Below are 97,790 nucleotides of genomic sequence, written 5' to 3' on the forward strand. Positions count from 1 at the left end.
AGCGCAAACGACCTCGCAGTTGCCCAAGGGCCGTCCGCCAACCCGTCACCGGCTGGCCACGCCTGCGACGAAACCAGTCGATCTGCGCGCCCATCGAGTTCCGCATTATCTGAGCACTTTAACCCCATGGAATTTCCGAAAGGCATTAGGGCTAGCGCCTTTGTGTCACATCCACAGGGGAGGGTGTCTGTCTCTAGGCTGATACTTCCATGGCCAATCTTCCGGGCGCGAACACAATCCTTGCCGCACCGGATTTTGCAGGATGTAACTGGTCTTCTCATCAAATTGATGGTGATCGCGCAGGCGATGATCGAAAAAATCGCGTTGCCACGACACCCGCGCGGTTCGTGCCAAGTAACGTTTCCATTTCCCGATCGTTGGTTGCAGTCCGGCCTCGCGCGGGAACGACAAGACTCCACTGAATTGCCGATTCGAGGTTGAATCAAATCCTCTCGAATTCGCATGTCACGGTCACAGGGTGAAGGCTCGATTTCCGTTGCACTGTGCGAAACGTCCTCCTCATTCTGGCCGCTGTGATCATGATGGCCGCCTCGCTGTATTGGCTGGCCTCGGGGGGGCATCGCGGATGGTCTCAAACCCGCGTCCCGGTCAAAACCGTCGATGAGGTCACGGGGTTGGAAGGCATCACTTACGATGAGCGTTTCGTGCCGGGCCTTGATTTCCTGGGCGCCTCCGCGCTGGCCGCGGGTGTGCTGGCTTTGGCGTCCCGCTTTCTGAAACCTCAATCCACTCCCACTCGTCATCCAACCCTGTTATGAAAAATGTTCTCATCGCCTTGGTCGCTTTCCTGGCCTTGAATCCTCAAGCCCGCGCGGCTTCCCAAGTGTTCGACTTCAAGGATCCCAAGGGCGTCAACAATGCAGTGTTCAAACTGGACGCCCCGCTGGAGGCGATCAACGGCAGCGCCCATGGAATTTCTGGCAGCGTCACGTTTGATCCGCAGAACCCCGCTGCCATCCAGGGCCGCATTCTCGTCGCCACCGCGTCGATGCAAGTGCCGAATCCCGTCATGAAAGAACACCTGCATGGCGCTCAATGGATGGATTCGGCCAAGCACGCGGAGATGAAATTCGAGGCGAAGTCACTCAAGAACCTGAAATCCAGCGGCGATACTCACGCGGGGGACTTGACCGGAGAGCTCACCCTCAAAGGGGTCACCCGGTCCGTCTCCGCGCCCGTCAAACTGACCTTTTTGAAAGACAAGCTCGGGCAGCGCGTGCCCAATCTCAAAGGAGATCTCCTGGTCATCCGCTCCCAGTTCACGATCAAGCGGACGGATTTCGGCATCAATCCCGCCGCGCCTCAGGACAAGGTCTCGGACGAGATCGAAATCACGCTCAGCATTGCCGGTGCCTCCGCCCGGTGAGGGTGAGGGGCTCGGGTTGAATTCCTGGAATGGTCAATGCGCTGACGCCGGTTGGACGTAGCTCTTTCCGCGATATTTTTTGGCTGCAAAGACATAAAGAATCGCGGTCACCAACATGGCCCCTGCGAAAAAGAGGAAATAATCAGGCCCCTGCAGCTTGGTGGTTTTATCCGGGTTCTGGATGAACCAGTTCACTCCGGCGGTAAAGGCATTCCCAAGGGAAATCGACAGCAGATAGATCGAGAGCGCCACAGATTTCAGGCTGGGGGGCGCCTGGGTGTAGGAGAACTCCAGATGAGTAATCGACACCATGATTTCGCCCATGGTCAGGATGACGAAGGCCAGGATTTGCCACCAGATCGTGGGGCGTTCGCCCGCCACGATGCGGGATTCGATCCAGGCTGGAATGAGAAAGGCCACCACGGTCAGGAACAGCCCCAAGCCGATTTTGCGCAGGGGGGTGAGGGGGAAAACCCGGTTCAAGGCGGGATAGATCACATAGGAGAACAGGGGAATCATGATCAGAATGAAGACGGGATTCGCCGTTTGAATCTGGGCCGAGAGGACTTCCCTCCCGAAAATGACGCGGTCCATTTTGTCGGCCTGCACGACCCAGGACGAAAAATTCTGCTGCCAAATGGCCCAGAACATGGCCACGAACGGCACCAGGACGAGCAGATTCATCAAGGCCCGGCGCCCCTCGGTTCCGGTGAGATCCGCCCAGAATCGTTCCCGGGCCGGAGGCACATGTACCATCGCCCGGCGCCCCATCCAAAACACGACGGTGGCCAGCAGCATCAGCACGCCAGGGGTTCCAAACGCAACCCTGGGTCCGAAGCGATCGAGCAGGTAGGGTATCATGATCGTGGACACCGCGGATCCGAAATTGATCGAGAAATAGAACCAGCCAAAAACTTTGGGCAGCAGATGCTGGTTTTTGTCTCCGAATTGATCCCCGACATTCGCGGAAACACACGGCTTGATGCCCCCCGCGCCGATCGCGATCAGGCCCAAACCCACACACAACCCAAGGCGCGTTTCGTCCAAGGACAGCGCGAAATGGCCGAAGCAATACACGATGGAAAGCGCCATGATGGTGCGATATTTGCCCCAGATGGCGTCTGACAAGATCGCACCCACGATCGGCAGGAAATACGCGGCCGTGACAAACATGTGATAATTTGTTTTGGCCTCTTCCGGGGTCATGGGGCTGGGACGGCCTTGAGCATCGAGCAGGGCGTTGCTGATCATGAACGGAACCAAAATGGAGTTCATGCCGTAGTAACTGAACCGCTCCGCAGCCTCATTCCCGATGATGAACGGAATCGCTGGGGGCATTCCCGAAGTAGCCACCGGGGTGGTACGATAAGAAGCGCTGGACATGCCCTCAGCGTAGGCGTCCACCCGGACCCCGGGCCAGGAAGAATTTGATCCGGCCCTCGGAGCGCGGCTGTGTCCGAAGGATCAGCCGCAGCAATGTTGCCTGGCACGAGTTCGTCGATTGTTCCTCCCGCGTCGAGACCGCGACCCGCTGCGGCTGGCTTTCAGCACAGCCGCGCTCCGAACGCGTCCCGGTTGTGAGAGGGACAAAGGCGACGAATTGGAACATGACCGCGCGGTTCAGGGCTGGGAGGTTCGATCGATGCTGATCCGGTTCATGGACAATTTGTTTTGCGGAGCGCGGCATTCACGCCGCATCCGGGTGTGTAGTCGAGCGCGGGTGGCGCTTCCGAGGGGGGTGGTTAAGCGCGAGGGAATGATGGCGCCGTTGGGAGGCTGCGCGGTAGGTGGAGTTCGACCTGGTCGGATAGGCGGAAACTGAATCGCCGTTTCAAGGTTGAATTGCCTCTGGTCAATCCTCAAAGTTCCGCCATGAAGTCTGTCTATTCCGGCCCGGCTTATGTCGTTCAGGACAACATCGACACGGATCAAATCATTCCGGCGCAATACTTGAATCTCATTCCCACCCTCCCGGAGGAGTATGAGAAACTGGGCAGTTACGCGATGATCGGGTTGCCCGAATCGCTCTATCCCATCCGGTTCGTGGCCGAAGGCAAACTCGACACCGACTACCCGATCATCATCGCGGGACGGAATTTCGGATGCGGAAGTTCGCGCGAACATGCGCCGATCGCGTTGGGCTCGGCCAGCACCCGGATCATTGTGGCGGAAAGCTTCGCGCGGATTTTCTTCCGCAATTGTGTGGCCACCGGCGAACTTTACCCTTGCGAGCTGACCTCCCGCCTGTGCGAGAGAGTGAAGACGGGGGATCGCGTCACGGTGGATCTCGATCAAGCCACCGTCACCCTGGCTGCCACCGGCGAGGTCATCGCGCTCAAATCGCTGGGCGATGTGCGTCCGGTGGTGGATGCCGGCGGGCTCTTCAATTTTGCGCGCAAAAGCGGTATGATTCCCGCTGCGACCTGATCCAGGATGGAATAGCACGGCTTGAATCGATCAGGCCGCGCGTTTCGACTGCCGCGCCCATTTTGGTTTCAACTGAGACCCCCAGATCATTGCATGCCCACACCCGCACCATTCCATCCGCCCATCCGCCTGCTCATGGGACCCGGCCCGAGCAACGTCGCGCCTTCGGTGCTTCAATCGCTGGCCATGCCGGTGCTCGGACATTTGGATCCGGTTTTTGTATCCATGATGGACGAGATCAAAGCCATGCTTCGCGAAGTCTTTCGGACCCGGAACGAAATGACCTTTCCGGTGAGCGGCACGGGCAGCGCGGGCATGGAGTTTTGTTTCGTCAATTTGATCGAGCCCGGAGACGAGGTGGTGATCGGTGTGAACGGCGTGTTTGGCACGCGGATGGTTGAAGTCGCCCAGCGCTGTGGAGCGAACGTCGTCAAAGTCGAAGCGCCCTGGGGCGAGATCATTCCGAAGGACTCCGTGGCGCAGGCCCTCCGTGGCCGCAAACCCAAGCTGGTTGCGATCGTCCATGCGGAAACCTCGACCGGAGCCCTGACGCCGGTGGAGGAGATTTCAAAAATGGCTCGCGAGTCGGGCGCGTTGATGCTGATCGACACGGTCACTTCGTTGGGCGGATGTCCGGTGGATCTCGACGCGTGGGGGATCGACGCGGTCTACAGCGGAACTCAGAAATGCTTGAGCTGTCCTCCCGGGCTGGCCCCGGTGTCGTTGGGGCCGCGCGCCATGGAGGCGGCCACGCGCCGAAAGAGCAAGGTTCAAAGCTGGTATCTCGATGTGAATTTGCTCTCGTCTTATTGGGGGCAGGAGCGGGTTTATCATCACACGGCGCCGATCTCGATGAACTACGCTTTGCACGAGGCTTTGCGGGTGGTTTTGGAGGAGGGATTGGAAGCGCGCTGGCGGCGGCATCGCGAACAACATGAGCGGCTGAGAGCGGGGTTGGAGGCCTTGCGGTTGTCGATCGTGTCCCAAGCGGGCCACCAGTTATGGCAATTGAACGCGGTGGGCGTGCCGGCGGGAGTGGACGAAGCGGCGGTGCGTAAGAAGCTGTTGGTGGAGCATGGCATCGAAGTGGGAGCGGGGCTTGGGCCGTTGAAGGGGAAGATATGGCGTTTGGGATTGATGGGGGAAACCAGCCGACCCGAACACGTCGATCGGTTCTTGAAAGCCTTTGGCCAGGTTCTCGCGGAAGCGGGTTACCGGCCCTGAATCCGTTTCCGCGTCTGTGAGCCCGGTTCCCGCGCCCCAGACCCCCGCCTCGGAAACGGAAGGCGCGAAGGCGCCGCGTTTCGGCTTGTTTCAAGCCACCGCCCTGAACATGGCCAACATGATCGGGGTGGGGCCTTTCATCACGATCCCGGCCCTGATGAGTTGCGTGGGGGAGGGTGGTCCTCAGGCGATGATTGGCTGGTTCATCGCGCTGATGATCACGATTCCCGATGGGTTGGTTTGGAGTGAGTTGGGCGCGGCGATGCCGGGTTCCGGAGGGACGTACCGGTACTTGCGCGAAGGATTCGGGCCTTCGCGATGGGGCGGTTTCATGGCGTTCCTTTTCATCTGGCAGTTCATTTTGAGCGGCCCGTTGGAGGTGGCGACCGCATTCGCGGGCATTCGCCAATACCTTGTCTTTTTGTGGCCGGAGATGAGTCCCGCCATGCGCAACGCGATTCCCGTGCTGGTGGGCATCGTCGCGATCTTTTTGCTTTATCGCAGAATTTCACATGTGGCTTGGATCACGGTCGCGCTTTGGACCGGGGTGATGATCACGGTGGGGGCGGTGCTGATTTCCGGGGTGCCTCATTTCCACATCAACCGGGTGAAGGACTTTCCGCCCGGGGCGTTCACGCTGAGTCCCGAGTTTTTCATCGGACTGGCCGCGGCGACGCGGATTGGCATTTACGATTATCTCGGCTATTACAACGTGTGCTACATCGCGCATGAAGTGAGGGATCCCGGCCGGGTGATTCCCCGGTCGATTTTGATCAGCATCGTGCTCGTGGCGATGATTTACGTCGGAATCAATCTGGCCATCATCGGAACGATCTCCTGGCGCGAGTTTGTGCCGGCGACGGACCCGCCGGCGCCGATCGCTTCCTGGCTGATCGAGCGTGTGCATGGGAAGACGGCGGCTTCCTGGTTCACGTGGCTGGTGATTTGGACCGCGTTCGGCTCGATCTTTGCGCTGATCCTGGGGTATTCCCGCATCCCTTACGCGGCGGCTCAAGACGGGACCTTTTTCAAATGGTTCGGCGGGTTGCATCCGGAGGGAGGTTTTCCCCATCGGTCATTGCTGGTGTTGGGCGGCATTTCGGTGGTCTGTGCGTATTTGCCATTGATGGCCTTGATTGACGCCCTGATTACGACGCGTGTGGTGGTTCAGTTCATGGGTCAAATCGTGGCTTTGGTCCTGTTGAGAAGGATGGCACCGCAGATGAAGCGTCCATTCCGAATGTGGCTTTATCCCTGGCCCGCGGGCTTGGCTCTCTTGGGCTGGACTTACATCTTGGTGACCACCAAGCCGCAGTGGTTGGTGGGGGGGCTCATCGCCTTGGTGGTGGGGGCACTCGCGTTTTTGCTCCGCGCGTCCGTGAGAAAGGAATGGCCGTTTGCGGTTGGCGAAGCGCCGCCCAACTCCTAGCCCGGAAATTTCAGGCTTGTTCCGCGACTGGGAATTTCCGGGCGAGGGCCGGGGCTGAGCATTCAAATCTCGAGGGTTCAAACGGTGCGGATTTCCGAGGCGCGGCTGGATCGGAAGGGTCTGCCGCAGCGCTTGGCTTTCATGATGGGGATGGAAGGTTCGCAGGGCCAGTGCCATGTGGAGGTGCTGCGGCTGATGCTTCGCACACAGCCGCGCTCCGAAAGCGTCCCCAAGAGCGATGCCGGATACGACCCACCCCTTGCTGATGCCCCCGCGCCGGGCGGTGCATCTGCAAGTTGCCAGGGCGCGCCGTTCACGGCGCTGCCGCGCGCAGCACCGACTACCTGCGGATGCACCGCGCGCCAGGTTGGAATTGCGATTGTGCTTGGGCTGAGGTTTTGGCACGGTAGCAGACGTGAAGCCCTCCGTAGATCGCTTTGCGACGCGGCACGTCTTCCTCGCTGGAATAGCCCTCGGGTCTGTCTTTGCCGGGCTCACATTGGGTGTCTGGAATGGGAACCTTTTAGGCGGGAGAGATGGTTCGCGGGAGGTTGCCGCGCAACTCGTTCAAGAAAGGGCGGATAGCCGGGAACGCCCGGTCTCAAAATCTTCCGGTGAGGCCGTGGAAGGAGAACATTCCTTGGCTCAATTCAAGCGTTGGCTGTATTCGATCCCACCGGGAACTGCCTTGACCGAGTTGACCCCCGAGCTCTCCGCGCGCCTGGCTCGGGTGTCGAAGGATGAACTGCCGCGAGTCCTGGAGTGGACAGCCGGAGTCGAGCGAGGCGATCTCAAACGCCTGTTGCTAGTCTTGCTGATGGACCGGTGGCCGGTTCGGCAGCGTGACGAGGCTTTGGCTATGGCGGGACTCATGCCGGACTCGAGGTCCGCGCGATCCACTTTGATCGCTCTGCTTGAACATCGTTCCGAGTCGGACTGGGAGGGAGCGGCGCGGTGGGTGCGGAGGGTTTCGGACGACGGGCTCAGGCGGCGTGGCGCCGAGGCGGTGCTGCTCGTGCTGGCGGCGAGAGAGCCTGAACAGGCCATGGAATGGATCGAGACGTTCAACCTCAAGGGAGGAGTCGCGGGAGTCCGAGAAGGCGTCTTCCGACGATGGCTGCTGTCCACTCCGGAGCGTGCCCTTGCGTGGTGGTTGCGCCCCTCGGAGACTTTGGAACCTGTGGAACGATCGCGCTTGCTGGCCTCGGCCGTCGATCTGGAATCAGAACTTCCAGTGACCGCCGCGGGCAAGGTCAGGGCGTTGAGTTACTTCGATTCCAAACGGGAAGTGCCCGAGTCGGTCAAGGCCTGGACACGGATGGATGGACCCGGCGCCTGGCGTTGGACTTCGACGATACCCGATTTTTACTCGCGAGAGAACGCCCAGTTGGCGGTGCTCGCGGGATGGGCGAGTTCCGATTTGCGGGGGGCGCTGGCGTGGACGGCGACGAAACTGGATACCGACGGGGAGATGCTGCAGTTGGCCAAGATGTTTGTGACTTTCTTGGGTGCGGAGAGTTTCGACGCTGCTGTGGATTGGACGAGGAAGATTCAGAATGCAGCCCAAAGGAACACGATTTTTCGGCAACTCGTGGAGAGTGTCGCGGAACGGAATCCTCAGGCGGCGGCGGAATGGCTTTCGAAGCAATCCGACCCCAGCCTGGTCGAGGCGGCGATGGGGGATGTGGTGGGGCATTGGTCGAGGAAAGATCCCACGTCCGCGGCGAAGTGGGTGGAGGCGTTCCCGGAAGGCAAGATGCGAGATGAAGCGTGGCATACCGTGGCCCGCCAATGGACCTTTGAAGGACACGACCAAGCCATCGCTTGGATTGATGCGTTGCCTCCGGGTTCGGGACGGGACAAGGCCCTTGAGGCTTATGTGGAGAGCGTGGATGGATCCCGTCCGGATCTGGCGGCGTTGTGGGCGCTGGAAATCGATTCGCCGATCGATCGCGAGAGGTGGTTAGTGCATGCCGCCGGCCGTTGGATCCAGAAGGACCGCCACGCGGCGATGGAGTGGATCGAGCAGGCGGATTTGCCGGAGGATGTGAAAGGGCGGTTGCTTCCGAGAGAACGTTGACAGGTTTCTCGGAGGGACGCCATGTTGAAGCCATGCGTCAGGCCAGGATGAGATTTTCCGGACTTCCCGAAGTGGCTCAGAGCCGTTGCCGGCTTTGGAAGCCGTGCAAGCTTATCGGGACGGTTTGTCGGGTTTGCCGAGGAAGGAAGCGGATGCCAAGAGCATCCCAAGCACGGAGACGCGGGGGGCAAAGGCTCGCGGGTTGAGAAAACGAGTGCCGATGTCCGAGTCCATCCGCCGCCGTGATATTTGACGCCTGGGGATTGCGGGAATGAGCATGGATCGAGAATCGCGACACTCCACCCAGCGTCACAAATCTGCGCCCCGTGAAGGCACGCGGGCTTCATGAAAATCCCCAACGCGTGTAGGCCGGGTCCCACGACCCGGCGCCATGCGAGGCCCCCAACCTGGGGCTATGATGGATGACGTTTTGCTTTGCCCGGCGTCATTCGCCCCTTCGGAAAAAACTTTCCCAATAGGTTGTAAGGCCGATCAACGGACGGTTGTGGTGGCGCGTTCCTGAATCCAGATCACGTCCTTGTTGCCGGGCGATGAGATGTTATGGCCGTGGAAGTCGGGATTGCGCGGTTGGGTCGTGCGCGGATCGAGCCACTTGTGGCTTTCCGCATGACCGTCGGCGAACGCGTTGACTCCGCTCTTGGCATGATACGATGCCGGGAAGTGGTAGATGTTTTGGGCGTTGCCCATGATGACACCGAAGAAAGGACGGCAAATGCTGTCCGGATGGATTTCTCCAAAAACCAACAATTGGGCGGGCGACGGGTTGCCCAACTCTCCCGATTTTCGAAATGTTTTGTAGGCTGGGTTCGGCAGACTGCGGTATTCGGGACCTTGCCAGCCTACATAGTTGTTCATGCCGTAGCTGCGCACTCGGGGGACCAGTTTGGTTCCAGAGGTGCCGATGGCTTTGTCTGAGGGACATTTGTAGAGGTTGCGTTCTTTGAGGTAGGGGGCGAACAGGGAAAGTCTTTCGTCGATCAAGAGCAGCGCGTTGGTGGCGTCCTGAGGATTTCCTTCGAAACTGCCTCTGATCCAGGTGGGGAAAGTATCGCCCGGACCGTTGACGACGAATCGCTCGTCGTTGTCCCCGGCGTACATGATCCAAATGAGCCCGAGCTGTTTGAGATTGTTCACGCAACGAATCTTGTGCGCCTGGCCTTTGGCCTTGGCCAGGGCGGGAAGGAGCAGGCTGGCCAGGATGGCGATAATGGCGATAACGACCAGCAATTCGATCAGCGTGAAGCCGCGGGTGCGGCGAGGCGGTGTGGTATGGTTCATGGCGGAATCGGGGGTTGTGCGAGACTATGCGCAAGACGACTCGCAGCTCAAAGGATTTCGGCCAATCCACGCCGGGAGTTTACCTCGGAACCACCGGGAGGAGGATATGCGAGGCTCTCGGCGGAGAGTGATGCACCGTTTGGTTTGCTTTGACCATTTCGGAATCCGCGCCAAAACGGCGTCCCGTGTTGGGATTCCGGTCGAATCTTGGGAAGTTGCTGCTGGAAATCTCCACGCGCAGGCGATGACCGGGTTTGAAAAGATTGCTGGTCACCCAAAGATCAATCTCGAATTTTTCGACCTCGCCCGGAACGAGGAACTGTTCCGATCCATGGCCCCGGCGGTAGCGGGCGCGAACGATCCCGTCGCTGAGGTTGTAAGCTTTTCCCGACGGATGAACATCCACCAGCTTGGCGGTGAAATCGGTATCAGGCGCGGAGGAAGAGGCGAAAAGGATCACTTTCACCGGACCCGTGACTTCGAGGGCATCCGGAAGCGGCGCGCTGTTATAAACCAGGACGTCCTGGCGTTTGGCGGTTTCGGACTGATCCAAAGGACCGATGGGTGCGCCGACCAAATTATTTCCGCCGGTGGTGGGGACGGGTTGGGCGGGGTCGTAGGTAAAATGATCGGGCGGGAGCTCTCCGGGCGGATCGAACGAGAGCGCACCGTCGCCGGAGGATGAATTGGCTTTGCCCTGGCTGTGAAGATAGAGCGGACGGTATTGAGTTCGCTGCAAAGGCCATTCGTGTTCATCACGCCAGCGGTTTTCGCCCATCACGAAGAGCCGCACGGCGGGCCATTGCTCGACTCCGGAATCCTGATCTCGCAGCCAGTACTCGAACCATCGGCGCTGCAAATCACCGAGATCGAGTTTGGCGGACGCACCGAAGTCCAGATCGCCCACCTTTTGCACGCCGACGCCGTGAGCCCAAGGTCCCATGACGACGAACTGATTCCGGCGCGCGAGCCGATTCTTGGATTTCCGGCGGACTTCCGAGGAGAGGTCGAGGGTGGTTTTGGAGAAGATGTCGTACCATCCGCCGATGTTCAAGGTCGGAATCTCGACCTCCGAGAACCGCCCATCGATGCCGCGTCGTTTCCAATATTCATCGTAAACAGGATGGGCGACCCAATCGTTGATGTACGGCACCGGCTTGGCGAACTGGCTGCCGAGAGTTTGCAGGGGAAGATGCAGGTAAGCGGCTTGCAATTGGCTCGGATTGAGTTGAACCCCGCCGACGGAAGCGCCCCAACCGACCAGCAGGGAGAGTTGGAAGGCTCCTCCAGGATAGGCGATATCCGCGTAAACATCGGCAAACGGCACCACCGGCACGGCGCAGCGCAGGTGGCGGCTGGCGTTGGGCGCCGAAGCCCATTGGGTCCAGCCCACGTAAGAACCGCCGGACGTGCCGATGCGACCGTTGCACCAAGGCTGGGAACCGATCCATTCCAGGGTGTCGAAACCGTCTTGAACGTCGTAAGCAAACGGGTCCCACACGCCCTCGGAATTGCCGCGACCCCGACAATCTTGCGCGACCAGCGCGTAACCCAGGGGAGCATAGCGCTTGGCATCGCCCCATTGGGCATCGGCTTTTCCGTACGGAGATCGCGTCAGGATGACGGGATGCTTTCCTTCCGCGGATGGGAGGAAAACATTGGCGGCCAGTTTGGTGCCGTCCCTCATCGGGATCATGACGTTCGGTTGGAATCGGTAGGGAAGTTCTTGTGCGAAGAGAGAGGCCCCGGTGAGAAGCAGGATCGTGAGGTGGGGAATTCGAGCCGTGAGTCTCATGGGGTTCGGAAAGAAGGGTGAAAAATGGTTGGGTTGCCGAAGGCTTGGGAGAAACCATGGCAGAATCAAAATGCCCGCGCAATCGGGGAGATTTGTGACTGGGTTGAAGCTGCCGGACTCGGGCCGGTGGTCCAAGACGCTTCGCGACGGGCGATGCATCGCACGCAGGTTGGTCACGTGCGCGAGCCAGAATCAGGTTTGGAGTGCGGCTTTCACGCTAAAACGGTCGATGCTGGGACGACGCACGCCGAACGGACGCGGGTGCGAGCCTTGGGAAGGGATGGGGTTCTTAAGGAGCTACGAAGGCATGGAGATGGGGCTCTTCGAAAGGGTAAGCCTGCTCTTGAATAGGGATTCACATTCCATCCACTGTCCCCGGTTTCGAAGTATTCAATCCGCGCCCCGTGATTGCTCACGGGGCGACTGTTTGCCAAGGTTTTGAGTTTCTACCCCCTCGTGTTTGAATCCACGGCCCGTTCCGTGGCTGAGCGAAGCTAAAGCGTGAATTCCCCCTCGCGGCGGCGTTTCGAATCCACGTGGAAAATGGCACCGCGCGGAATGGGGAGTCCGCGCATTTCCTTGAGGCAGAGGGCTTGGGCGCAAAGCCGGACGTCGTCAATTTGCCAGGGGCGGCGTTTGCTGAGCTTGAACTCGACCGGGAACAGCAGGTCTCCGGGATGGAGTTCGACATATCACCTCTCCCGTTCGATCCCAGTCGCTGGGACCAGACCGGCATGGCTCGCAACAGGGTGACCCCCTCAGCCACCTCGTAACCCGCCAAGTCGGCGTGTTCGTGGACATTGTCGCCGCAAAAGGTATGTTCATTGGCCGAACGCCAGCCCTCAACCACTTTCAACGCCGTCCGGCGAGGGCAGTAGAGGAAGTCGTGGAGGAGTGAGCGGGGAAGCGCGTCCTTTATGATTCAGGCCCTCGGGGAATGTGTGGAAACCCTCGCGCACCGTGCCAGAACCGGACAATTTCCAAACTCTGGTCGCACGGATTCACCCGGTAAATGATGCGATAGGATCGGAAGATGATTTCGCGCAACACCGGACGCTTGAATTCCGGCACCACCCGCCCGCGTTCAGGGAATTTGCGCAAAGAGAGAGCCGCATCCAGCAACTGGTTGCCTATGCGTTCGGCGGCGACAGGATTGTGGGGCGCGATGTAGGCGACAATGCGCTCCAAATCGCTTAAAGCGTCGTCGGAGAGGAATATTTTGAAATCCATTTCGGGATGCGTTGGCGGGCCTCCTCCAGGGGAACGCGCTCGCCGCGATCCAGCGAGGCCAGCCCATCCTCCACCGCCTGCCGGAATTCCAGCTCGTAGATGGCATCAACGAGCGTCGCGTCCGGCGGCAGTTTCTCCGCGACTTCCAACAGAATCTCTTTTGTGCTCATACATTTCGTTTCTAGCTGATTGGTCCCTCAAAAGCCAGCCCTTGACCATCTTCAACGCCGCCCGGCGCGGGCAGTAGAGGAACTCATTGAGGAGGCTGACGAGGAAATCGCTGTGGATCCCTCGTGACTCCTCGAGAAAATGAACCCCGTCCACCGCGGCGCCTCTCGCCCAAATCATCCATCTGCCGGCGTGTGATTCGTTGAAGACTTTAAATCCAGCGTTGTGCGACTGGCTGGGATGGAGCAACTGGGCCGGCTCCGGGGCTTTGGCGTTGGGCGGTTGGCGCAACACAGCCCAGCCAATGGAACTGTGGCCCACGTCGAAGGCGAAATGAAGGTCTCCTGGTTTCTTCATAAAATTCCTCTTGGATTCTTGAGGGAATTTGGACTACTTCTTTCTCGGAACCAAGACAAAGTGAGTGATGTAGACCGGTTCCCTGGGTGCCAGTCACCTACACCGTTGGAAAAACAGCATCCTCTTCGCTTCTTCGGCCCGGGTCGCTCCCGGGCCGAATTTTTTTCGAGGGGCATGTAGGTCTGCGATTCTTTGACCTAAGCTCAGAGATCATGACCTAAGTTGGAGCCCACTTCCAGGTAGATAAGGCGAAGGCTGGCGGCGGGAAAAATCGTTTCCAGATCGGTGAGCAGGAGGCGGAGCTTGTCGATCGCGGAGGTATAAAAACTCAGGGAGCGACGTTTCGAAAGCTTGGTGGTTCCAAGCAAGCAGGCATTAGCCAAGTGAAACGGATGCGCAGAGATCAGGGGGAGAAGAATTCGCCCGTAACCTGATTGGGCGTGTGGTCAAAGCGGTAGAGGGCTACCGCAGTCCAAGACGCTTCGCGACGGCGAGGCGAGCGGAGGATCCGCCAGGTCTTGGAGTGCGCCAGCCCTCTGGCGCTTTCTCGACGTGGGAGATCCAGGCGACGGGCGATGCATCGCACGCTGGTGGGTCACGTTGGTTGGATGCGTGTTCGAACTCGTTCGACGGTGACTCCAACTGCTGGCTTGAACCGACTTCGGGCGTGGATAGGCTTGCGAGGTGATTTCGGTGTCGGACCGCCAGTTTTTCGCGATGGCCGTGCTGCTCTACGGAGGCAGCGCGCTCTATTCTATTTTCCTGCTCCGCCGAGGACTGCGCCGCGACAACTGGCTTAATTACGGATTGCTGGCCCTGGCTTGCGCCTTTCACACGGTGGCCATGTTGAAACGCGGGTTCAGCCTGCAACGGTGTCCAATCAACAATCTCTACGAAGCCGTGGCGTTCATCGGCTGGACCATTTCCGCGTCTTATTTGTTCATCGGTTTGTTTTCGAAGTGGCGGTCGTTCGGGGCCTTTGCCTCACCCTTGCTCCTGGTGTTGGGGATCTTCGCGCTCATGCCGGGATTGGATCCGCCCCGTGGCGACAAGCCGAATTTCAGCGGCTGGGAAGTCAGCTTGCACGCGGTGCTGCTGCTCTTGTCCTACGGTTCGTTTGGATTGGCGTCTGTGGCGGGCCTGATGTACCTCACCCAAGAGCGCAATTTGAAGTGGCGGAAACTGGAGGCGGTGTTCTCGTTGATTCCGCCGATTCAGCGGTTGGAAGCCATCACCGGATGGTCGGTCGGAGCGGGCTTTCTCTTGCTCACTTCGGGATTAGCTTTGGGTGCCGTGTTTCTGACGCCCCCCCCGGGCACCAGTTTCTTCAAGGATGCCAAGGTGATTTGGTCGATGTTGGTGTGGGGGTTGTACCTGGCCTTGATGGTTTCGCGCTGGCAATTCGCCCAGCGAGGGCGCCGCTTCGCCTTTGGCGCGGTGGGCGGGTTCGTGTTCATCATGTTGACTTTTTGGGGGGCGAAGCTGCTTTCCAACATCCACAATCCTTGAGGGGAAGCTCAGGCATGGCCATCGTCGTCTGGGGAATCAGCCATCACACCGCGCCCGTGGAAGTACGGGAACGGTTTGCCGTTTCCGAGGCCCGGGTGCCGGACCTGATGCATCGAATCAAGAATCAGGGCATCGCCAGCGAAGGCGTCATCCTCTCCACGTGCAACCGGGTCGAAATCTATCTCAACGCCGCGGTCGAACCCGTGCGTGTGCTGGCGGAGTTGAGGCGGATCGTAGCCGACGCGCTCGGGTGTGCCGAGCCCGCGGCCAATGAATGTTACGCTTATCAGGAACCCCACAGCGTGGAGCACCTTTGCCGGGTGGCGTCGGGGATGGACTCGATGGTTTTGGGTGAAACCGAGATTTTGGGCCAATTGAAGAAGGCCTACGAGACGGCTTTGAACAACCAGTGGACGGGCGCGCGTTTGAACAAGGCCTTCCAACGGGCCTTTCAGATTGCCAAACACATTCGGACCGAGACGCAGATTCAGCGGGGAACCGTTTCAGTGGGGTCCGCAGCGGTGGACCTCGCGGAGCGGATTTTCGAGACGATCCAGGGGCGGCAGGTGTTGGTCATTGGCGCCGGGGACACCAGCGAGAAGACGGCGCGGTCGTTACTGAGCCGGGGGGCCAGGACGGTGCTGGTGGCGAACCGTTCCTTCGATCGTGCGGCGGCGCTGGCCGAAGCGCTGGGCGGCCGGGCAGTGCGCTGGGACGATTGGAACAGCGTGTTTGCGGAGACGGATATCGTGATCAGTTCGACCGCGGCGCCGCATTTCGTTCTGGACCGTGCCAAGCTGGAGCCGTTGATGGACCTCCGCCGGAACCGTCCGTTGCTGTTGATCGACATCGCGGTGCCGCGTGACATCGATCCTGAAGTCAATTTCCTGGACAATGTTTTTTTGTACAATATCGACGATTTGCAATCCATCGCCGACGACTCCATGCGGCAGAGGCAGCGGGAGCTTGAGCGTTGCGAGGAGATCATACGCGAGAAAGTTCGCGAGTTGCTGGGCCAGGGGACGCGAGGGTATGGCGGCGGCGACGGCTGTCCCAAGCCCGCTTCCGTCTGAGGGGGAGAGAAGGGGGATGGCGTCATGAATTCGAACATGGTGATAGCCACTCGCGGCAGCGCGCTGGCTCTGGCCCAGGCTCAGTTGGTGATCGACCAATGCCGCAAGCTGTTTCCCCGGCTTCGGTTTGAGATGAAGATTTTCAAAACGACGGGGGACAAACTCCAATCGGCCTCGCTGGCCAAGCCTGGTGAGAGCCTGCCTAAGGGGCTCTTCACCAAGGAACTCGAAGTGGCGTTGGTTCGAGGCAAGGCGGATCTGGCGGTTCATAGTTTGAAGGATCTGCCCACGGAATTACCTTCGGGATTGATGCTGGGAGCCGTGTCTAAGCGGGCGGATCCTCGCGACGTGCTGATCGTGCGTGACGAGGACTTCCTGCGGCGACGGGATGAAACTGCGGAGGCGGCGATGGACTGGTCGCCGGGACAATCGGCTTTGAAAGGGTTGGGTCCGGGAGTGTCGCTGAAAACGCTGCCGACGGGGGCGTGTCTGGCCACAAGCAGTCCGCGGCGGCAAGCGCAGATTTGCGAACTCCGTCCCGACCTGCGGACGGTCGAGATTCGGGGCAACGTGGTGACGCGATTGCAGAAGCTGGCGGAACAGGGCGAGATCGACGGGTTGGTGCTGGCGGCGGCCGGGCTGGAGCGATTGCAGTTTACGATACGGCCGGATGGCATGCTCGCGGGCGACGCGGTGCCGGATGGATTGAGGGCGGTTGTGCTGGATTCATCGCAAATGCTTCCCTGTGTGGGCCAGGCTGCCCTGGGGATCGAGGTGCGGGCCGCCGACGAGCGCATCGCTCCGATTTGCGAGCGATTGAATCACTTCAATACCCGGCAATGCGTGCTGGCGGAAAGGGCGTTTCTCAATGAAATGGGAGGGGGATGCCAGGCCCCGGTGGCGGCTTTGGGCGAAATCGCGAGTGATCAATTGAAATTGCGAGCCGTTTCTTTCGCGGGCGGAGAACCTCGCCGCGGGGAACGGCGGGGATCGCCCGCCGAGGCCGAATCGATGGGCCGCGAACTGGCGCGGGAGTTGAAGCCGGGAAAGGAAGAGGAAAAACATGGGTAAGGCGAAGGTTTCGATGGGCCGGGTATATTTGGTGGGAGCGGGGCCGGGCGATCCGGGATTGTTCACGCTGCGGGGCGCCGAGTTGCTCAAAGACGCGGAGGTGGTGGTGTACGACGCCCTGGTGCAGCCGGAATTGCTGCGGCTCGTTCCCAAGGACGCGGAGCGCATTTACGCCGGAAAGCGATCCAAGGATCATGCGATTCCGCAGGAAGAATTGAACCGGTTGCTGGTGGAAAAGGCCAGGGCAGGCAAGCGCGTGGTGCGGTTGAAAGGGGGCGATCCGTACGTCTTCGGACGGGGCGGGGAGGAGGCGGAAGAACTGGCGGCGTCCGGAATTCCGTTTGAAGTGGTGCCGGGGATCAGTTCGGTGGTGGCGGCGGGTTGTTACGCCGGCATTCCCATCACGCACCGGGATTGTTGTTCGAGTTTTACCGTCTGGACGGGGCACGAGGAGCCGGGCAAGGCGAAGGAGTCCGTCGATTGGGCGGCGCTGGCGCGGGTGCCGGGAACCAAAGTGATCCTGATGGGTGTGGAGCGCATCGGGGAAATCGCGCAAGCGCTGATGGCGCATGGCATGCCGGCCTCGGAGCGGCTCGCGATGGTGCGGTGGGCCACGACCGGCAAACAGGAAACGCTGGAGAGCACCTTGGGGGAAGTCGCGGAGGAAGTGCGCCGCCGGGGCTTCCAAGCGCCGGCGGTGACCATCGTGGGTGACGTGACGCGTTTGAGGGACAAGTTAAACTGGTTTGAGCGACGACCTCTGTTTGGGCGGCGGGTGGTGGTGACGCGGACGCGCGAGCAAGCCAGCCAGCTCTCGGCGCGGCTGCGAGAGAGCGGGGCGGACGCGATCGAGATTCCCACCATCCGAATCGAAGCCCCAAAGGAGCGGACGCCTTTGGTCGAGGCTCTGGCCGGGCTCAGTTGTTATGACTGGCTGGTGTTCACCAGTCCAAACGGCGTCTCCAAGTTTTTCGAGTATTTCTTCAAATCCTTTGATGACGTCCGGGCTTTGGGTGGATTGAGGCTGGCCGCGGTGGGATCCGCGACGGCCGCCACCCTCAAGGCGCTGCATCTTAAGGTTGACGCCATGCCCGAGGAATACCTGGCGTCCGAAATCGCTGGCGCGATCGAGGCCGACGGATGCGTTGAAAACCTGAGGATCCTGCTGATGCGCGCGGAAGTGGCGAACCGCGAATTGCCAAGAAAACTGGAGGAGATGGGCGCCATTGTCGATGACGTGGCTGTTTATCGCACCGTGCCGGAGACGGAGGATCCCTTCGGTGTGGTTGAGGATTTTCGGGAGCGAGGGGCGGATTGGGTGACGTTCACGAGCAGTTCGACGGTTGAACATTTCAACGCGAGGTTCGACTTGTTGAATTTGAGGAAAGCGTGGCCGAAGATCCGCTTCTTGACCATTGGACCCGAGACTTCGAAAGCGCTTAGAACCCTGGGGTTGGAAGCTGATTTGGAGGCCGCAAAGCATACCATCGAAGGCATGATGGAGGCACTGATTCAGATCGAGACTGAGGCTGGCGCGGGGATCTCGAGTCCGCGACGGAAGGGGTTGATCCGATGAGCGCTCCCTTGGTGTCCTTTTCAGACCTGCGCGAGTTCGCGCGATCCTGTTACACGCGCGCCGGAGTGGCGGAAGAGGAAGCCGCCATCGGGGCAGAAGTCCTCGCGACAACGGACGCTTGGGGTGTGTTTACCCACGGGACCAAGCTCCTGGCGGGATATTTGAAGCGGTTGCGCGCAGGAGGACTCCATCCCTCCGGCTCTCCCAAGGTTGTTCGCGAGGGGGGGGCGTGGGTGGTTTTCGATGGGAACTCGACGTTGGCGCATCCGACGTCGGTGAAAGCGATGCAATGGGCCATTCAGCGGGCGCGGATCCATGGGCTGGCTTATGCGGGTCTGCGCAATAGCTGTCATTTTGGCGCGGCGGGGTATTACGCGTGGCTGGCGGCCCGGGAGGGATTGATCGGGGTCGCGATGGCGAATGATATTCCGTCCGTGGCGGCGCCTGGATCCCGCGGTGCGGTGACCGGGAGCAATCCGCTGGCCTATGCCATTCCGGCCCGGCGGCATGACCCGATCCTGCTCGACATGTCGATCGCGAAGGTGGCTGGAGGCAAGGTTTTCGCGGCGCGGGCGCGCGGTGAACCGATTCCGGGAGATTGGATTATTGGAGCCGACGGGTGTCCGACGTCCGATCCCAGTCGTTTTCCGATGGAGGGGGCTTTGCTCCCGATGGCGGGTCACAAGGGATACGGATTGGCGCTGTTGATTGAGTCCTTGAGCGCGTTGCTTACGGGAGCGTCGATGACTTGGGGGGTGCGCAGTTGGAGCCATCATGATCCGGGCCTGCCGACCTTGCATGGCGCGGCATTCCTGGCGATGGATCCCGCTGTGCTGGCCGTGAAGGGAGATTTCGCGGAACGCGTTTCGAGTCTGATCGATGAAATTCACGCTTCGCCCCGGGCGGACGGGGTGGAGCGTCTTTATGTGCCGGGCGAGATCGAGTGGGAACGTTATCGGCAGCAAATCGCCGAGGGCATTGCCTTGCCACCGGATGTGATTCCCCCGCTGCGCGAGGCCGCGGCTTTGAGCGGGCTTGCCTCGGTCGTGTGATGGATTTGAGTTTGCCGAGAGATGTGCCGTTGGCAGGCGGCCCGGATTCTGGACCGGCCTTTCCAGGTGGAGAACGACTATGAATAAACGAACACATTATTCACTTCAGAACAAACAGGTGGTGGTGACCGGGGCGGGATCGGGGATTGGGGCGGCGATTGCAGAGGAGCTGGCGGCGGCGGGGGCAAGTGTGGTTTTGGCGGACCTGCGGCCGGACGCGGCCGAGGAAGTCGCGGCACGCCTTCGGAAGGAAGGATGGGCAGGCGTGGCGGAGGTGTTGGATGTTGCGGATGACGCGGCGTGTGCCGCATTTGCCCGGCGATTTCTTGAAGAAAGGGGCCGTTGCGATGTCTTGGTAAACAATGCGGGCATTGGCCATGTGGGCACGATCTTGAACACCGCGCCGGCGGATTTGGACCGTCTTTGGTCGGTCAACCTCAAGGGCATGTATTCGCTCAGCCGGGCGTTTCTTCCTTCGATGATCGAGCGGCGCGCGGGCTCGATCATCAACATGGCGTCGGCCTTGGGCTTGACCGCCATGGAAGATCGATTCGCTTACACGGTGACGAAGCACGCGGTGGTGGGATTAACGAGGTCCATGGCTCTCGATTTCGGCCCGACGGGCGTGCGGATCAACTGCATTTGCCCGGGGCGGGTGGAGACGCCCTTCGTGCAGGCGCGGTTGCGGGAGTATCCGGACCCGGAGAAATTCCGGGCTCAGATGGTGGCGACGCACGCGCAGAAGCGGATGGCGCAACCCGTCGAGATTGCCTGGGCCGCCCGCTATCTGGCCAGCGACGAAAGCGCGTTTGTCACGGGCAGCACGATGGTGATCGATGGCGGGTATCTTTGCGGGAAGTGATTGCACCGCGGGCGGGCTCCCGGCCAAGATTGCGGTTGAAATATGTCCAGACTTTCTCGCCTCGAGGTGTGTTTACGGATTCAGAGTTCCGGGTTGGTGCCGGTTTTTTATCATGGCGACGCGGGAGTGGTGGCCGAAGCGGTCTCGGCCTGCGCCGAAGCGGGGATCGAAGTGTTTGAGTTTACGAATCGAGGGCAAGGCGCGTCGAAAGTGTTTGAGAAAGTGGTTGAGGTCAGCGCCCGGCGATGGCCGGGAGTGGTCTTGGGCGCGGGATCGATCGTGGATTCCGAAACGGCGGCCCTTTACGCGGCGCACGGGGCGCAGTTCATCGTCGGGCCTTCCTTCTCCGAAAGGGTGGCGCGATTTTGCAACCGGCGGAAATTGTTGTATGTGCCCGGATGCGCCACTCCGACGGAAATAGGCACCGCCGAGGAATGGGGGGCGGAAATCGTGAAGTTATTTCCGTGCGAAGCGGCGGGAGGGCCGGGATTCGTCAAAGCGTTGCTGGGGCCGTCACCCTGGACCCGGATCATGGCCACAGGAGTGGCGGATGCCTCGAAGGACGGGATCACCGCCTGGATCAAGGCGGGAGTCTGCGCTTTGGGTTTGGGCAAGGAACTATTGCGGAAGGAATGGATTGACGCCGGCGATTGGAGTTCGGTTCGGGCTCGCGCCGAGGAGTTGAAGGGATGGATTCAATCGGCGAGGGGGTAACCGCCTCGGATTCAAGGCCAGGCGTTCACTTTTTTCTGAATGGGTGAACTGAAAATGCCGAAATGAAGGTTGTCGGCGATGAAGTGGAGGCGGCCGTGCATTGAGTTGGATGACGGATTACCGGAGAAGGATCCGCGCCTAAATTCAACGCCGCAGCACGCTTCGTGCCGAATTTTTGTTGGTGTTTGGAAGCGGGCGGGATAATTGTTGCGCGTGGGTCCTGGATTACATCTTGGTCAGCGGATGGCACTCACTCAGGTGCTTGCACCTCAGTTGCAGCAGTCCCTGGCGCTGCTGCAGGCGCCAACGCTGGAGCTCAAGGCCATGATTGAACAGGAGATCCAGGTCAATCCCATCCTCGAAGAGGTGCAGGCCCTCGAGCCTTTGGCCGAAGAACGAGCGACGGAGGCAGGCGACGCCACGGCGGAGGCTGCGCGTTCGGCGGATCCGACGGAGCCGCCATCCGATTTGAATTTCGATCCGGCCACGGAAAAACCCACGGCGGAACCGGTGGACGATTTCCAGAAGGAAGTGGACAAGCTTCTCCAGTTGGACCAGGAATGGAGGGATCATTTTTCCCAGTCCAACGTGCCTTCCCGGGTCAGTCAGGAGGATGAGGAACGGCGCCAGTACATGTTTGATTCCTTGGTGGCCACCACTTCGTTGCAGGAGAGCCTTCTGGAGCAGGTGCGCACGGCGGAGCTGGAGGAGCATGATCGCAAGGTGGCGGAACTCATCGTGGGGAACATTGACGACTATGGCTATCTGCAGTCGAAAGTCGAAGAGTTGTCCTTATCCACCGGCATTCCTCCGGAATCCATTCTGCGGGCGTTGAAAGTCATCCAAACCTTTCATCCTCCCGGAGTGGGCGCGCGGGATTTGCGCGAGTGTTTGATGCTTCAATTGGAGCGGGCCGGGAAGACGGACACGGTTGAGTATCGCATTCTCGACAAGTTCATGGACGCGCTGGGGCGGAGGAGGCTGCCGGATATCGCGCGTGGCCTTGATCTCGACACCCTCGAGGTGCAGGACGCGGTGCAGCGCATCGCGCTCCTCGAGCCCAGGCCGGGGCGGGACTTTCTGCCCGACAACGATCAATACGTGGTCCCGGAGATCTTCGTGCAGAAGAACGGGGAGGAGTATGTCGTTTCCTCGAACAACGATCACATTCCGCATCTCCGCATCAGCAATCATTACAAGGACCTGCTGACTCAACCCGACAGCAGTGGGGAAGTGCGCGAGTACATTCGTGAGAAGATTCGGGCGGGAAAATTCTTCATCAAGAGCCTTCATCAGCGCCAGGAGACGATCTTGAACATCGCGCGCGAGATTGTGGCCCGCCAGCGCGATTTCATGGAAAACGGCGTGGCGCAGTTGAAGCCGTTGACGATGGTGCAAGTCGCCTCAGTGGTGGGGGTTCACGAGACCACCGTGAGCCGCGCTGTCTCCGGCAAATACATGCAGACTCCGCAGGGTGTCTTCGAGATGAAGTATTTCTTCACCTCGGGCATTCAGACCGCGGATGGCGTCAATATGTCCAACACCAGTGTGAAGGACAAAATCGCGGAAATGATCAAGAAGGAGAACCCTTCGCATCCGTTTTCCGACGAGGACATTGTCAAGGACCTCTCGGAGCAGGGGATCAAGATCGCGCGCCGCACCGTGGCCAAGTATCGTTCCGAGCTCAATATTCTGCCGTCACACTTGCGCAAAGTGTATTGAAGCGCCGTGTATCCCGAAGTGGTCTGTCGTGTGGCGTAGGCTGCCCAACCCGCCGTATCGACGACCGCCCGTCGGCCCTGCAGGTGAAGAACGAGGCCCTTCCATGCTCTCCACGCGCCTGGTTCCCTTCGTCGCCCCGCAGGCTGGGCAGCCTGAGAAACAGCAGACAGGGCTGTCTGCGTTACCAAGACAACCCGGTCACCGACAGCTTGCGGATGCACCGTCTGAACCTGCTACCGCGGCAGCGGGATGGTTCCTCACTTCCCAATGGAGTAAAGGTACTGGCGGTTGCGTTCCTCTTTCTCTCCCGTTCGCAGGTAGACGCGGCTGCCGCAGATCACCGGTGACGCGTAGGCTTCCTCTCCGAGTTGGTTGCTTTCGATCAAGCGGAACGATCGGGGCGTGGCTTGAAACACGAAGGTTTTGCCGCTGACGTTCGACGCATAAATGAGATCGTTGACCATGACGGGCGAGGCGAAGAAATCCCCGCCCAAGCGTTCTTTCCAAAGTTCCTCGCCCGAGTCCGATTTCCAGCACACGGCCAGCCCAGCGTCCATGACGGCATACAAGTGGCCTGCTTGGGCGATCATGGAAGGCACATAGACTCGCGCCGTGTTTTGCCAGGCGATGCGTTTGGATCCGTCGGCTTCCACCGCGACGGTGTGGTTCTTCGGATAGCCGCCGCTGACGAAAATACGCGAGCCGTCCGTAACGGCGGAGACGACGCATTCCTCAGTGGATCCGGGCAGTTCCCACAGCTTTTCACCGGTCAAGGGGTTGTAGCTGGCGATGAGGTTGCATCCGGCCAGGACCATTTGCGTTTTGCCGGCGGCACGCAAAATGGAGGGGCTGGTATAGTTGGGCAGCTTGGGGCGGGGATGGCTCCAAACGACTTCGCCCGTGTCTCGATGAAGCCCCGCCACCACGCCGCCGCCTCGATGGTCGGAAGCAACGAGCACCAATTGCTCATGCGTCATCGGGGAGGAGGCAAATCCCTGGTGCGTGACGAACGGGCCAATATTACGCTGCCACAAGACCTGGCCATCCGGACTCAAGGCAGTGGTGAAGACCGCCCCGCTGTTGAGAAAGTTCACGAAAAGGCGCCCGTCGTCGAACGTGATCGTGGAGGAGGCGGCGGAGGAGTGCACTTGCTTTCCTGGATCGCCGCCCGAGGGATGGACGGTCGTGGTCCAAAGCTTGGCCCCGGTGCGGCGGTCGAGACAAAGAACGGACTGCGCCCAGGTTGAAGTGTCGGCGGTGGCGAGGTAGATCCTGTTCCCGACCACGGTGGGGGAGCTGTGGCCTCGGCCGGGCAGTTCGGATTTCCAGACGATGTTTTCGGATTCGCTCCAGCGCGTCGGAGGGCTTTGTCCGGGCGTTGCGATGCCATCGCGTGTCGGACCTCGCCAAGCGGGCCAGTCGAATGGAGACGTGGAAAGAGCCGCTCGGACGTGGGGTGCGAGCGTGAGCATGCCGAGCGCGATGAAGACGCCTGGAGACAAAGTCGCCCGCCGCACGGAAGTTCGGACCCATGCCAGGAATCCGGGCTGGGCCTGGGCTTGGGTTTCGCGGCCATCGATTGGCCGGGCGGGGAAGGATAGCGGGCCGCGTTGGAGGATCAGGTCGTGCGGGGAAGGAAGCGGTTTCATGGCGATAGAAGGTATGGCAGGAGCAGGATGGACGTCATGGTTGTGCAACCTGTGCATGAAGGCAAGTCGTCCGGAAGCCAACCTTGTCGCCGCTTGAACGTGCCATGCCCCTTTGAAGACACCCCCTTTCGGCGCCGTGAACAGCGCGCCCCGGCACCACACCGCGCATCATGGAGCGCCAGCGGAAGTGCTGGCAGGATCGAAAGAGCCGTTCCGAAGGATTGCCTGCCTTGCGAACCGGGCTCATGCTGAGGCCATGCAATCCATCGCCCGGGCTTTTCTGAAATCTGTCATTTCCCGAATTCTGCAAAGGGCCCTGTTCTGTCTTGGCCTGGCTTCCGCATGCTTGTTTTCCAACGAACTCCGGGCCGCGCAGCGCTATCTCTACGCCGCGGTTCCCGGCATTCGAAACTACCTGGAATATGGCGGGCATGGCGTTTTGGTTTTCGACATGGATCGCGATTACCGGTTCGTGCGGCGAATTCCCGCCGGCGGTTTGAACAACAAAGGTGAACCCTCCAACGTGAAAGGCATTGCGGCCTGCGCCAAAACCTCGCGTCTTTATGTGACGACTCTGGAGGCCATGACCTGCTTCGATTTGGCCACCGACAAGATTTTGTGGGAGAGGAAATACGAGGGTGGCTGCGACCGTCTCTCGATCACGCCGGACGGCGCTCACATTTATTTGCCGTCGCTGGAAAAGGATCACTGGCACGTGGTGGATGGCAGCAACGGCGAGGTTTTGAAGAAAATCATTCCCAAGTCAGGCGCTCATAACACCCTGGTTTCCTTGGATGGACGACACGCCTTTCTCGCCGGACTGAAATCCCCGTTGTTGCGTGTGGTGGATGTTGCGTCGAAAGAAGTGGTGAAGGAAATCGGGCCCTTCAGTCATTCGATCCGGCCCTTCACCGTGAATGGCAAAGCCACGCTCTGCTTCGTGAATGTCAATGACCTGCTCGGATTCGAAATCGGTGATCTGCGCACCGGGCGCATGTTGCACCGGGTGGAGGTGCAAGGTTTTCAGAAAGGTCCCATCAAGAGGCACGGTTGTCCCAGCCATGGGGTGGGTCTGACCCCGGACGAGAAAGAAGTCTGGGTCGTGGATGCCGCCAACACCCGGGTCCATGTTTTCGACGCCACGGTCATGCCGCCCCGCCAGAAGGAAAGCGTGGCGCTGCGTGAACAGCCCGGCTGGGTGACCTTCACCCTCGATGGCCGCCATGCCTTGCTTTCCACGGGCGAAATCATCGAGGTTCAGGCCAAGCGCATCACGGCTTCCCTGCAGGATGAAAAGGGACGGCAAGTTCACAGTGAAAAGGTCGTTGAGATCCATTTTGAAAACGGCAAACCTGTTCGCAACGGAGATCAATTCGGCATTGGACGCGTACTCTAACTTAAAATCCTCTTCTCATGCTCGCCGCTTACATTGAACAAACGGGTTCGCCCGACGTCATCAAGATCGGATCGTTGCCTGATCCTTCCCCGGGTCCGGGCCAGGTCCGCGTCCGCGTGCACGCGGCTTCAATCAACCCCATCGACACGTATATCCGGTCGGGATTGGTGGCGATGAAACTGTCTTTTCCGTTCGTGCCCGGCTGCGATCTGGCGGGCGTGGTGGACCAGGCGGGGGAGGGGGCCATCCGGTTCAAACCGGGGGACCGGGTCTGGGCGAGTAATCAGGGTTTGCTGGGGCGGCAAGGGACTCTCGCGGAATTCGCGGTGGTGGACGAGGCCTGGTTGCATGGCATCCCCGATGGGGTGGATTTCGAAACTGCCGCCGCGGTTTCCTTGACCGGGATTACAGCGCATTTGGGGTTGGACCGTCTGGCGCGCGTCCAAGCGGGAGAGACGGTTTTCGTGCGTGGCGGAACGGGGGGGGTGGGTTCCATGGTGGTGCAGATCGCCAAAGCCATGGGGGCGCGAGTCGCGGCGAGTGCCGGAAGCGAGGAGAAAGCGATCCTCTGCGCCAACTTGGGCGCCGAAAGGGTGGTGCTTTACAAGCAGGAGTCGATCGCGGACGCGATCAAGTCGTGGGCGCCTGCCGGGGTGAACCTTTGGTGGGAAACCGTGCGGGAGCCAGACTTTGATTTGATCGTCGGTTCACTGGCGCCCCGCGGGCGGATCGTCTTGATGGCAGGACGCGAGGCACGCCCCGCCTTCCCGGTGGGGCCGTTCTATGTGAAGGGATGTTCCATGTTTGGCTTCGCCATGTTCACGTTTTCGGCGGAGGAGCAACGTCCTTGCGGTGCCGCCATCTCCCGGTGGCTTGCGGAAGGAAGATTGCAAGCACGCATCGATCGCGTGCTGCCGTTATCGGCTGCCGCCGAGGCCCACCGGTTGCAGGAGGAGAACACGTTGCGCAACGCGGGCTTGCTCGCCGGTAAGATCGTCATTCGCATCCATGGCTAGCCCTTTCAGCGGTGTGGATGAAGAAAGGGCGAAGTGGCGCCCGCGGGATGGTGAGAAAAGGGCGGAGCATTCCTCCGGTGCCGCAGAGGATGACGTGCTTTCCCGCGTGGTGACGCGAATCGCGGGTTTCGTTGCCGGATTCCATCGGCAGAGGGCTCTGGGGATCGTCGGATTCCTGGGTTGGATCGCCAACGGACTGGGTTCAGATCCATCCCAGGTTCGAGTGGCAACCTACAATCTCGAGAATTACGTCATCGAGGCAACCGCCAGCCGCACGCCCAAGTCCGAGGAATCCAAGGCCAAGGTGGTGGAAATCCTGGTGGCCGCGAAACCGGATGTGCTGGCGATCCAGGAAATAGGACCGCGCCCGGCCTTGATGGATCTTCAGTCGCGGTTGCACGCGGCCGGACTTGACTTGCCGCACTTCGAGCACGCTCCCGGATTTGACACCAACGTTTTTGTGGGAGTGTTGAGCCGTTATCCCATCGTGCGCCGTTCCTCTCACACCAACGAAAACTTCCTGCTCCATGGCAGGCGTTTTCGGGTGAGCCGGGCGTTCGCCGAGGTGGATATTCAAGTGAACCCGCGCTACCGGTTTACCTTGCTGACGGCCCACTTGAAATCGAAGCGGCAAAGCGTTTCGGCCGACGAGTCCGATCTCCGGGAACAGGAAGCTCGTTTGCTGCGCGAGAAAATCGACCAACGGCTGCGTGCCCAACCGGCCGCGAACCTGGTTGTCGCGGGAGATCTCAACGACTCCAAGGATTCCCGGACTGTGCGGTCGATCCTTGGGGTGGGACGGCTCGGCCTCGTGGACACGAGGCCCGCCGAACTCCATGGAGATTCCCTGCCGGCGCCGGGACCTCCGCTCACCCGGCGCAATGTGACGTGGACTCACTTTTACGCGAAAGAGGATTCCTACAGCCGCATCGATTATTTGCTGGTAAGCCAGGGCATGGCGAGAGAATGGGTGCCCGAACGCACCTGGATTCAGACCGCCCCCCACTGGGGAATGGCTTCCGATCACCGCCTGCTCGTCGCCACGTTCTCCACTCAGGAATGATCCAGGAGCGTCCGCTGCCTGGCACGTGCGGGTTGGGCGGAGCGGGGATCAGAGTTTCTTCACCCGCACGCTGCCGCCACTGGAGCGAAGCTGAACCCGTTCGCCTCCACCGTTGACCGGACCCTTGAGTTGGTGGCGCGAGGGCTTGCCGCTGACCTGCACTGGAATTTCACTCGAGGCGCCACCGCCGGACGTCGAGGCATCCAGATCGAAGGCCGCGTCGGATGACGTGTGCAGCGTCACGCTCCCGCCGGATGTTTCCAGCCGAACCGGCCCCGCAATCTTCGGAAGGCTGGCCGAGACCGAGCCTCCCGAGGTCGAGGCCTCGACTCTTGCACCGGCTCCATCGATGTGAATGCTGCCCCCGCTCGTGCGAACTTTCATGTCCCCCGTGAAGGACTTGACCGACACGGAACCGCCCGAGGTGGATCCGGTCAAGGTGCCTTTGCCTCCGCCCACGTCGATTCCTCCTCCACTGGTATGAATCTTCAAATCGCCTTCGCAGTGGCTTACCCGAATGCTGCCGCCCGAGGTCTTGGCCCGGATATCAAATTTTTCGGGCACAGTGATTGTGTACCTCGCTTCCCGGCGCTGGAATCCGCGCCAAATATTCCAGGTGGGCGAGGATTCGGACCTGGATTTGACCGTCACGGTTTGGCCCTCCTGGGTGATGAGGACCGGACGTTCACTCAAGAAGGCTTCCTCTTCTTCCTTGCTGCCTCGCGAAACCCGTCGCGTCACTTGAATCAAGACTTTGGATCCGGTTCCCCCGGCGATCTCAATGGACCCGAAATCGACATCGACGACCAAGTCTCCTCCCGGCGAAGCTTCAAGGGTTTTTGAATTTTTTTCCTCGGTTTCCGCCCGTGCTGGGAGCACCGCAAGGATCGAGGCCAAGCACAGAGAATCGAACACCAGGGTGATGAAATGACGCGTAGGCATAAGATCGTGATTTGAATTCGAATGTTCCATCCAGATGACACCATCGGCGGTTGGAAAGTTGCAAGCGTTGTCCCCGAACCACCGCGGTGCATCCCGATGTTGCCGGCGATGCAGGTAGGGCGCGTCCGTCCCGGCGCGGCGCCGGAGCATGATGTTTTGCATCCCGTGGGCGGCGGGCTGGGACAGGCCCGCCCTACCAACAACATCGGGATACACGGGAACCACCGGCAGTGTATCCACAGGTTGTCGGTGTTGCGCGCGGCAGCGCCGGAGCGTGGCGTTCACCCGCGTGTGGCGCAGGCTGCCCAGCCTGCCGTATCGCCGGAAGCCCGTCGGCCCGGCGGGAGAAGAACGAGACCCTTCCATGCTCTCCACGCGCCGGGTTCCCTTCGTCTCCCCGCAGGCTGGGCAGCCTGCGCTACAGCAGACAGGGCTGTCTGCGTTACCCCGACAACCCGGTCACCCACAACCTCTGGATGCACCGAACCACGGGTCATGGCCATTTCACGCCCTCCCGGGTTAACGCGTGCAAGAATTCCTCCAGGTTGGTGTATCCGTCTTGGTTGGAATCTTGGGATGAATCGTTCGGATCGGACGGGTTCAATCCTCGCTCCTTTTCCCAGGAGTCTGCCATTCCATCGCCGTCTGTGTCCGCGTAAGGAATGCCGGATTCCAGGCGTGGATACCCCCCGACTTCCGACGGATGGTCGATGATGCGTCCGCGTCCATCCCGCACTTCCGCCACGATGCGTTGGTCCACCTGATCCCGGGCTGGACGCGTGGCTCCGGCGCAGGAAAGCACCGATTCGAAAAATCTGGACGGATCGGGTTCGGCGCTGGAGGGCGAGGGGAATGGGGTGGAGGCTCGATACTCGGTGCCAGGGGCATTCGTGGTCCATCCAACCGAGGCCATTTCCCAATCTGTGGCGGCGGTCAATCCGCCGCGGAGTCCGCGATTTCCCGCCAGATACAGTCGGGGTCGGCCGCGGGTCGCATGAATCACGATCTCCTGCGGTGTGGACCGGGAAGATGGACCGCGTTTGAAAAGGTTTCCCTTGAAATTGAGAAAGGAATTCGAGTCTTGGTCCAGGATTTCGGCGGGGATTTCTCCCCAATTATAGATCACATTGTGGGAAAACTCGTGGGTTCCTCCATCGCTGATGAGGGGGTTTCGAAACCCAATGTGCGCCAGCAAACAATGATGAACGGTCACGTTGTAGGAGTGGTTGCCGAGGAGCAAACCGGCACTGTGGGTATGCTTGCTGTGACGGCTGCGATTCAAAGCCTCGCTGAAAATGCAGTGGGAGAAGGTGATGTCGTGGGCTCCAAACCAGGTGCTCGACAATTCGTCCTCACTCCAACTCGCCGAGATGTGATCCAAGACCACGCGATGAGCACCCGTTGGTTTGCCGTTGCCGCCCAAGACCTGCAGCGCGTCATTGGTGTCGGGCTTGACGCTGCCTTCGCGTCCAGGACGCACCCGCAGGTGCTGCACCAGCACGTCATGGGTGAGAATGACCAGGCCCGCGTGCTTCAAGCAAATGCCCCCGCCAGGAGCCGTTTGCCCGGCGACAGTCACAAACGGCTCCCAAATTTGCAATTCGCTCTCCAATTCGATGATTCCGCCCACACGAAAAACGATGGTCCTGGGCCCGGGGGAGTTGAGAACCGACCGCAAGGAGCCGGGGCCTTGGTCTTCGAGGGTCGTGACCCATAAGACCTTGCCTCCACGACCTGCCACGGTGCGTGTGCCAAAACCGGTGGCTCCCGGGAAGACCGGCAACCCCGAGGGCTCCCGCCAAGTGCGAGGAGTTGAGGGATTGGGTGGCGGCTTCTCGGCCACCAGGTTTCGAACCAGAGACAAGCCGATCGTGCCGCACCATGCGACGATCAGCAGCGCGGACACGGAGATCCTGAGTCCCCTTCCTTGGGAGCCGGCTCGACGTCGACGCCATTCCGAGATCAAGACGCCGACGGGAAAAGCGATGAGGCAGGCGAACGCGACCCAAATCTAGGGTCGATGGGTGAGCACCCTTCCGATGAGACCGAGATGGTGCAGTTTCCCGGCCAAGCTCATCAGAAAAGGGATCCACAACAATGCGGTTATGATCAACCAGGCCCGGGCGCGGTTTTCGCGTGGAGAGGAGGGGGACATGGGCGAGGAACCCTGGCTCGTGGAAGGGAAAATCGCGACGAAAATTCATGAGATCTCAGGGCCGTCGTTCTCCTATTGCCCCGGAGCGGAGCTGGGTCGTCCTTCGACCCGCCGCAGCACGGTGAAAAATCTGGCGTCTTCCGACCTGTCCGCGCGCTGCGGCTGTTCTCCGACCCAGCCGCGGTCCCCAAATGAGAATGGCTGGATTTCAGGGCGGGCGGCATTGAAATTTCCCTGACACCAATGGTAATCACTTGGAGGTGCCCACCCCATCCCGCGTTCGAGCCGACACTCCACAGAGCCGCTGCCGGTTTGCCCTGTCGTGGGCGGACATCACGCCGCCCGCGGGTATTTATCATCGCATGTGGGGAGCGGCTACCCATGATCGCGCGCAAGGCGTGCATCGTCCCTTGCGCGCCACCTTGGCCATGTTCGCTCCACTGTCCTCGGATGAAGTCAAACCCGATCAGCGGCAGATTCTCATTTCGCTCGATCATTGTGTTTTGGGAGCGGTGGAGCACCGGCAGTTGGTGGAGCGAATAGCCCGCGCATCGCGCCAGCCTGAAGCCTGTTTTCTGGTGGTGTTCACCCATACTCACGCGGCGGGTCTGATGGGATTGGAACGCATTGAATTCCCCGGCGGCGATTTGATTCCACCCTATTTGGAATCCCTCGCAGCCACTTGCGCGCGATTAACTTTGGAGTGCGAAGAGAGGCTGGAGGAGGCGGAGGTGGTCTATGGAACCGGGCGCTGCGATCTGGCGGCCAACCGTGATTTTTATGACGGGGAACGAGGGGTCTGGGTTTGCGGATTCAATCCTGGTGTTCCGTCCGACGATCGGGTGGTGGTGGCCCGGATCACGTCGTCCCGGGGGGCACCGATGGCCACGATGGTGAACTACGCGTGCCACCCGACGACCCTGGCTTGGGCGAACACCCTCGTAAGTCCGGACTACGTAGGCTCACTGCGCGAGCTCGTGGAACAACAAAGCGGCGCTCCATGTTTGTTCCTCCAAGGCGCGAGTGGCGACCTCGGCCCGCGAGAAGGGTTTGTGGGTGATCCCGCCGTAGCGGACCGCAATGGACGCATCCTGGGCTGGGCCGCGCTTTCGGCGTTGGAAGGGTTGCCTGTCCCTGGCACCACGTTTGTTTACTCCGGACCCGTCGTCAGCGGTGCCACGCTCGGAGCATGGGAGCACCGAGAACTGGCGGGCAAGGAGCTTGCCGCATTGGCTTTGTGGCGGGTCGAGCGTTGGAGTGAGCCGCTCGCCTACCGCCCGGGAAACCCACGCCGGGAAGACCTCGAAGCGGATCTGGTCCGGTTGGCGTCCGAGGAACGACAGGCGGCGGAGGGAGGGCATGCGGAGCTTGCGAGAGATTTGCGGGCGATGGCCGAGCGCAAGCGGCGATTGTTGCACCGCCTCGCGCAGTTGCCCTCTGGGCCGTGCTATCCATTGCAAGTCGTGCTTTGGCGCATGGGCGCCTCCTATTGGGTGGGGGTGCAGGGGGAGAGTTACAGCGTGCTGCAGCGCGAACTGCGAGCGCGATTTCCCGAACGCTGCATCGTGGTGGCCTCCCTGGCTGCGGATTGGGGAGCCTCCTACCTTCCCCCGGCCGAACTCTACGGCCAGGGCTTGTATCAAGAATCCATCGCCGTGGTGGCGCCGGGCAGTCTGGAGCAATTGATCGAATCGGTTGCGCGCCGCATCCAGGCGATGGATTCCCAAACTTCTCCATGAAAATCAAAAAGATCCAATCGCTGGTTTGCCATGCCCGCATGCGCAACTGGGTGTTCGTCAAAGTCGTCACCGATCAGCCGGGGCTGGTGGGGTGGGGTGAAGCCACGCTCGAATGGCATACGCGCGGTATCGTGGGCGCGATCGAAGACCTCTCTCATTTGCTCGTCGGGCAGGATCCCACGCGGCCCGAGCATCTCTGGCAGGTGATGTACCGCCAGCACTTTTGGCACGGTCACGGCATCGAACGCGCCACCGCCATCGCCGGCATCGACTTGGCCTTGTGGGACATCGTCGGTAAAGTAGCCGGATTGCCGCTTTCGAAAGTCTTCGGCGGACCCGTCCGCGATTTTGTCCGGACCTACTGCCACTTGGGCGGGGGCAAGCTGGAGGATTTTTATCAAACGCCGGTGGACAACGCGAAGCGCTTTGCGGATCTGGCGCGGGCGGCGGTGGCGGATGGTTTTACGGCGTTCAAGAGCATGGCGGTGCCGAGCACGATGCCACTGGAGGGGCTGCGTCCGGTCCGAGCCGCCGAGGCGTGTGTCGCGGCCATGCGCGAGGCGGTGGGGGAAACCATCGACATCATGGTGGATTGCCACGCCCGGCCCTCGCCGGCGATGGGATTGAAATTCGGCAAAGCCCTTGATCCGTACGGGCTCTATTTCTTTGAAGAGCCGTGCTGGCCGGAATGCGTGGATGGGTTGGCGCGCATCAACTCGGCTTTGACGACACCGGTGGCGACGGGCGAGCGCGTGACTCACCTGGAAGCCTTCCGGCAATTGTTCGATGCCCGCGCGTGCGAGGTATGCCAGCTCGACATCACTCATTGCGGCGGGTTTACGGCGGCGCGCCGGGTGGCGGCCCTGGCCGATTCGCATCGGATCTCACTGGCGCCGCATAATCCGCAAGGCCCCGTGAGCACGGCGGCGTCCCTTGAGTTCGGATTCTCCCAGCCGGGCTATATCATCTGCGAAACGGTGCACAACGACGTGCCCTGGCGGCAGGACGTGGTGGAGGAGGGATTCGTGGTGGAACCCAGGGGCCGGATCGTTCGTCCCAACACCCGTCCCGGCCTGGGCATTTCGATCAACGAGAAAGAGGTGAAGAAACATCCGTTTCAGGAAGAAATGGTGCAGCGTGTTTTTTACCCCGACGGCAGCGCGGGCGACTGGTGATTTGTCTTCCTCGGCCTCCTGCCTCAGGCCGCGCGGAGGTTGGGGAAGAAGCATTCGCCCGTTGTTTATAGGGGCGCGTGGTCAAAGCGCCAGAGGGCTGGCGCAGTCCAAGACCTGGCGGAATCTCCGGTGGCGTTGGGGGGCGCGAAGCGTCTTGGAGTGCGGTCGTCCTCTGCTTGTTCGAATCTGAGGGATGCTCGCGGAGCGGGATGCGAGGTGATGTTCAAGTGAACGCGCCGGTCGCGGGGATGAGCCTGTTTAATGGAGGATCGGCGCGTCGTGGGGGTCGGAGATGAGCGCGGCTTCCAGGTCAAGAAAAGCGTCCAGGCGGCGGTCCGTCTCCGCCTCATCGATCGCACGCGCCATCCGCAGGTAGGTCGCGTAATGATTGCCTTCGGACTCCACGAGGCCGCGATAGAAAGCCGCGAGTTCTGGGTCGCGATCCTGAAGGGCTTCGCCGAGAATTTGGAACTTCTCGCAACTGCGTCCCTCGATGAGCGCGCAGGCGATCAAGTGATCGATGACTTGAAATGTCCGGCCCTTGCGCACGGCTCGCATGAGTCCGGTGATCCAGGGACTGGGATAAGGCTGACCGAAAGGGATGTGGCGATGCCGGAGCAAGTTGAGAACGAGTTCGAAGTGCTGAAGTTCTTCGATGGCGATGGCGTTCAGTTCGCTGACGCGTCCGTAGAGTTCCTTGTACTTCTCGAGATTGAGGGCGGTGGTGGCGGCCTTTCTTTCGAGGTGAGCGTGATCGATGAGGACTTGGGGAAGCTGGTTCAGCACTTTGGGGAGCCAGGAGGCTGGAGGCTTGGCACGAAAGAGCAACATTGCGGGCGATCGGAATGGGGAAATGCTGAGGGTTAAGCGTCCTCGCGTTCCGAGCGCAGCTCCTCGTGCCGGGCGACGTGATTGAGCAATTCGCGTTGTTCCCGGCGCGCCGATTTTCGAATGCACCGGAGATCGATCAACGCCATGAGCATGGCCAAGGCTGTGCACAAAAAACAGGCGATCCAATAGACGACGAAGGCGCGTCCGCGAAGAATCGTTTCGAACCAGGTGAAGCCGAGGACGATCATGCAACCGGCAATGAGGAGAAACAAGACTCCCAGCCGTCGACGCAGGCTCGTCCAGGGATCAGGCATGCCACTGGGATAGCGTCAAACGGGACAGATCTGAAGCAGAATTTATCGTGGACGCAGGCGTCCCTGATTCAATTTGAGCGGGAAGCTGTCCAGCGGTGCGCGCACGTTGTCGGGGCGCGCCGTTCACGGCGCTTCCGCTTGCGCCCATCGGCCGCGGCGATCTCCTCCCGCACCGTGACCCGCCCTGGGTGAATGCCTTCGCCCTGGCAACACCCTTGCCCGTTGAATCGGCCACGCCCCTTTGAAGACAGGTCCTGAGGTGGCGTGAACGCCGCGCCCCGGTGCTGCTGCGTGCAGCACCGGCACCATGTGGATGCAATGGATGCCTCGTGTGCTTCGGCACCTAACTTGCTTTCCAAGGCGAGGCTTATGATGATGCGGGAAATGAAGATCGGCGTTGCTGGAGGTTCTTCGATGAGCGGTCTGCGGCAGCGCAGCCGGGGAGCCTGGGCTGTCCTCGGGTGGGTCATGCTTTGGACCTTGCTCCTGTCTCCGAGGAGCGCCGCTGCGGGGTTCGTTTTTTCTGAGATTCATTTCGATCCCGTCGAGCCAACGTTGCCCATCGAGTTCATCGAAATTCAGAACTCTGATGCGGAACCGAAATCGATGGGAGGCTTCCGCTTGGATGGGGGCGTCCAGTTTGCCGTACCCGACGGGGTCACCGTGCCTGGGGGAGGATTCTCGGTGATCGCGCGTGATCCGGTGGCTTTCGAAAAGCGATTCGGATTTCGTCCGCTCGGCCCCTGGCAAGGAAGATTGCGGAGGGGAGGGGAGCGACTGGTTTTGAGGAGTGCCGCGGGAGGCATTGTGAGCGAAGTGGATTTCGATTCAGGTTACCCCTGGCCCGTTGCGTCGAGGGGTGCGGGGGCTTCGATGGAGCTCGTGCATCCAGGATTGCCCATTGCTCATCCGGCGTCCTGGCGAAGCTCCCGGCCCAAGTCTGCGGGTCCGGCGTTGGTGTTGGTGCCGAGGGAGAGCTTGCATTGGAGTTTTCGCCGGGGAACCAACGAGGCTTCGGTGCCTTCAGGAGCCTGGCGTGAAATCGTGTTCCAAGAGGATGGAACCTGGAGGCGAGGCCAAACATCCGTCGGTTATGGCGACGCGGACGATCGGACGCCGTTGGAAGGGATGCAGAATGTGTTTTCGAGCTTGTTCCTGCGCCATCGTTTTGTGGTGCCGCCAGGGGGGATTCCGGCGGAACTGTTGTTGAGAGTCCGGGTGGATGACGGTTGTGTCGTGTGGATCAACGGGAAGGAGGCGGGCCGGTTTCATGTGCCGGCGGGCGAACTCGCATTCAATGCTTTGGCTCTTGATCATGAGGCGGGCTCAGAATTTGAGGAGCTGCTGCTGCCGGATCCCAAAACGTGGCTTCGCGAAGGCACCAACGTGCTCGCCGTGCAGGCTTTCAACGCAACGCTGGGATCGAGCGATTTCACGATTGACGCGGAGTTGCTCACGCCTGGAGCCGGAGGGGTCGTGGGACGTCCGAGTCCGGGTGCCACGAACTCTGTCTTCACGACTTCATTCCCGCCGCTGTTAGGGCAAGTAGTTCACGCGCCGGCAAGCCCGCGGTCGGGCGAAGCGGTTCTGATCACCGTGCCTGTTTCGCCGGCCGTGCCGGTGGAGGCGGTTACATTGCATTACAGCGTGGTGGCGCCGGGAGCCTATCTGCGGCGGACGGATCCGGGGTTTGAACAGGCCTGGACGGCCATCGCGATGTTGGATGACGGACGCGACGGAGACGCGAAAGCAGGAGATGGTGTTTTCAGCGCCTTCGTGCCCGGTTCCGCGCTCAAACATCGTCATCTCGTGCGCTACGTCCTTCGGGCCAAGTCGAGGGAAGGCGTCGAAATTCGAGTGCCCTATGAGGACGATGAGGCGCTGAACTTTGCGTTTTTCGTTTACGACGGTGTGCCCGCATGGAAAGGGGCGAAGCGTCCAGGGGGGGCGGGGAGCGACGGGCAGGTGCGGACCTTTTCCACGAATTTGCTGAACTCACTCCCGGTTTATCACCTTATCGCCCGGGAAGACGACGTGGTGCGGAGCCAGTACAACGGCGGATTCAACGGGGTGCGTTTTGGGGGGACGCTCGTTTACGACGGGGTGGTCTATGATCATGTGGAGTTCCACAACCGTGGGGAGGCCTCAACCTATGTCAGTGGAAAGAACAAGTGGCGAGTCCATTTCAATCGCACACGGCGACTGGCCGCCAGGGACGCGTGGGGACGTCCCTATCGGGAACGATGGGATGTTCTGAATCTCAATGGCTGTTCCAGCCCTTGGGCGGCAGTGCACCGCGGCATGTCGGGTTTGGATGAAGGCATTTCGTTCCGGGTTTATCAACTGCTGGGGCTGCCCTCTTCACACACCCATCTGGTCCATTTTCGAGTGGTGGATTCCGCAATAGAAGCCGCCTTGAACGACCAGTATACCGGCGATTTCTGGGGGCTCTATCTGGCGGTGGAGCAGCCGGATGGCTCTTTTCTGGACGAACGGGGATTGCCCGATGGCAACCTCTACAAGCTGGAGGGAGGGCCCGATAAGAAGCATCAAGGGGCCACCCACCCCTTGGACTCATCGGACTGGACGGCGTTTTCAGCACGATCGGGCTCGACCCAGCCGGCATCATGGTGGCGGACGAATCTGGACTTGAAAGCCTACTACAGCTTTCAGGCTGGGAACCGCGTGGTGGGCAATGTGGACTTGCGCGAGGGGTGGAACCATTACTTTTTCCATTCGACGAACGGGCTTTGGACGCCGGTCCCTTGGGATCTGGACATGCAGTTTATTCCGAAAACGCATTGGTCGGGATCCATCGCGCAGAAGGCTTGCCTGAACACCCCCGAACTGCGTGTGGAGTATGGCAACCGGGCGAGGGAGATTCTGGACCTGTTTTTGTCGGACGCGGCGGTGGATGGCGGTCAGATAGGGCAATTGATCGATGAATGGGCGTCGTTCGTGCGTCCGGAGGGGCTGGGGGAAACCTGGCCGGAAGTGGATCAAGCGATGTGGAACTATCATCCGCGCACACCGGGCGATGGTTCCGCCGGGGGGCAGACCAACCATCGCGGGAATTTCTTTCGCAGCCCGTTCGCGGATTCCCGAATCGGAGGCTCCTGGACGCGGCGCTTGAGCACGCCCGATTTCGAGGGCTTTTTGAACTATCTGAAGGAATACTGCACCGACACCTTCGGCGCGGGAAGCTGGGCCGCCAACAACGGCCAACCGAAAGGGTACGGGTATCGTTTTCTCGCCTCCGAGGCGGCGGACGCGTCGATTCCACAGCGCCCGGCGATTGCGTATGCGGGTTCGCCCGGATTTCCGATTCATGACTTGCGATTTGAAGTGTCCGCATTTGTCGATCCCCAGGGCGCATCCACTTTCCGCGGAGTCCAATGGCGGATCGCGGAGATCGGTTCTCCGGGTGTCGCGGGCTTTTTGAAAGGCACGCCGAGAAAGTATGAAATCGAGCCCGTTTGGGAGTCCCCTGAACTGCGAACTCCGGAGCAAAGAGTGCAGATCGCGGCAGACGCGCTTCGTCCCGGAAGAACCTATCGAGTGAGAGCGCGTTATTGGGACGCCAGCGGAAGGGCAAGTTCCTGGTCCTTGCCTTTTCAATTCATGGCTGGAGCACCGGACCTGGAGTCATGGCGCCGTGATTTGCGGGTGACGGAGATTCACTATCATCCTCTCGAGTCCTCCGGGGCCGAGTTCCGAGCTGGATTTTCCAGTTCGGATTTTGAGTTCGTCGAGCTGGCGAATTTGGGAAGCCGTCCACTCCCGATGGGTGCGGTGCGCCTGGCCGGGGGCGTGCGATACCAGTTTCCGGACAGCTTCGAACTGGCGCCCGCAGCCAGGACGTTGGTGGTGGGAAACAGGGAGGCCTTCGTTTTGCGAAACGGGTCGGCTTGGCCGGTGGCAGGCGTGTTTGAAGGCAACCTGGCCAACGACGCGGACACGATTCGGGTCGAGTATGGGGAGGGCACTCTGGTGGTGGAGGTTCGCTACCAGGATGCCATGCCATGGCCGGTGGACGCCGATGGACGGGGGCCGAGTTTGGAATGGATCGGAAACGCCGGCCAAATTCAGGGTGAAGTTTCGCTCTGGCGGGCGAGTGCGAGCCCAGGGGGGTCGCCGGGGCGGGCGGATCGATTGACCTATGCTGGCTGGTCGCAAGGCCGGCCTGCGCTGGCTGATCCTGATGCGGATCCCGACCTTGATGGCCATGTGAACTGGGTTGAATTTGCGAGTGGAGGGAATCCCTTGCTACGGGATGAAGGCTTCCGCTTGCGCGTTTTAGAAGGTTTGCCGGGGACAGCCGGGGCAGGGCTCGGGGCGAAGTTCGATGCGCAAACCGAGGGAGTCGTGGTGGAGTTGGAGGACTCCATGGATCTCGTTCATTGGAAGGTGTTGATGGAGGTGAAGTGGAATCCGTCTGCGAAGTTGGGTCCGGGGTGGCTGGAGACGTCCCTGCCGGTCTCGACTCGTGCCGGCGAAGCCCGCTGGATTCGCGGGCGGCTTCGGCGCGTCTTTTGAATCATTGGACCTCCCGACGAACTTGATGCTCAAGTTACTCACCACTCCGGACCCCGGCTCGGCGGAGTGTTTTGGCTTCTAACAGCCTTTGAACATGGTGAAGATTTGCAAAGGCCTGGATCAAGGTTCGGCGATGGCGAGGAGTTTACGATAGTGGTCCAGCGCCATGTGAAACTCCTGTTTTCCTGAGTCGGGGAGGAGCGGCGAGCTGCGGGCGATTTCCTCCTCCACACGCTGGAGGATCCATTCGACCTGAACTTTCTTCGGACGATGGGGAACCCCGGGGATTTCCACCCACCAGGGGGCTGTGTGAGCGAAGCGAACTCGTCCAGACTCGCGATTTTCAAAGCATCGAAGAGCGACCCAGCCGGACCGGCGCAGCGTGACCGGAACATTCAGCTCATGCACGAAGCTTCCCGCAGACGTGCGCTGGTTGAGAGGAGTGAGGGTTTGGACGACGTCCCCATTGACGATCATTTCGATCGATTGGAGCGCCTGTTCGCTGCGGACGCGGCCGGAGAGGGCGGTGGCCAGGGGGGAATCCGACGAGCCCGTCAGGCGAGCTCCGGGCCATTGGCCGCCGAGTTGCGCTGTGATCATGGGTCCCGTGGTGACAAAGGACCGACCCGCCGAGAGGCCCGCGATCCAGCGCTCATAGCTGAAGGGCTGGTCGAGGTGGACATAAACTCGGCTGAAGCCCATGGGAACGGGGTGAACGCCGTTGGCGGTGCCTGCGGTGGGTTTGATTTTGAATCCGCAATTGAGCAACGCGTAGTAGGTTTGAAATCCGTAGTGGGTCCATGCCCGTTCGGTGTCGATGCCGGTGCCGGCGTCGGGAAGATTCATCCAGGCGGCTCCGGGGATGGCCCAATTGCGGACCCCGAATTCCGTTTGCCAGTGATGATTGTTGGCGAGTTCGTAGAGGTCGATGTTGAGGATCGGCGGCAGGAGCAGCGACCAGTTCCAGTTATGTTTTTCGAGGTCGAAAAGGGCGCCTTCGGCACGGGCCTTTTCCGCGATCGAACGCAGGGGAAACACTTTTTGGTCGAACCGGGTGGTATGGTTGAGAATGAGCACCGCTCCGAGCGTGTGTTGTTTGTTGCCCGTCCGGAAGATTTCGTACTCGGTGTTGCGGGGATACCAGACATGCGTGGCATCGACTGGAATGGGTTTGGGCTCTCGCGGGGTTGCATCGCTTTGCGGGCTTTCGGCGGGGGAGATCTCCGAAGAAGTGGTCCAATCGACCATGGGGAGGGCGACGTTGAGGTCTTCCGCGAGCAGGTTGGCCGGGATTTCGGCGGCGGCGCGGTGATTATGCGCATCACCTGAAAACCAGCCTTCACGGGCAAGATCGATCCAGCGCCGCAAGGCGATCTCGAGGCGAATATCCTCGGAAGCCACCATGATCGTGCGTGTTTCAGGGAAATATTCCTTACCGCATTCGACGCGAATCTCACAAGCGCCCGGAGGAAGCTCGACCCGCCAGGGATGGGCGGAGACGGCGGTGTGCTTTTCGATCGAGTTCGTGCTGAAGCCGCTTTGCCGGTCGTATTTCACGGCAAATCCGGTCAGCGAGGCGGACTTGGGAAAGTGCCAAACACCGCTGCTGGTGCTGCGAACATAGACGCGCGCCGCCATCGGCTTGCCTGTGCCGGCGTCCTTGATGATCCCGGTGAGCATCCGTTCCTTCCGGCGGGCGCGACGGTTTGCGGCGGCGGCGAGCGGTTGATCTGGCACCGGGTGACCGGATACATAGGGCGTGAGATCCCTCAGCGCGACGACTTTGAATCCATTGGTTTTGAGGTAAGTGAGATAAGCGCGGAACATTTTGGGGTCGGTATGCACCCAGGGATGGTCCCGATCGGGCACGCCGTGAAACTGCAACACGGCAATGCGACCGTCACGGGCTTGGTCCGCGGCTCTTCTGAAGTCGGCCAGGGTCCAGTCCGGACGTCCGTCTCCGGCGGAGGGGATGAGCAACGGGTGATCGAGTCCGGGTTCGTAGGCAAAGCCCCGGCCCCATTCGTAGGGGTGTTCGGGCGATCCGCCGCGGCGGGCGAGCGTGATGCCGGCTTGAGCGAGAATGGGGAGTGCCCCGGGGTGGAGCGCATTGCCGGGCCAGGCAAAACTCGTGGGTGCGGGGATGCCATGTTCCAGGCATCGATTCTTGATGCCGTCGAGTTCCAGGCGCAACCGTCCCAGGGTCTCGGCAGTGACGCTCAGATGGCTCATGGTGTGATTTCCAATTTCGAATCCGGCCCTGTGCAGTTGCGCGATTTCCTCCCAGGTCATGTAATCCTGCTTGTTCGTGGAGAAGCTGAACCCTTCCGTGATCAAGAAGGTGGCGCCGAATCCCATCTCGAGCAGGAGGGGGCGGACGACGGTGTAATGTGATTTGACCGAATCGTCGAAGGTGAGTGCAACGAGTTTATCCGGGACCGGCTTCGGGGATGCGGCGCTCACCCATGAACCGGCAGAAAGCAGGGCCATGGCACACAACAAAGGCGCGAAGGAGCGGAGCGCTGGGCCGATCAAAGCCGGGGAGCCTGGAATGGGGTGCATGCGGGGACTGTGTCAGAAAGTTGGGGTTCGGCAAAGCTGGATTGGGGAATGGAATCCTGATCCTGTTTCATCGGCAGCCACCGCGATTGGAAGTCCGAAGTTCACGTCTGAAAACGGGAGAGTTGCCTCAGCGGTAGGCAGAATCTTTCGGATGCTTGTGATTTGCAGCGGGAACTGGAAAACTCCTGCCGCCCACATGAAGACGGTTCTCATCATCGACGACGACAAGCCCTTTCGCGCTTTGTTGGTCCAGCATTTGGTGCAGGCGGGTTGGGAGGTCATTGAGGCTGAGGATGGTGAGGAGGGGTTGAAGATCACCTGGGAAAAGCGTCCGGAGATCGTGATTTGCGATCTGCATATGCCTCGGTCAAACGGGTTTCATTTCTGCCGGAATGTCGGGGCCCGCCGTGACATGGCCGGGCGCATCAAGATCATTATCACCACCGGGAGCACTTACGCGACGGACAAGATTAGCGCTTTGGAAGCAGGCGCCGACGCGTACTTGGAGAAGCCGATGCGGATCCCGGAATTGCTTCAACTTTTGACGCGATGGTCGGAAGAAATCGTGGGTAATGGGGGCGGTGCGGAGCTTGCCCCGACGCCGGCGTTGGAGGACAAAGGCATCGTGCGGTTTTGGGGAGTGCGCGGCTCGATCTCGTGTCCGGGGCCTTCCACGGTTTATTATGGCGGGAATACATCCTGTGTCGAAGTGCGATATGGCGATCAGATTATCGTGTTGGACGCCGGCACGGGCATTCGCGCTCTGGGGTTGTCGTTGGAAAAAGAGTTCAAGGATCAGCCCCTGGATCTCGTGGTGCTGATTTCCCACACGCACTGGGACCATATTCAGGGATTCCCCTTCTTTATTCCGGCCTATTTGCCCAAGAACCGGATTCGTTTGATTGGATTCGAGGGCGCGCGACGGGGGCTGGAATCGATCCTGTCGAGCCAGATGGAGAGCCCTTATTTTCCGGTCAGCCTGGAGCAGATGTCGGGCAATATTTCCGTCCAGGCGCAGCGGGAAATGAAGTTTACGATCGGCTCCATTGTCGTGACCGCTCAATTCGTCAATCATCCCGGAGTGTGCGTGGGCTACCGGCTTGATACTCCCCGCGGCTCCGTCGCTTATCTCCCGGACAACGAGCCTTATCAGCGGCTGAAGGTTCAGCGCAGCGGGGTGAAGCCTGGCGAGGCGACGGAGATTCTCGAATTCGCGCGCAGCCAGGATCAGAAGATCATCGAGTTTATCCGCGACGTGGACGTGCTCATCATCGACGCGCAGTACAATGACGAGGGGTATCGTTCGAGAGCGGGCTGGGGTCATGGCTGTGTCGATGATGTCGTGGCCATCGCCCTGATTGCTAAGGTGAAGCGGCTTTTCTTGTTCCATCATGACCCGGACCATGACGACGCGTTCATCACGCGCATGGTGGAGTGGGCGCGGCAACTCGTCTCGTTTGCCGGTGAGGACTTGCCGGTGGACGCGGCGCGGGAAGGACTCGAAGTCGTGCTGCGCCCGGTCTCGGAGGCCGCCCCCAGCTCTTCGTGAGTGCTTCCTGATGACCGAAGCCTCTTCCCCTCCCGCCTACATTATCGTGGACGAAGGGTCCCTGACCCTCAAGGTGGCGGCCTTGTCCGTGCTCGACCGGCTGTTGGTGGCCTTTCATCGGGCGGGAATTCGAGACATCACGGTGGTCTTTCGGGGACCCTTGCCCCCTTTGCCTCGATCCCGTTCCTGGGGCATCCCGTTTAAGGTAGCGCCGGATTGGAAGCCGGACGGATCGAACGTGCTGTGGTCCCGCTCGAATGTGCTGGTCCAAGATGCGGATGTGCGCGAGTTGCTCGCGCGCGGGGGCCGGTTGGTGACTCGTGACGGAGCATTTTTACCCATCGCGGCGGGACGTCCCGCGGGACTCGAATGGGAAAGCCAGGGGCTCGTGGATCTGCCCGCGGTGGTGACGCAAGGAGTGTCGGGTTTGATTCAGGACGCGGATTCGGCCGCGCGTGCGGGCCAAGCACTTTGGGCATCATTGACGAGCCGTTCCGATGGCTGGGTCGATCGTGTCTTCAATCGTCCGTGCGGGCGGTATCTTTCCAAGGTTTTGATCCACACCTCCGTGAGTCCCAACGCGGTTTCACTCGCTTCCATCGGGATTGGATTGGCGGCGGCGTGGCTGTTTTCCCTGGGGGCTTATCCGGCGCTGGTCTGGGGTGCGATCCTCTTTCAGTTCTCGGCGATTGTGGACTGTGTGGATGGGGACATTGCCCGGGTTTTATTCAAGGAATCCGCGCTGGGGAAGTGGCTGGATTTGGCAGGAGATCAAGTGGTTCATGTCGGCGTTTTCGCGGGCATCGCCTGGGGCATGGCGAAAGCGCCGGGAGAATCACCGGCTCTCGGATTGGGAGCCGCGGCGATTTTGGGAGCTTTGATTTCATTTGGAGTCGTGTTGCGGGGCATGCGTCAACCTGAGGCCAGCAAGGACGGACGTCTGCGCAATCTGATTGACGGCGCCACGAACCGGGACTTTTCCGTGGTCGTGCTGGTCTTGGCGCTCGTGAATCGGCTGGAATGGTTCTTGTGGATGGCAGCGGTGGGGAGTCATGTGTTTTGGCTGGCCGCGCTTTCGTTGCAACGCAGGACGCGGGCCCGTGAATGAGTCCGTTCCTCCGTCCATGGTTGAAGGTCGCTGCCGTGGCCGCCGGCGTGGGGATCTTCGCCTGGTTGGCGGCGCGAGTGGACTGGCGGGGGGTGGAGCAGTTGCTGGCGAAGGTCGGCTGGGCGGCTCCGTTGATCCTGGTGCCCTATTTCGTGGTTTATGTCGTGGATACTCTCGGGTGGAGGTGGTGTTTGCCGCCGGGCATGGAAATCCCCTTTGGGCGTTTGTTCCGGATTCGTTGGACAGGGGAGTCGGTCAATCAAGTGGTTCCTTCGGCCTACGTGGGAGGGGAGGCATTAAAGGTTTATTTGCTCGGGCGCTCGGGGGTCGCACCGGATGCCGGCGCCTGCTCCGCCGTTGTTTCGAAGACGGTGCAATCGGTCGCTCAGCTTATTTTCGTGCTTAGCGCGGCCCTGGCTGGATTTCATCTGTTGGGGAAGGATCAAGCGCTGCTCTGGGGCGTCGGGGTCGTCGTCTTCCTCGGAGCTTTGGGGTTGGCCACCTTCCTCGTGGTGTTACGGCAGGGGCTCTTCGAGACCTTGTTGAAACTGGCAACCTGGACGGGAATCGCGGTTTCGTGGATGTCCCGGCACCGGTCACGCTTACTGGAACTGGACCGGTCGATTCGAGAATTTGACTCGCGCCATCCAGGCCGCTTATTTCGTTCATTTCTATTTTACCTTGCGGGCTGGTTGCTGGACACTGTCGAGCTCCTGTTGGTGGCGTCATTGTTGGGCGTGCCGGTGAGTTGGTCTGAAGCCTTGGTGATGGAGGCCTTCACCGGCGTTGCGAAGGCGGTGGGGATGTGGATTCCGGGTTCGCTCGGGGTGCAGGAAGCGGGCATCGTGTTGCTGGGGCGGGTGACAGGACTTCCGGACGCCTTCGCGGTTTCCTACGCGGTCATTCGCCGGGCGCGCGAGACCGTTTTCGCACTGGCGGGACTGGGGATGCTCTTGATGGAGTCCGTGGATTGGACGCGGGTTCGCGGGTTGGCGAGCGAGAAGCGGCCTCCACATGAAACGAAGCAGTAGGCGATGAATCTATGGATGCGATTATTTATGCCGCCGGGCGGGCTCGCCGGCTCGATCGATTTTCCGAGGGCAAGACGAAGATATTGCTCGAATTCGGGGGACGATCCCTTTTGGAGCGGCATGTGGATCTTCTCGCGCGCCTGCGCGTTTCGAAAATTCACGTGGTGACCGGATACTTGCACGAGCAAGTCCAAGCGGTGCTGCCGCTGCTGGCTTCCCGTTACGGTGTGGTGGTGGAGGAAATCTATAACCCGGACTTCTTGGAGGGCAGTGTGCTCAGCATGGAAGTCTCGCTGCCGACCATCCAGCGGGCCCAGGAGCCGATTCTGTTGATGGACGGCGACGTGCTTTATCACTCCTCGATGTTACGCCAACTGATGGACGCCGAGTCACCCACTGCATTATTGGTCGACACCGCTTTTTCGAAAGCGGACGACGATCCGGTCTTGGTGCCGATGAACCGCGGGAGACCGTTTGAGTTTGTAAAAATGTGGAGAGGGGAGTCGGAGCGCTTGGGTGAGTCCGTGGGGTTCTTCAAACTGGATCCGAGGGATATTCCGAAGCTTGTGGAGGAGACGCGGATTCGATGCGTTCCGGAGCGGCGTTCCGAGTCGTACGACGAGGTGCTGCGCGCGCTCGTTCGCGACGGGCGTTTTGGCGCGGTTGATGTCACGGGAATTCCCTGGACCGAGATTGATTTTCCCTCCGATATCACACGGGCCGAGCGAGAGATACTGCCGAAGCTGGATTGAATCCGGGATTGCCCTGCCGCCTGTCAGCTCCTATTTTCGCGCCCTTCGTATTCGAGGCATCCGGGGAGCGGTTTTCCCGGGTGCTCGAAAGCGTGAACCAACATGGAAACTCAATTTCAAACTCGAAAGTTCGACTCCCTCGACGTGCGCATCTACCGGAGTCAGGAGGCGATGGCGGAGGACGTGGCGTCCGAAGTAGGTGCTTATCTTCGGGATTGCATTCGCTCGCAAGGTTCCGCGGCGGCGATCATGGCCACCGGCAATTCGCAGATTCGGTTTCTCTCCCGGCTCGTGGAAAAGGGCGAGGTGGACTGGTCCCATGTCACCCTCTTTCACATGGACGAGTATTTGGGGATCGACGCCGGGCACAAGGCGAGTTTCAGGCGTTATATGAGGGAACGAGTGGAGTCTCTCGCCCGGCCGCGTGCCTTTCACTATATCGAAGGCGACGCGGCGCTCCCGTTGGAGGAATGCGAGCGTTACGAGGCGTTATTGCGCGCACAAACCATCGATCTGTGTTGTTTGGGCATCGGCGAGAACGGCCATCTCGCGTTCAACGATCCGCCGGTGGCCCGATTTGAAGACCGGCGCTGGGTAAAAATTGTGAAACTGGATGATGCCTGCAAGGGCCAGCAGGTGCGCGAGGGGCATTTCCCCTCTTTGGAATCCGTGCCGCCCTACGCCATCACGCTGACCGTGCCCGCTCTTTGCCAGGCTCGGCGCATGTTTTGTGTCGCACCCGAGAAGCGCAAAGCCGTCGCGGTGCGTGATACCCTGTGCGGGCCGGTTTCCACAGCGTGTCCGGCTTCCTATCTGCGAACCCAGGCGCAGGCCTCGTTGTATTTAGACCACGAATCCGCCGGGTTGATTGGCTAGACCATGCGCCTGCATCAAAGTTCCTTCACGATAACCGTTGCTCGAGCGCTCGGACTTGCCCTGCTGATGAGCGGCCTGATGGCCGGAGTCCGGGCCGCCGAACCGAGTTTCGCGGAGCGGTTGGGCTGGAAGCCTTCCGACGTGGTCGTCATCCTCCACGTCGATGATGTCGGCATGTCCCATGCCTCCAATCTGGGCGCGATCGAGTCCGTGGAAAAGGGAGTCGCCACCTCATGGGCGGTGATGATGCCGTGCCCGTGGGTGCCCGAAATCGCCAAATACCTCGCGGAAAACCCTGGTGTGGACAGCGGATTGCATCTGACATTGACCAGCGAATGGAAGCTGTATCGCTGGGGTCCGCTGGCGGGAAAAGCCCGTGTGCCGGGATTGACGGATCGCGAAGGCTGCCTTTGGCCATCCGTCTTGCAAGTCGTGCAACGGGCGACGCCGGACGAAATAGAGTTGGAGATTCGGGCCCAGATTGACCGGGCTCGGATCCTCGGGATGCCCATCACTCATTTGGACTCACACATGGGGACATTGTTTGCGCGTCCCGATTACTTCGAACGATTCGCCAAGGTCGGGATGGAGGAAGGGATTCCAATCCTGGCTGTGGGCGGGCATATGACTCATGCGAGGAAGGAGAATCCGGAAGCGGTGGCTAAACTCCGTCCGTGGATTCCCAAAATCTGGAACGCGGGACTGCCCGTGCTGGACGATTTGTTCACCAACACCGGAGCCTGGAAGCGAGCTGAGAAAAAGCACCGGTTGATGGAACTCTTGAAATCGTTGCGTCCCGGGGTCACGGAGATTCTCTTTCATTCCTCGAGATTGACCGAAGAACTGCCGGTCATCACGGGTTCCAGCGAGTCGAGAATGGGCGATTTAGAAGCTTTAACATCCCCGGAGGTCCGGGCGCTGATTCAAGAACGGAACATTCTTCAAACGACCTGGAAAGAATTGGCGCAGCGTCGAAAAGCAGCCAAGGCCATTGCCGAGACCCTTCCAGAACGCTGAACCTCCCGACTAACTTGATGGTGAAGTTACCCACCGTTCCGCACCCCGGCCCGGCGGAGTTCATTGGCTCACAACGTTCATTGCCGTTCATGAAACCTCGCAAGGTCCTGGCAATAATTGCATTCCGAATCTCTCACCCGATCCATCAAGGATAGGCCTCGTTCTTCGTCATGTTTTTCTCATCCAGGCCGTTGCAAATCTTCACGATCATCAACTGCCGGATTAAGAATCACTCAGCCCAGGGTTGACCCGCAACGCGGGGCTGCCCCGGGTAATCGTCCCCCCAAAGCAAAGTGATTTTGCGCAGACTGCTGCGACTGGCTTTCAGCACCGTCGCGCTCCGATGATGCCGGAACGCCGACTGGGGAGCCGGGAACCGGCCTCCTCCAGCGAACTACCCCTCTTCTCTTCCCAAAAGTGTTTGGAGTTTGTCGCGGTACGTCCGGCTAAGGGTCAGCCGCGTGCCGTTGCGCAGGATCACCATGTATTCACCGTGGAAGAGTGGCTGGAGTTCCTTGATCCGATCCACATTGACCATGGTGGATCGACTGATACGCATGAAGTTTCGTGCCGGAAGCCGGCCTTCGAGGGCGGTCATGGTCTCCCGCACCAGATGGGCGTCAGTGCCGCAATGGAGATTGACGTAGTTATCCGCGGCTTCGATCCAGTCCAAATCCTCCAGCTTGAGGAGAAGCACTTTGCCGTCGGTCTTGATGGCGAGGCGTTCGGGGCTTTTTTCATCGGGGCGCATTTTTTGCAGGAGGTCGGCGACGCGTTTTTCGAGGTCGCCTTCCTTGCGACTGCGAATCCGTTCCTGCACGCGTTGGAGGGCGAGTTCAAAACGTTCCCGATCGAATGGTTTGAGCAGGTAATCGACGGCGTGGAACTCGAAGGCTTGCAAGGCGAACTTGTCGTAGGCGGTGACGAATACGATGAGGGGCAGGGGATGACCGGCCAGTTCGCGTAACGTCCCCAAGCCATCGAGCATCGGCATCTGCACGTCGAGGAAGACCAGATCCGGCGCATCCTCGAGGATGCGCTCGACTGCTTCGCGTCCATTCGCGCATTCGCCGAGGACCTCGAAAGCGGGAGAGTCCTGGAGCAAGGAACGCAGGCGTTCGCGGGCCAGGGACTCATCATCGACGATGAGCGCGCGGATTTTTGCGGGCATGCTTGCGCGGAGGGATCGCGTCAGGACAACTCGGCACGCACCCGCTCCAGGAGTTGCTTGGTGGCTCGTATGCCCTCGGGCTCAGACATCTTGCTGCCCTCGTATTCGATGCCCACGAAGCCCCGGTAGCCCGCCTCCAGCACGATCCGCATCATGCGGTGGTAATCCGTGTGGATCTCATTCCCGGCGGCGTCGAAGTCATGGGATTTCGCGCTGACGGCCTTGGCAAAGGGCATCAATTCACGCACGCCGAGATAGCGGTCGTAGGTCTGGCCATTGCCAAGATTGAAATTGCCGAAATCGGGGAGGGTGCCGCAGTTCGGCAGCTTGACTTTGCGCATCACCCCGGCCAGCCAAGCCCCGTTGGAGGAAAGCCCGCCATGGTTTTCCACAATGACGTTGAGACCGAATCCGCGGGCGAATTCGCTCAGGGCCCGAAGCCCATCGGCCGCGCGGTCCTGCTTTTCCTCGAACGATCCCGTGGGCCCGGTTTCGGCATTCACCCGGATGGAATGACAGCCGAAGTACTTGGCCGCCTCCACCCAGCGATGATGATTGACTACGGCCTGCGCCCGCTTGGTGGGGTCGGCGTCCCCGAGAGCGCCTTCGCCGTCGATCATGATGAGCAAGATGCGGACGCCGTTGTCGGCGGCCCGACGCTTCAGTTCGGAGAGATAGCCTGTGTCGCGGGCCTTGTCCTTGTAGAATTGGTTCACCAGTTCCACTGCGGAAATGCCATAATCCAGGCGGGAGGCCTTCGGGAAATCCAGTGGATCAAGATGTTTTCCGAAAAGGGCCTTGTGGAGGGACCATTGGGCAAGGCTGATTTCGAACCGCGGCTTGGAGCGGGTTCCGAGGGCGGTGCAGCCGGCCAGGCCCGCGCCCACCGTCGCGCAGGCGGATTGAATGAGGAATGTTCGACGATTCATAAAAGGCATACGGGGTCGCAAGCGGAGTGATCAATGCGCCGGCGCCGAACCGCCCGTCTGCGCCCCGACATCCTTCGGCGGATAAAAGGCGACGGCGAGAATCACCGCAGCGACGAAGGCGAGTCCGGTCGGAATGAGAAAGAGGGACTTGTAGTCCACCACTTTGTCCACCGTGTACTTGGCGGTGAGGGGAATGAAGATCCACTTGGAAGCCAGATCGCCCGCGCCCAGCACGAGCAGATTGAAAAGTCCTTGCGCGCTGGTGCGGACATCTTTGGGAAACGCCGCGTCGATGAAAATGTAAAGCGTGGCGAAGAAAAAGGCGTAGCAGATGCCATGGAGCACCTGAACAGCGATGATGACGGCATGGTTTTGGGGAAAGAAAGCGAAGATCGCGAAGCGCGCGGCGTGGCCGAGCACCCCGATGATCATGGTCGTTTTCCAGCCGAGTTTGGTAAGCGCGGCGCCTAAAATGGCCATGGTGGCGATTTCGGCGATCTGGCCGATGCTGGTGATGGGGGTGATCCAGTGCGGCGGGATGCCGATGTTGCCGAGGAAATTGAAGATGAACACGAAGTATCCGTTATGGATCGTGGAATCGATGAACGTGACAATGAACAGAACCAGCAGGAACGGGTGCTTGAGGAGCTTGGCGGCCTTGAGCCAGGCCAGGTTTTCGTCTCCCGCCTGCGCTTTCTTGGGCGGGGTGTGCGGCAGCATGAGACTGTATCCTGCCAGCGCGAAAGAGGCCACCGCCGAGATCACGAACACCCAGCGCGTGGCTTGGATGGCCTCATCGGGCTTGATATCCTTAAGCACGAAGTAAAGCGGCCATTGCGCCGCGATCCACCCGATCGTTCCCCCCATGCGGACCGGGCCGAAGTCCTTCTGAGGATCCTTGAGGTTGGCGAAAGCGATCGAATTGGTCACCGAGATGGTGGGGACGTAAAACAGGGAATGAATGACCATCAACGCGAAGAAGCTCTCGAAGTCTTTTCTGAAGAACAGGCCGAGCATCGCCAGGCCGCCGACCAAGTGGCTGAAGGCGAGGAATCGTTCCGCGGCGAAGTTACGGTCGGCGAATTGATTGGAGAAGAAAATGCCCACCAGGGAGGCGATGGCGAAAGCGCTGCCGACCCAGGCCTGTTGTTGCGCTGTAAACCCAATGGCCGGCATGTAGCCGAAAATAGGAGGAAGCCAGGCGCCCCAGATGAAAAACTGGAGGACCATCATCAGGAACAGTTTGAATCGAATGTTGGAATTCATGATTTCAGTTTCCCGGCAGACGCGGTTCATCCAGTCACGGAGTTCCAGACCAAAGAGAGTCCGGTCGAATCCGGTCCGAGCCGAAGGATGCGTCAGGCTAATTCAAGCCCTGGAGCCAAGGCAAGCGTGCCGATGGCGCAATTCGAGAAGCCTCTGAGAAGATCCTTTCGGTGAATGCGAATGCTGGACGCAAGCTGGGCGGATGACCTGGATGGGTGGAGAATTCCTCCCTGTCCTGGAGTTCCACAGAGACGGTCGAGAATCCTGATTCTCATCGAGCCGACCGAATGCTTGATTTCATCCGTAGGATTCGTGTGATTGGTGGGCAAATTATTCCCTTAACCTTGGATTCGGTGCATCCCGATGTTGCCGGTGATGCAGGTAGGGCACGTCCGTCCCGGCGCGCCGCCGGAGCATGATGTTTTGCATCCAGTGGGCGGCGGGCTGGGACAGGCCCGCCCTACCAACAACATCGGGATACACGGCCTTGGATTTGGGGGGGTTCTGAAGCTTTGACATAGGGGGCTCGAAAGGGTATGCCCTACAAGATGATCCCATCAGCTTCCACACGGCATCCCCTCGACCGCCGGGCGTTTCTCAAGGGGATGGGCGGCATGGCGCTGGCTTTGCCCGTTCTGGACGCCATGGGCGAATCGGTGACCGACAAGACTCCACGCCGATTCTGCGCCCTTTACACCGCGAACGGCATGTCGCTTCCCAACAAGAGCCACGGCATCGATGAGTGGAGTTGGTTTCCCACCGCGGAACGGGAGGGTCAATTTGTGTTCGGAAAATCCACCGAACCGCTCGCTCCCTTTCGCCGCCAGCTCAGTTTCATGGGAGGGCTCTATCATCCGAACGGTCCGAAGACGGATCCCCACGTTTGCTCGGACATGTGGCTCACGGGCGCTCCCCTTCAAAACCCCAAACCGGGGACCTACAATTCCACGGGGCTCGACCAAATCGTCGCCCTCCACACCAAGCAATACTGCCGCCAGCCTTCTTTGGTGCTTTCCATCGACGCAGGCACGGGTTTCCTCTCCCGCACGGGCACCATCTCCTTCAACCTCGAGGGACGTCCGATTCCCGCGGAGAACAATCCCCGTCGCGTGTTCAACCGTCTTTTCCGGGCCGACCGGCAGTCCATCGAATCCGAGCGCGAAGCGCTGCGTCGTCGCATCAAACTCGTCGATGCGGTTTCCGAAAGCGCCCGATCGCTGCACCGGCGCCTGGGCCGGTCGGATCGGGAACGCATGGATCAATACCTGACTTCCCTCAGCGAAGTGGAATCGCGCTTGATTGCCTCCGAGCGTTGGATCGACGTCCCGCTCAAACCCCAGGACCATTCGCACTTGCGTTTGGACGCCACCAACGAAGGGGATCCGGCGGAGTATTACCAGGTGATGTTCGATCTGATCGCCCTGGCGTTTGACGCGGATATTACCCGATCCGTGGCGTTCATGCTCAATCGGGAGGATGGCATGGGCATCAGCGACACCTTTCCCCTCAAACTGGGGTTGAAGCACACCCACCATAATCTTTCCCACGCGGGAGACAAAGACGGCCAACTTGCCTTTGCCCGCTATGATCTTTTCCTGAGTCAACAGATTGCGAGTTTCCTCGGCCGATTGAACCAATACTCCGACCGCCAGGGCAGCGTGCTGGACAATACCATCGTCCTTTATGGCAGCGGCGCCAGCACGACCCATTATCCGAAGAATCTGCCAACCCTGGTGGCTGGAGGCGCCAATATGGGCCTGCGCCATGGGGTGTTTTGGCGGCAAGGGGAAACGCGGATGTCCAATCTCTACCTCAGCATTCTGCGGTCCATGGAAATCGAAGTGGAATCATTCGGGGATAGCACCTCGACGCTTTCGGGATCGATTTTCCGCAAAGTTTAAACTCCGCGATGGGGATGACCCCCTAAACGGGCGATTGACGGGAAAGGGGGAAAGAACACACGCTTTCCAACCAATCGCGATGCTCCTCATCACTAACTTCGTCCGTTTCCGGAAGGGAACAGGGCCGATACCAACATGTCGCTCGTGTTTCCTCCAGGGAATTGTATTTTAGCCCCGGTCAAGTTATGAATGTGCATCCTCAGTCCTCTTCCGCCAGTTGGATTCGGGAAGCCCGCCCCTTTAAGCGTGGCTTTACCTTGATCGAACTCTTGGTGGTCATCGCCGTCATCGCCATTTTGGCGGGCATGCTCTTGCCCGCGCTCTCCAAGGCCAAGGAAAAGGGCCGGCAAGCCCGCTGTTTGAGCAACCTGCGTCAGATCGGAATCGGCACGACGCTTTACGCGGATGATCACCGGGAGCTTTTCCATCACACGCCCTCGGGAGGATTTCCGAACCACGGGATGTGGTTCGCCAATCCGAGGAGCACGGTTCCTCTGGACGCCAACGATGGTCTGGCCTATTGGGGCGTGGCTTATACGCGTTATTTCGGCGGGACCAAGGAACACTATCGCTGTCCCAGCGCGAAGATTGTCGATCAATGGCGGGAGGACGGTCTCCGGTATCCGAAGGATTTCTGGCTGAATTCAACCTACGGCATCAACTCCTTCATCAACGAACCACCGGACCCCAAGAATCCGTCGTCCCGTTTGCAAGGACCCCGGAAGATCTCCTCCCTCCAAAGCCCTTCCTCGACCATTTTTGCCCAGGACGCCGCGGAGCAACGGATGGATGGGGCGGATGACACCATTGGGCTCTGGCCTGGACGGAATCAAATCCTGGAGCAATGGATTGGGAATCCGCCGGGCCGTGGCGGGCTCGGCGCCGGCTTTTATGACGGATACAAGTTCGAATGGGAATGGTACCGGCACAACAAGACGTGCGCGACGCTTTGGGTGCCCGGACATGTATCCTCGATCAAGTTTAACGGATACAACAAGGGCGTGGACTACCGGTGGTACACGGGCGACACGCCTTTGGAACAACCGCGGTGATCTGATCTCCGAACCCGAGTGCGTGTAAAAATTTAGCGGTGTGAAATTCCGACCTCAAATCGACAACACAACAACCCTATGAAACGACCCCAACGAACGACCGTGAGGCTGTCGGCGCTTGCGCTGATGGCCGCCGCGATTCCCGCCATGGCCCAGCAGACGGTCTGGCAGTGGGACTTTGACAACGGCAACCTCAACGCCACCATCGGCGGCGCGCTCCAATTTGGCGACGCTGCCACGGGGCAAGCCGCGAAATTCGGGACGACCACCAGTTTCGGCGTGCCCAACATCGGGGGCCTCGAAGCGCGCGTGATCCAGTTTCCCGCGTCCGTCGCACCCGCGGGCTTGTTGATGCCCACACCCGCGCCCAACGGAGGCGGATCCCTCGTGAACGAATACACCGTGATCATGGATGTTCTGTTCACCGGTGCCGCTCATGGAAAAATTCGTCCTTTGGTTCAGACCGACGATGGCACGGCCACCGGACGCACCTCCTACTTCACGGTCGGTGCGAACAACGGACTGGGTGCCGGCACAGGGCCGTTCCAAGGATCCCTCGTCTCAAACTCCTGGCATCGCGTCGCCTTCGTGGCCGATGCCACCACGCGCCGGATTCGCAAGTACGTGGACGGCGTGGAGGTCGGCGTTCAATCCGCAGGAACCGTGGACGGTTCGAACGCATTGACGCCCGCGGCCACCGTGGTGCTGTTCGGAGGAGAGGGGGAGAATATCGCCTCCGGATACGCCAACAGCATTCAGTTGCGCAATACCGCCCTGTCCGCCAAGCAGGTTCTGGCCCTGGGCAAGGCATCGGCCACCGGCATCCCCACCACGATCCCGCCGATTCCTTCCAATGTGGAGCAATGGATTCCGGCCGGGGAATTCGCCAATCGGAACACCGAACTGGGAGCGGTCATCGACCCCGGCAGCACCACCATTCAAGATTCGACCATCGGTTTGAAACTGGACGGCACGGCGCTGGCCAGTCCGACGATCTCCCGTTCAGGCGGGCTGATCAGGGTTTCGAAGCCCAATCCGGGACTCTTCGCTCCAGGCACCAAGCATAAGTTGGAACTGTCCTACACGGACAGTTTGGCGGGCGCGAAAACCCTCACCACGGAATTCACGGCGGCCTTGTTGTTCGAGGATTTCGAAAGCATCGTGCTGGGACCGCGAAAAGATGAAAACAACGCCAACACGGAGCCCTTCGACAAGGGCTGGACCAACCGGCCTCCGACGGGGTGGACCATCGACAACAGCAAATTCCCGGCGGTCGTCATCTCGCCTGATAATCCGGACGATGATGGAGATGGTTTTGCGGACAACGACGGGCGCACCGAATGGGCAGGTTGGAGTTTCGCCAACAAAGATTTCTGGATCGCCGCCGATAATCAGACCCGGGATCAGTTTTCCCTGGGCAAAGGAACCCTGGCCATCGCGGATCCGGACGAGTGGGACGACCTGGCTCACGCGGTTAGTTTGTTCAATTCCTTCTTGAAGACGCCCCCGGTTTCTTTGGAGGGCATCGCTCCAGGTGCTGCATTCCTCAAGTTCGATTCCAGCTGGCGTCCGGAAGGTGTCGATGATGCCAATGCGTCGAAATTTCCAACGGGCCCGAATGGCGAGGCCATCAACAACCAAACCGCGATCATTACGGTCAGCTACGATGGAAAAGCGCCCGTTCAAATCTTGAAATGGGACAGCATCGCGGGGAGTCCGACCTTTCATCCGGATATGCAAAATGAGTCCGTCCTGATTTCTCTGAACAATCCGGTCGGGGCCAAATCGATGGTCATCGAGTTCGCGCTGGTGGAAGGCGCCAATGACTGGTGGTGGGCGATCGACAATGTGGTGATCAATGCCGGCGCTTCGCCCCCGATCATTGCGCAGCAACCCAAAACGACTGAAGTCGAGGAAGGCAAGGCGGCAAGCCTGTCCGCCACCTTCACCGGTGAAGGATTGAGCTATCAATGGTTCAAGGGCCAGGGGGCGGGCAAAACTGCCGTGACAGGCGGAACCAGCGGCACGCTTTCATTCGCCGCTGCCAAGATCTCGGACTCGGGTTACTACACGCTCCAGATTAAGAATATTTCAGGCTCGGCCATGTCGATTCCCGTGCGATTGTCCGTGATCGCTGGCACCACCGGACGCGTGGCGCTGCTGACGGAGGACTTCGAAAAATCGCCCCTCGGACCCAACGTGGACGAAGGAGTGGCCGGCGACAAGGTTTGGACCAAAACCGCTCCCGAAGGGTGGTCCATCGATGACAGCAAAGTGCCGGGAGTCGGCACGGATCAGGACGGCGTGACCGAATGGGCGGGTTGGAGTTTTGCCAATCGCCTTTGGTGGTCTCAAACCGCCGGAGATCAGGAACGGTCCAAGTTCACCAAGGGTGTGGGCGCCGTGGCCATCGCGGACTCGGACGAGTGGGACGATGTCGGCCATGCCCCCGGCAACATGGAGACGATCTTGAAGACGAAGGCCGTTTCCCTCGAAGGCATCAAAGCGGGCACGGTGGTTTTGAAGTTCGATTCCAGTTGGCGTCCGGAAACGCCCCAGCGAGCCAGTGTGATGGTCAGCTTCGATGGATCCGCGCCTGTTTCCATTCTCGATTACAATTCCGATCCGGCGAACGCGGACTTCCGCCCGGATGAAATGAATGAAACGATTTCGCTGGCCATCGCTAATCCAGCCGGCGCCAAGCAAATGGCGGTGCATTTCCGGTACTTCGAGACCCGCAACAATTGGTGGTGGGCGATCGACAACCTGTCGGTGCTTGGCGAGAAGGCTCCCGTGGGCGATCCATTGCTGGCCGACTTGGTGGCTTATCTGCCGTTCGACGGCGACGTGAAGGACGCCAGCGGTCGGAACAATAACGGCACGGCGGTCGGCAACCCCGGTTTCGCCGCCGGCAAAGTCGGTGCGTCCGCCCTTTCCTTCACCTCGAAGAAGGATGGCAGTTCATTCAACTACGTGAGCCTGGGCACGCCGGCCGATCTCGATTTCGGCACGGCCACCAGCTTCTCCGTGGCCTTCTGGGCCAAGCTGGCTCCCGGTTCGTGGACCGGCGACCCCTCGTTCCTGGCCAACAAGGACTGGGGCAGCGGCAACAACCGCGGCTGGGTCATCGCCACCGACGGCGATGGACGTGTGCAATGGAACCTGGGCGGCAAGCTCGACAACACCAACGGTGACCGCAAAGACTTTGATAGTCCAGGCGGCGTCTTCAGCGACGGTAATTGGCATCACATCGTGGTCTCCTTCAATCGCAATGGTACGGGCATCACTTATGTGGATGGCAAGAAGTTCGCCAGTCGTGAAGCCACTCCCCGCACGGAGATCCCCATCGCCAGTCCGGCCAACAATTTGTCCACCCCAGCCGGCCAAGGCACCAGCATTGGCCAGGATGGCACAGGGAAGTACACCGACGGGGGCGGCGTGGGCATCGATAATGGGTTGATCGACGAGGTGGCGATCTGGCGCCGCGCCTTGAATGAGACTGAAGCGGCAGCTGTCTTCGCCCGCGGTCAAAGCGGCGTGCCGGTAACCGGGGATCCTGTCCTGCGTGACTTGGTAGCCTATCTGCCCTTCGACGGCAACACTCAGGACGCCAGCGGACGCGGCAACAACGGCACCGCAGTCGGTGCTCCTGGTTTCGTGGCAGGCAAAGTCGGTTCCGGAGCTCTCTCCTTCACCTCGAAGAAGGACGGTACCTCCTTCAACTATGTCACGTTGGGAAATCCCGCCGATCTGAATTTCGGTTCGAGCACGAGTTTCTCAGTGTCCTACTGGGCGAAGCTGGCCCCCGGCTCTTGGACGGGCGATCCCGCCTTCCTTTCGAACAAGGATTGGGGCAGTGGCAACAACCAAGGCTGGGTGATCGCGACGGATGGAGACGGACGCCTCCAATGGAACCTGGGGGGCAAACTCGACAACTCCAACGGTGACCGCAAGGATTTTGACAGTCCCGGCGGTGTCTTCAGCGATGGCAACTGGCATCATATCGCCGTAACCTTCGACCGCGCAGGAGCAGGCATTGCTTACGTGGATGGAAAGAAGTTTGCCAGCCGCGAGGCAACGCCGCGTTCAGAGATTCCGATTGCCACTCCGGCGAACAACTTGTCCACCCCGGCCGGCAAATCGACCAACATCGGCCAGGACGGGACCGGCAAATACACCGATGGCGGTGGAGTCGGCGTGGACAACGGCCAGATCGACGAAGTGGCGATCTGGCGCCGTGTGCTCACCGCCCAGGAAGTCACGGCGGTGTTTGATCGCGGAAGCCGCGGCCAAAGCTTGAACGGCCCGGCCCCGGCGGAAGCCGTGAAATTCTCGAAAGTCAGTGTTTCGGGTGGCAACGTTTCGCTGGACCTGACCGGAGGGAAAGGGCCATTCCTGGTCCAAACCAAAGTCAGCCTGTCGGACGCGCAATGGATCAACCTGCTCACCACCCCGGATAGCAAGGTCGCGCTGCCTCAGTTGGCTCCGACGGGGTTCTACCGAATTCTGGAGCAGGCTTCAGCCAGTGTGGAATTATATCAGGCCACGCTTTCGGGCGCGGCGGAGAATCCTCCCGTGACCACGGGGGCATCGGGCAGGGCGCTGCTGTCGTTGGAAGGCGATCGCTTGATCTACATCGTGTATTACACGGGTCTTTCGGCCCCGGCGACCGCCGCCCATGTGCATGGCCCGGCGGATCCCAAAACCAACGCAGGAGTCATCTTCGCGCTGACTCCCGTCCAAGGCTTCGGAACTTCCGGGCTGTTGTTTGGCAGCCAAACCCTGACCGCTGAGCAGAAGGGCGGGTTGGCGGCGGGTGTCGGCTACATCAACATTCACACCTCGACCAATCCGGGTGGGGAGTTGCGCGGTCAGATCGTGAAATAACGAAGGCCGTTCATGGATTTCCGGCCCCCGTGTGGGGGCTGGACCGGCGGGCTGCGGCGGCGCAACCGTGTGTCGCCCCGCAGCCCGCTTCTTTTTCCCGGTTTATCGTTGCGCCTTTTTGGGCGGTTATGGCTTCATTCCCCCCACGGCCAACGCGAACCGCAGCCATTGCCCGCCAACAACAAGGCGGGTTGGATTTGCGCGCGAGGGCTCGAAAGAACATGACGTTTGAAGTTCATGACACGGTGTCGAATGAGAATCTACTACTCCGGGCGCGTTCAGGGAGTGGGATTTCGTTACGCCGTGAAAACACTCGCCCCAGGGTACGAATTGTCAGGAACAGTTCGGAACCTCGACGATGGGCGGGTGGAATTAGTCGCCGAGGGGAGCCGCGAGGAGTTGGATGCTTTTCGGGAAGGCGTAAAGAGTGCTGGAGTGGGGCAATTCATTCGAAACGAGGAAATCGTTTGGGAACCTCCGGTCGGGGGACTAAAGGGGTTTGAAATCATTCGTTAGTTCCGAGTCATCATCTCCATGAAGTACGCCATTATTGCCGACATCCATGCCAATCTGGAAGCGTTGCAGGTGGTGCTGGATGATGCCCAGAAATTGCGGTGCACGCACTATGCCTGCCTGGGAGATGTCGTCGGCTACAATGCCAATCCCAAAGAATGCCTCGACATCGTCCGCAACATGAACATGCCCTGCGTCAAGGGCAACCATGACGAACTGTGTTCGGCCGACACGGCCGCGGAAGGATTCAATCCGCACGCAGCCGAAGCGGTGAATTGGACACGAGAGCAACTGCCGGAGGAAGATCGCAAGTGGCTTCGCGATTTGAAGTACATCCGGCTGGTGGCCAGCTTTTCGATCGTGCATGCCACCTTGGACGCCCCCCAGCGTTGGGGTTATGTTTTCAGCAAGCTGGATGCCGCCGCGAGTTTCACGTATCAGAACACGGCGGTGTGTTTCCACGGCCATACCCATGTGCCGGTGGCGTTCATTCGGGATAGCGTCATTCGGAGCGGTAACTACACAAAGTTCCGCGTCGAACCCGGACGCAAATACTTCGTCAACGTCGGCAGCGTCGGGCAGTCCCGCGATGGGGTCGCCAAGGCCACGTATGTCGTCTACGATCTGGATGAAGGTTCCATCGAACTACGCCGGCTCGACTATGACATCGCCGTGACGCAGGAAAAAATTCTCAAAGCCGGCCTTCCTCCCCGATTGGCGGAACGGCTCGCTCTCGGGCGCTGACCTCCCCGAACCGCCGGGATGGACCCCTGGAAATTCGGGCGGTGAAAGTCCTGATTCTCAAGCCGAGTTCGTTGGGCGACGTGGTGCACGCACTCCCGGTCGCGCGACTGCTCAAACTCCAGTTCCCCCAGGCTGAAATCCATTGGTGGATCCTGCGCGGATTGATGCCCTTGCTCGAGACGGATCCGGATCTCGACGTTCTCCATCCATTCGATCGCGAAGGGTGGTCCAATCCCTCCGTCTGGATGAGCGCCGCGTCCGGCTTGTCCGCCATGCGGCGGTCGCGCTACGAATGGGTGATCGACCTCCAAGGCCTGTTTCGCAGCGGCCTGATGTCCTGGCTCGCCGAAGGAGAATTGACCCTTGGACTCGATGATCATGGTGAGGGAGCGCGAGGGTTTTACGACGTGACGCTGACGCGCCCCAGCGCAACGACCCACGCGGTGGATTACAACCTCACGGTTTGCCGGGCGTTGAACATCCCCGTGGACCGTCCCTTCGAGTGGCTGCCTCGACGTCCGCGCGTGGCGGAGACCGTGGCGAAGCAACTTGGCCGCCTGGGGTCGGGGAAAGTCATCGCGATCCAGCCCGGAGCGCGTTGGGAGACCAAGCGCTGGCCCATTGCATTCTTCGTCGAACTGGCCCGCAGGCTTCAGTCCGAACTCGGAGAGGTTCGTCTGCTGATCCTGGGGGGGGCGAATGAGCGAGGGCTGAGCGGGATGATTTCGCGGGCGAGCATCCCGGGATGCCACGATCTTGCCGGCACGCTTTCCCTTCCCGAATTGGTGGAATGGATCCGGCTTTGCGATTTGCTCATTACCAATGACACAGGGCCCATGCATCTCGGCGCCGCCATGGACGTGCCAACCCTGGCGCTGTTTGGTCCCACGACTCCGTGGCGGACCGGCCCCTATGGGCAGATGGATCGCGTCCTGAGCCAGGCGACTCCTTGTGCGCCATGTTTTCAGGGAGTCTGCAACAACGCAATCGACTTGGCCTGTCTTCGTGGCATTTCCCCCGAACGAGTGGCTCAACGCGCGATCGAGATCCTGGAAGCACCCCGCCGAAGTTCACCTTGGGCAGCTCGGAGTTCATCGGCAAACTTCGAGGCGGCGCCCGGGGAAGCATGATTTTTAAACCTTAACCCTTCCGACTAACTTGATGCTCAAGTTACTCACCATTCCGCACCCCCGCCCGGCGGAGTTCTTTTGCTAAAAGCGGCCATTGAACGTGGCAAAGATATGCAAACGCCTGGATGAGAAAGACATGAAGAAGCACGAGGCCTATCCTTGATGGATCTGGTCAGTGATTCGTCTTCGGAGCGCGACGGTGCTGAAAGGCAGTCGCAGCAGACCGAGCAGAATCACTTCGTTGTTGGGGGACGAGTGCCCAGGGCAATCACGGCGTGCATGCGGATCTCCCGAGGTGTCCATGCACCTCGGTCCGGGAGGGCGGCGTTCCACCGCCGTCCCACCTTTTCAGAGGGTGATCAAGATGGGCTGCGGTGGAACGCAGCCCTCCCGGCGTGGTTCCTCGTCCCAATGCGAGTCCAAGATGGGAGGTTAACCGCGACGGACAGGGCGGAGCCGGGGGAGGACCGTCCCGCGGGGACGAACGAAACAGCCATTCTCAATTTGGGGAGCGCGGCTGTGTCGGAGACCAGCCGCAGCGCGCGGACAGTTCGGAAGACTCCAGATTTTTCAACGTGCGGCGGCTGGCCAAACGACGACCCAGGCGTGCTCCAACACCCCCGAATGTTGCACGGTTCCTTATCCCAGAAAGTTGACCACGAAAGTGAAGCGGAGCAGGGGAGGGCGCCCGAGCTTGGCCCAGGGGCATCGAGCGGTTTTCTGGCGGGCCCCATGCCGCCGACGCGCAAGCCCGAGAGAAATAGCAGCTCCGTCATTGCTCTTGAGGAACGAGGGATGCTCGAGAGGGTCTGGCGCAAACCGTAGAGCGTCAGGCACCGATCCATCACCGCCTTCCATTGAAAGCGCCTGAGGATTTCCTGCCGCCCGTGTATTCCCATCGTCTCCCGGAGTTCCGGTTCATCCCGGAGCCGCTCCAGCGCATGACGGAGCGATGGGGGCTGATTCGGTTCCGTAAGAAGTCCGGTGATTTCGTGAGTGACAATTTCCGGCAAACTGGCAACCCGCGTAGCGACGACCGGAAGGCCGCAGGCCATGCCTTCGAGCAAGGTTTGGCCCAGTAATTCAGGGATCGCCGTTTCCGTGCCGTCAGGAAGACGGTGGACGCTGGGCAAGACCAAACAGTGGGCGGCACGATAATGGGAAACCAAAGCCTCGTCGGGGCATTCGTGGAAAAAACGCACCGGTTTCCCATGAGCAAGCGTCTCCAGGGATCGCGCGTAGGCTTGATGGTAAGGTTTTCCAACAATCGCCAACTCCATGCCCTGGGGAAGCGCTTCGATCAAATCGTGGATGCCCTTGTGTGGAACAAGACGTCCCACAAAAAGCACTTTGAACGGGCGCGGCGGAATGCGGGCCGGGCCGGGTGAGAACCGATCCGCGTCCACTCCGCCGTAGATCACGTGCGCGTTCGTGCGCCGGGCGTGGCCAAAGACCTCACGGCTGAATTGGCTCAGATGCAAATGGCCGCGAAACCAGGTGTCCGTCGAAACGTAAGCCGAAAGGTCCCAGCCACCTCCGCCCAGATCGCTGACGAATACTTTGCTTCCAGTGCATCGTCCGAACAAGGCGGCCAGGCTGGTGGCGAGGACATGTTGTTGGTGACACTGCACGATTTCCGCGCCGGCCAGGGCTTTGAACATGCTCCAGTGGAAGGGATTTGTGGATTGGCCTCGGATGCGGCGGGCGGGTCCGAGCACCGAGATTTCCAGTCCATGTTCTTTGCGGGAAGCGGAGGTGGTGCCGAAGGCAACGAGGCGGGTTGGCACTGCGGAGGACATGTGGCGAGCGAGTTCATAGGCCTAACGCTCGGCGCCTCCGATGATGCCCAGTTCGGCGTCAAAGAGCGCCGGCACCAGATGAACCACCCTGGGTTTCATGGGTTGAGATGGGATTCAGGGCGAAAGAATGGCCTAAGCGCAGCCGCATCGAAAGCCAATTTGATGTCTCCGATATATTGCACAATGTATGTTATATTTCATTATGAATGACCTGCAATTCCCTTTTGATCTGGCTGTTATCGTTGCATTTCATGCCGGACGATCTTCCTGAGCAGGCTTGCCCAACCTCCGCCTCAACCGTTACATCTCTTGGGTGCGTTTTCTCCCGGTCTCGGCCCCCACGCTGATCCTCCTCACGTTGATTGCCCTCTGGGCAGGTTGTCAAAGTCCTCAACAACCCGCGCCCGCAATCACGGATCTTTCGGACTCACCGCGTTTGGCCCGGGATCCCGCCCGGATCTCATCGACCGAAGTTCGCGAAAACGAACCCGAAATTCCCGCCCGTGATGCCCTGCGCCCACAACCCCAGCCAACTCCGCCAGCCACGAACCGTGCTCCGGCGGAAACCCTCACGCGTTCTCCATTGGATACGAAACCCCGCAGGGCCAAAACCCCTCTCCGCCTCGAATGGATTTCTCTGGCGCAATGGTGCCAGGAGCATCGGTTGGCAGAACCTCGCAAGTTACCCGGCGAAAACTTTGTCCAGGAAATCAAGTCCTCGTCTGGGCTGGTAACGCTGACCTTGGGCAGTCATACCGCCACCTGGAATGGTGTCCAGTTCTGGCTTGGTTTCGCACCGCGATCGCAGCGGGGCGTGCTGCATCTCCACAGCCTCGATCTCGAGAAACATCTCCGTCCCTTGTTGCTGCCCGATCCGGATTTGACACCCATTCAGCGCACCGTTGTCCTGGATCCGGGACATGGCGGCGACAACCTGGGCACCCGCTCGATCCTGCGCGCGGCTTATGAGAAGGATTATGCTTTGGATTGGGCTCGACGACTGGCGCCGCTCCTGGCCGCTCAAGGCTGGCAAGTCTTTCTCACACGCACGAACGACCGCGCGCTTTCCATCACGGAACGCGTCGAGTTCACAAGCGAGAAACAGGCGGTTCTCTTCATCAGCCTCCACTTCAACTCCATTCCGGGCCATCCCAACCAGCGGGGGCTCGAGACCTACGCCCTGGCTCCTCAGTGGATGCCATCGCATCATTCCCGAGATGGTGGAGAACCGATCGCGTTTGCGCTGCCCGGAAATGCTCATGACGAGAAGAACTTCCTGTCGGCCATGAAAATTCACGCGTCCCTCCTCAAGGCCACGAAGGCTCCTGATCGCGGCGTGCGGCGGGCGCGGTTCATGGGGGTCTTGCGCAACCAATCTCAGCCCGCGGTTCTCATTGAGGGCGGCTACTTAACCTCGCCTTCCGAATCCCGGAACATCGATCATCCCGACTACCGGCAGAAGCTGGCGGAAGCGGTGGCGGCGGCGCTTGATTGACGTCTCGTTTCCTGATGCCGCATTCCCCTGCTCCATCCGCACGCGCCACGAGTTTTGACTCGCAGCCATGGAATCGAGTGTTGATCACCGGTGGCGCCGGATTCATCGGCTCGCATTTGATCGACCGGTTCCTCGCGGAGGGAAAAACGATCACGGCCATTGACGATCTCTCCACGGGCCGGCCGGAGAACCTTGCGCTGGCGCGAGCCTCCGATCGGTTTCGTTTCATCACCGGCAAAGTCTCCACTCTGCCGAACCTTTCCTCATTGATCGAGGATTCCGATCTCGTCATCCATCTGGCGGCGGCAGTCGGTGTGGAATTGGTCGTCAAGTCGCCGATCCAAACGATCGAGACGAATCTCCAGGAAACGCGCGCGCTGCTGGAAGCGAACCGGTCGCGCGTTCCGGTTGTGCTTGCGTCCACCTCCGAGGTTTACGGCAAGAGTGCGAAAGAGGCGTTTTCCGAGGATGATGATCTGCTCATCGGACCTTCCCATCTCGGACGCTGGAGCTATGCGTGCTCGAAGTTGATGGATGAATTCCTGGCCATGGCCCACAGCCAGGAGCGCGGACTGCCCGTTCTCATTGTGCGGCTTTTCAACACGGTTGGACCGCGCCAGACCGGCGCCTACGGCATGGTGCTCCCGCGGTTCATCGAAGCCGCCCGGCGCGGCGATCCCTTGCGAGTCTATGGCAATGGAGAGCAATCGCGCTGCTTTGGTTTCGTCGAGGATGTGGTGGAAGCGATCGGACTTTTGATTCGCCAGCCCCGCGCCTGGGGCCAGGTGGTCAATGTGGGGTCCGATTGCGAAATCACCATCGAACAGCTCGCCCGCCAAATCATCCGGGAGTTGGGATCCCGCTCCTCCGTCGTGAAGATCCCCTACTCCGAGGCCTACGCTCCGGGATTCGAGGACATGAACCGGAGAAAACCGGTCATCCAAAAACTGATCGGCCTCACCGGTTACAAACCCTCAACACCGTTGACCGAGATCATCCGCAGGACGGCGGAATATTCATCCCTCCGAAGTTGATCGTCCGCCGTAGAATTCCGAAGCTCCGGTCCGTGCGGTGCCTCCAGAGGTTGTCGGTGACCGGGTTGTCTTGGTAACGCAGACAGCCCTGTCTGCTGTTTCGCAGGCTGCCCAGCCTGCGGGGCGACGAAGGGAACCCGGCGCGTGGAGAGCATGGAAGGGCCTCGTCCTTCACCCCCCCGGACCGACGGGCCGTCGGCGATACGGCAGGCTGGGCAGCCTGCGCCATACGACAGACAACTTCGGGCCGTGGCATGAAGCCAAAATGAAACCGCCGCGCCAGGGAACCCGGCACGGCGGTCGAGAGTCGGTTTGACGGGGAATAGGAATTAGTTCCGCCGCACGGTGGTGTTTTCGCCCATCCAACGGACATCGACCCACGAATCGCGGGCCGGAACATTCAGAGCCAGTCCGGAGGCGTAGCGGACCTTGGGCTTGATGGTATTGCCAATCCACTTGTGGATTTCGGAGTGTCCGTCGGCGAAGGAGAACCCACAAGCGCCATTGTGGTAAGAGGCAGGCATATCGATAATCTGAGCGGTGCCCATGGCCTCGGAACCCGTGCAGGCATTGGCGAAAGCCGCGTCATTGATGCTGTCCGGGTGTTCATCCACAAAAACCCAGGTTTTCGATGCGCTCACAATTTGGGAGGCTTTGGCATAGGTCAGCCACACCGTCTGGCTCTGGTTATAGTTCTTATCCAGCCACTCGCCGTTGCCGAAAACCTGGCTCATGGAGTTGCTGCGAATTCTGGGAACTTTTTGGCCGCGGACCGTGACGCGGGCGAGATCCGCGGGGCACTTGAAAACATCGAAGGAGCGCCCCACAAACGGGAACATGGGACTGTTCGTGATGTATCGCTCATTGGCCGAATCCGCTCCGTAATCGACGTTGCCTTCGATCCAGTTGACGCGGCGCAGGTTGTTGACCGCCAGTCCCTGGGCGGCCAGCAGCACGTCGCTGTTGTCCTCGGCATAAAGAATGAAACCCAGGCCGAGCTGCCGGGTGTTGTTCATGCACTTGATGCCCTGGGCCTTGGTCTTGGCTTTGGACAGTGCAGGCAGGAGCATGCCCGCCAGGATGGCGATGATGGCGATGACCACCAGCAATTCGATGAGGGTAAAACCCTGCTTCGCCGCTCTAAACAGGCCGGATTTCCGAGGTTCGGAATACAATTTCATAAGTTTCAAAAGTCGCTGGGAGACAATATGGAACCGACATCCGATGGTGCAAGTGTGTTTCTCCAAGCACAGCGGTCTGCGGTGCATCCCGATGTTGCCGGTGATGCAGGTAAGGCGCGTCCGTCCCGGCGCGCCGCCGGAGCATGATGTTTTGCATCCCGTGGGCGGCGGGCTGGGACAGGCCCGCCCTACCAACAACCTCGGGATACACGAAGCGGTCTAAATCGATTTCTCCGCACCCGGCACGCTTCCTCGGCCCTCTGGGCGGCGCTTTGGAAATTCCGACTTTGAGATTTGACGCGCCGCTGGATTGGCTCCTGAATCGAAAACAACTCATTCTCGCCTTCCATGAACACGATCATCTCCCGTCGAAACGCCTTGAAAACCGTCGCCACCGCATCCGCCGCATTCTCCCTGGCCGAACGGCTTGGCGCGGCCGAGAAAGCCACGAAGGGCCGGATCCGGCATTCCGTGTGCAAATGGTGCTACCCCAAGGTTAGCCTCGAAGACTTGTGCCGCGAGGGCAAAGCCATGGGCCTGCAATCCGTCGAATTGCTGGAGGTCCAGGATTTTCCCGTGGTGAAAAAGCATGGACTCGATTGCGCCATGGTCAGCGGCGTTCCGGGAGGCATCACGGAAGGGCTCAATCGAATCGAGCATCATGACAAGATCGTGGCCTTCTACGAAAAAGTGGCCCCGCAGGTCGCCGCCGCCGGTTTCAAAAACATCATCTGCTTTTCAGGAAACCGCAAAGGCATGTCCGACGCGCAAGGACTTGAGAATTGCGCGCTTGGCTTGAAACGGATCATGCCGGTGGTCGAAAAACATGGCGTCGTCGCCGTCATGGAACTGCTCAACAGCCGGGTGAATCACCCGGACTACATGTGCGACAAAAGCGCGTGGGGCGTGGAACTTTGCCGGCGAGTCGGATCCCAGCACTTCAAGCTCCTTTACGACATTTACCACATGCAAATCATGGAGGGTGATATCATCGCCACCATCCGGAAGCATCACGCCTTTTTTGGTCATTACCACACGGGAGGGGTTCCCGGACGCCACGAAATCGACGAATCCCAGGAGCTCTATTACCCCGCCATCATGAAAGCCATCGCGGACACCGGATTCAAAGGTTTCGTCGCCCAAGAATTCATCCCCGCACGGACGGACGCGCTGGCCTCGCTTCGGCAAGGTGTGCAAATCTGCGACGTCTAGGCCGTCGCTCGCGCGATGCTCACGAATCGTGAGGCGATCGCGTTGAGTTCGTGAAGACCACCGTCAACCGGTCTCGCAGCAGGGGAACGATTTCCGCCTCGAACCAAGGATGGTTTTTGAACCAGCGGAGATTTCTCGGGCTCGGATGCGGCAAAGGCAAAAAACGAGGCAGATAATCACGCGCTGCTTTCACCGTTTCCGCCAGCGAATCCCGTCCGCGATCGCCCAGATAATAAGCCTGCGCGCAAGCCCCTACCAGCAGGGTCAGCTGCACACCCTCCAGCTCAGAATGCAATCGCGGATGCCAGAGGGGCGCGCATTCCGGACGCGGCGGCAAGTCTCCTCCCCTGCCCTTGCCCGGATAACAAAAACCTGTCGGAACCAAGGCGATCCTGCCTTCGTCGTAGAACGCCTCCCGGGTCACGTTCATCCACGACCTCAACCGATCGCCGGAAGGGTCATTCCATGGAATGCCTGTGAGCTGCACTTTCATGCCCGGCGCCTGGCCGATGATCAGAACTCGGGCCGAGCGGGAGGCTCTGAGAATCGGCCTTGGTGGAAAGGGCAAGTGCGCCTCGCACACGCGACAGGAACGAATCTCAGCCAACAAACGATCCAACGAGCTCTCTCGTGCCATGGCTCAACCTATCTGGAAGCTTCCCTGGCGAGAAGCCATTCGAGATAAGGTAGGTCCGCCTGCGTCGTGGCCTTGGGATTAGGGGTCCGGCTTTCCACCAACCCGACCGGCTGCCCGATCCATTCGCACGCCGCGGTATCGTCGGTCACCAGACGGCCCTCGCTCCTCACCCGGGCCAGAGCCTCGCGAAGAATGCTCACCCTGAAGGCTTGGGGAGTCTGCACCGACCACAACCGGGATCGATCCACCGTTCTGGCGATGAGGAGGGAATCGGGCGCGGTGGACTCCTTCAATGTGTCCGTGACTCTCTGGGCCGCGACCGCCGCCCCGATCTGCCGGGCTTTCGCCAGGGTTTCCTCAATCAATTCCGGACTCACGCAGGGCCGGGCCCCGTCATGAATGCCGACAACCTCGATTCCGGGATCCAGGGCCTGCAAGCCGTTCCAGACGGAGTCTTGCCGCTCCTTGCCTCCGCATACCAAAACGTACGGCCGGGATAAGCCATGGACAGCCGCCAGTTCGTGGAATACGGATTCCATCCCCTGGCGGACCACCAGGACGAGCTGTTGCACCGAATCCAAAGCCGCAAACCGTTTCCAGGTGTGCACCACCAGCGGAGCTCCTCGCAAAGTCAAAAAGAGCTTGTCCACGTCCGGACCCATGCGCGTACCGCGCCCCGCGGCGACGATCACGGCGGCGTTCATGGCTACTTGAGATCTCCAAGGAATTCGATCAGATCCGCCGCCTGCTGCGCCGTCATGCCTTGCAACAATCCCTCGGGCATCAATGAAAGGGCTTGAGCCTCGATCTTGACGACATCCGCGCGGGCAATCGACTTGATCTCACCACTCTGTAATCGCAGTTGCACACCGGCCTCGCCTCGGGAAACGAGCAATCCGGAAAGAACATCGTCCTTCTTGGATTCCACCACGAAACCGGCAAACGCCGGATCGATCAGACGCGAGGGGTAGCGCAAATGCTCCAGTAATTGGGCATGCGTGTATTTTCCGCCAATGTGGGTCAATTCCGGCCCGAATGCCTTCCCTTCTCCCGCGACCTGGTGACAGACTGAACATTGGGCGCCGCCTTCCTGAAAGAACCATTTTCGCCCGCGGGACGCGTCTCCTCGCAAACCCAGGACGGCTTCGTCCGGAAAATCCACCCCCAAGGACTTCACCCGCTGTTCCGCAGGCAGGAATCGCTCGAACAAGTCACGCACGAGGTGATGTTCGGATGACAATCCCTTCTCGATCGCTCGTCTTTTTACCTCCTGCTCAAACTCACCCAGCGAGTCGGCCAGCATCAGGGCGGATCCGGGAGCCGACGCCAGCCGGACCAAACTGGCTTCCGCATCACTGCCTCCCTTCCTCGCGGTCCCAAGATCCCGCCGATGGCTCTCCGCGTCCGGGCGTTCAGACGGCCGTTCCCCCAGCGAAGCGATCCATTCTCGAATGAGCGCCACGCCCTCTGGGTCAAGACGGCTCGACCCCAAATAAGGCATGTGGCCTTTGCCGATCTTGGCCATGCGGTAGTAAAGCACCGAACGATAGGGATCACCCGGCGCCACGATTCGAGCATCGGCCAGCTCGAAATCTCCCTGGGCTGGTTTGGCATCGACGACGCCGCATTTGTCCAAGGGCAACTCCAAATTTAAAAACATCAGCACGGAACCTCCGGCATGCTCGCGATGGCAGTGGGAGCAGTTGGCGTGCAGGTATCGACGCGCTTTGGATTCCAATTCCGCGTTTTTCCCTGAAACCCTGCTGGGACTGGTCGCCGGAGAAACAAGGTCCGCGGAAAGCAATCCGTGAGCCGCGATTTCCTTTTGGCTTGGCGTTCCCGCCCAGGGAGCCGGACTAAATCCCAGCAGCGTGCCGGTCCACGGATTGTGGCAGCGCAAACATTCGGCCTGGGAATGAAACCGCCAGACGAGCTCGCTGGTTCCACCACGCACCGACGAGTCGCGAATGCGAAGCGTTTTTTCGGCTCCCCCGCGTCCGACCAGTTCCGCGTCGCTTTGCGCGTCATTCCACGCGTAGGTGTAGGCGTTCCAGCTTTCCCCCGTGAAATGAAGCAGCTGTGTTTCGATGCGGCGGCGGTTTGGAGTGCCGTCCGGTTCCAAGACCTCCATGGAGTAGGTCTTGGTCCACACCGAATCGCGCGGAATCACCCAGGCATTGTTGGTCCAGACCAACTGTGTCCGGCCCGGTAGGGCCACCACTCTGGAGCTTTCCGCTCCGTCACGCCATAACGGTGTGGCGGGTGTGAACGCGTGCACGCCGGGCGCCGGAACGAGGCGTCGCGTGTCGTCGAAGATTCCGGTTTCGCTCAGCCGCCGAGGGTAATGGGAAGGCTGCCCCGATTTCGGATTCTCGACCAAGCGATGCACCGTGCCGGCGGAGGAATCGAGATAATAGAGTTCCCTTTGATGGTCCTCGCCAAAGGCCACCACCTTGTTGGTGGTGTCCACCATTTCGATCAACGATTTCACCGCGCCTTGATCATGCCTGAGCGACCAGATCTTGCCGGTCTCCCAATCTCCATAAACATAGCTTCCCTTCAATCTCGGAAGCCATTCGCCGCGATACACGTAGCCGCCCGTAATCGAGGCCGCTTCGGAATGAGGATGAATCGCCGTTGGCGGTAACAGCGGGGTCGGCCCGAGCTTCCCACCCGGCTTGATCAACTGTTTGCCCTCCATCACGCTCCAGCCGTAGTTCCCGCCTTTCTGAACTCGGTAGACCATTTCCCAGAGTTCCCAGCCCACGTCACCCACCCACAAGTCGCCGGTGGTCCGGTCGAAACTCATCCGCCAAGGATTTCGAAAGCCGTAGGCCCAAATCTCCCCCCGAATTCCAGGACGACCCACGAAAGGATTGTCCTTGGGAATGGCATACGTCCGCCCTGCGTCACGGCGATCGACGTCGATCCGCAGAATCGAAGATAACAAATCGCCAAGGTCCTGGCCCGTGTTCAGGTCGTCCGGAGGATCCGGCCCGCGTCCGTCCCCTGTCGAAACATAAAGCATGCCGTCGTTGCCGAAGTGGAGTGACCCTCCGTTGTGTCCTCCGCCCAGGAAGGTCAGCAGGATTTCCTCGGACTCGGCCTCCAATCCTGCTTCCGGGCGCGCCGCCGCGCGAAATCGCGAAACTTTGCTGCCCGCCGGATCGCTGTCTTTCTGCACATAGCAGACATAGACCCAACGATTCGTGGCGAATCCAGGGTGAAAGGCCAGACCGTAGAAGTTGCTGACGTCCGGGTGAATGGCCTTGAAATCCGCCCAGAGCACGGGCTGTTGGCCCGGCTCGGTTGGATCCACCAGAAATAGTTTCCCCTTCAGCTCCGCGATCACAACATGGCGTCCGTTGGGGAACGGAACGAATTCGATGGGCTCCGCGAAGCGAAACTGAGGAAAGGCGCGTTCGCTCAGGTAGGGGGAGGGAGGTTCCGCCGAGCCGGTCACTCGGGAAGTGGTCCATGCGTCGCGTCGTTCCGCGGCATTCAGTTGGGGCATCCCGATCCCCAGGAGAATTCCGATCAGCGCTGCCGCTCTCGCGAGGAAGTGCCAGGCCGGCATGGAGGCGTGGAGTCTCGGTCTCATGGATCAAAGTCGAATGGTTTCAGGACGAGGCAGAAAGATTTTTGAGGTCGGCACGCACGGATTCGTAAGTCGTTTGGTAGGCCAGCACCCGGGCATCCGCCTCGATCTTCCAATGCTGGCAGGCCTGCAAGTAGATTTCGGGCCACCAATTCCGGTGCTGGGTCAGCCCCTGTTCCTTCCATTCGCGCCAGCCCATCAACACTCGGGACCAGCATCGATCACCATACTCCACGGCCGTGCGCGGGTCCGGAAACGCGGGCAAATACCAGTCCCTTCCGATGCGCGCGTGCAACACCTCGTCGGCCCAGTCGAAGTCTTGGAACAAAGCCGCCAGGGGATTGCCCGACGCCTGGCCCACCTCCCATTCGAAGCGCTTTCCGGTCTTGGGCATAAGTCCCTGCTCAATGAAGTACAGCACCGCGTGCCGCTCGATGGGCTTGAGTTGGGTGTTGAGCGCGAGCGACCACGTAAAGTTGACCATGACCCTGGGCCAATCGACGCCGGCGGCGGCAAAGCCAATTTCCCCCATCATGGCGTGGCGGGCTTCATCCCAGAGCTGCCGGGTCATATCGCGATAATAGGACCACGGCTTGTCCGTCGTCTCCGCCAGGATGCTCGCCATCATTTCCGGCACGTCGATTTCCCGGAGGCGCTTATAGAACATCATCAGGGTCTTCGGCGCCGGCGGAAACGATTCGTCGTACAAAAACAGTTCGGCGTTGACGCCCATGTTGTAGGGGTCGGGAAAACGGTGGTCTCTCTTGGGCGTCCCATCATACACGGCAGGAGACCGCGAGTGCCAACGTGCGGGCATATTCGCCTGCGGTTGAGTGCCATCCAAGCCGCCTGCTGCGCAAAGCGCGCCGGCCAGAATCGCTTTCCACGCCTCGAAGTCGGGATGCGCCGCTTCCTGCTGGCACGCTTCCCATGCCGCATTTCCGTACTCGGCCATCTCCTCCACATCGGCCAGCGCCAGACGGCAAACACGCACGGACGGATGATCCGCCAGCGCGTGCGTTTCACGGCGATAACGTTCGAGGCCCTCGTGCAGGGCGGGCAACGCCGAACGATAGATCCCGAACAGGAGGCCGGGCGTGTCCGGAGAGGCGAGGATCTCGTCAAAAAAGATTTCCAGCGCGGGATGGGGAATCGTGTCCAATCCGAGAGGGGGTTCCCTCATCTCCCCCACCCTTTGGCGCAGTTGAGTGACCTGCTCCGCGCAGTAATGCGCATGGAGGCTGAACGCCATTTTGAGTTCGTAGACCGGCTCGGAGGTCAACCGCCAGATGAAAATCTGGTGCAGCCGCCGGAAGGCATAGTGAAAGCGTTTCAATCGACGGACGCATTCCTCCACGGAAAGTGCGGCACGAAATCCTTCCTCCAGTCGTGCGATTCCCGCCAGAGGAGGCAGTTTACGAATCGTTTCGGGACTCAACATGCTCATGGTTCGTTCAAGCTGCGTCGGAGGGGCCACCGCCCCGGAAAACCGCGGACCCTGGCACTCCACCTACTTGCCGGTGGCAATGCGGTCGTTCAGGAGGGATAACGTTCCCATGAGCCTTCCGAGCGTGACGGGCTTGTAGAGCACGATCGCATTGATCTTTTTGAAGAAGGCTTCGAAGTTGGGGTGGCCCTCATAGGCCGTGACGAAGACGAACCGTTTGCACAGGTGAGGTTTCACACGTTCCACCGCCAGATAAAACATGTCCCCCGCCATGTGCGGCATCATCAAATCGCAGATGACCGCGTCGATGTCCTCCTTCATGATCAACCGCAGCGCCTCAACCCCGTTGGGAGCCGTCATGGGAATGTAGCCTTGGCACGCCAGCAACTCCTTGTACATCAGGCAGAGCTCCACGTCGTCATCGACGACCAAAACCCGGTGGATGTACTGCGCTTTGGTGTGGTTCATGGATGCCGCCAAATTGCGCTCATGCAAATGGAGCGAACCAAAGTTGTCCCATCGAAGCAACTCTTTTGCGAAGAACAGCTTGATGACGATTTCGATTTGACTCCCACGGCCTTTCCTTTTCTTCTTGGCCCCCCTAAAGAGCCACGTTTATGAGCGACCCAGCCCAAGTCTTGCGCGATTTCAAACCCTCGAAGGAGTTCTTCATCGGCATCGATTCCGACGGCTGTATTTTCGACAGCATGGAAATCAAGCACAAGGAGTGCTTCGCCCCGATGTTCATCAAACACTTCGAACTGCAGGCCGTGAGCAAATACGCCCGCGAAGTGTGGGAGTTTGTCAACCTTTACTCCAAGACGCGAGGCGCCAACCGATTCCCCGCCCTGTCACGCTCCCTCGCCCTGCTGCGCCATCGCCCGCAAGTCACCGCCCGCAACGTGCGCGTCGCCGAATCCGCGGCCCTTGACGCCTGGATCGCCCGCGAAACCAAACTCGGCAACGCCACCCTCGCGGCCGAAGTGAAATCCGGAAATCAGGACCTCGTCCAGACCAAGGCCTGGTCCGACGCGGTCAATGCCGCGGTCGAAGACATCGTTCATGGCGTGCCCCCCTTCCCGCTCGTTCGCGAAGCCCTGGCCAAACTGAACGAACGGGCGGACGCCATGTGCATTTCACAAACGCCCACCGACGCGTTAATGCGCGAGTGGTCCGAGCACGGCCTCGACGGGTTCATCCAAATGATTGCCGGACAGGAAATGGGCACGAAAACGGAGCATCTCCGTTTTGCGGCCAAGGAGAAATACGCTCCTGAAAAGATCCTGATGATCGGCGACGCGCCTGGAGATCAAAAGGCGGCCAAGTCCAACGGCGCGCTCTTTTTCCCGATCAACCCGGGCGCGGAAGAAGCCAGTTGGAACCGCCTCTTCCACGAGGCCCTGGACCGCTTTTTCTCTGGCGCCTACGCCGGAGATTACGAGAAGAAGCTGATCGAGGAATTTGAAGCCTGCCTGCCGGAACACCCCCGCTGGTAACACAGGCCGTGAAAACGGTCAGGTCTCGAATGACTTGCCGCATCCGCAGCTTTGCTTGGCGTTGGGATTGCTGATCTTGAAGCCGCCGACTGTCAAAGCGTCGGAGAAATCGACCACTGAACCTTTCACGTACGGGGCGCTGAAGGGATCCACCAACACCTTGACCCCGCCCGTTTCGCCCACGTGATCGTCAGGGCGCTGTTCATCGAACACCATGCCGTATTTCATGCCCGAGCATCCGCCCTGTTCCACAAAAACCCGCAGCGACTTGCCGGCGCTGGTTGGATCGCGCTCGACCATGGAACGAATCTCCGCGACCGCAGTGTCGCTGAGCAAGACGACGGATGGAGTGCAGGCAGCAGGCTGGGAGGGCATCGTTTCCATACCCTCCTAGCCTAGGCCCGGGGCCGGGGGGCTGTCAACCGGAGCGCAAGGGTCATCAGCCATTGCGACGGATTCAATCCTGGTCGTCGAACCCAAGGGCGGTTTGGGGCGAGGCGACCCGGCCCGGGATGCTTTCCTGCGCGGAGGGATGCGCATTGATCCCCCGGCGGACTTCGCGCAGATTGGACTCATGTCGATCTCAAGCGCACCCTGTGAATCGAGCGGGATTGCGACTCGAGTTTCCTGGGGCTTCAGCGGAGTCCTCCTGGTGATCTACCTGCTGACCTTCCATGCCTGGCTGATGATGCCGACAGCCTGGGTGGCACCGAGCGGGTGGATCATCGCCGTCCTCTTAACCGCTCTCCTTGTTGCTGCGGCGAAAAGGCGCTCCTTCGTCAACACGTTCGACCAGGTGTGCCATGGGGTGGTCATTCTGGACTTGTGGCTCGAAGCCGTCTGGGTGCGGTGGCATGAGGGCTACAGCTTTTACGGATGCGCGGCAGCGTTTGCCCTGGTCCTGGGCTGCTATCGGCTTTGGATGATTCGCGAAGCATCCTTGCCGCTCCCCAATCAGGCTGCGTGAAAGGCTCCCCTGCTCCATCAACCGGAGATGCGAAGGCCGCATCGAGGCTCAGAATTCATCTGACTCCTGCCGCGGAGCGAAAAGTCCGGCAGCGTCATCCATGGGTGTTCGCGGATTCGATCGCTGGTCTGAGCCGTCCAGGCAAGACCGGCGAGATGGCGGTGGTTTACGATACGCGCGACCGATTTCTAGGCCTGGGGTGGTATGACGCCACCTCACCCCTCCGCGTCCGCATGTTGCATGTCGGGTCGCCCGTCACGATCGACCTCGCCTGGTGGCGGCAGCGGCTGGAGACGGCTCTGTCGATTCGAGAAAAGCGATTCGATCCATCCACCACAGGCTGGCGCTGGATTCATGGTGAAAATGACGGCTGGCCCGGCTGGGTGCTCGACCGATACGGACCCGTGCTGGTGCTCAAACTCTACACGGCGGCCTGGCTGCCCTGGCTCGACCCTTTGGTGCCTTTACTTCAGGAAAGACTCGCCCCCGCCGCCATCGTTCTGAGACTCAGCCGCAACATGGCGATCGAGGCTGAGAAGCAAGGCCGACGGGATGGCACCGTGATCGCAGGGTCCTTGCCGGGAGATTCCAGCCCGGTACTATTCGAGGAACATGGGCTCCTTTTCGAAGCCGATGTGCTGCGTGGTCAAAAAACCGGCTTTTTTCTGGATCAACGCGAGAATCGTGTCCGGGTTGAATCTCTGGCCCGGGGCAGGATCGTGCTCAACACCTTCGCCTACACCGGAGGGTTTTCCCTTTATGCCGCGCGCGGCGGGGCCCTGATCGTCGAGAGTTTGGATTCCAACCCCCGCGCGTTGGACAGCGCACGTCGGAACTTCGAACGAAATCGCGGCCTCCGCTTGCCCCGTGACGCCGGGCATGAATTGATTCGCGCCGACGCATTTGAATGGCTGGCTGCGCCCGGCGCCTCCCGTTACGACCTCATCGTGCTCGACCCCCCGGCTCTCGCCCAACGAGCGGAGGATCGCCCGTCCGCGTTGCAAGGCTATGAACATCTGGCCCGAAACGCCTGGAAAAGGCTGAGGCCCGGCGGAATTCTGGCCGCCGCTTCCTGCTCTGCCCAGGTCGGCGCGAAGGACTTCTTCCAAGTCGTCCAGGAAGCGACACGGGAAGGCCCGCGCCTTGCTCGGGTGCTTGAAACCACCGGCCAGCCCGCGGATCACCCCGCGTGTTTTCCGGAGGCCGCCTATCTCAAGTGCATTTACCTGCTCAAAGCAGGAACGCGACGCTGAACGGCGGCCCCAAGCTCAGGCGATCTCCATCCGGGTGGCGCGCTTCAACCCCAACCGGAGCGGCAGGAGGCCCAGCAAGAAGGAGAGCAAGGCAAAACCGCCCCAGCCGATCGCGGCGTAATGAGGCTCGCGAATGACCCAGCGCGACCACGGAGATCCCATGGCCAGCAACGCCACCGACCCCACGATGTAGAGAAAACTCAGCACCAAACACAACGTTCCTCCGAATCCACTGACGATTTTGCTCGGATTGTCCTCCCGAAAATTAGGATACAACGTCCCGAAGCCCAGCGCCATCGCGTTCAATGTGAGCGTCATCACGATAATGGAAATCGAAAAATAAAGTGTTCGATCCAGGCCCAGTCTGAGCATGTGGCAGGACAGAACGATGAGCGAAAGGGTGAGGGCCAGCGAAGCGGACACCGTCAGCCAATATTTCGCCCGCAAGACTCGCAACATGCCCAGGGGAGCCATGCCCACGATCCAAATGCGTTTTCCTTCCAGCGAGAATTGAGGAAAAACAAACCGGGTGGTCAGGGTGGCCAGGTTCAGCGAGCAGGCGCCCAGGTTCAGAAAAGACACCACCTGCAACCAGAACGGATGCGTCAAATGCTGGGTGAAATGACGGAGATTGAGGATATACACCCCCAACAATCCAAACAGCATCACCGTTTGCCCCCATTGCGCGGTGTCCCGCCAAAACACCCGCGCGTCTTTGACCAGCACCGCGCGGACGTCCACGGGCACAAATCGCAACCCGCGAAAGAAACGCTCGATCGGTCCGATCGGAAAGCGAAATGCCGAACGACGGGCCTGCCGGGCCTTAAACCAATCCCAGCGCGCGAAGACGCTGCCGCGGCTCTGCGTGGCGGAGGACGCGTCGTAAAAGAAACCGCCCATCGCGGTGTAGGCGAGGAACCCGAAGAACAGCGCGTGGCTGCATAAAACCAGCGCAAAAAAGCCCGACGCCCTCAACGCTCCTTCCGCCCAATGCAACACGCCGGCGGACAGCCAGTAGCTTGGCAGCAGGGGAAACTCGGCGAAACGTGTTCGTTCCAGCAGGCGGTCCATCACCGCGATGACGCGCGTCTCGAGCATTTCGTCGGTCACGCTCTCGGGTTTGATCCAGAATCCGCCCGCCCAAAGCAGCGCCACGACTCCCAGCACCGCCGCGATCTGGAATAATTTGCGATCCATCCAGCGCGCGATGCCCACCGCGAGCCAGGACCCCAGCACCGCGGGGAGAACGATGAACAACGCGATCAAGGCCAGGGTCACGGTGTAAAAATGCCACGGCGCCGAGCGTGTCAAACCGTAGGCCGCCAGCAGTGGGGCGATGAGGAAGAGAAAGGCCCAGGACGCCACCACCGTCGATTCCACCAGTTTCCACCGGTAAATGGTTTCGGGACGGACCGGCATGGAGAGGAGAAAAGCCGTCTCCCGGTTTCGGAAGAAACTGGTGTAACTGACGACCAAATTGCTGAGCAGCAGCAATCCGAACAGAAACGCGAACAACACGAACAGCAGACGGTCGATCAACAACGCTCCCAGTCCGGGAAAGGTGGAGGCGAACTGCAGCCCTTTCTTGAACAGGGCGAACGAGACCACCAGGTAACCGAGGACGAAGAACCCGATGAAACTGGTCAGCAGTTTGGACTGTTGCCGCGCCCCCTTCATCCGGCGCCACATTTGCAACAGATTGACCCGTATCAACAACCCCAACGACCCGCCGTCGTGAAACATGGGCACCGCTTCACGACTCACATGCCGCCTCCTTTCGCTCTTCCGCCGTGAGGGTGAGGAAGGTTCGTTCGAGGGCCACGTCCTGACCGCCTTGGCGTCTCAATTCCTCCCGCGTCCCCACGGCGATGAGCCGGCCTTGATGGATGATGCCAATGCGATCCGCCATTTCCTCCGCCACGCTCAGTTGATGCGTGGACAGGAAAATCGTCATGCCAGCCTTGGATCGCTCTTTGAAAACATCCTTCACCACTCGCGCGTGCTGGGGGTCGAGTCCCACCATGGGTTCGTCGATCACCAGCACTTCGGGATCGTGCAGGAGGGCGCTGACGATGGCCACGCGCTGGCGGGTGCCGTGGGAAAGACCCTCGATGGGTTTGCCCAGGAACGGATCCAGATGGAATCGCGCTGCGAGTTCCTTCGCTTGAGCCACGAGGGTTTCTTCCTCCATCTTGAAGAGCTGTCCCGTGAAACGGAGAAACTCCCAGGGAGTGAGCTTATCGTAGAGAAACGGAAAATCCGGGACATAGGCCAGGCGCCGGCGTGCCTCCAGGGGCTGGGTTTGCACATCGAATCCCGCGACGGAGACCGATCCCGCCGAGGGCTTCAACAATCCGGCGATCATGCGGATGGTGGTGGTTTTGCCCGCCGCGTTGGGCCCCAGGACCACGAAGAATTCCCCGCGTGAAACGGAAAGATCGATGCCGGCCACGGCCGCCAAATCGCCGAAGTTTTTCCGCAATTGCCGCAGCTCGATCATGCTCCCGGAAGGGCTTCGATCGCCTCGTTGATCAGGGACCATTCACCCGGGAGAGACACTTTGAGAATCTCGCCGACGCGGCTGATCCAAACCGCCGCTTTCAAGGTTGGAGTCAGCGAGGCTTCAAGCCGATAGACCCTGACCTTCGAACTCCCCATCCGCATCCAATCCTGCCCCGCTTTCCAGCGCATGCGTTCCCAAAGCGGCTTGTCCCCGTGCCCTCCGGCCAAGCTGCCCTCGGCCAAAGCCTTGAGGGACTCGAGTGGCCGGTTTGCCGCCTGGGTTTTGTTCGCGGAGCCCAGATGGGCGGCGGCCAGCCAAAGCTCGGGGTTGCCGGCCGCATCGAGGGACATCGATTGTTCCCAAACGGTTTTGTCGTAGGATTCATGCCGCAACTCGACGGTGTTGCTGATGGCGTGCCCTTTGAATTGCCAAGTGGCGGGGCGAGTCCCAAAACGAACGGTGAATTCCTGCCACTGGTGATTGGTGGACAGAGTGACGCTCCAGGAAAAGCGCAACCGGCTCGCCGGCCCGGTATTGAAATGACCTTCGGCATCGATTCGGTAGTTCTTCCGTTGCGACACCATGCCGTCGGGAGCTGCAACCTGCCTGTGCAACGGGCCTCCCGACATCTGCTCTCCCACGACGGGCACCCAACGCACAGATCCCAGCCGTTCCCCGTGAACCTGGATCGCCAGGGAGGAATCATCCGGCGCCTCCAAGATCGACTGCCAAACCATCGCCACAGGAACCTCACCGGCAAACTCCTTCCCCGTTCCAAACTCAGAGCGCACCAACAGAACGTTCATGACCGACCAGAACGCGGTAATGATGAGAAACAGGGCTTGGCGCATGTCAACGGCCGGTCAAGGCTGGGGCACTAGAATCAACTGCCCTGCTTTCAATCGCCGAGGGTCCACGTTGGGATTGGCCAGGATCAAAGCCCGGGCGGTGGTTCCCCTCTGTCGGGCGATCGATCCAAACGTGTCCCCCGACTTGATCTTATACGAAACGTAACGACCCCGATCTCCCGTGGCTGGTTTCGTCGCCAGATTGGTGGCCGTACCCATCGTCGGTGGAGGCGTTTTCACCAACCGGGGAGGCGGTGAAACTGCCGCTTCCGAAGGTTCCCGCTGGCCGGGACCGGCCGCGATTTTCGCCGGGGGGGCGCTCGTCACGATGGTGGAAGATGCCACGGGCAACGGACTTAACCCCTGATCCAGGGTGCGGTTGGAGGCGCCGGAGGGGAATGTGACGGGAACCGCATTCGTCGCCTGGGCAACCCGTTGCCAGTGGTGCAACTGTTGGTTCAACGCCGCGACGGTTTTCAGCAACCGCGCGTTTTCATCCGTCAACCTCAACAGTTCGTCCTGGGTCTGTTTGGCCAAAACGCCGGCGGACAACGTCTGGGCCAGGCGTTGGCGGCAGCGCAGCACATGTTCCCGGATGACGTCCGCGTGCGGATCATCTTTGCGGTATTCCAGAAGCTTGTTGAAATGATAGATCGCGGCGTCCGGCTTGTCCAAGCTCTGCGAGAAGAGAAATCCCAGTTTCTTGTGGGCGGAAGCGTTGCGTGGATTGTTTTCGATGGCCCGGTGATAAGCCTCCGCGGCGCCCAGGAAATCCTTGCTCGCCTCCCGTCCTTCGCCCTCCAAAAAATACGGGTCACGCTCGTCGGATTGCCCTGTGCCTGACATGGGAAAACAGGCGGCGCCCAGCCCTGAGGCGGTAAGCAGCAGCATCCAGAATTTCCACTTGCGCAACCATTCCATGGGGCGAGCCTAGTCCAAGGAAAGAAAGGCCACAACCGCATTGATTGCACGGATGTTTGTGCCATACTTCCCGGGTCATCGAAGAGGCGCATCACTCGCCTCGATCAGAAATCCGTTCCCCGTCTCGGCAAGGCGGATCAGGAACGAAAAGCAAAACGGGATACTTCAGCCATGAGTGTGCCACTTCATGCCGAGCGATCTGCCCTGACCGAGGCGCAGAAGGCGGCGTTCCTGGTTTTGCTGGCCGATGAGGATCCTCACGTGGCGTCAGCCATCCGTGATCGCTTCTTGCAAACGAGCCTCGCCGACTCGGCCTGGCTGACGCCGCACATGAGAAGTTCGGATCCGGTGTTACGGCGTCGATCCAGCGAAATCATCGGAGAATTATCCAAACGAGCCGCCGACCGCCGATTCCTGGCTTTTTGCCAGCATCAAGCGGAAGGCGTGCCACTGGAGGAGGCCGGTTCCATCGGCACTTCGCGAGGCCGCTTCGCCGATGCGGACCGTTTGGAAGAGGGACTCTGGCTCTTGGCCGCCACGCGGTACCCCTTCATCAACGCCGAAGGTTACACCGCGCTGCTGGATGACTACGCACGCGAAGCAAGAGCTCTGCTGCCGTCCGATCACGAAGGATTCAAGCCGCTCGCCATCCTGAACGAGATCCTTTTCAAAAAGCACGGATACCGGGGGAATGAGAAGAATTATTACGACGCCGAAAACAGCTTTCTCAACCGAGTTCTCGATCGCAAGACCGGCAATCCGATCAGCCTTTGCGTGCTTTACTTCTTGGTGGCCCGGCGCATCGGCATTCCCATCATCGGGATCGGCATGCCGGGCCACTTCGTCTGCCGGTATCAAACCGCGTCCGAGGAGATCTACGTGGATTGCTTCAACCAGGGCAAGTTGCTGACCAAAGCCGATTGTGTGCGTTTTCTAAACCAAACCTCCGTTGGATTTCAGGAGGGCTTCCTGGCGGCTTCTTCTCCCCGCCAGATCCTGCTCCGCATCTGCACCAATCTGCACCAGATCTACGCGCAGGAAGGCCAATCTGCGGAGAACGCCTCGATGCAGCGATACATTCTGGCCTTGGCCAAATAGACACCCGTCGTGGAGTCGGTCCTTGAACAGGGAAGCGTATTCATCGATTTGTGACCGCATGACCGAGATTCGAACGCGGCCTCGTCAGGAGCGGGGCGTCAAGGGGCCAAAGACGTTCTGTCGTCACTGCCAGGAGGTTCATGAGATGAACCTCGGTCCGGTGACCATTCGGTCGGTGTTGTTGGCGCTCAGGAAGAAAGGATTGTTGACAGAGGAGGAACTTCGGCAGAGGGACACGGAGTGGCGACGGTATAGATCGAAGCATCCATTGGACGGCAGTGGCAGAAAGCGCGGCAGAACCAAAGGATGGAGCCCAGGCTGAGGAGCGCGATGACGCTGCTGTTTCAGTCGAACATCGTTGGCGCGCTCCTCGTCATGGCTCATCCTGATCGTTGGGCATCACTTCACAAATCGCATGAAAACCACATCTATTGCTATTCTTGTTCTTAGCGCGTTGGTCGTGCTCGTTGCCGACAAGGCAGAGCCATCCAACGCTCCACCTGCCATCATCACGGGCGTTTCTGCCGCCAAAGACCAGCGGACGTTAGTCATTCGTTACGAGCTATCAGGTCACTCGCATGAACAGCGAGTTGCGTTCACCAATGACATTACTGATTTTCGCTACTGTCGCTGGGTCGGTGAGCAGGGCGTCGCAGTCGTCGCCAGCACGCGCAACGAGGAGTTTTTTTATGCGACACTTTACCTGACTGGCCGTGACGTTGGTGTTTCGCCCGCGAGGATTCCAGCACCCACCAGCAAGAGCCGCCTGTTGGGTATCGCCAACACCGCCGGGGACTCGATTGTTATCACCGCGGTTCAGCACCAGCGCGACGTGCCTGACCGATTGACCGGCTGGATGTTCATCGACAATTGCCCGCCGATTGGTGCGAAGATGGGCTTGGTCGTTCCTTTTGACATTCCCACGGAGCACTCGGACAAGAAAAAGTGACATGACCACGTGGGCTAACCAGAGCGCTGGAAACCAGAACAAAAGACAAGACGTTTCGCTTCGCGAAAGCGCGAACGGCGTCTCCGTCCGCCTTCGCTCAAAAGCAGCTACGGCGGGATAAGTGCACTCCACCGCCCCGAGGTCGTCGCTAGTCGTTGGCCGTTACCGAACGCCTTGTGCCACAGCCCTGTCTACGGATTGCGCAGGCTGCCCAGCCTGCGGGGCGACGCAGGGACCAGGCGCGTGGAGAGCATGGAAGGGCCTCGTTTTTCAGCCGCCGGGCCGACGGGCCGTTTGCGATACGGCGGGCGGGGCAACCTGCGCCACCCTAAACACAACTTCGGGGTGCACGGAGGCGAAAAGGCGAAAGACGCTCCTAAACTGCGGGTTGAACCCTGAAGACGAGGCCGGTAGGATGGTGAACCGTTTGAACCTTAAAGCGGCAGTTGAACATTCCGAAGTCCACTGGAGCCGGCGACACGGAGGCATTGCCCCTCGTTTCCCGGCGAGTGAGGCTTCGCAACGACTCGATGACTGGCATTCTTAAGAGACGGTTCCGGGTTGGGGCGGGACTCTTCTTCCTTTGCTTCATCGTTTCGCGGTCGATGGCGGGCGACGTCGAACGTGGCCGTAATCTTTATCGAAAATGGTGCGCTGAGTGCCACGGGGATCGCGGCCAGGGTGTTCCGGGAAAACATCGCGAGCCGCTCCATGGTTCATTATCTCTGGAAAAGCTCGCTCAGCTCATCGACAAAACCATGCCGGAGGACGCCCCCGAAAAGTGCGTGGGCCAGGACGCCAAGGATGTCGCCCAGTTCATCCACGAGAGCTTCTACTCTCGCAGCGCCAGGATTCGAAACGAACGTCCACGAGTTGAATTGCTCAGGCTCTCCAATCGCCAATTCGCCCACTCAGTCGCTGATCTCTTCGTGCACTTCACCGGTCCCGGAGCCGTTGCCCGCGGACAGGAAGGACTCAAAGCCACGTATTATAATGCGCGAGGTCCGAACCGCGACAAGAAGGTCGAGGAGCGAGTGGATGCCACGGTGGATTTTCAGTATGGGACGTCTTCCCCCGACCCGGCGCGGATCGGCGCCGAGGAGTTTTCCGTTCAATGGCAGGGGGGGCTGGTCGCGCCCGAAACCGGACTTTATGAATTCGAGGTCAGATCCCCGAATGGCTTGCGCCTTTGGGTGAATGACGAACAGGACCCCTTGATCGACGGCTGGGTGGCGTCCGGGAACTCCTCGGAGCACCGGGCCAGCCTCCGGCTGTTGGGGGGAAGAACTTATCCGCTTCGTTTGAGTTTCTTTAAGTTCAAGGACAAGACCGCTTCGATCGTGCTGAGATGGAAGCCGCCGCGCGGCATCTGGGAGACCCTCCCGGCTCGCTGCCTCACCCCGGCGCAGCCCACGCCTACTTTTGTTCTGAGCACTCCATTCCCCGCTGACGACGCCAGCGTGGGATACGAGCGAGGGTCCACCATCTCCAAGGCTTGGGACGAAGCCGTCACCGGCTCGGCCATCGAAGCCGCCCATTACTCGCTGAAGCACCTCGACCGCCTCACCCAATCGAAAGAAGGTGACACCAACCGCGTCAATAAAATCCGGGCTTTCGCCAGGTCCTTTTCCGAAAGGGCCCTGCGGCGTCCGCTGAGTCCCGAGCAGCGCGTTCTGCTCGTGGATCGATTTTTCGAACCCGGCCTTTCCGCCGAGGAGTCTTTGAAGCGCGTCGTCATGCTGGCGATCAAGTCCCCCCGTTTTCTCTATCCGGGCCTCCAGGCTCCCTCGCACGACAGCTTTGCCGCGGCGGAGAAACTGGCGCTGGCCTTGTGGGATTCGGTGCCGGACAATTCACTCTCGGAAGCTGCGCGCGCGAATCGCCTGGAAGATCCGGCGGCGGTCCAAGCGCAAGCGAGCCGCATGATGCGCGATCCGCGCGCCCGATCCAAGATGCGCCACTTTCTTTGGCACTGGCTGCATCTTGATCACGTCGAGGAGCCCGCCAAGGATCCCGCGACCTTTCCCGACTTCACTCCGGAATTGAGCAACGACCTTCGGGTTTCGCTCGACCTCTTCCTGGACCACGTTGTCTGGAGCGACTCCTCCGATTTCAGGCGGCTGCTGCTCTCCGAGGACACTTTTCTCAATCCTCGCTTGGCGAAGTTTTTCAATGTGGAACTGGAAGCCATCCCTCACTTTCGGCCGACCCGATTTGAAGCCGGACGACGCGCCGGAGTTCTGACTCATCCTTACGTGCTCGCGGCCTTTGCCTATGCCAAGACGACCTCGCCGATTCATCGCGGGGTTTTCCTTTCCCGAAGCGTCGTGGGACGGCCCCTGCGCCCGCCTCCGGAAGCGGTTTCGTTCGAAGAAGCCGACTTCGAGCCCGGATTGAGCATGCGTGAAAAGATCACGCGACTGACGCGGCCCGAGAATTGCCAGGGCTGTCACTCCATCATCAATCCGCTTGGATTCAGCCTGGAACATTTCGACGCGGTGGGTCGTTACCGGGAGTCCGAGTCGGGACGTCCGATTGACGCCAGTGGGGACTACGAAACGGAGGAAGGTCGCGGCGTGCGTTTCCAAAGCGCCCGGGATGTTGCCGTATTCGCCGCGGAATCGCCCCAGGCCCAGGAAGCCTTCATCGAGGCGCTGTTTCACCACCTCGTGCAGCAGCCCGTGCGCGCATTTGGGGACGACCTGCTTCCGAGCTTGCGGGAAGGCTTCGCCTCCGCTAGGTTCAACGTTCAAGAATTGGCCATCCAGATCGCGCTGCGCACCTCTGCTTCGCCTTCGACGCCACTGAAAACAAAAGCGAAATCGAAATGAACGCGATGCGAAGACGGGAATTCGTCCGGCAACTGGGAGTTTCCTCCGCCAGCCTGCCCTTTTTGGCGGGACTGCCGAGCCTGGGTTTCGGCAGCCCTGTGCGGCCGCGCCAGCGCCTGGTCGTGGTGTTCACCCCCAACGGAACGATTCCTCCCGCATTCTGGCCCGACGAAGAAGGGACGGGTTTCAAGCTGAAGGAAATTATGAAGCCGTTGGAAAGCTTCAAGAACCGCATGCTTGTGCTGCACGGTCTTTGCAACAAGGTGCGGGGCGACGGCGACAATCACATGCGGGGCATGAGTTGCCTGCTTACCGGCATCGAGCTTTTCCCGGGCAACATTCAGGGCGGCAGCCACACCCCGGCGGGATGGGCCAGCGGCATCAGCATCGATCAGGAAATTAAGAATTATTTCCAAAAGCAGGACGCCACGCGCACGCGGTTCGGCTCGCTTGAATTTGGCGTGGGGGTCACCGACCGGGCTGATCCCTGGACCCGGATGTCCTACGCCGGCCCCAACCAGCCCATTGCCCCCATCTCGGATCCCTATCAGATGTATCGCAAGCTCTATGGCCAGGCCCGGGACCGCGAAAGCCTGCGCAGCGTGTTGGACGATGTCCGGGAAGATCTTAAGAAAGCCCGCAAACACTTGGCCGCCGAGGACCGGAGACTGCTCGAGGAACACGAGGCGCTGGTGAAGCAGATGGAGCGGGAGATCAAAATGCAGCCCGCGACGAAGCCGGTGGCCGCCCGGCCCGTTTTTCAGGAGGGCATCGCCGACCAGAACGATAATGTGCCGCGGCTCAGCCGCATGCAGATTGATCTGCTCGTCAACAGCTTTGCGAATGACATGGCACGGGTCGCGACCCTCCAATACACCAAGTCCGTCGGCCAGGCGAAAATGAACTGGCTGGGCGTCAGCGAGGGACACCATACGCTCTCGCACGAGAAGGACGAAAACGACATGGCAAAGGAAGACCTCGTCAAAATCAACACTTGGTTTGCGGGAGAAATTCGTTATCTGCTTGAGAAACTCTCTTCCACTCCGGAACCCGATGACTCCGGGTCCATGCTCGATCACACCCTCGTGGTTTGGACCAACGAACTCGGCAAAGGCAACTCGCACACTTTGGACAACATCCCGTTCGTCCTTGTTGGGGGTGGCTTTGGATTCGCCATGGGCCGCTCGTTGAAACTGAACAAAGTTCCGCACAACCGGCTTCATCTGGCTCTGGCTCACGCCGTCGGCCACAAGATTCAAGTCTTCGGCAAGACCAGTCTCTGCGACGACGGACCGCTGGCTCTGTCCTGAGGACGAGCCGTGCAGATCAGTGGATGGAGAGCTCCGCCAGGGACTGATCGAGGATCTGGAGGGCCAGATCCATCTCGGGCCGTTGCAGCGTGAGAGCGGGAGTCAGCGTCAGAATGTTCCCCATCGTCACTTTGAAGTTGAGGCCCCGTCGCAAGGACGCATACATCACTCGCTCGGCTTCATCCGCCGCCTTACGTCCGTTCCGGGCCAGCACCAATCCCAACAGCAAACCCAGGCCTCGAACCTCGCTGATGATCGGGTGCTTGCCTCGGAGGGCCGCGAGTTGCTCCAAGGCGTAAGCCCCCTGTTTCGTGGAATTCTCCAGGAGTTTTTCCTCCTCGATCACATCCAGTGTCGCCAGGGCCGCCGCGCACGCCATCGGACTTTTCTCGTGGGTATAATGTCCCAGGGCTTGATGATGCATCGCTTGGTTGAGGTCTTCCCGCGCCAACAACGCCGCCAGTGGAAAAACGCCCCCTCCCAATCCTTTGCCGAGAACCACCATGTCGGGCACGATGCCGAAATGCTCGAAGGCAAACCAACGGCCCGTTCGCCCAAGACAAATCGGCACCTCATCCAAAATCAGGAGCGCGCCGTGCCGGTCGCACGCGGCGCGAATCCGGCGCCAATAATCCTTCGGCGGGATGAACGGCGTGCAACGCACCGTCTCGGCAATCACAGCCGCCACGTCGCCTTCCTTCTCGAGCATATACTCGATGTAATCCGCGCAATTCAGATTGCAGCGGTCCCCGCACTTAAAGGGACACTGTTGGGGGTCCGGCGGAGGCGCGTGTTCGCACCCCGGCAGCAGCGGCCCGATCCCTTGTCGAAAAATGGATTCCCCTCCGATGGAGATGGCATCGAGGGAAGCGCCGTGAAACGAATCCCAATGGGAAATGGTCTTGTGCCGGCCCGTGGCCGCGCGCGCCAGTTTGAGTGCCACGCCCATCGCCGAAGTGCCACCCGGTGAAAAAAGCACTCGTTGCAAGGGACGGGGCGCCAGGGCGGCGAGCCGTTCCGCCAGAAGCACGGCCGTCTTGTTCGTGTAGCGGCGCGTGCAAAAAGTCAACTCGTGCAGTTGACGCGTAATGGCCTCGACAATGCGCGGATGTGCAAACCCGACTTGATGCACATTGTTGCCGTGAAAATCCAGCCACCGGCGGCCTTGCAGATCCTCGATCCAGGCGCCCTCGCACTTCCCAAGCACGTTCAAACACGGGGTGGACAAGGCCTGGTGTAAAAAGACGGCCTCGTCCCGCTCCAGCCACTCACGCGCCTCCGCGCCGATCTGTCCTTCGCTCCAGGCCAATCGATGCGGACTCCAATTGACGTCGCCTTCCGACTTCATGGCCGTTCTGTCCGGTGGAATGTTCGCCGCATTCATGAAACTTCGTTCCCTCTCGTAACTCCCCGCGCCGATGCCGAACCCGGCTCAGAGTTGCGCCGGGACCTCCGAAAATCCCCCCAACGGACTAATTGGATGCCGTTTTGATGGCGCCTTCCCGAATACACCAGAGGGCCTCGTGACTGCGAATGAAGATGTCCCCGTCGGAGAAGGCCGGAGTGCAATTCGACCGCTCCTTGAGAGGATTGGCTCCCAGCAGTTCGAAGGTCTTGGCGGCTTTGAAAACCATCGTGTCGCCGGACTGGTTGACCACGTAGAGCCGGTCGCCGGAACGAACGATGGAACCCCAGGTTTCACCCGAAGCGCCCGTCGCCTTGAGCCGCTCTTCCCACAATATGCGTCCGCTGGAAAGTTCAATGCATTCGGCGATGCCCAGGGTGTTGCTGACAAAGATCAAGTGGCCCGCTGCTCGTACCAAACCCGATGCGATTCCGTCACGTCTCCGCGCCCCCCGGCCTTCAAAGCCATGGTGCTGCCAAAGTATCCCCCCATCGCCACGACCAATCCCTCCCCCGCGATGGCCGAAGTATAAACCAAAGGATTCATGCCCTCCGCATGCCACAACGGCTCGCCTTGCGAAGGATGAAAGGCGCGAACCTGGTTCCCCAACGACAGCACGATCTCCAAGCCGCGATCGGTGGACACGAGCAACGGTGTGCTAAAGGATCCCAGTTTTCCATCCGACTTCCCGGCGAATCCATCGAAACGTTCCTTGCGCTGGGATTCGGGCAAGACCGTCTTCCAAAGCACCTTGCCGGTTTTCTTATCGAGGGCGTAAAGCGCGCTTTCCTTGCCCGGACCGTGATAGACAATGACCCGATCCTCGTGCAACACAGGCGAGGAACCACTCCCCCATTCGTGTGATTGCGGCCCCAAATCCGCAAGCCACAACCGGCGTCCCTCCATGTCATAAGCCGCGATCCCGGCCGAGGCGTAGCTGGACACCACGAGGGTTCCGTCAGTGACCGGCGAGGCCGCGCCCTACCTGCATCACCGGCAACATCGGGATGCACCGAGGCGGAATGAAGCGTCCTCAAATTGTCGGTCGGAGCGCGATTGAGCTCAAGTCCGATGGACACGGACGAGGCGACGGAACTGGATCGGACACAGTTCGCTTCGACTTGGCGACGTGCCGTTGGGCCCCGTCAACCTCCGGAAGCTCATGTCAGGAAGAAGCAGCAGGGTTGAGCAAGATTTTCACAATGCATCCTTTTTTCGGTGTATTCATCCGGAAAGAATCGCGCTTCGAGGTTGAATCTGGAACTGATTTTGGGGATTTTCTTCACCGTGCCTCCACTCATAATGATCTCGAAGCGAAGTCGACCGCGCCCCTATTCTTCTGGTGGGTTTACGTTGATTGAACTTCTCGTGGTAATCGCCATCATCGCGATTCTCGCCGGCATGCTCCTCCCCGCCCTTTCCAGAGCGAAAAGCAAAGCCCAAGGCGTGGTCTGCGCGAGCAACCTCAAGCAGATGCAGCTTTCCTGGAACTTGTACCTCGATGACAACGGGGACAAAGTCCCGCCGAACGAAAACCCCCGCCAGGGCACTTGGGTTCGAGGGTGGCTCGACAATGCCGTTGCCGTCACGGACAACACCAACGTCGTCCATCTCCGCAACAGTCTGTTGTGGAAGTACCATGAAACGCTGGGCATTTGGCGATGCCCTTCCGACCGCAGTGTGTCCATCCATCGCGGGGTCACCTATCCCCGCGTCCGATCCATCTCCATGAACGCCTGGCTCAACCGGCTCGATCCCCCCTCTTCTTTGCTCATGCCCTATCGTGTCATTGAACGCCTTTCCCAGATGACGGACCCCAGTCCTTCGAAGACTTGGATCCTCATGGATGAGCGCGAGGATCGCATCAACAACGGTTACTTTTACGTGGACATGACGGGTTTGAAGGAGAAGAACCCCGCTCTTTACCAATTGGCGGACATGCCTGCGAGCTATCACGGAGGCTCGGGCAGCATTTCTTTTGCCGACGGCCACGTCGAGCTCAAGAAGTGGCTGGATCCCAGGACCAAACCCCCGCTGCTCAAAGGCAAGAATCTCGGTTTGATCGGCGCTACGCCCAACAATCCCGATGTCGCCTGGCTGCAGGAACGCACCACGGGTGCCCGGGAAGAGTAGCATTGGGGAGCGAGCGGTGCATCTAGAGGTTGTCGGTGATGCAGGTAGGGCGCGTCCGTCCCGGCGCGCCGCCGGAGCATGATGTTTTGCATCCAGTGGGCGGCGGGCTGGGACAGGCCCGCCCTACCAACAACATCGGGATACACGGCCCCCTTCTCGCGGAGTCCAATTCCGGTTGTTCAACGAGGAGTTTTGGGATATGCATCCCGTCACGCATGAGATCGCATCTGTCGTCCCTTGTTTTCCTCGTCGTGTTTGGCCTGGCAAGCGGGTGTTCCATCGAATTCTCGGCCCAGTTCGGCGCTCCGACTCGGCCGGTTGGAACTTCCAAATCCACCTCCCCACCGTCGGCCGCTCCGGATAAGCCTGCGCCGGCAGCCGGCAAGGGCGCAGAAGACAAAGCGAAAAAGGGTAAAGCCATCGCGGACGTCGTTGGAAAGGACAAGAAATTTGAGGGGCTTTTCACGCTCTACCAAAATACGACCAACGGCTCCACCCACCTGGTCGTGAAAAAATCACAACTCGATAAGGAGTTCATCTACTTCACTCACACGGTCGATGGGGTCCCCTCTGCCGGCCACTTCCGCGGTGCCTTTCGGGACAACCGGGTCTTCTCGTTCCGCAAGCAGTTTAACCGCATCGAAATTATCTCCGAAAACACCGCCTTCTATTTCTCGCCGACCAACGCGCTGAAGCGGGCGGCCTCGGCCAATATCAGCCCCGCCATCCTGGCCAGTCAGGAGATCCTGGCGGAAGACGAGGAAAAGGGCGAAATGCTGCTCAAAGCCGACGGTCTTTTCCTTTCGGAGGTGTTCCATCCGGTGAAGTCTTTAGGACGCGGATCCGCCTTGGGCTCGCTCAGCCGGGAGAAAACCAAATACCTTCGTCTGCGTTCCTACCCCAAAAATACCGACGTGGTCGTCGAGTATGTCTATGAGAATCCGAATGCGGGCGGCCCTTCCGGACCCGATGTCACCGACGCCCGCTTCGTGAGCATTCGCATGCAGCACAGCCTCATCGAAATGCCGGAGAACGATTATCAACCGCGTTTCGACGATCCCCGCGTCGGCTACTTCGCCACCCAGGTCACGGATCTGACTTCCCCGTCCGCCACCCCCTATCGCGACGTGATCCATCGATGGCACCTGGTCAAGAAGGACAAGCAGGCCGCCCTTTCGGAACCTGTTGAGCCCATCGTCTGGTGGATCGAAAACACCACCCCGATGGAGCTTCGCGAAACCATCAAGCAAGCCACGCTGGAGTGGAACGAAGCCTTCGAGGCTGCCGGTTTCAAGAACGCAGTCGTAGTCAAAATTCAACCGGACGATGCCGACTGGGATGCCGGGGACATCCGTTACAATGTCCTCCGCTGGACCTCCTCTCCGGATCCGCCCTTCGGAGGTTACGGACCCAGCTTCGTCAATCCGCGCACCGGCCAGATTCTCGGCGCCGACATCATGCTCGAATACGTCTATCTCGCGAACCGCATCCGCATGGAGCGGCTGTTTTCGGAAGCCGGACTCGAACTCACTCCTGCGTTGTCAGGACAACAACTGCCCGGAGCTCATTTCTGCGCCCTGGGACATCATCTCCACCACAGTGCCTTGTTCGGCCAGAACGTGCTCAAGGCTTCCGGTGCCAGCGCCCAGGACATCGGGCAACTGCTGAAGGAGTCGATCTACTATCTTATCCTTCACGAAGTCGGGCACACGCTCGGGCTGAATCACAACATGCGGTCGAGCCAGATGCTGAGTCCGGCCCAGTTGCAAGACAAGGAACTCACCCGCCGCCAGGGATTGACCGGGTCCGTCATGGATTATCCCGCGGCCAATCTTGCTCCTCCGGGAGCCAAACAAGGCGAGTATTTCACCACCAAGGCCGGCCCTTATGACCGATGGGCCATTGAGTTTGGCTACGCTCCCTCGCTGTCCGATGCCGCCGCCGAGCAACAACGTATGCAGAAACTGCTTGCCCGCTCCACGGAACCCGCCCTGGCCTTTGGCAATGACGCCGATGACATGCGCGCGCCTGGCAAGGCCATCGACCCGCGGGTGATGATCAACGACCTTTCCTCGGACGCGATCGGCTACGCCCAAGACCGCATCCGGCTGGCCAAGGAAACCATGACCAAACTGAGGGCGAAGTTTTCGGACCCCGGCCAGTCCCACCACGCGCTCCGCACGGCGTATCTCTCGCTTACCACGGAAATCGCCAACGCGGCCGCCACGATTTCACGTTACATTGGCGGAGTCCAGGTGGACCGCGCCTACACCGGACAGCCCGGCGCGAGCCGTCCCTTCACCCCGGTCAGCGGGGAGGAGCAAAAGCGCGCCCTGAAGGTCCTGCGCGAACAATTGTTTGCGCCGTCCGCGTTCGACGCTCCCGAGGATCTGATCAACCACTTGCAAATGCAGCGTCGGGGCTTTGACTTCCGAAGTTCGGGAGAAGATCCGAAAATCCATGAACGCGCCCTCACCATCCAACGCGCGGTGCTGGACCACCTGCTCCATCCCGACGTGCTGGCCCGGTTGACCAACGCGCGACTCTATGGCAACCGGTACACCACCGTGGAATTTCTCGAGGATCTCACGCAGGCGATCTTTCAGGATGATTTGGACGGGGAAGTCCGGCCGTTCCGGCAAAACCTCCAAGTCGAATACACTTCGCGGATCGCTCGAGCCGTCGGCCGCGACGGTTTTTCCGGGTATGACTCTCCCGCTCGTTCCGCCTCACTGGCCCAATTGCGACGCATCGAATCGCTGTTGAAGGGCAGAAACGCCGCGGGCGCGGAAACCAAAGCACACACCGACCATGTGCTGCATCTCATTGAAAGGGCACTGAACCCGGATTAATTCGAACTCCTCTTTCGTGTGGGCCTTCGAGTCCAAACGTTTCGCTCGCCCCCTCCTCCGGAGGCTTTTCTGCCGGCGCTTGCCTGGGAGCCGGGAACGCTGCTCCTCCGCAGTCAGAGCTTTGAGACCCCGCACGCCCGTTACTCGATCCTCGCCACCGATCCCTTCCTGGTGTTTCGCAACCGGGGTTCGGAATGCCGCCTTCGCACCTCGGACAGGGCCGAGGTGCTCTACGGGAACCCCTGGTCCATTCTCGACACACTGCTCGCGAGATACGAGTTGCTCGACGAATGGGACCAGCCATTTCCCATTGGCGCGGCGGCGGGATTCTGGGGCTACGATCTCCGATGTTTTGTCGAACCACGTCTGCGCACCCCGCCTCATGCGGACGACGAGGTTTCCGATTCGTATGTCGGCTTTTACGATTCACTCGTCGTCTTCGATCATCGGGCCGACGAGGCTCACGTGGTCTCCACGGGCATGTTGCCGGACGGTTCGCGGAGCGATACGCGAGCGGAAAACCGGTTGAAGTCATGGGACGCTCGCTTCACGAGGTCCACGGCCCAGGCCTTTTCCCAAACGACAACCCAACACCCGACGGTCCCCGGTGAAATCAGCTCAAGCCTGACCCGCGCGGAGTTCATCGCACGGGTGCTGCGCATCAAGGACTACATCCGCCAGGGCGATGTGTACCAAGTCAACCTCGCTCAGCGTTTGACGGCCGACGTTCCCATGGCTGGACCCTGGCTCTTCGACCGGCTCAGCCAGGTTTCCCCTGCCCCTTTCGCCGCCTTCCTCCAAACGGGAGACTTCGAAATCGTTTCCTCGTCTCCGGAGCTTTTCCTGCGACTCCATGATCGCGAAGTCCAAACCCGGCCGATCAAAGGCACTCGCCCCCGATCGCCAGATCCCACGCGCGATGCTCAGTGGACTTACGAACTCCAGACCAGCCCGAAGGAAATGTCCGAACTCGTCATGATCACGGACTTGCTTCGAAATGATTTGGGACGCATCTGCGAGTACGGCAGCGTGCAGGTTCCGGAGCTCGTTCGGCTGGAACGGTACCCCCAAGTCCAACATCTCGTTTCCACCGTCCAAGGCACGCTGCGGGAAGGCGTGTCGCACTTCGAAGCCCTGGCGTCCTGTTTTCCCGGCGGCAGCATTACCGGAGCTCCCAAGATTCGCGCCATGGAAATCATCGACGAGCTCGAGCCGGTGCCTCGCGGCCCTTATACCGGCTCCGTGGGCTACGTCGGTTTCAATCGCGTAAGCCAGCTCAACATCGCCATCCGCACCGCTCTTTGCACTCCCCGGCGTGTGCATTTCCACGTCGGAGCCGGCATCGTGGCCGATTCCGACCCCGCCGCCGAATACGATGAAACACTGGCCAAAGCCTCGGGGTTCATGGCCGCGCTCGGCCGAACCCACCCCCGCGCCGCCAAGTCCGGCACCACCGTGACCCCGCAGCCCCGGCCCTTCCATCCCCCCCCATGAGGGTCTGGCTCAACGGACGATTCCTCGACGAGTCCGACGCTCTGGTTCCCGTCACCGATCGTGGGTTCCAGTACGGGGACGGATGCTTTGAAACCGTCGAGTTGAGGTCGGGAGTTCCGTTTCTTTGGCCGGAACACTGGCGTCGCTTCCAGCAAGCGCTTCACGAGCTTGGCCTCGCCTGGGAATTTCCTGAAGCGGTCATACTGCAAATCATGACCGAACTGGTGACCCAAAACCGGCTCCCGTCTGCCCTGGTGCGAATGACCTGCACGCGGGGCCCCGGGCCTCGCGGCTACTCCACACGCGGGGCCAACACCCCCACGCGCCTGATCATGGCCTTTCCGGCGCCGGCTCGGGAATCGACGCCCAAGAGATGGACAGCCCATGTCAGCCCCTACCGGATTCCCGTCGGGTTCGGCCCTGGCTCCTTGAAATCGACCAGCAAACTGCTTCAAATTCTGGCCAAGAAAGAGGCCGAAATCCATGGCGCGGACGAAGCTTTGATCTTGAACACGCGCGACGAGATTGCGGAGTTCACCAATGCCAATTTTTTCTGGATCCAGCGGGATCAGATTTTCACCCCGCCCCTCGAGTCAGGATGCCTGCCCGGGGTGACACGCGACTGGGCGATGGCCCAAGCCCGCGCCCAAGGCATCGAAGTCATCGAGCGCAATGCCCGCCTGTGCGACGTGCTCGAAGCGGACGGCGCCTTCGCGACCTGCACCGGACCGGGGATCGTCGAAATCCAACGTTTGGGAGCGCACCCTTTTCCACCACACCCCCTCATCCACCCGCTTTGGCGGCTTTACCACAAGAACTGACCGATGTTTGGGCAGTTCCGTAAAACCGCGGCAGGTCGAAATCGAATCTGCCGTCCGGAGCCAGTGATCCGCCGGAAACGAGTCATGGGCCGGTCCGTGTATCCCGATGTTGTTGGTAGGGCGGGCCTGTCCCAGCCCGCCGCCCACTGGATGCAAAACATCATGCTCCGGCGGCGCGCCGGGACGGACGCGCCCTACCTGCATCACCGGCAACATCGGGATGCACC

At 60.2% G+C, this 97,790-nt stretch carries 78 protein-coding genes; 46 read left to right on the plus strand and 32 right to left on the minus strand.

Annotated features, from left to right (window positions below):
* Nucleotides 1–503: 503 nt before the first annotated feature.
* Entirely contained in the window at nucleotides 504–779 is a 276-nt protein-coding gene (locus tag FJ404_02040) for a hypothetical protein (protein MBM3821664.1), read from the plus strand.
* The gene (locus FJ404_02045; protein MBM3821665.1) at nucleotides 776–1,387 is read left to right on the plus strand and encodes a YceI family protein; all 612 of its coding nucleotides are present in this window, start codon (nucleotides 776–778) and stop codon (nucleotides 1,385–1,387) included. Before FJ404_02040 ends, FJ404_02045 begins: the two co-directional genes overlap by 4 nt.
* A gap of 33 nt (nucleotides 1,388–1,420) precedes the next feature.
* On the opposite strand, the gene FJ404_02050 is transcribed toward FJ404_02045, so the two are convergent.
* Nucleotides 1,421–2,770 carry a POT family MFS transporter gene (locus FJ404_02050; GenBank protein ID MBM3821666.1) on the minus strand — a complete coding sequence of 450 codons (1,350 nt, stop codon included), beginning with the start codon at nucleotides 2,768–2,770 and terminating at the stop codon, nucleotides 1,421–1,423.
* Nucleotides 2,771–3,259: 489 nt separating this feature from the next.
* On the opposite strand from FJ404_02050, the gene FJ404_02055 reads away from it, so the two are divergent.
* The 4 genes from FJ404_02055 to FJ404_02070 all read left to right on the plus strand — a co-directional run bounded on the left by FJ404_02055 (nucleotide 3,260) and on the right by FJ404_02070 (nucleotide 8,547).
* Nucleotides 3,260–3,814, plus strand: coding sequence for a 3-isopropylmalate dehydratase (locus FJ404_02055; GenBank protein ID MBM3821667.1), 555 nt, complete (start codon nucleotides 3,260–3,262; stop codon nucleotides 3,812–3,814).
* Between the two features lie 93 nt (nucleotides 3,815–3,907).
* Nucleotides 3,908–5,038 (plus strand): alanine--glyoxylate aminotransferase family protein, encoded by a 1,131-nt coding sequence (locus tag FJ404_02060; GenBank protein ID MBM3821668.1) that lies wholly within the window; start codon nucleotides 3,908–3,910, stop codon nucleotides 5,036–5,038.
* A gap of 109 nt (nucleotides 5,039–5,147) precedes the next feature.
* On the plus strand, nucleotides 5,148–6,467 hold the full coding sequence (locus FJ404_02065) for an APC family permease (protein ID MBM3821669.1): 1,320 nt from the start codon (nucleotides 5,148–5,150) through the stop codon (nucleotides 6,465–6,467).
* Nucleotides 6,468–7,155: 688 nt separating this feature from the next.
* Nucleotides 7,156–8,547, plus strand: a complete 1,392-nt coding sequence (locus FJ404_02070; protein ID MBM3821670.1) for a hypothetical protein — start codon at nucleotides 7,156–7,158, stop codon at nucleotides 8,545–8,547.
* A 492-nt stretch (nucleotides 8,548–9,039) separates the two neighbouring features.
* Here FJ404_02070 and FJ404_02075 read toward each other — a convergent pair whose 3' ends face one another.
* The 7 genes from FJ404_02075 to FJ404_02105 form a co-directional block, all read right to left on the minus strand.
* Entirely contained in the window at nucleotides 9,040–9,846 is an 807-nt protein-coding gene (locus FJ404_02075) for a type II secretion system protein (GenBank protein ID MBM3821671.1), read from the minus strand.
* 79 nt (nucleotides 9,847–9,925) lie between these two features.
* A complete protein-coding gene (locus FJ404_02080) occupies nucleotides 9,926–11,818 on the minus strand; it encodes a CocE/NonD family hydrolase (GenBank protein MBM3821672.1) in 1,893 nt (630 codons plus the stop codon).
* Between the two features lie 317 nt (nucleotides 11,819–12,135).
* Nucleotides 12,136–12,309: a Dna2/Cas4 domain-containing protein gene (locus tag FJ404_02085; protein ID MBM3821673.1), complete on the minus strand. Its 174-nt coding sequence runs from the start codon at nucleotides 12,307–12,309 to the stop codon at nucleotides 12,136–12,138.
* Nucleotides 12,310–12,556: 247 nt separating this feature from the next.
* Entirely contained in the window at nucleotides 12,557–12,871 is a 315-nt protein-coding gene (locus FJ404_02090) for a type II toxin-antitoxin system RelE/ParE family toxin (protein ID MBM3821674.1), read from the minus strand.
* Nucleotides 12,835–13,041 (minus strand): hypothetical protein, encoded by a 207-nt coding sequence (locus FJ404_02095; GenBank protein ID MBM3821675.1) that lies wholly within the window; start codon nucleotides 13,039–13,041, stop codon nucleotides 12,835–12,837. The genes FJ404_02090 and FJ404_02095 overlap by 37 nt, the downstream gene beginning before the upstream one ends.
* Nucleotides 12,977–13,396, minus strand: coding sequence for a hypothetical protein (locus FJ404_02100; GenBank protein ID MBM3821676.1), 420 nt, complete (start codon nucleotides 13,394–13,396; stop codon nucleotides 12,977–12,979). The genes FJ404_02095 and FJ404_02100 overlap by 65 nt, the downstream gene beginning before the upstream one ends.
* Before the next feature lie 203 nt (nucleotides 13,397–13,599).
* Complete coding sequence (locus FJ404_02105) at nucleotides 13,600–13,779, minus strand: hypothetical protein (GenBank protein MBM3821677.1); 180 nt, start codon at nucleotides 13,777–13,779, stop codon at nucleotides 13,600–13,602.
* Nucleotides 13,780–14,113: 334 nt separating this feature from the next.
* Here FJ404_02105 and FJ404_02110 point away from each other — a divergent pair, with 334 nt between their 5' ends.
* From FJ404_02110 to rpoN, 8 genes are all read left to right on the plus strand, one after another.
* The gene (locus FJ404_02110; protein ID MBM3821678.1) at nucleotides 14,114–14,905 is read left to right on the plus strand and encodes a cytochrome c assembly protein; all 792 of its coding nucleotides are present in this window, start codon (nucleotides 14,114–14,116) and stop codon (nucleotides 14,903–14,905) included.
* Between the two features lie 14 nt (nucleotides 14,906–14,919).
* Nucleotides 14,920–15,978, plus strand: coding sequence for a glutamyl-tRNA reductase (locus tag FJ404_02115; GenBank protein MBM3821679.1), 1,059 nt, complete (start codon nucleotides 14,920–14,922; stop codon nucleotides 15,976–15,978).
* Nucleotides 15,979–16,002: 24 nt separating this feature from the next.
* Nucleotides 16,003–17,049: a hydroxymethylbilane synthase gene (locus FJ404_02120; protein ID MBM3821680.1), complete on the plus strand. Its 1,047-nt coding sequence runs from the start codon at nucleotides 16,003–16,005 to the stop codon at nucleotides 17,047–17,049.
* Nucleotides 17,042–18,625, plus strand: a complete 1,584-nt coding sequence (gene cobA, locus FJ404_02125) for a uroporphyrinogen-III C-methyltransferase (protein MBM3821681.1) — start codon at nucleotides 17,042–17,044, stop codon at nucleotides 18,623–18,625. Before FJ404_02120 ends, cobA begins: the two co-directional genes overlap by 8 nt.
* Nucleotides 18,622–19,677 carry an Ldh family oxidoreductase gene (locus tag FJ404_02130; protein ID MBM3821682.1) on the plus strand — a complete coding sequence of 352 codons (1,056 nt, stop codon included), beginning with the start codon at nucleotides 18,622–18,624 and terminating at the stop codon, nucleotides 19,675–19,677. The genes cobA and FJ404_02130 overlap by 4 nt, the downstream gene beginning before the upstream one ends.
* A 79-nt stretch (nucleotides 19,678–19,756) precedes the next feature.
* On the plus strand, nucleotides 19,757–20,539 hold the full coding sequence (locus tag FJ404_02135; protein MBM3821683.1) for a glucose 1-dehydrogenase: 783 nt from the start codon (nucleotides 19,757–19,759) through the stop codon (nucleotides 20,537–20,539).
* Nucleotides 20,540–20,581: 42 nt separating this feature from the next.
* Complete coding sequence (locus FJ404_02140; protein MBM3821684.1) at nucleotides 20,582–21,253, plus strand: bifunctional 4-hydroxy-2-oxoglutarate aldolase/2-dehydro-3-deoxy-phosphogluconate aldolase; 672 nt, start codon at nucleotides 20,582–20,584, stop codon at nucleotides 21,251–21,253.
* A gap of 213 nt (nucleotides 21,254–21,466) precedes the next feature.
* Complete coding sequence (gene rpoN / locus FJ404_02145; protein MBM3821685.1) at nucleotides 21,467–22,975, plus strand: RNA polymerase factor sigma-54; 1,509 nt, start codon at nucleotides 21,467–21,469, stop codon at nucleotides 22,973–22,975.
* Between the two features lie 257 nt (nucleotides 22,976–23,232).
* Here the strand turns inward: rpoN and FJ404_02150 are convergent, their stop codons facing one another.
* Nucleotides 23,233–24,681, minus strand: a complete 1,449-nt coding sequence (locus FJ404_02150) for a serine/threonine protein kinase (protein MBM3821686.1) — start codon at nucleotides 24,679–24,681, stop codon at nucleotides 23,233–23,235.
* 199 nt (nucleotides 24,682–24,880) lie between these two features.
* On the opposite strand from FJ404_02150, the gene FJ404_02155 reads away from it, so the two are divergent.
* The 3 genes from FJ404_02155 to FJ404_02165 are packed head-to-tail and all read left to right on the plus strand — an operon-like array spanning nucleotide 24,881 to nucleotide 28,099.
* Nucleotides 24,881–26,020, plus strand: a complete 1,140-nt coding sequence (locus FJ404_02155; protein MBM3821687.1) for a hypothetical protein — start codon at nucleotides 24,881–24,883, stop codon at nucleotides 26,018–26,020.
* Nucleotides 26,021–26,037: 17 nt separating this feature from the next.
* The gene (locus FJ404_02160; GenBank protein ID MBM3821688.1) at nucleotides 26,038–27,036 is read left to right on the plus strand and encodes an NADPH:quinone reductase; all 999 of its coding nucleotides are present in this window, start codon (nucleotides 26,038–26,040) and stop codon (nucleotides 27,034–27,036) included.
* Nucleotides 27,029–28,099, plus strand: a complete 1,071-nt coding sequence (locus FJ404_02165) for an endonuclease/exonuclease/phosphatase family protein (GenBank protein MBM3821689.1) — start codon at nucleotides 27,029–27,031, stop codon at nucleotides 28,097–28,099. The genes FJ404_02160 and FJ404_02165 overlap by 8 nt, the downstream gene beginning before the upstream one ends.
* 48 nt (nucleotides 28,100–28,147) lie before the next feature.
* Here FJ404_02165 and FJ404_02170 read toward each other — a convergent pair whose 3' ends face one another.
* Nucleotides 28,148–29,407, minus strand: a complete 1,260-nt coding sequence (locus FJ404_02170) for a DUF4097 domain-containing protein (GenBank protein ID MBM3821690.1) — start codon at nucleotides 29,405–29,407, stop codon at nucleotides 28,148–28,150.
* A 127-nt stretch (nucleotides 29,408–29,534) separates the two neighbouring features.
* On the minus strand, nucleotides 29,535–30,947 hold the full coding sequence (locus FJ404_02175; GenBank protein MBM3821691.1) for a pectate lyase: 1,413 nt from the start codon (nucleotides 30,945–30,947) through the stop codon (nucleotides 29,535–29,537).
* 509 nt (nucleotides 30,948–31,456) lie between these two features.
* Between FJ404_02175 and FJ404_02180 the strand changes: the two genes are divergently transcribed.
* A complete protein-coding gene (locus FJ404_02180) occupies nucleotides 31,457–32,935 on the plus strand; it encodes a hypothetical protein (protein MBM3821692.1) in 1,479 nt (492 codons plus the stop codon).
* Nucleotides 32,932–34,110 (plus strand): D-galactonate dehydratase, encoded by a 1,179-nt coding sequence (locus FJ404_02185; GenBank protein ID MBM3821693.1) that lies wholly within the window; start codon nucleotides 32,932–32,934, stop codon nucleotides 34,108–34,110. Before FJ404_02180 ends, FJ404_02185 begins: the two co-directional genes overlap by 4 nt.
* Nucleotides 34,111–34,368: 258 nt before the next feature.
* On the opposite strand, the gene FJ404_02190 is transcribed toward FJ404_02185, so the two are convergent.
* Nucleotides 34,369–34,941 (minus strand): tRNA-(ms[2]io[6]A)-hydroxylase, encoded by a 573-nt coding sequence (locus tag FJ404_02190; protein MBM3821694.1) that lies wholly within the window; start codon nucleotides 34,939–34,941, stop codon nucleotides 34,369–34,371.
* A gap of 32 nt (nucleotides 34,942–34,973) precedes the next feature.
* Nucleotides 34,974–35,255: a hypothetical protein gene (locus FJ404_02195; protein ID MBM3821695.1), complete on the minus strand. Its 282-nt coding sequence runs from the start codon at nucleotides 35,253–35,255 to the stop codon at nucleotides 34,974–34,976.
* Nucleotides 35,256–35,573: 318 nt separating this feature from the next.
* Between FJ404_02195 and FJ404_02200 the strand changes: the two genes are divergently transcribed.
* A complete protein-coding gene (locus tag FJ404_02200; GenBank protein MBM3821696.1) occupies nucleotides 35,574–39,791 on the plus strand; it encodes a hypothetical protein in 4,218 nt (1,405 codons plus the stop codon).
* A 120-nt stretch (nucleotides 39,792–39,911) separates the two neighbouring features.
* Here the strand turns inward: FJ404_02200 and FJ404_02205 are convergent, their stop codons facing one another.
* Nucleotides 39,912–42,281, minus strand: a complete 2,370-nt coding sequence (locus FJ404_02205) for a polysaccharide deacetylase family protein (GenBank protein MBM3821697.1) — start codon at nucleotides 42,279–42,281, stop codon at nucleotides 39,912–39,914.
* Here FJ404_02205 and FJ404_02210 point away from each other — a divergent pair.
* The 6 genes from FJ404_02210 (at nucleotide 42,280) to FJ404_02235 (ending at nucleotide 48,686) form a co-directional block, all read left to right on the plus strand.
* Nucleotides 42,280–43,902, plus strand: a complete 1,623-nt coding sequence (locus FJ404_02210) for a response regulator (protein ID MBM3821698.1) — start codon at nucleotides 42,280–42,282, stop codon at nucleotides 43,900–43,902. The genes FJ404_02205 and FJ404_02210 overlap by 2 nt on opposite strands.
* Nucleotides 43,745–45,010, plus strand: coding sequence for a CDP-alcohol phosphatidyltransferase family protein (locus FJ404_02215; protein ID MBM3821699.1), 1,266 nt, complete (start codon nucleotides 43,745–43,747; stop codon nucleotides 45,008–45,010). Before FJ404_02210 ends, FJ404_02215 begins: the two co-directional genes overlap by 158 nt.
* Entirely contained in the window at nucleotides 45,007–46,041 is a 1,035-nt protein-coding gene (locus tag FJ404_02220) for a flippase-like domain-containing protein (protein MBM3821700.1), read from the plus strand. Before FJ404_02215 ends, FJ404_02220 begins: the two co-directional genes overlap by 4 nt.
* Nucleotides 46,042–46,052: 11 nt before the next feature.
* The gene (locus FJ404_02225; GenBank protein ID MBM3821701.1) at nucleotides 46,053–46,793 is read left to right on the plus strand and encodes a phosphocholine cytidylyltransferase family protein; all 741 of its coding nucleotides are present in this window, start codon (nucleotides 46,053–46,055) and stop codon (nucleotides 46,791–46,793) included.
* Nucleotides 46,794–46,895: 102 nt separating this feature from the next.
* The gene (locus FJ404_02230; protein MBM3821702.1) at nucleotides 46,896–47,669 is read left to right on the plus strand and encodes a glucosamine-6-phosphate deaminase; all 774 of its coding nucleotides are present in this window, start codon (nucleotides 46,896–46,898) and stop codon (nucleotides 47,667–47,669) included.
* Between the two features lie 3 nt (nucleotides 47,670–47,672).
* Entirely contained in the window at nucleotides 47,673–48,686 is a 1,014-nt protein-coding gene (locus tag FJ404_02235; protein ID MBM3821703.1) for a ChbG/HpnK family deacetylase, read from the plus strand.
* A 394-nt stretch (nucleotides 48,687–49,080) separates the two neighbouring features.
* Here the strand turns inward: FJ404_02235 and FJ404_02240 are convergent, their stop codons facing one another.
* The 3 genes from FJ404_02240 to FJ404_02250 are packed head-to-tail and all read right to left on the minus strand — an operon-like array spanning nucleotide 49,081 to nucleotide 52,052.
* Entirely contained in the window at nucleotides 49,081–49,857 is a 777-nt protein-coding gene (locus FJ404_02240) for a response regulator transcription factor (protein MBM3821704.1), read from the minus strand.
* Between the two features lie 20 nt (nucleotides 49,858–49,877).
* Nucleotides 49,878–50,786, minus strand: coding sequence for a sugar phosphate isomerase/epimerase (locus tag FJ404_02245; GenBank protein MBM3821705.1), 909 nt, complete (start codon nucleotides 50,784–50,786; stop codon nucleotides 49,878–49,880).
* Nucleotides 50,787–50,816: 30 nt separating this feature from the next.
* Nucleotides 50,817–52,052 carry an MFS transporter gene (locus FJ404_02250; GenBank protein MBM3821706.1) on the minus strand — a complete coding sequence of 412 codons (1,236 nt, stop codon included), beginning with the start codon at nucleotides 52,050–52,052 and terminating at the stop codon, nucleotides 50,817–50,819.
* 548 nt (nucleotides 52,053–52,600) lie between these two features.
* Between FJ404_02250 and FJ404_02255 the strand changes: the two genes are divergently transcribed.
* From FJ404_02255 to FJ404_02280, 6 genes are all read left to right on the plus strand, one after another.
* Entirely contained in the window at nucleotides 52,601–53,953 is a 1,353-nt protein-coding gene (locus FJ404_02255) for a DUF1552 domain-containing protein (GenBank protein MBM3821707.1), read from the plus strand.
* A gap of 185 nt (nucleotides 53,954–54,138) precedes the next feature.
* Nucleotides 54,139–55,005: a type II secretion system protein gene (locus FJ404_02260; GenBank protein MBM3821708.1), complete on the plus strand. Its 867-nt coding sequence runs from the start codon at nucleotides 54,139–54,141 to the stop codon at nucleotides 55,003–55,005.
* Nucleotides 55,006–55,083: 78 nt separating this feature from the next.
* Entirely contained in the window at nucleotides 55,084–59,892 is a 4,809-nt protein-coding gene (locus FJ404_02265) for a CHRD domain-containing protein (GenBank protein MBM3821709.1), read from the plus strand.
* 237 nt (nucleotides 59,893–60,129) lie between these two features.
* Nucleotides 60,130–60,408: an acylphosphatase gene (locus FJ404_02270; protein ID MBM3821710.1), complete on the plus strand. Its 279-nt coding sequence runs from the start codon at nucleotides 60,130–60,132 to the stop codon at nucleotides 60,406–60,408.
* A gap of 18 nt (nucleotides 60,409–60,426) precedes the next feature.
* On the plus strand, nucleotides 60,427–61,149 hold the full coding sequence (locus tag FJ404_02275) for a metallophosphoesterase family protein (GenBank protein ID MBM3821711.1): 723 nt from the start codon (nucleotides 60,427–60,429) through the stop codon (nucleotides 61,147–61,149).
* A gap of 41 nt (nucleotides 61,150–61,190) precedes the next feature.
* Nucleotides 61,191–62,279, plus strand: coding sequence for a glycosyltransferase family 9 protein (locus FJ404_02280; GenBank protein MBM3821712.1), 1,089 nt, complete (start codon nucleotides 61,191–61,193; stop codon nucleotides 62,277–62,279).
* Nucleotides 62,280–62,638: 359 nt separating this feature from the next.
* Here the strand turns inward: FJ404_02280 and FJ404_02285 are convergent, their stop codons facing one another.
* Nucleotides 62,639–64,078 carry a glycosyltransferase family 4 protein gene (locus tag FJ404_02285; protein MBM3821713.1) on the minus strand — a complete coding sequence of 480 codons (1,440 nt, stop codon included), beginning with the start codon at nucleotides 64,076–64,078 and terminating at the stop codon, nucleotides 62,639–62,641.
* Between the two features lie 277 nt (nucleotides 64,079–64,355).
* Here FJ404_02285 and FJ404_02290 point away from each other — a divergent pair, with 277 nt between their 5' ends.
* Complete coding sequence (locus tag FJ404_02290; GenBank protein ID MBM3821714.1) at nucleotides 64,356–65,573, plus strand: N-acetylmuramoyl-L-alanine amidase; 1,218 nt, start codon at nucleotides 64,356–64,358, stop codon at nucleotides 65,571–65,573.
* Nucleotides 65,574–65,587: 14 nt separating this feature from the next.
* Nucleotides 65,588–66,607: an NAD-dependent epimerase/dehydratase family protein gene (locus FJ404_02295; protein ID MBM3821715.1), complete on the plus strand. Its 1,020-nt coding sequence runs from the start codon at nucleotides 65,588–65,590 to the stop codon at nucleotides 66,605–66,607.
* Between the two features lie 329 nt (nucleotides 66,608–66,936).
* Here the strand turns inward: FJ404_02295 and FJ404_02300 are convergent, their stop codons facing one another.
* Nucleotides 66,937–67,788: a type II secretion system protein gene (locus FJ404_02300; GenBank protein ID MBM3821716.1), complete on the minus strand. Its 852-nt coding sequence runs from the start codon at nucleotides 67,786–67,788 to the stop codon at nucleotides 66,937–66,939.
* Nucleotides 67,789–68,136: 348 nt separating this feature from the next.
* Between FJ404_02300 and FJ404_02305 the strand changes: the two genes are divergently transcribed.
* Nucleotides 68,137–69,000 (plus strand): TIM barrel protein, encoded by an 864-nt coding sequence (locus FJ404_02305; GenBank protein ID MBM3821717.1) that lies wholly within the window; start codon nucleotides 68,137–68,139, stop codon nucleotides 68,998–69,000.
* A 19-nt stretch (nucleotides 69,001–69,019) separates the two neighbouring features.
* Here FJ404_02305 and FJ404_02310 read toward each other — a convergent pair whose 3' ends face one another.
* The 5 genes from FJ404_02310 to FJ404_02330 form a co-directional block, all read right to left on the minus strand.
* The gene (locus tag FJ404_02310) at nucleotides 69,020–69,637 is read right to left on the minus strand and encodes a uracil-DNA glycosylase family protein (GenBank protein ID MBM3821718.1); all 618 of its coding nucleotides are present in this window, start codon (nucleotides 69,635–69,637) and stop codon (nucleotides 69,020–69,022) included.
* A gap of 8 nt (nucleotides 69,638–69,645) precedes the next feature.
* Nucleotides 69,646–70,341, minus strand: a complete 696-nt coding sequence (gene ispD, locus FJ404_02315) for a 2-C-methyl-D-erythritol 4-phosphate cytidylyltransferase (GenBank protein ID MBM3821719.1) — start codon at nucleotides 70,339–70,341, stop codon at nucleotides 69,646–69,648.
* A 2-nt stretch (nucleotides 70,342–70,343) separates the two neighbouring features.
* Entirely contained in the window at nucleotides 70,344–73,238 is a 2,895-nt protein-coding gene (locus tag FJ404_02320; GenBank protein ID MBM3821720.1) for a c-type cytochrome, read from the minus strand.
* A 19-nt stretch (nucleotides 73,239–73,257) separates the two neighbouring features.
* Nucleotides 73,258–74,682: a hypothetical protein gene (locus tag FJ404_02325; protein ID MBM3821721.1), complete on the minus strand. Its 1,425-nt coding sequence runs from the start codon at nucleotides 74,680–74,682 to the stop codon at nucleotides 73,258–73,260.
* Nucleotides 74,683–74,745: 63 nt separating this feature from the next.
* Nucleotides 74,746–75,150 carry a response regulator gene (locus tag FJ404_02330; protein MBM3821722.1) on the minus strand — a complete coding sequence of 135 codons (405 nt, stop codon included), beginning with the start codon at nucleotides 75,148–75,150 and terminating at the stop codon, nucleotides 74,746–74,748.
* 149 nt (nucleotides 75,151–75,299) lie between these two features.
* Here FJ404_02330 and FJ404_02335 point away from each other — a divergent pair, with 149 nt between their 5' ends.
* Nucleotides 75,300–76,178 (plus strand): HAD family hydrolase, encoded by an 879-nt coding sequence (locus FJ404_02335; protein MBM3821723.1) that lies wholly within the window; start codon nucleotides 75,300–75,302, stop codon nucleotides 76,176–76,178.
* An 18-nt stretch (nucleotides 76,179–76,196) separates the two neighbouring features.
* Here the strand turns inward: FJ404_02335 and FJ404_02340 are convergent, their stop codons facing one another.
* Nucleotides 76,197–76,553, minus strand: a complete 357-nt coding sequence (locus FJ404_02340) for an iron-sulfur cluster assembly accessory protein (GenBank protein ID MBM3821724.1) — start codon at nucleotides 76,551–76,553, stop codon at nucleotides 76,197–76,199.
* Between the two features lie 199 nt (nucleotides 76,554–76,752).
* Here FJ404_02340 and FJ404_02345 point away from each other — a divergent pair, with 199 nt between their 5' ends.
* On the plus strand, nucleotides 76,753–77,145 hold the full coding sequence (locus tag FJ404_02345) for a hypothetical protein (GenBank protein MBM3821725.1): 393 nt from the start codon (nucleotides 76,753–76,755) through the stop codon (nucleotides 77,143–77,145).
* Nucleotides 77,055–78,398, plus strand: a complete 1,344-nt coding sequence (locus tag FJ404_02350; protein MBM3821726.1) for a class I SAM-dependent rRNA methyltransferase — start codon at nucleotides 77,055–77,057, stop codon at nucleotides 78,396–78,398. Before FJ404_02345 ends, FJ404_02350 begins: the two co-directional genes overlap by 91 nt.
* 15 nt (nucleotides 78,399–78,413) lie before the next feature.
* Here FJ404_02350 and FJ404_02355 read toward each other — a convergent pair whose 3' ends face one another.
* From FJ404_02355 to FJ404_02370, 4 genes are read right to left on the minus strand one after another with little or no spacing between them, the layout of a single operon-like run.
* Nucleotides 78,414–80,141, minus strand: a complete 1,728-nt coding sequence (locus tag FJ404_02355) for a hypothetical protein (protein ID MBM3821727.1) — start codon at nucleotides 80,139–80,141, stop codon at nucleotides 78,414–78,416.
* A gap of 10 nt (nucleotides 80,142–80,151) precedes the next feature.
* Nucleotides 80,152–80,898 carry an ABC transporter ATP-binding protein gene (locus FJ404_02360; protein ID MBM3821728.1) on the minus strand — a complete coding sequence of 249 codons (747 nt, stop codon included), beginning with the start codon at nucleotides 80,896–80,898 and terminating at the stop codon, nucleotides 80,152–80,154.
* A complete protein-coding gene (locus tag FJ404_02365; GenBank protein ID MBM3821729.1) occupies nucleotides 80,895–81,752 on the minus strand; it encodes a hypothetical protein in 858 nt (285 codons plus the stop codon). The genes FJ404_02360 and FJ404_02365 overlap by 4 nt, the downstream gene beginning before the upstream one ends.
* 12 nt (nucleotides 81,753–81,764) lie before the next feature.
* Nucleotides 81,765–82,670: a LysM peptidoglycan-binding domain-containing protein gene (locus FJ404_02370; GenBank protein MBM3821730.1), complete on the minus strand. Its 906-nt coding sequence runs from the start codon at nucleotides 82,668–82,670 to the stop codon at nucleotides 81,765–81,767.
* 171 nt (nucleotides 82,671–82,841) lie between these two features.
* On the opposite strand from FJ404_02370, the gene FJ404_02375 reads away from it, so the two are divergent.
* The 4 genes from FJ404_02375 to FJ404_02390 all read left to right on the plus strand — a co-directional run bounded on the left by FJ404_02375 (nucleotide 82,842) and on the right by FJ404_02390 (nucleotide 88,858).
* On the plus strand, nucleotides 82,842–83,768 hold the full coding sequence (locus FJ404_02375; GenBank protein ID MBM3821731.1) for a hypothetical protein: 927 nt from the start codon (nucleotides 82,842–82,844) through the stop codon (nucleotides 83,766–83,768).
* Nucleotides 83,769–84,183: 415 nt separating this feature from the next.
* Nucleotides 84,184–84,717: a hypothetical protein gene (locus tag FJ404_02380; GenBank protein ID MBM3821732.1), complete on the plus strand. Its 534-nt coding sequence runs from the start codon at nucleotides 84,184–84,186 to the stop codon at nucleotides 84,715–84,717.
* A gap of 530 nt (nucleotides 84,718–85,247) precedes the next feature.
* Entirely contained in the window at nucleotides 85,248–87,548 is a 2,301-nt protein-coding gene (locus FJ404_02385) for a DUF1592 domain-containing protein (protein MBM3821733.1), read from the plus strand.
* A complete protein-coding gene (locus FJ404_02390) occupies nucleotides 87,545–88,858 on the plus strand; it encodes a DUF1552 domain-containing protein (GenBank protein MBM3821734.1) in 1,314 nt (437 codons plus the stop codon). Before FJ404_02385 ends, FJ404_02390 begins: the two co-directional genes overlap by 4 nt.
* 16 nt (nucleotides 88,859–88,874) lie before the next feature.
* On the opposite strand, the gene FJ404_02395 is transcribed toward FJ404_02390, so the two are convergent.
* From FJ404_02395 to FJ404_02405, 3 genes are all read right to left on the minus strand, one after another.
* Nucleotides 88,875–90,206 (minus strand): aspartate aminotransferase family protein, encoded by a 1,332-nt coding sequence (locus FJ404_02395; GenBank protein ID MBM3821735.1) that lies wholly within the window; start codon nucleotides 90,204–90,206, stop codon nucleotides 88,875–88,877.
* Between the two features lie 124 nt (nucleotides 90,207–90,330).
* Complete coding sequence (locus tag FJ404_02400) at nucleotides 90,331–90,681, minus strand: hypothetical protein (GenBank protein MBM3821736.1); 351 nt, start codon at nucleotides 90,679–90,681, stop codon at nucleotides 90,331–90,333.
* Nucleotides 90,657–91,211, minus strand: coding sequence for a hypothetical protein (locus tag FJ404_02405; GenBank protein ID MBM3821737.1), 555 nt, complete (start codon nucleotides 91,209–91,211; stop codon nucleotides 90,657–90,659). The genes FJ404_02400 and FJ404_02405 overlap by 25 nt, the downstream gene beginning before the upstream one ends.
* Before the next feature lie 354 nt (nucleotides 91,212–91,565).
* Here FJ404_02405 and FJ404_02410 point away from each other — a divergent pair, with 354 nt between their 5' ends.
* The 4 genes from FJ404_02410 to FJ404_02425 are packed head-to-tail and all read left to right on the plus strand — an operon-like array spanning nucleotide 91,566 to nucleotide 97,563.
* Nucleotides 91,566–92,396 carry a type II secretion system protein gene (locus FJ404_02410; GenBank protein MBM3821738.1) on the plus strand — a complete coding sequence of 277 codons (831 nt, stop codon included), beginning with the start codon at nucleotides 91,566–91,568 and terminating at the stop codon, nucleotides 92,394–92,396.
* Between the two features lie 35 nt (nucleotides 92,397–92,431).
* Nucleotides 92,432–95,248: a DUF5117 domain-containing protein gene (locus FJ404_02415; GenBank protein ID MBM3821739.1), complete on the plus strand. Its 2,817-nt coding sequence runs from the start codon at nucleotides 92,432–92,434 to the stop codon at nucleotides 95,246–95,248.
* An 18-nt stretch (nucleotides 95,249–95,266) separates the two neighbouring features.
* Complete coding sequence (pabB, locus tag FJ404_02420) at nucleotides 95,267–96,742, plus strand: aminodeoxychorismate synthase component I (protein ID MBM3821740.1); 1,476 nt, start codon at nucleotides 95,267–95,269, stop codon at nucleotides 96,740–96,742.
* Nucleotides 96,739–97,563 (plus strand): hypothetical protein, encoded by an 825-nt coding sequence (locus tag FJ404_02425; GenBank protein MBM3821741.1) that lies wholly within the window; start codon nucleotides 96,739–96,741, stop codon nucleotides 97,561–97,563. The genes pabB and FJ404_02425 overlap by 4 nt, the downstream gene beginning before the upstream one ends.
* Nucleotides 97,564–97,790: the final 227 nt, after the last annotated feature.

It is taken from the genome of Verrucomicrobiota bacterium (genome assembly GCA_016871495.1).
GTDB lineage: Bacteria > Verrucomicrobiota > Verrucomicrobiia > Limisphaerales > VHDF01 > VHDF01.

Excerpts from the sequence above, each read along its gene's own strand:
- FJ404_02390 (MBM3821734.1), top strand. The coding sequence starts at position 87,545 with ATGAACGCGATGCGAAGACGGGAATTCGTCCGGCAACTGGGAGTTTCC.
- FJ404_02270 (MBM3821710.1), top strand. The coding sequence starts at position 60,130 with ATGACACGGTGTCGAATGAGAATCTACTACTCCGGGCGCGTTCAGGGA.
- FJ404_02055 (MBM3821667.1), top strand. The coding sequence starts at position 3,260 with ATGAAGTCTGTCTATTCCGGCCCGGCTTATGTCGTTCAGGACAACATC.
- FJ404_02220 (MBM3821700.1), top strand. The coding sequence starts at position 45,007 with ATGAGTCCGTTCCTCCGTCCATGGTTGAAGGTCGCTGCCGTGGCCGCC.
- FJ404_02330 (MBM3821722.1), bottom strand. The coding sequence starts at position 75,150 with ATGAACCACACCAAAGCGCAGTACATCCACCGGGTTTTGGTCGTCGAT.
- FJ404_02165 (MBM3821689.1), top strand. The coding sequence starts at position 27,029 with ATGGCTAGCCCTTTCAGCGGTGTGGATGAAGAAAGGGCGAAGTGGCGC.
- FJ404_02395 (MBM3821735.1), bottom strand. The coding sequence starts at position 90,206 with ATGAAGTCGGAAGGCGACGTCAATTGGAGTCCGCATCGATTGGCCTGG.
- FJ404_02090 (MBM3821674.1), bottom strand. The coding sequence starts at position 12,871 with ATGGATTTCAAAATATTCCTCTCCGACGACGCTTTAAGCGATTTGGAG.
- FJ404_02110 (MBM3821678.1), top strand. The coding sequence starts at position 14,114 with ATGGCCGTGCTGCTCTACGGAGGCAGCGCGCTCTATTCTATTTTCCTG.
- FJ404_02235 (MBM3821703.1), top strand. The coding sequence starts at position 47,673 with ATGCGCCTGCATCAAAGTTCCTTCACGATAACCGTTGCTCGAGCGCTC.
- FJ404_02210 (MBM3821698.1), top strand. The coding sequence starts at position 42,280 with ATGGCACACAACAAAGGCGCGAAGGAGCGGAGCGCTGGGCCGATCAAA.
- FJ404_02310 (MBM3821718.1), bottom strand. The coding sequence starts at position 69,637 with ATGGCACGAGAGAGCTCGTTGGATCGTTTGTTGGCTGAGATTCGTTCC.
- FJ404_02260 (MBM3821708.1), top strand. The coding sequence starts at position 54,139 with ATGAATGTGCATCCTCAGTCCTCTTCCGCCAGTTGGATTCGGGAAGCC.
- FJ404_02225 (MBM3821701.1), top strand. The coding sequence starts at position 46,053 with ATGGATGCGATTATTTATGCCGCCGGGCGGGCTCGCCGGCTCGATCGA.
- FJ404_02335 (MBM3821723.1), top strand. The coding sequence starts at position 75,300 with ATGAGCGACCCAGCCCAAGTCTTGCGCGATTTCAAACCCTCGAAGGAG.
- FJ404_02185 (MBM3821693.1), top strand. The coding sequence starts at position 32,932 with ATGAAAATCAAAAAGATCCAATCGCTGGTTTGCCATGCCCGCATGCGC.
- FJ404_02075 (MBM3821671.1), bottom strand. The coding sequence starts at position 9,846 with ATGAACCATACCACACCGCCTCGCCGCACCCGCGGCTTCACGCTGATC.
- FJ404_02285 (MBM3821713.1), bottom strand. The coding sequence starts at position 64,078 with ATGTCCTCCGCAGTGCCAACCCGCCTCGTTGCCTTCGGCACCACCTCC.
- FJ404_02050 (MBM3821666.1), bottom strand. The coding sequence starts at position 2,770 with ATGTCCAGCGCTTCTTATCGTACCACCCCGGTGGCTACTTCGGGAATG.
- FJ404_02150 (MBM3821686.1), bottom strand. The coding sequence starts at position 24,681 with ATGCACAGGTTGCACAACCATGACGTCCATCCTGCTCCTGCCATACCT.
- FJ404_02295 (MBM3821715.1), top strand. The coding sequence starts at position 65,588 with ATGCCGCATTCCCCTGCTCCATCCGCACGCGCCACGAGTTTTGACTCG.
- FJ404_02120 (MBM3821680.1), top strand. The coding sequence starts at position 16,003 with ATGAATTCGAACATGGTGATAGCCACTCGCGGCAGCGCGCTGGCTCTG.
- FJ404_02320 (MBM3821720.1), bottom strand. The coding sequence starts at position 73,238 with ATGAGACCGAGACTCCACGCCTCCATGCCGGCCTGGCACTTCCTCGCG.
- FJ404_02205 (MBM3821697.1), bottom strand. The coding sequence starts at position 42,281 with ATGGCCCTGCTTTCTGCCGGTTCATGGGTGAGCGCCGCATCCCCGAAG.
- cobA (MBM3821681.1), top strand. The coding sequence starts at position 17,042 with ATGGGTAAGGCGAAGGTTTCGATGGGCCGGGTATATTTGGTGGGAGCG.
- FJ404_02170 (MBM3821690.1), bottom strand. The coding sequence starts at position 29,407 with ATGGAAGGGTCTCGTTCTTCTCCCGCCGGGCCGACGGGCTTCCGGCGA.
- FJ404_02115 (MBM3821679.1), top strand. The coding sequence starts at position 14,920 with ATGGCCATCGTCGTCTGGGGAATCAGCCATCACACCGCGCCCGTGGAA.
- FJ404_02305 (MBM3821717.1), top strand. The coding sequence starts at position 68,137 with ATGAACACGATCATCTCCCGTCGAAACGCCTTGAAAACCGTCGCCACC.
- FJ404_02060 (MBM3821668.1), top strand. The coding sequence starts at position 3,908 with ATGCCCACACCCGCACCATTCCATCCGCCCATCCGCCTGCTCATGGGA.
- FJ404_02135 (MBM3821683.1), top strand. The coding sequence starts at position 19,757 with ATGAATAAACGAACACATTATTCACTTCAGAACAAACAGGTGGTGGTG.
- FJ404_02245 (MBM3821705.1), bottom strand. The coding sequence starts at position 50,786 with ATGAATCGTCGAACATTCCTCATTCAATCCGCCTGCGCGACGGTGGGC.
- FJ404_02275 (MBM3821711.1), top strand. The coding sequence starts at position 60,427 with ATGAAGTACGCCATTATTGCCGACATCCATGCCAATCTGGAAGCGTTG.
- FJ404_02095 (MBM3821675.1), bottom strand. The coding sequence starts at position 13,041 with ATGAGCACAAAAGAGATTCTGTTGGAAGTCGCGGAGAAACTGCCGCCG.
- FJ404_02240 (MBM3821704.1), bottom strand. The coding sequence starts at position 49,857 with ATGCCCGCAAAAATCCGCGCGCTCATCGTCGATGATGAGTCCCTGGCC.
- FJ404_02255 (MBM3821707.1), top strand. The coding sequence starts at position 52,601 with ATGATCCCATCAGCTTCCACACGGCATCCCCTCGACCGCCGGGCGTTT.
- FJ404_02140 (MBM3821684.1), top strand. The coding sequence starts at position 20,582 with ATGTCCAGACTTTCTCGCCTCGAGGTGTGTTTACGGATTCAGAGTTCC.
- FJ404_02325 (MBM3821721.1), bottom strand. The coding sequence starts at position 74,682 with ATGAGCATGTTGAGTCCCGAAACGATTCGTAAACTGCCTCCTCTGGCG.
- FJ404_02065 (MBM3821669.1), top strand. The coding sequence starts at position 5,148 with ATGGCCAACATGATCGGGGTGGGGCCTTTCATCACGATCCCGGCCCTG.
- FJ404_02265 (MBM3821709.1), top strand. The coding sequence starts at position 55,084 with ATGAAACGACCCCAACGAACGACCGTGAGGCTGTCGGCGCTTGCGCTG.
- FJ404_02380 (MBM3821732.1), top strand. The coding sequence starts at position 84,184 with ATGAAAACCACATCTATTGCTATTCTTGTTCTTAGCGCGTTGGTCGTG.
- FJ404_02130 (MBM3821682.1), top strand. The coding sequence starts at position 18,622 with ATGAGCGCTCCCTTGGTGTCCTTTTCAGACCTGCGCGAGTTCGCGCGA.
- FJ404_02410 (MBM3821738.1), top strand. The coding sequence starts at position 91,566 with ATGATCTCGAAGCGAAGTCGACCGCGCCCCTATTCTTCTGGTGGGTTT.
- FJ404_02350 (MBM3821726.1), top strand. The coding sequence starts at position 77,055 with ATGCGCGGCAGCGTTTGCCCTGGTCCTGGGCTGCTATCGGCTTTGGAT.
- FJ404_02370 (MBM3821730.1), bottom strand. The coding sequence starts at position 82,670 with ATGGAATGGTTGCGCAAGTGGAAATTCTGGATGCTGCTGCTTACCGCC.
- FJ404_02355 (MBM3821727.1), bottom strand. The coding sequence starts at position 80,141 with ATGTTTCACGACGGCGGGTCGTTGGGGTTGTTGATACGGGTCAATCTG.
- FJ404_02230 (MBM3821702.1), top strand. The coding sequence starts at position 46,896 with ATGGAAACTCAATTTCAAACTCGAAAGTTCGACTCCCTCGACGTGCGC.
- FJ404_02345 (MBM3821725.1), top strand. The coding sequence starts at position 76,753 with ATGTCGATCTCAAGCGCACCCTGTGAATCGAGCGGGATTGCGACTCGA.
- FJ404_02300 (MBM3821716.1), bottom strand. The coding sequence starts at position 67,788 with ATGAAATTGTATTCCGAACCTCGGAAATCCGGCCTGTTTAGAGCGGCG.
- FJ404_02155 (MBM3821687.1), top strand. The coding sequence starts at position 24,881 with ATGCAATCCATCGCCCGGGCTTTTCTGAAATCTGTCATTTCCCGAATT.
- FJ404_02215 (MBM3821699.1), top strand. The coding sequence starts at position 43,745 with ATGACCCGGACCATGACGACGCGTTCATCACGCGCATGGTGGAGTGGG.
- FJ404_02385 (MBM3821733.1), top strand. The coding sequence starts at position 85,248 with ATGACTGGCATTCTTAAGAGACGGTTCCGGGTTGGGGCGGGACTCTTC.
- FJ404_02190 (MBM3821694.1), bottom strand. The coding sequence starts at position 34,941 with ATGTTGCTCTTTCGTGCCAAGCCTCCAGCCTCCTGGCTCCCCAAAGTG.
- FJ404_02250 (MBM3821706.1), bottom strand. The coding sequence starts at position 52,052 with ATGAATTCCAACATTCGATTCAAACTGTTCCTGATGATGGTCCTCCAG.
- FJ404_02195 (MBM3821695.1), bottom strand. The coding sequence starts at position 35,255 with ATGCCTGATCCCTGGACGAGCCTGCGTCGACGGCTGGGAGTCTTGTTT.
- ispD (MBM3821719.1), bottom strand. The coding sequence starts at position 70,341 with ATGAACGCCGCCGTGATCGTCGCCGCGGGGCGCGGTACGCGCATGGGT.
- FJ404_02045 (MBM3821665.1), top strand. The coding sequence starts at position 776 with ATGAAAAATGTTCTCATCGCCTTGGTCGCTTTCCTGGCCTTGAATCCT.
- FJ404_02160 (MBM3821688.1), top strand. The coding sequence starts at position 26,038 with ATGCTCGCCGCTTACATTGAACAAACGGGTTCGCCCGACGTCATCAAG.
- FJ404_02425 (MBM3821741.1), top strand. The coding sequence starts at position 96,739 with ATGAGGGTCTGGCTCAACGGACGATTCCTCGACGAGTCCGACGCTCTG.
- FJ404_02375 (MBM3821731.1), top strand. The coding sequence starts at position 82,842 with ATGAGTGTGCCACTTCATGCCGAGCGATCTGCCCTGACCGAGGCGCAG.
- FJ404_02200 (MBM3821696.1), top strand. The coding sequence starts at position 35,574 with ATGGATGCCTCGTGTGCTTCGGCACCTAACTTGCTTTCCAAGGCGAGG.
- FJ404_02100 (MBM3821676.1), bottom strand. The coding sequence starts at position 13,396 with ATGAAGAAACCAGGAGACCTTCATTTCGCCTTCGACGTGGGCCACAGT.
- FJ404_02365 (MBM3821729.1), bottom strand. The coding sequence starts at position 81,752 with ATGCGCCAAGCCCTGTTTCTCATCATTACCGCGTTCTGGTCGGTCATG.
- FJ404_02340 (MBM3821724.1), bottom strand. The coding sequence starts at position 76,553 with ATGCCCTCCCAGCCTGCTGCCTGCACTCCATCCGTCGTCTTGCTCAGC.
- FJ404_02360 (MBM3821728.1), bottom strand. The coding sequence starts at position 80,898 with ATGATCGAGCTGCGGCAATTGCGGAAAAACTTCGGCGATTTGGCGGCC.